General features: G+C 35.1%; 92 protein-coding genes and 2 tRNA genes (2 of these 94 running past the window's edge). 57 read left to right on the top strand and 37 right to left on the bottom strand.

Annotation, left to right across the window (positions count from 1 at the left end; translation table 11 throughout):
* Positions 1 to 570, top strand: partial view of an aspartate ammonia-lyase gene (gene aspA, locus BK054_RS04395; RefSeq protein WP_071306971.1) — the end only. 831 nt of this gene lie to the left of the window's left edge; only the last 570 of its 1,401 coding nucleotides appear in the window; the start codon falls outside the window, past its left edge; it ends in the stop codon at positions 568 to 570.
* Between the two features lie 141 nt (positions 571 to 711).
* Entirely contained in the window at positions 712 to 1,341 is a 630-nt protein-coding gene (locus BK054_RS04390) for an NAD(P)H-binding protein (protein ID WP_006259860.1), read from the top strand.
* A 50-nt stretch (positions 1,342 to 1,391) separates the two neighbouring features.
* Here the strand turns inward: BK054_RS04390 and BK054_RS04385 are convergent, their stop codons facing one another.
* From BK054_RS04385 to BK054_RS04375, 3 genes are all read right to left on the bottom strand, one after another.
* Entirely contained in the window at positions 1,392 to 2,270 is an 879-nt protein-coding gene (locus BK054_RS04385) for a hypothetical protein (RefSeq protein WP_071306970.1), read from the bottom strand.
* 193 nt (positions 2,271 to 2,463) lie between these two features.
* The gene (locus BK054_RS04380) at positions 2,464 to 3,039 is read right to left on the bottom strand and encodes a YceI family protein (RefSeq protein WP_006262375.1); all 576 of its coding nucleotides are present in this window, start codon (positions 3,037 to 3,039) and stop codon (positions 2,464 to 2,466) included.
* 164 nt (positions 3,040 to 3,203) lie between these two features.
* A complete protein-coding gene (locus BK054_RS04375) occupies positions 3,204 to 4,451 on the bottom strand; it encodes a lactate oxidase (protein WP_006259857.1) in 1,248 nt (415 codons plus the stop codon).
* Positions 4,452 to 5,368: 917 nt separating this feature from the next.
* On the opposite strand from BK054_RS04375, the gene BK054_RS04370 reads away from it, so the two are divergent.
* Together BK054_RS04370 and BK054_RS04365 are read left to right on the top strand one after the other, a co-directional pair.
* Positions 5,369 to 5,695: a hypothetical protein gene (locus BK054_RS04370; RefSeq protein WP_071306969.1), complete on the top strand. Its 327-nt coding sequence runs from the start codon at positions 5,369 to 5,371 to the stop codon at positions 5,693 to 5,695.
* A 200-nt stretch (positions 5,696 to 5,895) separates the two neighbouring features.
* Complete coding sequence (locus BK054_RS04365) at positions 5,896 to 6,528, top strand: hypothetical protein (protein ID WP_071306968.1); 633 nt, start codon at positions 5,896 to 5,898, stop codon at positions 6,526 to 6,528.
* A 61-nt stretch (positions 6,529 to 6,589) separates the two neighbouring features.
* Here BK054_RS04365 and BK054_RS04360 read toward each other — a convergent pair whose 3' ends face one another.
* The 3 genes from BK054_RS04360 to BK054_RS04350 all read right to left on the bottom strand — a co-directional run bounded on the left by BK054_RS04360 (position 6,590) and on the right by BK054_RS04350 (position 10,166).
* On the bottom strand, positions 6,590 to 8,134 hold the full coding sequence (locus tag BK054_RS04360) for a glycine--tRNA ligase (protein WP_071306967.1): 1,545 nt from the start codon (positions 8,132 to 8,134) through the stop codon (positions 6,590 to 6,592).
* A 92-nt stretch (positions 8,135 to 8,226) separates the two neighbouring features.
* The gene (gene blaMUS / locus BK054_RS04355) at positions 8,227 to 8,967 is read right to left on the bottom strand and encodes an MUS family subclass B1 metallo-beta-lactamase (protein ID WP_006262374.1); all 741 of its coding nucleotides are present in this window, start codon (positions 8,965 to 8,967) and stop codon (positions 8,227 to 8,229) included.
* 35 nt (positions 8,968 to 9,002) lie between these two features.
* The gene (locus BK054_RS04350) at positions 9,003 to 10,166 is read right to left on the bottom strand and encodes a pyridoxal phosphate-dependent aminotransferase (RefSeq protein WP_071306966.1); all 1,164 of its coding nucleotides are present in this window, start codon (positions 10,164 to 10,166) and stop codon (positions 9,003 to 9,005) included.
* Positions 10,167 to 10,667: 501 nt separating this feature from the next.
* Between BK054_RS04350 and BK054_RS04345 the strand changes: the two genes are divergently transcribed.
* Positions 10,668 to 11,045: a DUF6591 domain-containing protein gene (locus BK054_RS04345; protein ID WP_006266722.1), complete on the top strand. Its 378-nt coding sequence runs from the start codon at positions 10,668 to 10,670 to the stop codon at positions 11,043 to 11,045.
* A gap of 287 nt (positions 11,046 to 11,332) precedes the next feature.
* Here the strand turns inward: BK054_RS04345 and BK054_RS04340 are convergent, their stop codons facing one another.
* The 12 genes from BK054_RS04340 to BK054_RS04285 all read right to left on the bottom strand — a co-directional run bounded on the left by BK054_RS04340 (position 11,333) and on the right by BK054_RS04285 (position 28,563).
* Positions 11,333 to 12,496 carry an efflux RND transporter periplasmic adaptor subunit gene (locus BK054_RS04340; protein ID WP_006262372.1) on the bottom strand — a complete coding sequence of 388 codons (1,164 nt, stop codon included), beginning with the start codon at positions 12,494 to 12,496 and terminating at the stop codon, positions 11,333 to 11,335.
* A gap of 5 nt (positions 12,497 to 12,501) precedes the next feature.
* Complete coding sequence (locus tag BK054_RS04335; RefSeq protein WP_071306965.1) at positions 12,502 to 16,851, bottom strand: CusA/CzcA family heavy metal efflux RND transporter; 4,350 nt, start codon at positions 16,849 to 16,851, stop codon at positions 12,502 to 12,504.
* 99 nt (positions 16,852 to 16,950) lie between these two features.
* Entirely contained in the window at positions 16,951 to 17,304 is a 354-nt protein-coding gene (locus BK054_RS04330; protein ID WP_006259849.1) for a hypothetical protein, read from the bottom strand.
* Positions 17,305 to 17,523: 219 nt separating this feature from the next.
* Positions 17,524 to 18,009: a hypothetical protein gene (locus tag BK054_RS04325; RefSeq protein WP_006259848.1), complete on the bottom strand. Its 486-nt coding sequence runs from the start codon at positions 18,007 to 18,009 to the stop codon at positions 17,524 to 17,526.
* 149 nt (positions 18,010 to 18,158) lie between these two features.
* Positions 18,159 to 18,650, bottom strand: coding sequence for an SMI1/KNR4 family protein (locus tag BK054_RS04320; RefSeq protein ID WP_006262369.1), 492 nt, complete (start codon positions 18,648 to 18,650; stop codon positions 18,159 to 18,161).
* A complete protein-coding gene (locus BK054_RS04315) occupies positions 18,643 to 19,338 on the bottom strand; it encodes a DUF2625 family protein (RefSeq protein WP_006262368.1) in 696 nt (231 codons plus the stop codon). Before BK054_RS04315 ends, BK054_RS04320 begins: the two co-directional genes overlap by 8 nt.
* Positions 19,339 to 19,418: 80 nt before the next feature.
* On the bottom strand, positions 19,419 to 19,994 hold the full coding sequence (locus BK054_RS04310) for a hypothetical protein (protein ID WP_006262365.1): 576 nt from the start codon (positions 19,992 to 19,994) through the stop codon (positions 19,419 to 19,421).
* Between the two features lie 284 nt (positions 19,995 to 20,278).
* Positions 20,279 to 21,820: an acyl-CoA carboxylase subunit beta gene (locus BK054_RS04305; protein WP_006262364.1), complete on the bottom strand. Its 1,542-nt coding sequence runs from the start codon at positions 21,818 to 21,820 to the stop codon at positions 20,279 to 20,281.
* Positions 21,821 to 21,827: 7 nt separating this feature from the next.
* Positions 21,828 to 23,267: an acetyl-CoA carboxylase biotin carboxylase subunit gene (gene accC / locus BK054_RS04300; protein WP_071306964.1), complete on the bottom strand. Its 1,440-nt coding sequence runs from the start codon at positions 23,265 to 23,267 to the stop codon at positions 21,828 to 21,830.
* 2 nt (positions 23,268 to 23,269) lie between these two features.
* Positions 23,270 to 23,755, bottom strand: coding sequence for an acetyl-CoA carboxylase biotin carboxyl carrier protein subunit (locus tag BK054_RS04295; RefSeq protein ID WP_006259842.1), 486 nt, complete (start codon positions 23,753 to 23,755; stop codon positions 23,270 to 23,272).
* Positions 23,756 to 24,224: 469 nt separating this feature from the next.
* Entirely contained in the window at positions 24,225 to 25,283 is a 1,059-nt protein-coding gene (thiL, locus tag BK054_RS04290; protein ID WP_006259841.1) for a thiamine-phosphate kinase, read from the bottom strand.
* Between the two features lie 76 nt (positions 25,284 to 25,359).
* A complete protein-coding gene (locus BK054_RS04285; RefSeq protein WP_071306963.1) occupies positions 25,360 to 28,563 on the bottom strand; it encodes a DUF2723 domain-containing protein in 3,204 nt (1,067 codons plus the stop codon).
* 183 nt (positions 28,564 to 28,746) lie between these two features.
* Here BK054_RS04285 and BK054_RS04280 point away from each other — a divergent pair.
* Both BK054_RS04280 and BK054_RS04275 read left to right on the top strand, forming a co-directional pair.
* Positions 28,747 to 28,817, top strand: a tRNA-Gln gene (locus BK054_RS04280).
* Between the two features lie 221 nt (positions 28,818 to 29,038).
* Positions 29,039 to 29,109, top strand: a tRNA-Gln gene (locus BK054_RS04275).
* Between the two features lie 95 nt (positions 29,110 to 29,204).
* On the opposite strand, the gene BK054_RS04270 is transcribed toward BK054_RS04275, so the two are convergent.
* The 5 genes from BK054_RS04270 to BK054_RS04250 are packed head-to-tail and all read right to left on the bottom strand — an operon-like array spanning position 29,205 to position 33,916.
* Positions 29,205 to 29,990: an enoyl-CoA hydratase/isomerase family protein gene (locus BK054_RS04270; RefSeq protein WP_006259839.1), complete on the bottom strand. Its 786-nt coding sequence runs from the start codon at positions 29,988 to 29,990 to the stop codon at positions 29,205 to 29,207.
* A 16-nt stretch (positions 29,991 to 30,006) separates the two neighbouring features.
* Complete coding sequence (locus tag BK054_RS04265; RefSeq protein ID WP_071306962.1) at positions 30,007 to 31,479, bottom strand: sensor histidine kinase; 1,473 nt, start codon at positions 31,477 to 31,479, stop codon at positions 30,007 to 30,009.
* Positions 31,479 to 32,018 carry a CopD family protein gene (locus BK054_RS04260; RefSeq protein ID WP_071307627.1) on the bottom strand — a complete coding sequence of 180 codons (540 nt, stop codon included), beginning with the start codon at positions 32,016 to 32,018 and terminating at the stop codon, positions 31,479 to 31,481. Before BK054_RS04260 ends, BK054_RS04265 begins: the two co-directional genes overlap by 1 nt.
* 4 nt (positions 32,019 to 32,022) lie before the next feature.
* Positions 32,023 to 33,039: a ferrochelatase gene (hemH, locus tag BK054_RS04255; RefSeq protein ID WP_071306961.1), complete on the bottom strand. Its 1,017-nt coding sequence runs from the start codon at positions 33,037 to 33,039 to the stop codon at positions 32,023 to 32,025.
* A gap of 4 nt (positions 33,040 to 33,043) precedes the next feature.
* On the bottom strand, positions 33,044 to 33,916 hold the full coding sequence (locus BK054_RS04250; RefSeq protein ID WP_006264532.1) for a helix-turn-helix transcriptional regulator: 873 nt from the start codon (positions 33,914 to 33,916) through the stop codon (positions 33,044 to 33,046).
* Between the two features lie 232 nt (positions 33,917 to 34,148).
* Between BK054_RS04250 and hemA the strand changes: the two genes are divergently transcribed.
* The 10 genes from hemA (at position 34,149) to BK054_RS04200 (ending at position 43,962) form a co-directional block, all read left to right on the top strand.
* The gene (hemA, locus tag BK054_RS04245) at positions 34,149 to 35,399 is read left to right on the top strand and encodes a glutamyl-tRNA reductase (RefSeq protein ID WP_016650267.1); all 1,251 of its coding nucleotides are present in this window, start codon (positions 34,149 to 34,151) and stop codon (positions 35,397 to 35,399) included.
* 1 nt (position 35,400) lies between these two features.
* Complete coding sequence (hemC, locus tag BK054_RS04240; protein ID WP_006259833.1) at positions 35,401 to 36,330, top strand: hydroxymethylbilane synthase; 930 nt, start codon at positions 35,401 to 35,403, stop codon at positions 36,328 to 36,330.
* Between the two features lies 1 nt (position 36,331).
* Positions 36,332 to 36,997, top strand: a complete 666-nt coding sequence (locus BK054_RS04235) for a uroporphyrinogen-III synthase (RefSeq protein WP_071306960.1) — start codon at positions 36,332 to 36,334, stop codon at positions 36,995 to 36,997.
* Between the two features lie 37 nt (positions 36,998 to 37,034).
* Positions 37,035 to 38,063, top strand: a complete 1,029-nt coding sequence (gene hemE, locus BK054_RS04230; protein ID WP_006262350.1) for a uroporphyrinogen decarboxylase — start codon at positions 37,035 to 37,037, stop codon at positions 38,061 to 38,063.
* Between the two features lie 66 nt (positions 38,064 to 38,129).
* Positions 38,130 to 38,489, top strand: a complete 360-nt coding sequence (locus tag BK054_RS04225) for a hypothetical protein (RefSeq protein ID WP_006262349.1) — start codon at positions 38,130 to 38,132, stop codon at positions 38,487 to 38,489.
* 127 nt (positions 38,490 to 38,616) lie between these two features.
* Complete coding sequence (hemF, locus tag BK054_RS04220; protein ID WP_083387837.1) at positions 38,617 to 39,597, top strand: oxygen-dependent coproporphyrinogen oxidase; 981 nt, start codon at positions 38,617 to 38,619, stop codon at positions 39,595 to 39,597.
* Between the two features lie 177 nt (positions 39,598 to 39,774).
* Positions 39,775 to 40,767, top strand: a complete 993-nt coding sequence (gene hemB, locus BK054_RS04215) for a porphobilinogen synthase (RefSeq protein ID WP_006262347.1) — start codon at positions 39,775 to 39,777, stop codon at positions 40,765 to 40,767.
* 138 nt (positions 40,768 to 40,905) lie between these two features.
* Positions 40,906 to 41,268, top strand: a complete 363-nt coding sequence (locus tag BK054_RS04210) for a hypothetical protein (RefSeq protein ID WP_071306958.1) — start codon at positions 40,906 to 40,908, stop codon at positions 41,266 to 41,268.
* A 117-nt stretch (positions 41,269 to 41,385) separates the two neighbouring features.
* Entirely contained in the window at positions 41,386 to 41,796 is a 411-nt protein-coding gene (locus tag BK054_RS04205) for a c-type cytochrome (protein WP_071306957.1), read from the top strand.
* Between the two features lie 564 nt (positions 41,797 to 42,360).
* Positions 42,361 to 43,962, top strand: a complete 1,602-nt coding sequence (locus tag BK054_RS04200; protein WP_071306956.1) for a fumarate hydratase — start codon at positions 42,361 to 42,363, stop codon at positions 43,960 to 43,962.
* 459 nt (positions 43,963 to 44,421) lie between these two features.
* Here BK054_RS04200 and BK054_RS04195 read toward each other — a convergent pair whose 3' ends face one another.
* Complete coding sequence (locus BK054_RS04195; protein WP_071306955.1) at positions 44,422 to 45,627, bottom strand: TCR/Tet family MFS transporter; 1,206 nt, start codon at positions 45,625 to 45,627, stop codon at positions 44,422 to 44,424.
* A 258-nt stretch (positions 45,628 to 45,885) separates the two neighbouring features.
* On the opposite strand from BK054_RS04195, the gene BK054_RS04190 reads away from it, so the two are divergent.
* The 7 genes from BK054_RS04190 (at position 45,886) to dnaG (ending at position 54,101) form a co-directional block, all read left to right on the top strand.
* Complete coding sequence (locus BK054_RS04190) at positions 45,886 to 47,235, top strand: SWIM zinc finger family protein (protein WP_071306954.1); 1,350 nt, start codon at positions 45,886 to 45,888, stop codon at positions 47,233 to 47,235.
* Between the two features lie 171 nt (positions 47,236 to 47,406).
* A complete protein-coding gene (gene rlmN / locus BK054_RS04185) occupies positions 47,407 to 48,447 on the top strand; it encodes a 23S rRNA (adenine(2503)-C(2))-methyltransferase RlmN (RefSeq protein ID WP_006259821.1) in 1,041 nt (346 codons plus the stop codon).
* Positions 48,448 to 48,553: 106 nt separating this feature from the next.
* Positions 48,554 to 49,531, top strand: coding sequence for a polyprenyl synthetase family protein (locus BK054_RS04180; RefSeq protein WP_036474490.1), 978 nt, complete (start codon positions 48,554 to 48,556; stop codon positions 49,529 to 49,531).
* Between the two features lie 189 nt (positions 49,532 to 49,720).
* The gene (locus BK054_RS04175) at positions 49,721 to 50,287 is read left to right on the top strand and encodes an RNA polymerase sigma factor (RefSeq protein WP_016650272.1); all 567 of its coding nucleotides are present in this window, start codon (positions 49,721 to 49,723) and stop codon (positions 50,285 to 50,287) included.
* Positions 50,269 to 50,886 (top strand): hypothetical protein, encoded by a 618-nt coding sequence (locus tag BK054_RS04170; RefSeq protein WP_016650273.1) that lies wholly within the window; start codon positions 50,269 to 50,271, stop codon positions 50,884 to 50,886. The genes BK054_RS04175 and BK054_RS04170 overlap by 19 nt, the downstream gene beginning before the upstream one ends.
* A gap of 6 nt (positions 50,887 to 50,892) precedes the next feature.
* Positions 50,893 to 51,963, top strand: a complete 1,071-nt coding sequence (locus tag BK054_RS04165) for a hypothetical protein (RefSeq protein ID WP_232234339.1) — start codon at positions 50,893 to 50,895, stop codon at positions 51,961 to 51,963.
* A 155-nt stretch (positions 51,964 to 52,118) separates the two neighbouring features.
* Complete coding sequence (gene dnaG, locus BK054_RS04160) at positions 52,119 to 54,101, top strand: DNA primase (protein ID WP_006259819.1); 1,983 nt, start codon at positions 52,119 to 52,121, stop codon at positions 54,099 to 54,101.
* Positions 54,102 to 54,128: 27 nt separating this feature from the next.
* On the opposite strand, the gene BK054_RS04155 is transcribed toward dnaG, so the two are convergent.
* Together BK054_RS04155 and nadE are read right to left on the bottom strand one after the other, a co-directional pair.
* On the bottom strand, positions 54,129 to 54,608 hold the full coding sequence (locus BK054_RS04155) for a hypothetical protein (RefSeq protein ID WP_006259818.1): 480 nt from the start codon (positions 54,606 to 54,608) through the stop codon (positions 54,129 to 54,131).
* 71 nt (positions 54,609 to 54,679) lie between these two features.
* Positions 54,680 to 55,486, bottom strand: a complete 807-nt coding sequence (gene nadE, locus BK054_RS04150) for an NAD(+) synthase (protein ID WP_071306953.1) — start codon at positions 55,484 to 55,486, stop codon at positions 54,680 to 54,682.
* A gap of 73 nt (positions 55,487 to 55,559) precedes the next feature.
* Here nadE and gldB point away from each other — a divergent pair, with 73 nt between their 5' ends.
* Both gldB and gldC read left to right on the top strand, forming a co-directional pair.
* Positions 55,560 to 56,546 (top strand): gliding motility lipoprotein GldB, encoded by a 987-nt coding sequence (gldB, locus tag BK054_RS04145; protein ID WP_071306952.1) that lies wholly within the window; start codon positions 55,560 to 55,562, stop codon positions 56,544 to 56,546.
* The gene (gene gldC, locus BK054_RS04140; RefSeq protein ID WP_006262333.1) at positions 56,546 to 56,884 is read left to right on the top strand and encodes a gliding motility protein GldC; all 339 of its coding nucleotides are present in this window, start codon (positions 56,546 to 56,548) and stop codon (positions 56,882 to 56,884) included. The genes gldB and gldC overlap by 1 nt, the downstream gene beginning before the upstream one ends.
* Before the next feature lie 45 nt (positions 56,885 to 56,929).
* Here the strand turns inward: gldC and BK054_RS04135 are convergent, their stop codons facing one another.
* The 4 genes from BK054_RS04135 to BK054_RS04120 all read right to left on the bottom strand — a co-directional run bounded on the left by BK054_RS04135 (position 56,930) and on the right by BK054_RS04120 (position 62,714).
* Positions 56,930 to 57,910 carry a hypothetical protein gene (locus BK054_RS04135; protein ID WP_016650278.1) on the bottom strand — a complete coding sequence of 327 codons (981 nt, stop codon included), beginning with the start codon at positions 57,908 to 57,910 and terminating at the stop codon, positions 56,930 to 56,932.
* A gap of 94 nt (positions 57,911 to 58,004) precedes the next feature.
* Complete coding sequence (locus BK054_RS04130; RefSeq protein WP_230456773.1) at positions 58,005 to 58,355, bottom strand: T9SS type A sorting domain-containing protein; 351 nt, start codon at positions 58,353 to 58,355, stop codon at positions 58,005 to 58,007.
* Between the two features lie 110 nt (positions 58,356 to 58,465).
* Positions 58,466 to 59,626: a hypothetical protein gene (locus BK054_RS04125; RefSeq protein ID WP_071306951.1), complete on the bottom strand. Its 1,161-nt coding sequence runs from the start codon at positions 59,624 to 59,626 to the stop codon at positions 58,466 to 58,468.
* Between the two features lie 334 nt (positions 59,627 to 59,960).
* Positions 59,961 to 62,714 carry a TonB-dependent receptor gene (locus BK054_RS04120; RefSeq protein ID WP_071306950.1) on the bottom strand — a complete coding sequence of 918 codons (2,754 nt, stop codon included), beginning with the start codon at positions 62,712 to 62,714 and terminating at the stop codon, positions 59,961 to 59,963.
* 184 nt (positions 62,715 to 62,898) lie between these two features.
* Here BK054_RS04120 and BK054_RS04115 point away from each other — a divergent pair, with 184 nt between their 5' ends.
* The 8 genes from BK054_RS04115 to BK054_RS04080 all read left to right on the top strand — a co-directional run bounded on the left by BK054_RS04115 (position 62,899) and on the right by BK054_RS04080 (position 69,389).
* Positions 62,899 to 63,591, top strand: a complete 693-nt coding sequence (locus tag BK054_RS04115) for a response regulator transcription factor (RefSeq protein ID WP_006259810.1) — start codon at positions 62,899 to 62,901, stop codon at positions 63,589 to 63,591.
* Between the two features lie 3 nt (positions 63,592 to 63,594).
* Entirely contained in the window at positions 63,595 to 64,656 is a 1,062-nt protein-coding gene (locus tag BK054_RS04110; RefSeq protein ID WP_006259809.1) for a sensor histidine kinase, read from the top strand.
* 102 nt (positions 64,657 to 64,758) lie between these two features.
* A complete protein-coding gene (gene trmB / locus BK054_RS04105) occupies positions 64,759 to 65,430 on the top strand; it encodes a tRNA (guanosine(46)-N7)-methyltransferase TrmB (protein ID WP_006259808.1) in 672 nt (223 codons plus the stop codon).
* Between the two features lies 1 nt (position 65,431).
* Positions 65,432 to 66,058, top strand: a complete 627-nt coding sequence (locus BK054_RS04100; protein ID WP_006259807.1) for a hypothetical protein — start codon at positions 65,432 to 65,434, stop codon at positions 66,056 to 66,058.
* Positions 66,058 to 66,393, top strand: a complete 336-nt coding sequence (locus BK054_RS04095; protein WP_071306949.1) for an MGMT family protein — start codon at positions 66,058 to 66,060, stop codon at positions 66,391 to 66,393. The genes BK054_RS04100 and BK054_RS04095 overlap by 1 nt, the downstream gene beginning before the upstream one ends.
* A 489-nt stretch (positions 66,394 to 66,882) precedes the next feature.
* Positions 66,883 to 67,410: a hypothetical protein gene (locus BK054_RS04090; RefSeq protein ID WP_071306948.1), complete on the top strand. Its 528-nt coding sequence runs from the start codon at positions 66,883 to 66,885 to the stop codon at positions 67,408 to 67,410.
* A 171-nt stretch (positions 67,411 to 67,581) separates the two neighbouring features.
* Positions 67,582 to 68,850 (top strand): AAA family ATPase, encoded by a 1,269-nt coding sequence (locus BK054_RS04085; RefSeq protein ID WP_071306947.1) that lies wholly within the window; start codon positions 67,582 to 67,584, stop codon positions 68,848 to 68,850.
* Positions 68,841 to 69,389, top strand: a complete 549-nt coding sequence (locus BK054_RS04080) for a hypothetical protein (RefSeq protein WP_071306946.1) — start codon at positions 68,841 to 68,843, stop codon at positions 69,387 to 69,389. Before BK054_RS04085 ends, BK054_RS04080 begins: the two co-directional genes overlap by 10 nt.
* A gap of 304 nt (positions 69,390 to 69,693) precedes the next feature.
* Here the strand turns inward: BK054_RS04080 and BK054_RS04075 are convergent, their stop codons facing one another.
* Entirely contained in the window at positions 69,694 to 71,019 is a 1,326-nt protein-coding gene (locus tag BK054_RS04075; protein ID WP_071306945.1) for a sensor histidine kinase, read from the bottom strand.
* Between the two features lie 10 nt (positions 71,020 to 71,029).
* Positions 71,030 to 72,376 (bottom strand): sigma-54-dependent transcriptional regulator, encoded by a 1,347-nt coding sequence (locus BK054_RS04070; protein ID WP_006266753.1) that lies wholly within the window; start codon positions 72,374 to 72,376, stop codon positions 71,030 to 71,032.
* A 152-nt stretch (positions 72,377 to 72,528) separates the two neighbouring features.
* On the opposite strand from BK054_RS04070, the gene BK054_RS04065 reads away from it, so the two are divergent.
* From BK054_RS04065 to BK054_RS03990, 16 genes are all read left to right on the top strand, one after another.
* Positions 72,529 to 73,770, top strand: coding sequence for an efflux RND transporter periplasmic adaptor subunit (locus BK054_RS04065; RefSeq protein WP_156860084.1), 1,242 nt, complete (start codon positions 72,529 to 72,531; stop codon positions 73,768 to 73,770).
* Positions 73,771 to 73,793: 23 nt separating this feature from the next.
* Positions 73,794 to 74,477: an ABC transporter ATP-binding protein gene (locus tag BK054_RS04060; protein ID WP_006262323.1), complete on the top strand. Its 684-nt coding sequence runs from the start codon at positions 73,794 to 73,796 to the stop codon at positions 74,475 to 74,477.
* Positions 74,478 to 74,489: 12 nt separating this feature from the next.
* On the top strand, positions 74,490 to 75,245 hold the full coding sequence (locus BK054_RS04055; protein ID WP_071306944.1) for a GIN domain-containing protein: 756 nt from the start codon (positions 74,490 to 74,492) through the stop codon (positions 75,243 to 75,245).
* Between the two features lie 4 nt (positions 75,246 to 75,249).
* Positions 75,250 to 77,628 (top strand): ABC transporter permease, encoded by a 2,379-nt coding sequence (locus BK054_RS04050; protein WP_071306943.1) that lies wholly within the window; start codon positions 75,250 to 75,252, stop codon positions 77,626 to 77,628.
* 2 nt (positions 77,629 to 77,630) lie between these two features.
* Complete coding sequence (locus tag BK054_RS04045; protein ID WP_006262320.1) at positions 77,631 to 80,084, top strand: ABC transporter permease; 2,454 nt, start codon at positions 77,631 to 77,633, stop codon at positions 80,082 to 80,084.
* 2 nt (positions 80,085 to 80,086) lie between these two features.
* Positions 80,087 to 82,522, top strand: coding sequence for an ABC transporter permease (locus BK054_RS04040; RefSeq protein ID WP_025124560.1), 2,436 nt, complete (start codon positions 80,087 to 80,089; stop codon positions 82,520 to 82,522).
* Between the two features lie 2 nt (positions 82,523 to 82,524).
* The gene (locus BK054_RS04035) at positions 82,525 to 84,954 is read left to right on the top strand and encodes an ABC transporter permease (protein WP_071306942.1); all 2,430 of its coding nucleotides are present in this window, start codon (positions 82,525 to 82,527) and stop codon (positions 84,952 to 84,954) included.
* Position 84,955: 1 nt separating this feature from the next.
* On the top strand, positions 84,956 to 87,391 hold the full coding sequence (locus BK054_RS04030) for an ABC transporter permease (RefSeq protein ID WP_071306941.1): 2,436 nt from the start codon (positions 84,956 to 84,958) through the stop codon (positions 87,389 to 87,391).
* A 1-nt stretch (position 87,392) separates the two neighbouring features.
* The gene (locus tag BK054_RS04025; RefSeq protein ID WP_006259793.1) at positions 87,393 to 89,846 is read left to right on the top strand and encodes an ABC transporter permease; all 2,454 of its coding nucleotides are present in this window, start codon (positions 87,393 to 87,395) and stop codon (positions 89,844 to 89,846) included.
* Between the two features lie 19 nt (positions 89,847 to 89,865).
* Positions 89,866 to 90,696 (top strand): GIN domain-containing protein, encoded by an 831-nt coding sequence (locus BK054_RS04020; RefSeq protein WP_071307625.1) that lies wholly within the window; start codon positions 89,866 to 89,868, stop codon positions 90,694 to 90,696.
* 15 nt (positions 90,697 to 90,711) lie between these two features.
* Positions 90,712 to 93,141, top strand: coding sequence for an ABC transporter permease (locus BK054_RS04015; RefSeq protein ID WP_016650287.1), 2,430 nt, complete (start codon positions 90,712 to 90,714; stop codon positions 93,139 to 93,141).
* Entirely contained in the window at positions 93,134 to 94,429 is a 1,296-nt protein-coding gene (locus tag BK054_RS04010; protein WP_071306940.1) for a TolC family protein, read from the top strand. The genes BK054_RS04015 and BK054_RS04010 overlap by 8 nt, the downstream gene beginning before the upstream one ends.
* Before the next feature lie 117 nt (positions 94,430 to 94,546).
* A complete protein-coding gene (locus BK054_RS04005) occupies positions 94,547 to 95,677 on the top strand; it encodes an Mrp/NBP35 family ATP-binding protein (RefSeq protein WP_006259789.1) in 1,131 nt (376 codons plus the stop codon).
* Between the two features lie 21 nt (positions 95,678 to 95,698).
* The gene (locus BK054_RS04000) at positions 95,699 to 95,938 is read left to right on the top strand and encodes a NifU family protein (RefSeq protein WP_006259788.1); all 240 of its coding nucleotides are present in this window, start codon (positions 95,699 to 95,701) and stop codon (positions 95,936 to 95,938) included.
* Between the two features lie 118 nt (positions 95,939 to 96,056).
* Positions 96,057 to 97,109 (top strand): NAD(P)/FAD-dependent oxidoreductase, encoded by a 1,053-nt coding sequence (locus BK054_RS03995; RefSeq protein ID WP_006259787.1) that lies wholly within the window; start codon positions 96,057 to 96,059, stop codon positions 97,107 to 97,109.
* A 2-nt stretch (positions 97,110 to 97,111) separates the two neighbouring features.
* Positions 97,112 to 97,453, top strand: coding sequence for a 2Fe-2S iron-sulfur cluster-binding protein (locus BK054_RS03990; RefSeq protein ID WP_006259786.1), 342 nt, complete (start codon positions 97,112 to 97,114; stop codon positions 97,451 to 97,453).
* A gap of 156 nt (positions 97,454 to 97,609) precedes the next feature.
* Here the strand turns inward: BK054_RS03990 and BK054_RS03985 are convergent, their stop codons facing one another.
* Together BK054_RS03985 and BK054_RS03980 are read right to left on the bottom strand one after the other, a co-directional pair.
* Positions 97,610 to 98,308 carry a DedA family protein gene (locus BK054_RS03985; protein WP_006259785.1) on the bottom strand — a complete coding sequence of 233 codons (699 nt, stop codon included), beginning with the start codon at positions 98,306 to 98,308 and terminating at the stop codon, positions 97,610 to 97,612.
* 21 nt (positions 98,309 to 98,329) lie between these two features.
* Positions 98,330 to 99,574, bottom strand: a complete 1,245-nt coding sequence (locus tag BK054_RS03980; protein ID WP_036474497.1) for a dicarboxylate/amino acid:cation symporter — start codon at positions 99,572 to 99,574, stop codon at positions 98,330 to 98,332.
* A 304-nt stretch (positions 99,575 to 99,878) separates the two neighbouring features.
* On the opposite strand from BK054_RS03980, the gene BK054_RS03975 reads away from it, so the two are divergent.
* The 5 genes from BK054_RS03975 (at position 99,879) to BK054_RS03955 (ending at position 106,093) form a co-directional block, all read left to right on the top strand.
* The gene (locus BK054_RS03975) at positions 99,879 to 101,780 is read left to right on the top strand and encodes an alpha/beta hydrolase family protein (protein WP_071306939.1); all 1,902 of its coding nucleotides are present in this window, start codon (positions 99,879 to 99,881) and stop codon (positions 101,778 to 101,780) included.
* A gap of 239 nt (positions 101,781 to 102,019) precedes the next feature.
* Entirely contained in the window at positions 102,020 to 102,835 is an 816-nt protein-coding gene (locus tag BK054_RS03970; RefSeq protein ID WP_058699164.1) for a hypothetical protein, read from the top strand.
* Positions 102,836 to 103,338: 503 nt separating this feature from the next.
* Positions 103,339 to 104,538: an aminopeptidase C gene (locus BK054_RS03965; RefSeq protein ID WP_071306938.1), complete on the top strand. Its 1,200-nt coding sequence runs from the start codon at positions 103,339 to 103,341 to the stop codon at positions 104,536 to 104,538.
* Positions 104,539 to 104,558: 20 nt separating this feature from the next.
* Entirely contained in the window at positions 104,559 to 105,389 is an 831-nt protein-coding gene (locus tag BK054_RS03960; protein WP_006259780.1) for a mechanosensitive ion channel family protein, read from the top strand.
* A 116-nt stretch (positions 105,390 to 105,505) separates the two neighbouring features.
* Complete coding sequence (locus BK054_RS03955) at positions 105,506 to 106,093, top strand: type 1 glutamine amidotransferase family protein (protein WP_006264575.1); 588 nt, start codon at positions 105,506 to 105,508, stop codon at positions 106,091 to 106,093.
* 218 nt (positions 106,094 to 106,311) lie between these two features.
* On the opposite strand, the gene dusB is transcribed toward BK054_RS03955, so the two are convergent.
* The gene (dusB, locus tag BK054_RS03950; protein ID WP_071306937.1) at positions 106,312 to 107,304 is read right to left on the bottom strand and encodes a tRNA dihydrouridine synthase DusB; all 993 of its coding nucleotides are present in this window, start codon (positions 107,302 to 107,304) and stop codon (positions 106,312 to 106,314) included.
* Between the two features lie 155 nt (positions 107,305 to 107,459).
* Here dusB and BK054_RS03945 point away from each other — a divergent pair, with 155 nt between their 5' ends.
* Positions 107,460 to 109,826, top strand: coding sequence for a hypothetical protein (locus BK054_RS03945; RefSeq protein WP_025124564.1), 2,367 nt, complete (start codon positions 107,460 to 107,462; stop codon positions 109,824 to 109,826).
* Here BK054_RS03945 and BK054_RS03940 read toward each other — a convergent pair.
* Positions 109,807 to 110,964 (bottom strand): Pycsar system effector family protein, encoded by a 1,158-nt coding sequence (locus BK054_RS03940; RefSeq protein ID WP_006264577.1) that lies wholly within the window; start codon positions 110,962 to 110,964, stop codon positions 109,807 to 109,809. The genes BK054_RS03945 and BK054_RS03940 overlap by 20 nt on opposite strands.
* A 27-nt stretch (positions 110,965 to 110,991) precedes the next feature.
* Between BK054_RS03940 and BK054_RS03935 the strand changes: the two genes are divergently transcribed.
* The gene (locus BK054_RS03935) at positions 110,992 to 114,732 is read left to right on the top strand and encodes a metallophosphoesterase (RefSeq protein WP_071306936.1); all 3,741 of its coding nucleotides are present in this window, start codon (positions 110,992 to 110,994) and stop codon (positions 114,730 to 114,732) included.
* On the opposite strand, the gene BK054_RS03930 is transcribed toward BK054_RS03935, so the two are convergent.
* Positions 114,715 to 115,343, bottom strand: the 3' portion of a protein-coding gene (locus tag BK054_RS03930) for a hypothetical protein (RefSeq protein ID WP_006264579.1). It continues 253 nt past the right edge of the window; only the last 629 of its 882 coding nucleotides appear in the window; its start codon lies beyond the right edge, outside the window; its stop codon occupies positions 114,715 to 114,717. The genes BK054_RS03935 and BK054_RS03930 overlap by 18 nt on opposite strands.

Here is a 115,343-nt window from a genome sequence, read left to right as displayed (position 1 = left end):
TATTCAGGAATCTTGAAGAAAGTAGCTATTAAGTTATCTAAGATCTGTAATGACCTTAGATTATTATCTTCAGGGCCTCGTACAGGACTTAACGAGATTCAACTACCTCCTATGCAGCCAGGTTCTTCTATTATGCCAGGTAAAGTAAACCCTGTTATCCCAGAAGTAGTAAACCAAGTGTGCTTTAAAGTAATCGGTAACGATATGACTATCACAATGGCTTCTGAGGCAGCTCAGTTACAGTTAAACGTGATGGAGCCTGTATTAGCTCATACTCTAATGGAGTCTATGACATGGTTAGAGAATGCTATGGAAACATTAGTAGAGAAGTGTGTAGTAGGTATTAAGGCTAATGTAGAGCATAATAAGGAGTTAGTATTAGGAAGTATCGGTATCGTTACAGCGCTAAACCCTTATATCGGATATAAAGCAAGTACTAAAATCGCTAAAGAAGCATTAGAATCTGGTAGAGGAGTTTATGAATTAGTATTAGAGCACAATCTATTAACTAAGGAGAAACTAGATGAGATTCTAGACCCTAAACATATGCTAGCACCGCATTCGATCTAATCGATACGTGTTATTAAATATAAAAAGTCTCCTACTAGGAGACTTTTTTATTGTTTATAGATGTAACTTTTTTAAAATCTGTTGTCTCAATACAAATTGGTAAGTTTATTGTAGTGATATAATAGCTTTAAAATGTTTGTTATGAAAGCATTAGTCATCGGAGGTACTGGAGCAACTGGTAAAGTACTCGTACGTCAACTACTTTGTGACGATGATTTTCACGAAGTAGTCATATTTATTCGTAAAGAATGGGATATTCAGCATCCTAAGTTAGTCGTTCATTTAGTTGATTTTGAACAAATCGATCAATGGAAGCATCTAATAGCAGGAGATGTAGCTTTTAGTTGTTTAGGGACTACACTGAAGCAGGCAGGCTCTAAACAAAAGCAATGGCATATAGATTATGATTATGTCATGCAGTTCGCTCAGTATGCAAAAGGAAATGGAGTAACTAACTTTGTATTATTATCAGCTAAGGCAGCTTCTGATAAGAGTGCATTCTTCTATAGTAGACTAAAGGGAACATTAGAGCGCTCTGTATTGAATTTGCGTTTTGAGAATACTATTATTCTGCGTCCAGGACTTTTATTACGTCCAGGGACTAACCGTATGGGGGAGCGAATAGCTGCTAAGATTTTGTTTTTCTTTAATAAGATGCGATTGTTTATGAAGTATAAACCGATAGAGGTGGTTAAAGTAGCCAATCGTATGCGTAGAGAAGCGAAGAATCACTGCTGTCGTCGCTTGATTATCGAAAGCAATGAGATATAATAAAAAGGCTTATCTCTTAGAGACAAGCCTTTCATTTATTTTGTATAGTATTACTTAAAGCTAGTTGCTATCTTAAGTAGAGCTTCAGGATCGCTGACACCTTCTTTTACATTCATCAGTTTTATCGTATCATCATCTCCTAGACCAGTGCTCAGTGGTAGCTGTTGAGGAATCTTAGGAGTCTCACCGAACAAGGTTTGGTATAGCACTATAGAGTTTACGAAGACAGCGTCATTAAGCATATGACGTGATCTATCTGTGTGACGTAGCATATCTTTACCATCCTTAGTAGCGGTATAACCTTCTTTGCCAGCATAGGCAGCACCTAATACAGCAGAGAAGTTTAAGAATCCAGTGTTAGGTAACGCTTTAGCTACTGCTACACCATTCTCTACTAGTAGAGGTTGATAATCTTTATAATCTGCACTATTGTACTCAAATGGAACCGTCAGACCATAGATATAAGTAGCTACATCAGGGCTGTTTTTGGCTATCTGATCATGTACTTCTGCTGTGTTAGATTTATACTTGCCTAGTTCTTGTATGGCTACAGGTGTTGATTCTTGTAGAATCACATAGTCTAGATAGTTTCCATCTTTATCCGTTTGTTTAAATAATTTTTCAGCATTTTTCTTGTTTGAAGAGATGATCTGATCAATGCTTACCCCCATTTCTAAAAGGGATTTTACCTCTACTTGTTTATTGTTTTCCTTAGCGAGTGCGTCTAGCATTTTCGGAAAACTAGCGAAGTACTCCGTATGGCTATTCCCTACGAATAGTATTCGTATAGGACCTTCTGCTTTAGGCGGAGTAGGTTTTGCGACTAGTTCTTTCATAGTCTCTCCGTCTCCTTCACCATTTTTGTTCTTATCTCCACACGATGTAAGAACTAATGCTCCAATAAAAGCACTCAATAAAATCTTTTTCATAGCAATTATATTTGTTAATATAAATAAAAATAAGCAATATAAACGAGATAATGTTCTTGTTTATGATTTATTATATCTAATTAATTGACGATTGTATTTGCTCTGTATGAGTGAGATAGGGAGTAGCTATAATGTGAAATAGGCTTCACAATAATGCGAAGCCTATTTCAGAAATTAAGTATGTGTAAAAGGATTATTTAACTTTATTGAACTCTAAGTTCACATTGATCTTTACATCTTTAGCGATAGCTTGTCCTGATGGATCATACGCTACTCCGAAGTCAAAACGGTTGATCGTAGTAGATGCTTGGAATCCTAATTTAGTATTTCCTTGTCCATCATCTTTTAATAAACCACCATAAGTAAGGTCAAAAGTTACAGGCTTAGTGATATCTCTGATTGTTAAGTTACCTTCTAATTTGTATTGATCTTTACCTACTTTTTTGATTGATTTACTCTCAAAAGTCATTGCAGGGAACTTCTCAGCTGCGAAGAAATCATCTGTTTTTAAGTGGTTGTCACGCATCTCGATAGATGTGTTCACACTGTTCATATCTACTGAGAATTTAAATGTTCCTTTCGTTAAGTCTTCAGGTGTTCCTTCGAATGTTCCCTCGTATTTATCAAAACGACCATCTACGAAAGAAATTCCTAAGTGCTTCACAGAGAAGTTTAAAAATGAGTGGTAGTTATCTACATTCCATTTTGTTTGAGCGAATGATGCAACAGAGAATAATGTTGCTACGAATAATAATGCTATTTTTTTCATGATAATAATTTTAATTGTTCTGTTATATACTACAAATGTAGTACCACATTTAGCTTTAAGCACTTAACCTACATTAAGAAGTGTTTTTATCTTGTGTAATTGTGGTTTTTTATTTCTTTTTTTTAATCGTAATCCTTTCTTTAATAGTAGGATAGAGGAGTTTATTATAATTGAAAATCTTTATCTGTATATAGTTTAGTATTTTGTATTTCTTTGATGTTTTTTGCTCCACCTAAGAACATATTGATAGTCAATTCCTTATTTAACTGATCGATTACAGACGTTACCCCTTGACTACCTCCTAGGTGTAGGGCGTATAGTATAGGACGTCCTATCGCTACAATATCTGCTCCACTAGCTATGGCTTTAAAGATATGAGACCCTCTTCTCACTCCACTGTCAAAGATGATAGGTACACGCTTATTCACTGTCTTAGCTACTAGTGGTAGTACATCGAATGAAGATGGCCCTGCATCTAACTGTCTTCCTCCGTGATTAGATACCCATATCGCATCTGCTCCTGCTTGGATGGCGATTTCGGCATCTTCAGGTGACTGTATTCCCTTGATGATAACTGGTAGTCCAGTTAAGTCCTTTACGTACTTAATGTCAGAAGGCTTAAAGTCTTGTTTGGCTTGAGCATATATTTCTGTAATACCAGCTCCTTTACCAGTCTTGTTGCCATCAGCTTGTTGTGCTGCGAATAACTCTAAGTTACCCATTCCTAGTGGGAAAGTGAAGCCTGTCTTAATATCTTCTTCTCTATACCCACCTACTGGCGAGTCTACTGTAAGGATGATAGCCTTAGCTCCGTATTTCTTAGCTCTGTTAAGCGTAAACTTGTTGAAGTCATCATTTTTACTCATGTATAACTGAAAGAAGAAAGGCGCTCCATTAATACCCTCTGCTACTTCCTCTATTGTTTTGTTACCATAAGTACTAAGCGAGAATAGTGATCCTGCTGCTATCATACCTTTAGCAGTAGCTATCTCTCCATCTACGTGAGATAGTCCTTGAGCTGCCATTGGTGCTTGTATGATAGGTGTTTTTAGAGGAATACCGAATAGAGAAGTAGATAAGTCAATATCCTCATGTTTAATCCCTTTTAGCACACGAGGCATGATGTATTTCTTATCGAAGTTCTCCGTGTTAATCTTTAAGTTATTCTGGTCTTCAGCTCCACCTACGATATACCCAAAGGCACCCTGATCCATCTCTGCTTTTACTTGTCCTTCTAGCTCGTGTAGGTTTACTATTTTTAGTTTTTTATCAGCTGTACTCGCTTGGTATCCTTTGCCTTTTTTGTTTTTATCTTGAAATACAGTTTTTGTTGTAGTATCCTTTGTTACTACATCAGCAAAGGCACTTGTCATTAGTGTTATTGCAGTTAATGTGAATATTGTCTTTTTCATAAAAAATCTGTTTTACTTTATTTATAGGACAAAGTTACGGAGGGGTAGATGTATTAGTGGTTAATATAGATTAAGAACGTATTTAGTTGAATAAAAACAATATGTAGCATATTAAATTCATTATTTTTTGTTTTTTATGAGAATGAGGTAATGATGATTGTTTTTAAATAATTGTATATATTATCTATTAGGGTGTGTTTTTTGTTTATTTAAATCTATTTATAAGAATGGAGTTGAATATTTTTGCCCTTATTTGGAGTTTATGCCCTTAAAAGACTTTTTTAAGTTATTTTGGAGTTTGATTGCTGTTTTAACTTGTTGTATATTAAGTGTATGTGCATTTTTGGATTAATACTGTTCGGAAGTTGTTCGGTAATACCCAGTGTTTACTCAGACTAGAGAGTGTTTTACCGAACTAAATCAAATCTGTATCCGAACAATCTCCTAATAAAGAAGAACCGAAAATGGGTTATATTTTTTGTAAAGTGCAACATGAATCATAGTGTACACACTTAATGACATAAAAAAAGCCACTCTATATCAGAGTGGCTTTTGTGTATAGGGTAGATGATGGATTACATCATTTTCTTTAACCAGTTTCTCATAGATACTTCGTTCTCTATGATTTTTTGAAATAATTTCTAATGTAAAACGTGATTATATGATTTTATTAATATTTATAATCATTATAAATATTAATTACTTAGTGGTTTTTACGGCTTGTGCACAAATATACATATAATAGATTAGGAAGTAGCTTACAAATATACATATAAATAACTGTTTTTCAATTAGTTGTACTGATTTATTGTCATTTTTTTATGCTAAAATTGTGTATCTTTGATTTAGTCGGAAAAGGCAAAATGGAGGTTGTAAAATAATATGTTTTAATTTTTTTAGTTCAAAGTGAAAATTATATGAAGGGAATAGTAAAATCAGTTTTAGAGAAGGTTTTAAATAATGATTTAGGCTCATTATCAAAAAAGAGAATTTCTAGGTTATTGAGTAAGTCATTAATAGAAGGTCTTCTTTTTGAGCGTATCAATCTTAGTCAGCTGTTTGATGTGATTGATATAGAAGTACAAAAAATATTGGCTGAAGATAATGATGATAAGAGTATTTATGCCCATGATAAATGGTGTTCATTAATGATTAGTTATTTACCTGATTTAGATAGTGAAGATGTAGAGTTTTTGTATTTGGAGTTTTTGAAAAAAAAAAAATGTAGTCTCTTCTCTTCTTAAGAAGTTAGTGAAAAAGCTATGTAGAATTAAGGGAAATAAAGGTTTAAAGAGGTATTTAATAGATTATAGTAAACTTTTGTTCATATCTATTTGTAGTTTCTCGTATCACTGCTTTATTGATGAAGAAAATAGTAACAATAGTTCTGTAATTAGAATTTGTTATTAGTTTTTAAGAATACATCATAAAAAATATTATTAAAATGAATAAAGAAGTTAGAGATTTAAGTTTTGAATATATTGATATTGCAATGTCTGTTGCTTGTGATTCAGATTTATTAGATAAAGTTCCCGTTCTTGGAACGTTTAATAAATTGTACAATATTAGGAAGCGTTTTAAAGAGAAGTGTTTTGAGGAGGAGCTTAAGGAATTTCTTACTCAAATAGAGACTATAAAACTTGAAGATAAAATAAGATTTCAAGAAAGAATAGAACAGTCAACGGAATATAAAAATTTAGCTGAAAGGATATTAATAGTTTTAGATGGTTTTAATGAAGTCGGTAAAGCAACAATTGTAGGTAAACTATTTAGAGCCCTTATATTAGAAAAAATTACAATGCAACAGTTTAAAAAAAGTATGTTTATAATAGATAATTGTTTTTTAGATGATTTGATTCAGTTTAAGGAGTATTACTCTTTTGAGAGAAGATCGATGTCAGTAGAAGCTCAACAAAGTATGTTACAGTCTGGTTTACTTGATATTAAACCAGTAGATGTCGCTAGACAACGTTTGAAAAATAAAAGAGCGAGGAGAGAAGATAATTATTACGATGTTAATTTTAAACAATATAAAACCACTATTATAGGACAAGTTATTTTGAATAATGGGTTTTAATAGATATAAAAAAAAGCCACTCTGATACAGAGTGGCTTTTGTGTATAGGGTAGATGATGGATTACATCATTTTCTTTAACCAGTTTCTCATAGATACTTCGTTCTCTATGATGTTTTTAAGGTCAGCGATTGCTACACGGTCTTGTTTCATCGTGTCACGGTGACGGATAGTCACAGTCTTATCTTCTAATGACTGATGATCTACAGTAATACAGAATGGTGTACCTAGTGCATCTGCACGACGGTAACGACGACCTACTGCATCCTTCTCATCATACGCTACATTAAAGTCCCATTTAAGCTCTTCGATTATCTCTTGAGCTAACTCAGGCAGACCATCTCTTTTTATTAATGGAAGTATAGTAGCTTTAGTAGGAGCTAGTACAGATGGTAATCTTAATACTGTACGAGTAGAACCGTCTTCTAATGTCTCTTCTACTAATGATTTAGAGAATACAGAAAGGAACATACGGTCTAGACCTACTGAAGTCTCTACTACATAAGGTACATAAGAAGTGTTGGTCTCGTTATCGAAGAACTGTAGTTTCTTACCAGAGAACTTCTCGTGTGCTTTAAGGTCAAAGTCAGTACGCGAGTGAATACCTTCTAATTCTTTAAATCCGAATGGGAAGTTAAACTCAATATCAGTAGCTGCATTAGCATAGTGTGCTAATTTCTCATGGTCATGGAAACGGTAGTTCTCTGCTCCCATTCCTAATGATAAGTGCCACTTATGACGAGTCTCTTTCCAGTATTCGTAGTACTTCATCTCTTCACCTGGTTTCACAAAGAATTGCATTTCCATCTGTTCGAACTCACGCATACGGAAGATGAACTGACGAGCAACGATCTCGTTACGGAATGCTTTACCTGTCTGAGCGATACCGAAAGGAATCTTCATACGACCTGTCTTCTGTACGTTTAGGAAGTTTACGAAGATACCTTGTGCAGTCTCAGGACGCAAGTATAAGTCCATAGCAGAGTCTGCAGAAGCTCCTAGCTTCGTACCAAACATTAGGTTAAACTGACGTACTTCAGTCCAGTTTTTAGAACCTGTATCAGGGTCAGCGATCTCTAGCTCTTCGATAAGTGCTTTTACATCTGCTAAATCTCCTGAATCAAGACCACGAGCCATACGCTCTAAGATTTCTTTTTTCTTCGCTAAATATTCTACTACACGAGGGTTAGTAGCTACGAATTGTTCTTCGTCAAAAGATTCACCAAAGCGCTTTTTCGCTTTCTCGATTTCCTTTTGAGCTTTTTGGTATAATTTTTCACAGTAGTCTTCGATAAGAACGTCAGCTCTATATCTTTTCTTACTGTCTTTATTATCAATTAATGGGTCATTAAACGCATCTACGTGACCAGAAGCTTTCCAAGTGGTAGGATGCATAAAAATCGAGGCATCAATTCCTACAATATTTTCGTGCATTTGTACCATGGATTTCCACCAGTACTCTCTAATGTTTCTCTTTAACTCCACACCATTCTGAGCGTAGTCATACACTGCGCTTAGACCATCGTATATTTCACTAGAAGGGAAGATGTATCCATACTCCTTAGCATGCGAAATAACGTTCTTAAAAATATCATCTTGTTTTGCCATAGTGCAAAAGTAATAAAAGACTTTAAGATTAGGAACTCTGCCATTGGCATTTTAGTGTTAATAACCTAAAGTTTATTGATTTACTATATTAATTAATCGTTTTTAGTTGAATGTTGTTGATTGTATGCTGATAATATACGCTCAGTATTCTCGATATGGCCTGTCATATCCCATTCATCATGTCCTGGTATAATGACTTTAGCATTCTTAAATTTTTGTTTTACGGCTTCGATAGTCTTAGGCCAAGCTATCACGTTACCATCGGCTATATTACCTATAGTGGTAGCTTCGGCACTCTTAATCAGGCATCCTCCGTATAATACTTCTTCTTTTGGAAACCAGACTACGGTATTATCTAGTGAATGTCCTTCTCCTAAAAAGTATACAGCCAACTTCTCATTGCCAAAGGTAAACTGTTTTTCTTTATTAAAAGAATGTTGAGCTTGTGGTTCATTGCGTTCTTTTAATATTTCATTGGTCAATGCATAGGTATACGTCTGTGCTCCTATACTGTTAAAGTAACCTAATCCACCAGAACGATCTTCGTGGAAGTGGGTAGTGATGACCCATTTAACCTCTTTGTTATGATTCGATCTGATGTACTCTAATAGAGGTTCGTACTGATCTTTATCCCAAGGTGTGTCTATTAGAATAGCACCTTCATCTGTCAGTACGTACATCGAATTAGAAGAGTATGTTACTCCTTGAAACTCTTGATAAGTAGTGTATATATACATATTATCATTGAGTTGTTTGATTTTTAGTTTGTCAGATTGAGCGTGTACTAATGTAGTACAGATTAACATCGTTATGACACTAAGTATTCTGTGCATGGCTTATTTATTTCGTATTGAGATTAGTGATGAGGTTATACCCATCCTTTCTTCTTGAATTTTTGGATAACAGCTAAGAATTGGTTCATTTCTTCTGGTGTGCCTAACGTTACTCTGCTCCACTGTAATAGGGGAGGGAAAGGACGACCTACGATAATGCCTTCTGAAGCCATACCATCTATATACTGCTGTTGATCACATTTTATCTTGTGGAATAAGAAGTTTCCTTGGCTAGGTAGATATTCTATTCCTAGTGCATCAAAGGTCTCTGTCGTGATACCAAGAGAATTAGCATTCACTGCTCTACTGTGTACGATGAAGGCATTGTCTTTTAAAGAGGCTGTACCTGCTACTGCAGTAGTCATACTAATGTTCTCTACTGCCATATATGGACTTAGTTCATTCGCTAGATTTTCTGTAGATAGACTATATCCTAATCTCATACCTGCCATGGCAAATATCTTAGAAAAGGTACGCAATACGATAACATTCTCTCTTCCTTCTCTGATAAAAGAAGTCCCACTCACGAAGCTTTTGTCAGTGATGTATTCTGCATAGGCTTCGTCCACCATAAAGAAGTTCTTCTTAGCGTCAACACTAGTCACCCAATCTGTGATAGCACTAGAGCTAGTTAATGTCCCTGTCGGGTTATTAGGGTTGCATAAGTAGATGATAGAGATGCCATCAAAGTTGTCTGCTGCTTGCTTCATCTTAGCTAGATCCATACAGAACTCCTTATCTAGTGGTACATTAACGACAGGAATACCCATGCCTTCTGCATGACTAGCAGCTAAGAAGAACGATGGATCTGGTGAGATAAGCTGTACTTTCTGCCCATTTTTGATTGCTTTATATACTTGTAAATTCACTGTAGCTCTAATTAGATCAGAAGATCCCACTCCTAGAGTTACCTGAGCTGGAGACATCTTAAATATATCAGCGATGGTGCGTTGTAATTCTTTTATATAACTGTCAGGATATCGATTTACATTAGATAAAACGTCAATAATTGCATTTTTAGCTTTAGGAGATATACCTAAGCTATTTTCGTTAAAGTGTAAAAATAACGGGTCGTCAACTGATGTTGGTAAACCTAAATCTGCAATAGATCCTAATGCTTGTGTTGTTGCAAATCCTTGTGTAAGGATACTTCCTGCGAACAACGTTCCTGATAGTTTTAATAAATCACGTCTGTTCATAGTGAATAGAATTACTGTATTATGTAAATAAAAAATGCCTCAATCGGAAGATAAGGCTCTTAGAAAAATTAAAGTTAGTGGATATCTATTGAATAATCGATACTTAGATTAGAATATTTTGGTATAATTTTATGAATTACATCAGAATTATGATGTTTGGTTAAAAGTAGTGTAATAATCAAGGAGAAATAAGTAGTTGAATTATAAATAAGTAAGAATGCACTAGGGTAGGCTAGGAGTAAAAAATAACATTATAATATTGCTAACCCTTATGAATAGCGGAGCAGATGTTAATATAGTAGTGTGAATATTTTGCGAAATAGCGCTACTTATTGTCAATGAGGGTGGTAAATGAAAAATATTCTACTAAATATTTTGTTGTAAGTTAATTTGTGTTAAATTTACATAGTCTTTAATGAGGTGCATATCTTTATGATAATTAAGTAAATAAGGGTAGTACCAAATAATTTAAAGGTTGTTTAATTATATACAAAATTAACTATGAAAAAAATCACGTTTATGGTATTAGGAATGGCTGCTATGGTAGCTGTTGCTTGTGGTGAGAAGAAAGAAACTGCAAAAGAAGGAGAGGCTACTACAACTGAAGTAGAAGCACCTGCAAAAGAAGAGGCTCCTGCTGCTTCTGGATACGATGCAGTATTAGACAAGTATGAAAAAATCGCTGATGAGCACATCGCTTTGATGAAAAAAGTACAAGCTGGAGACACTGCAGCTCTTACTGATGCTACTAAAGTAAGCGAGGAATTAATGAAAATCGCTGAGGAGTTACAAAAAACTGACCCATCGACTATCACTAAAGAGCAAACTGCTAGATTCCAAGCTATCGCTGAGAAATATCAAAAAGCTTTAATGCCTTAATTACGGCTTTAAATAGTATACTTAGAGAGTGCTATCCTTTTTGGGTAGCATTTTTTTTTATAATTGAGGTTTTAAGGCTATAGTGTCCCATTAGTTGCGACCATTATGGGGCATATAGGGGCAGATATAGTCATAAGAGTCTATATCATCAAAGCAGTGTTAGTAGAATAGTAGCTTTGTGGTGTAGTTCTTTGACATATTGTTTATTAGTGATTCCTTATTGCGTAAAAAGCAAAAGGGAGTATTATCTAGATAATACCCCCTTTGGTAGTAGATGAGAAGTGAAGTTATTCTTCCTCTTCTGTATTTTTTAACTTCATAAGTAATGTGTAGGCTCCTTTAGTAACTATCTTCTGATTAGCTAATTGATCTGCGTTTATTATTTGTACATATCCATCTTCTTTAGGGCCGATTTTTACAGGAGTCATCTCATAAGTTTGTTTTGCTGTTTCTATAAAAACATAGTTTTGTTTCTCAAAATAAACAACACTTTCTTCTGGCAAAGCTTGTGATACAGCTGCGTGTGTATCTATGTCAGCATTCATATACATACCAGGAACTAGCTTCTTATCAAAAGCTTCAAAGTGACAATGTACTTCTGATACTCCATCTGTGTTTACATCCATGCTGATTAGTATAATCTCTCCTTCATATTTCTTATCTGGTGCACCGTTAGTATAACTTACTACACGCTGTCCAACCTCTAGCTTATCAAGGTCTTTTTCATACACCTTTAGGTTTAGGTGTATATCGGTAGGGTTAATTAATTCGAACATTACATCAGAAGGAGTTACATACTTACCCACATTGACAAAAACATTACTCACAAAACCACTAATAGGGCTGTAGATATTAATAGTTCTACTAATGTTAGTATGAGTCAGTGAAGCAGGGCTAATGTTGATTAAACTTAACTGCTGTGCTAATGCATTCATCGTGATGCGTTGATTATTCATCTCTGCTTGCGCGATTTGCATGACCTTATCGCTACTCGCTTGACTTGCGTTTAGGTCTTTCTGACGGTTGTAATCTAGTTTTGCAAACTCATATTTGTCCTTAGCGATTAAGTAATTCTGCTGTAATTGGATATACTGAGGGTCTTCCATCGTAGCGATTAGTTCACCCTTTTTGATATGCATACCTGGTAATAACTTAGTACTCTTAAGGTATCCTCCTAGAGGGTTAGTTATGGAGATGAGGTTCTGTGGAGGCACATCTATCTTTCCATTTAGTTTTAGCGTTGTTGCTATTTTGCGCTCAGTCAGAGAGCCCGTTTCTATAGTTGTATTCTTCATCTGTGCATCAGTTAGATGTACAGTGGTTGTGTCTTCGTCTGTTGTAGAGATAGGATCTTCTTCTTTTGGCTCTGTCTTACATTGGGTGAATAGTGTGATACTCGCTAAGGCAAGTCCTAGAACAAAGTATTTGGTATTGATATATTTAGATAGCATGATTATTAATTATTAGAAGTTAAGTAGTTAATCTGGATGATATTGTCATTGTACATTTTTAGTGTATCTAAGTACTTATTGACAGTTTCTAGAGCTTGGTTAATCAGCATCACATATTCTAGATAGTTGATATCTCCGTTGATGAACTGTAATTGGGCTGTCTTTGTAATTGTATTAGAGTTATCAAAAGAGAAACTTTCATATTTATTTAGAATATCTTGGTTGTTCTGATGTGCTATTAACAACTGTTGATAACGTGAGTTCATAAGGTCTCTAGTCATCGTGTATTCTGCTTCTGCTACCTCTTCAGCTACTTTAGCACTCTTAATACGACCTCTCTGCCCACTAGTGAATAGGGGTAGTGAGATACCTACTTGAAAAGAATGGAAACGATTATTCCTGTCGTAATACACATCGTTAGCCGCCATGCCCATAAAGCTACTGTTATTATAAGCAGCTTGTAGGTTAGGGAGTTGTTTAGAGCGTTCTAGTTTAGTTTGTTCTTGAGCAATTATCTTTTGATTTTCTATCAATTGTAGCACTGGGTTATTCTCTAAGTCACTTTCTAGACTAGACAGTTCTAACTTCTTCTGTTCTAAAGAAGGAACGATGTTCTCAGATGTATTTAGTAAATACTGAAGCTGAAGTTGGATTAATTGTTTTGTTTTTTGTACTTCACCTAATTGTGCTTGAATACTTAGTTGTTGATTCTGAGCCATTGTTTTCTCTAAAATATTGCTCTCTCCTTTTTGTAGACGAAGAGTAGCCTTGTTGTAGAAATTGGCGTATAGGCTGTCTGCACGTAGTAATAGTGCCTCCTTCTCTTGCCAATAGATAAAATCATAGAAGTTCTGAGTGACTGTTTTCTTTAGTTCATATCCCTTTAGGTTAAGGTTATAAATGCTTTGTTGATGTTCAGCTTTGTATACGTTCTTCTGTTTATTATATACCGTCGGAAAAGCAAAGTCCTGAGCAATAGAGAATTTATTGTCCGTATAAGGACCGTTTATTTGTCCAAACTCTCCTGTGATAGTTGTTTGTTGTATATCTGTGGCTGTTCTAATAAATGCTTTAGCATATTCTGTTTTTAGTTTTTCTGCACGGATAGTACTGTTATTCTCTATCGCTTGGGCTAGGGCATTCTCTAGACTTATAGGTGTCTGTGCTTGAGCAGAAAGACCTAGTCCTAAGAAGATAGCAATAGCTGTTATCGCTTTTTTCTTTTTCATAAAGCTGAAGTGTAATTTTTGTTCAAATGTGATATACAACAACGGTAGTATAAATAGGGTAAGGAATGTAGCTAACATTAGACCTCCGATTACTACTGTTGCTAATGGGCGCTGTACTTCTGCTCCTGCACCGTTACTCAATGCCATAGGTAAGAAACCAAAGGATGCAACACAGGCAGTCATTAATACTGGGCGAAGTCTAGATTTAGCTCCTCTAACTACGATGAATACAATGTTTTTTATTCCAGATTTCTGAAGTCTATTAAACTCAGCAATAAGTACTATCCCGTTTAGAACAGCAACACCAAATAAGGCAATAAAGCCTACTCCTGCACTAATACTGAATGGCATACCTCTAAGCGCTAATAAGAATACACCTCCGATGATAGAAAGAGGGATGGCAGTAAAGATCATTAAGCACTCTCTGATATCTCTAAAGGCAAAGAACAGCAATAGGAATATCAAGACAAGCGCTAAGGGAACTGCTATGGCTAATCGCTCTTTTGCTTCGTTTAAGTTTTCGAATTGCCCTCCATAGGTAATTTGATAACCTGTAGGTAGTTTGATTTGTGCTTCTACTTTTTCTTGTAGCTCTTCTACTATACTCTGTACATCTCGATCTTTTACATTGAATCCTACGAATATTCTACGCTGTGCGTTTTCACGTTGGATTTGATTAGGACCTTCTTTTATTTCTACATTTGCTAATTGATTTAATGGAACTTGATTACCTAAAGGAGTAGGGATTAAGAGATTTTCGATATCAGATAGGTTTTTTCGGTTGGTTTCGTCCATACGAACAACCATGTCAAAACGCTTTTCTCCTTCATACACCATGCCTGTACTTTGACCAGCTAACGAAGAATTGACTATTCTATTAATCTCAGCTATCGATAGTCTGTAACGCGCAATAGCAGGGCGGTTATACTCAATCATTAATTGAGGCATTCCTGTTACGGGTTCTACATATAAGTTAGTTGCTCCTTTTACAGTATTAGCTATATTACCTATTTTACCCGCTATTTCTGCTAATTGATCAAGGTCTTCGCCGAATACTTTGACTACTACATCCTGTCTAGCACCTGTCATTAGCTCGTTGAAACGCATCTGTACAGGGAATTGGAAGCCGACAGTCACGCCTGGTACTTCTTCTAATGCTTTAGTCATCTTCTCTGCTAGTTCTGGAAATGTCTTTGCTGATGTCCATTCTTTTTTGTCTTTTAGGATAACCATCATATCGCTAGCGTCCATAGGCATAGGATCTGTAGGTACTTCTGCACTACCTATCTTAGTCACTACTTTCTCTACTTCAGGGAAGCGTGATTTAAGGATATGTGCAGTCTTTTGTGTACTTTCTATAGTAGTGGTTAAAGTACTTCCATTTAGTACTTTTGTGTCTACTGCAAAGTCTCCTTCTTCAAGAGAAGGAATAAATTCTCCTCCTAAAGTAGATAAGATGTATAGGGCAATAGCAAATAAGACTCCCACAATAGCATAGATTGTTTTTGGTATTTCTAATACTTTGACAAGGCATTTTTGATAGAACTTTTCTAGTTTAGCTATTACTCTTTCAGAGAAGTTAGGTTTATGAGTAACTTTTCGGCTCATAATTAGAGAGCTCATCATCGGTACATACGTTAATGATAATAAGAATGCTCCTAATAAGGCGAAGGCTACTGTCTGAGCCATCGGTTTAAACATCTTGCCTTCGATACCTTCTAATGTAAGAATAGGGATGTATACGATAAGAATGATAATCTGACCAAAGACTGCACTGTTCATCATCTTAGATGCTGAGTGTACTACAGTCTTATTCATATCTTCTTGAGACAGTCTATTCATTGATTTATACCTGGCGTTATGGGAGAACTGATGGAGTACGGCTTCTACAATAATTACAGCTCCATCTATTATTAATCCAAAGTCTAGAGCTCCTAAACTCATTAGATTACCACTTACTCCGAAGAGATTCATCATACAAATAGCAAATAACATCGCTAGGGGTATAATAGAGGCCACTAGCAGCCCTGCTCTCATATTTCCTAAGAATAGGACTAGTACAAATACGACGATAAGTGCTCCTTCAGTTAGATTGGTCTCTACAGTACCGATGGCATTATTAACCATTTTAGTACGGTCAAGGAAAGGTTCTATAACAACGCCTTCAGGCAAAGTCTTTTGGATTTCGGCTACTTTATCTTTGACATTCTTGATGACATCATTGCTGTTCTCACCTTTAAGCATCATTACGACAGCACCTGATACTTCGCCTTTATCATTATAAGTCATGGCGCCATATCGTGTAGCATGCCCTATCTGTACTTTAGCCACATCTCTAATTAGAAGAGGCAATTCAGTATTTTTAGAAGTAATAGCAATATTCTCTATGTCTTCTATAGAGGCTACTAATCCTTCTGTTCGTATATATAATACAGTAGGTCCTTTTTCTATATAAGCCCCACCTGTATTCTCATTATTGTTTTCTAGAGCAGAGAACACATCGTTAATTGTGATGCCATAGGCGTCTAGCTTGTTAGAATTAACAGCTATTTCATACTGTTTTAGTTTTCCTCCAAAACTGCTGACTTCGGCTACTCCTTTAACAGAGAGTAATTGACGGCGCACAACCCAGTCTTGTATTGATCGCAGTTCTGTAAGGTCAAACTTGTCTTCATATCCTTCTAATGGTCTTACTACATACTGGTATATCTCTCCTAGTCCTGTAGAGATAGGACCTAGTTCTGGTTGTCCAATATCTTGTGGGATATCAGCTTTAATTTGATTTAAGCGTTCTCCTACTTGTTGTCTTGCCCAGTAGATATCTACGTCTTCGTCAAATACAATAGTCACTAGTGATAATCCGAAACGAGAGAAACTTCTCATATTCTTAATACCAGGAATATTACTGTTTGCTTGTTCTATAGGGAAGGTTACTAACCGCTCTATATCTGTAGCTCCATAAGAAGGAGCAACTGTAATGACTTGTACTTGGTTATCTGTGATGTCTGGTACAGCATCAATAGGTAGTTTAGATGTCTGGTAGATACCAACACCGATTAGAGCTAATACAAATAGCCCAATGATGAGTTTATTCTTTACAGAAAACTCAATTATTTTATTTAACATGATTTTAGTCTGTTAATACGTTAAAATTGCGTGATAGGTATAGCCAACTTATCCATGTATGGATACACAGAAAGCTAACTTATTCTTTGCGAAAAGGTATTAACAGTATTTAGGCGGTTGCCAAATAGAGGATAGGTAATTACTCTCAACTTCATCTTCGTTGAAAGCGTGTATTTTATTGTCCAGTGTATTGAACTTAATACGGTCTATTTTTAGAATAGGAGTAGGGGTAACGATGCCTACTATACTTACAAAGTGTGTGTGCGTAACGAAAGGAAGTTTCTCATCCATAGGATCTCCTTCTTCTTTATGACTTTCACTGTAATGTATTTGTAAGAATCCCCAGAGTGATAAATCTGGATTACTTGTCGTATGCTCAATGTAATGTTCAACCAATAGCGGAAACTTCAACACCTGACCTAGCTCAGTTGTCGAAATTAAAAAGAGTGCCATAAGAAATATTGCTATTTTTCTTTTCACTTTAATTGGTTGTTTATGAATTGACTAGTACAAAGTTACTAATTCCTTGTATAATTATGACGCAAGATAGTAATTTGTATTTATTCAAAGTAAATATACTGTTAAGTTCTAATGAGATTTTAATAATGAGGTTGATGTTATGTAGGTTGAATAAAAAAGCACCTAGCTCTTAAGAGTAGGTGCTTAGTATCTCTATGATAAAAAACTATCTTCGTCAAAATCATATTCCTTATTAAAGAAAACAGAATCACTGTGAATAGCTTCAAAGTGTTCTTCTATTTTTTCTAAGGTATAGATAGTTTCTAATTGTCTCCAATGTTCTCTAGTTAATGGTAAGAATGCTAATGTATCTGACCCATCTGATATTTTGCAAAAGCGAATCTCATACTCAGGCTGTAATATACTGTTAAGCCATATAATCGTATTATCTCTGTCTACGATAATATGAGTATGAATCTTATTGTCATAATTTACCTTTAGTTGTAGTTGCTCATTTGGTAGGTCTTCTATAGATGCTGATAGATGACCTGTTTGAAGACAGGTTTCTATATATTCTACTATTGCATCATCGTATTCACTCCAATCTACCCAGATCACTAAGTCGCTCTGTAAAGAGTGAAAATCTTCGTATAGACCTGTTTCGAAGTACTTTTCTAAAAGTGTTATTTTGTCTTGCATATATAATGGTTAAGCGTTTAAATCATCCCTAGAATACTTAACTAAAGTACTGTAAATTAAGTATAAATAAAAGGCTTAAAAGTTAAAATAAACCTTTGTATAGATTAATACTAATACAAATATTGTGCTAAGATTATCTTTAAAAGCTATTATTCATTAAAAGGTTCAAATTCTCTTTCTGGAAATGCTTCAGTAAGTATTCCTTTTGTACATAGCCATTCTATTGCATCATATAGATTGTTTCCTAAAGCATAGATATTCTCCTCATGTCTAGGCAATACAAAATAGGTATTGTTATAGAATATAATCTCATCTCCATCAAAAGTATCTCCTATGCAAATCCCTTCTAATACCTGTTCTTTAGTTAATACATCTTGACCATCATCCCAGAAGTAGTATTGCGTTACTCGTTCTAACCATTCTTTTCTCTCTGTTATCATTCGATTAGGAGCATAGATACGGATATATGTGCCTCCTAGTACACCTACCCCATATTGTAAAATATAGGTCTTATAATCTTCTTCAAAGTTGAAGTTTAGTACTTGTTCACAATTGTTAATATCCTCAACAGATGGTAATACTAATTCTGATGATTGTGTATGGATATTAGGTATGACTGTATAGTGATTGAATTTACTCATTTATATATTTATCTTCTATATTATTTAAACCTTCTTTAAAGTCATTATTGATTTGATACAATTCTTCAATCGCAATAGGATTGATAGATGTAGAATCAATGTGCTTTCCTTCTTTAGTCCACATAGGAGGGAAGATATGAAAAGCTTTGTCTAGTGGAAGTTGTGCCGTGTCTTCTTTCCATGTATTCCATCTGAAATCTTGGTAAAACTGATCTATATTACCTGCTATGAAAAAATAAAGTAAGTCTGAATAACTGATATCAAGCGGTTCAAAGTCTAATGTATCTGGCGCAAAGTAATATACTTTACCTATGTCCTCTCCTAGGCCTCCACTATTGATACAGAAGTAGCCACCTAAGACATCTAACGCGATAATATAGTAACCACTAGATTGATTGTTTTGATCTATTGTTTTGCCTTTGTTCCATTGATAACTAGAAGGTAGCGTTTCTGTTCCTCCACCTAGTACTCTGATCCATCCATTGTCTATCAGTATTCCTCCAGTCTCATATACTATAGCACCTAGTGGAGAGCGTGTCGTTACTTGAAGTTGTAAGAGAGCTTCTTCAGCTACCTCTTTATTGTATTGAGGCAATAATGCTATTGGTCTTACTGCATCGTTTAGCCATTCATTGATAAGGGCAATTCCTGGTTCTTCTATGTTTATTAAATCAGTAAGTGTTTTCATTCTTTATTTTTCGGCAAAATACGAAAAAAGGCTGTCTATTTAGACAACCTTTTTATAAAGTATGTGGGTATGTTATATGTTTAACTACCTAAGACTGCTGCTGTAGCAAAAAGAGTTAGTGTCAATATAAAGATAACAACACCTATTAGTGAAATCACTAAACCTGCAATTGCTAATCCTTTTGGTTTTTTAAATACTCCAATTGCAGAGAAAATTAATCCTAATAACCAGCATATTCCGTTTATAAAAGGAAGCCAAAATAGAAGAATTGCAACAATTGATAAAATAAATCCTGCTAATCCAAGATTATTCTTTTCTGGAACGATAGGAGGATAATAAGCTTGTTGTTGATTGTATCCTTGTTGGTTATATCCTTGTTGTGGAGGAGGAGGTGTAGATCTAACCTCTTGCTCTATTTCTCTCTCAAGTTCTTTTGCAGCCTCTACTACAGGCTCAACAACTTCTTCTTTTATCGTCTCAACGATTGGCTCAACAACTTCTTTCTCTATGTTGTCTACTGTCTCTTCGATAGATGAAGTTACTCTATCAACAATAGATTCGTCGTGTTTAGTTTCTTCAGATGAAGGCACTGGAGGAGGAGTATGCTCCGTATTTTCAGAAACTTTCTTCCCTTCTAGGTTTTTATTATCTTCCATAGTGGTTCTATTTTAATAGATCAAATATAGTTTTTATTTAACAAATAAAATATACTTATATGTTTAAAAATTAATATTTAATTAAGTGTTTTTAGCTAAAATAATATATTATGTTCTTTTCTGCTTCTTTGTTGTTAATTTGTAAAGGTATTTTTTTAAGAAAATAAAGGCTGGTTTTAAGAAATAAGAGCATAAGGATTAGGAAATAGAAAGCCTTTTCGTAGGGAGGGAGGGGAAGATAAAAAAAGCCCTTTAGTTAAATATCTAAAGGGCTGTTGAATTTATTAAAGAGGAATATTTCCGTGTTTTCTGTTTGGCATATTTACTTCTTTATGTTCTAACATAGAGAATGCCTTAAGCAGTTTTCTACGAGTCTCATTAGGAAGAATTACTTCATCAATGAATCCTCGTTGTGCCGCTCTGTATGGAGTAGCAAATTTGTCTGCATATTCAGCTTCTTTCTCAGCTAGTTTTGCTACTGGATCTGCTGCTTCTGCTATTTCTTTTTTAAAGATAATCTCACTAGCCCCTTTAGCTCCCATTACTGCAATTTCGGCATTTGGCCACGCAAAGTTCATATCTGCTCCGATGTGTTTAGAGTTCATTACATCATAAGCACCTCCATAGGCTTTACGAGTAATCACCGTTACTTTAGGTACTGTAGCTTCACTTAATGCATACAGTAACTTTGCACCGTGTACGATGATACCATTCCACTCCTGATCTGTACCAGGTAAGAATCCAGGTACGTCTACTAAGACTAATAGAGGAATATTAAAAGCATCACAGAATCTAGTGAAACGAGCAGCTTTAATAGAGCTGTTTACATCTAAACATCCTGCTAAGAACATCGGATTGTTAGCCACAATACCAACACTTTTACCTCCTAGTCTAGCGAAACCTACTACGATATTCTCAGCGTAGTCTTTGTGTATTTCGAAGAAAGAGTCCTCGTCTATGATGTGATTAATTACCTCTTTCATATCATAAGGCTTATTAGAGCTCTCAGGTACTATCTCATCTAGTTCATATCTATACTCTTCGCCTGCAGTATAAGGAAGACTCATCGGCTTCTCCATATTGTTTTGAGGCATATAAGACAATAGCGTTTTTACATCCTCTAGACAGGCTACGTCGTTAGGAGATGTCGTATGAGCTACTCCAGACTTCGTAGAGTGAGTACTTGCTCCTCCTAATTCTTCTGAAGTTACCTCTTCATTAGTTACTGTTTTTACAACGTTAGGTCCTGTTACGAACATATAACTAGACCCTTCTACCATCATTGTGAAGTCAGTCATCGCAGGAGAATATACTGCTCCTCCAGCACATGGTCCCATAATAGCAGATAGCTGAGGTATCACACCAGATGCTTGTACATTGCGGTAAAAGATATCTGCATATCCACCTAATGATCTTACACCTTCTTGTATACGTGCTCCTCCAGAATCGTTTAGACCTATCATTGGCGCCCCCATTTTAAGAGCCATATCCATTACTTTACAGATTTTCTCTGCATGTGTTTCAGACAGTGCTCCTCCGAATACGGTAAAGTCTTGTGCGAATACATAGACTAAGCGACCGTTGATCGTTCCATAGCCAGTCACTACACCATCTCCGTGATATACTTCTTTATCCATACCGAAGTCGGTCGTACGGTGTGTTACTAACATACCGATTTCTTCGAATGAACCTTCGTCTAGTAGGTATTCTACACGTTCACGAGCAGTAAGTTTCCCTTTGCTGTGTTGTGTATCTATTCTTTTTTGCCCTCCGCCTAATTTAGCTTGGGCTTGTATTTCTTGTAATTTATTTATTTTCGGATTCATAGGATTCTTAGTTTGGTAATCGAAGTTGTTTTTGGTCTTCTAAATACATCTGTAGCGCAAGGTATGCCGCTATCTCTGCTTCATCTTTATACTCTTCTTTGATTAAATCAGCATTGTAGTATTTCTTCACGAAGTTCGTGTCAAAATGACCTTCTCTAAAAGCATTGTGTTCCATTACGAACTTACCGAATGGCAATGTCGTACTGATACCTTTTACCTTATATGCTTTAATGGCTTCGATCATAATCTCTATAGCCTCCTCACGTGTCTGTCCATAAGTAATTAACTTGGCTAACATCGGGTCGTAGTAGATAGGTACATCCATACCTTCTTCTATACCGTTATCTACACGGATACCTTCTCCAGTAGGTAGTTGATAGATTTCTAAGTTCCCTACACTAGGTAAGAAATCATTTAGAGGGTCTTCTGCATAGATACGAAGTTCCATAGCATGTCCTTTGATCTCTAAGTCTTCTTGTGTAAAAGGAAGCTTCTCTCCACGAGCTACCTTGATTTGCATCTCTACTAAGTCTAATCCAGTGATTAACTCTGAGACTGGATGTTCTACTTGAAGACGAGTATTCATCTCTAAGAAGTAGAAGTTAAGGTGCTCATCTATTAAGAACTCCACCGTACCAGCTCCTACATAATCACAAGACTTAGCTACCTTAATAGCTGCTTCTCCCATAGCTTTACGCACTTCAGGAGTTAATACAGCAGAAGGGGCTTCTTCTATTACTTTTTGGTGACGACGTTGGATACTACATTCTCTTTCAAATAAGTGAACTACGTTACCATGTTTATCCGCTAACACTTGTATCTCAATGTGTCTAGGCGAACCTATATATTTCTCAATGAAAACAGAACCATCTCCGAAAGCATTGGTTGCTTCAGAAATAGCACGCTGCATTTGACTTTCGAATTCTTCTTCTTTTTCTACGATACGCATCCCTTTTCCACCACCACCAGCAGCAGCTTTGATTAGGATAGGGAAGCCTATTTCTTTCGCTACTTGTTTCGCTTTGGCTACGTCAGTGATAGCCTCGTCTAGACCCGGCACCATAGGGATGTTATAGTCTTTTACAGTTTCTTTAGCAGCCAGTTTATTACCCATTACTTCTATAGCATGCGTATCTGGACCGATAAAGGTAATCCCAGCTGTATTACACGCTAAAGCGAAGTTAGAGTTCTCACTTAAGAATCCATATCCTGGGTGGATACCATCTACATTTAATGATTTTGCTACTTCTAATATTTTATCTCCTAATAAATAAGATTGGTTAGAAGGAGCCTCTCCGATACATACAGCTTCATCAGCCATACGTACGTGTGGAGCATTACGATCAACAGTAGAGTACACAGCTACTGTCTTAATACCCATTTTTTTAGCTGTAGTCATAATACGTACAGCTATTTCGCCACGGTTGGCAACTAATATTTTTTTCATCTTTATTCGAATTCAATTAACACTAATCCTTTATCAACAGTGGCACCTTTAGTCACGTTGATGGACTTAATAATCCCAGCTCTAGGAGAAGATAAGTTGTTCTCCATCTTCATAGCTTCTAAGATTAATAAGTTGTCATTCTCAGCTACTTCTTGCCCTACAGTTACCAAAATATCTAGGATAAGACCAGGCATAGGAGCCTTGATAGAATTAACCTGCTTAGTAGAGTTTAAGGAGAAGCCTAATTGATTGATTAGCTTATCGAGTTCGGTTTGGATATTAACAGAATAGTTATTCCCGTTGACATTTACAGTATAGTTTTTGTCTGTAAAGTAGTTCTCAAGTATTTCCACGTCATAAGATCTGTTGTTTTTGAGTACGTGATATGTAGATTCATTTACACGAGATACATTGATGTCTCCTTGTAATAAATCTTCACTTTCAAAAACAGTATCAGCATTCACTTTTAATTGATACGTTTTATTCATTATATTTTTAGTTTTTGGTATTCGTAAATATAATTAAATGTGTGATATATAAATAATATTTATTGATAATTTAATTTTTTACTACACTATGGTGGAAATATTGTTTTTTTACAATAATTTTGGTTGATTCTGATTGTAAATAAATAAGATAAAAGAGGTTACAAGGTATTCAATCGGAATTTTTTATACTATTCTCGTTAAGTAGAACAGGTATTCTCTGATAGCTAAACGGCTTTAATCAACATTGTGTTTTATTGTATTTGAGTCCGTAGTGAGTCCGTTATGAGTCCGTAGTAAGTCCGTTATTTTATACAAAACAACGGAGTTATTATGGAGGGGTAATATAGGTAGTTAGCTAAGATGGAAAACTAGTCTAGAGGAGGTGTGAAGGGAATGTGGAGTGAGAATGGAGAAGGGGGTAAAAAGAAAAAGGTAATCTCTAGTTAGAAATTACCTTTTATAATAGTTATTATTCTTCGTCTTTGTTTTTTAAAGGATTCCATCCTCTTGATTTTAAAGGGATTTTAGTGTTTGCTCTTGAGATAAGATGAACACCTTCACTCTCTTGTGTTGTGTGACCTATCACTGTTAAGTTTGGATTCCCCTTGATTTTGTCAAAGTCTTCCATTTTAATAGTGAATAACAGTTCATAGTCTTCACCACCATTGATAGCCATCGTAGTGGCATCGATATTAAACTCTTCGCAAGTGTTCATAAACTGAGGGTCTAATGGAAGTTTCTCTTCATATAGATTACATCCTACCTTAGAACTTTTGCAAATATGCATAATCTCAGAAGACAATCCATCAGAGATGTCTATCATCGCTGTTGGTTTTACACCTAGATCTGCTAAGAGCTGTTTGATATCTGTTCTCGCCTCTGGTTTTAACTGTCTTTCGATGATGTATTCGTAGATAGATAAGTCTGGCTGATTATTAGGGTTTACTAAGAATACTTGTTTCTCACGCTCTAGGATTTGCAATCCCATATAAGCAGATCCTATATCTCCTGTTACCACTAATAAGTCGTTGTCATTCGCTCCATTGCGGTATACTAATTCTTCTTCTTTAGCTTTACCAATAGCGGTCACGCTTATAATCAACCCTTTTTGTGATGAGGTAGTGTCTCCGCCTACTAAGTCTACTTTATAATACTTACACGCTAAGGCGATTCCTTCGTATAACTCATCTAGAGCTTCTAGAGGAAAACGATTAGATACTGCGATAGATACTGTAATCTGTGTAGGGATGGCATTCATCGCACAGATATCGGATAGGTTAACTACCACCGCTTTATATCCTAAATGCTTAAGAGGAGAGTATGCAAGGTCAAAGTGCACTCCTTCGATTAATAAATCTGTAGAAACAACTACTTTATCTTCTCCAAAAGACAATACTGCAGCGTCATCTCCGATGCCTTTAGTTGTACTCTCGTTTTCTATTGTAAAGTTTTGTGTTAAATGTTCTATTAATCCAAACTCACCTAAATGTCCTATATCTGTCTTAGATTGATTTTTATTCTCGATCATCGTATATCTGCTTTATTTTAAAGTAATGCAAAGGTAAAAAGAAAAGGCGATAGATTTATTTCTATCGCCTTTTAAACTATAAGTTAGCTCTTTTAAAATATTTAAAATAGCCATTATATGTATTGAAGTCTGGTACTAGACTAGCGTAGTAGCTAGGGTCTTCTTCTTCTATTATTTGTAACAGAGAGCGCCATATTTCTATTTCAGTAATAATCTCTCTAGCATAGTATTCGATATCATTTATCTCAAGGCCTTTATAGTAAGTAAGTGATTCTTGAGATTTTTGAATTAATTCTTTAGCCATTTGACGAGCATTTTCTTTTTCGCCAACTTTATAAGAACCTTCTACGAATGGATGTACAACTTCGTATAAACCATAGTATTTGATAGGCATGTTCGTCATCGCTATATCGATAACTTTCTTCGCTTTCTCATCTTTACCCTCTATTAATAGTTGTTCCATCAATCGAGCAAGGTTGATACGGTAGCTCAGTGCATTACGTCTAGTCTGAGGATCGTGATAGATTTTATCACTTCCCATATTACCCCAGTACCACTTCGTTACGATATCGTACATTCTATCTGCGTCTATAGAACCTCTATCTAGTGCATGAGAACTCTCTGTATCAGATTTCAGAGGAACTAGTTTATATACTAAACCACTTAACTGTAAGTAATCTTTCATCCAGATGAAATCATCATCTCCCCAGCTACCTCCAGAGAAGTATATAGGTCGTTCCCAGTTATTATTTGCTACTATATCTAACATGATAAGGCGGTGCTTATAGATAGCCTGGTCAGTAATGTTAACGTCTAGATAAGGTAATATATCTTTTCTTAAGTGAGGAGATACGATATTGTGTTTCGCTATATTAGCACTATCTACAGGTATTCTGATCTGATTAGTAGGAGCGATATACAATGTAGTTCCTGCCTCTGTTTTAATCTTCGTTCTATCGTCATCAGATTTAATGAAGTTAAGAAGAGAGTTGATGTCTATTCTTTCGTCAATCATCTTGTTTACGATGATAGCATCTCTTTTATTACCTACATATTGATCATGTGTGAATGAGATAGGTAGAGGCTCTGAGTCATACGCTTTTGCTCTCATCTGGTCAATATACCAGTCTAATGGAAGTAAACTCGTACATACAACTCTTACGTCTGTTCTGTATCCTTCTACATCTTGTAGATACCACAGTGGGAATGTATCGTTATCTCCAATAGTAAATAAGATAGCATTCGGATCACATGAATCTAAGTATGCTCTAGCGTTAGCAAGGGCTGTATAACGATCTGAACGGTCGTGGTCATCCCAGTTTTGTTGTGCTAATAATACAGGAGCTGCAAATAATGATACAACTAGAACAGCTGGACCAGCTATTTTTGGTTGTACATACTTTTTAAGACCGTCGAAGATAGCATATACTCCGAATCCAATCCACATCGCGAATACATAGAATGCTGGTACTACAGCATAGTCACGTTCACGCGGTTCGAAAGGGCGTTCATTCAAGAATATTTTAAGTGCAAAACTTGTAAATAGGAATAACACTAACAATACCCAGAACATCTTAGGGTCTTTACGATAGTGAAATACAATACCGATAAGCCCAAGTATAAAAGGTAAGAAGAAATAAGTGTTTCTACCTTTGTTTTCTAATGTATCTGAAGGTAAGTTATCTTGAGACCCTAAACGTATTTCGTCTAAGAATTTGATACCACTAATCCAGTTACCGTGTTGTAAGTCACCTTGACCTTGTACATCATCTTGTCTCCCTGCAAAGTTCCACATTAAGTAACGCCAGAACATATATCCGAATTGGTACTCAAACATAAAGCCGATATTACTAGAGAATGAAGGTACTTCGATTTCTAGGTATTCTCCATATTGATCTAGGAACTTGTCAAGTCCATCATAATCAATTTCTCCACTAGCGAGACCTTGTTTTACTCCAGATACTAATTCTTCTAACTCTTTTGTTCCAGCATATTGAGAAGATACTCTGAAGTCTAAAGGTTTAGTATAACGCATATAGTTGACACGGTGATTCTTGTCTGTACTCCACAGTCTAGGAAGGAATCCTTTATGAGTACTGTCGAAGTTTTGTCCTGCGTTTTTATATTCGTTTACGATTTCATACTTACCTGTTTGGTAGTTTCTTTCGTAGTTTGGTTTTTCGTCTTTCCAAGGATTGTTTTTATCTAATCCTACATATTTTTTAGTGAAGTAAGAATCGTAATAGATACTTTCTTCTCCATACTGTTCACGTTGGTAGTATGCTAATAGCTCAGAAGCATCAGAAGGTGTGTTCTCATTGATTACTACTTTTGCATTAGCTCGGATAGGTAACATTATCCAACTTGTCAATCCGACAAATACAAAAAGAAGTGTTAGAATAATCGTGTTCGCCATTATTTTGTTTTTCTTCTCTGTGTATCTCAACCCGAATACAAAGAAGGCAACAATCAATAAGAAGGCAACAATAGTCCCACTGTTAAATGGCATTCCTATCGAGTTCACCATAAAGATCTCTGTCTTACCAAATAAGGCTAAGGTCTTAGGGAATAAGAAAGCAAAAAGGAAGAATAAAACTCCCACAGCCGCTATATTGGCTATGATAAAGTTTTTGATAGTTACTTTTTGATATCTTTTAAAGAAGTATAGTAATGCGATAGATGGAACTGTCAACAAAGCCATTAGGTGGACTCCAAATGAAGCTCCAATAACTAACCCTATCAATAATAGCCAACGATTACCTTTAGGAGTGTTGATGTCATCATACCATCTCACACCTAAGTACAATAGAAGTGATGTTAGAAACATAGCAGAAGCATATACTTCAGACTCTACAGCGTTAAACCAAAAACTATCTGTGAATGAAAAGGCTAATGAACCAACAGCAGCACTACCTAAAACAACGATAGCATTGATATTCGTCCACTCACTTTTCGCAACGACGATTTTCTTAAGTAAATTAGATAATGTCCAGAACATAAAAAGAATGGTAAACGCGCTGGAAATAACAGCAACCATGTTTACCATTAGGGCAACTTTATCTGGAGAGGTAGCAAACATCGAGAAGAAAGCTCCTAACATTTGATAAAAAGGAGCCCCTGGAGGGTGTCCTACTTGTAGTTTAGCAGAGGTAGCAATATATTCTCCTGGATCCCAAAAGCTTACTGTAGGCTCTACTGTTAGTGTATAAGTCAATAGGGCAATGGCAAAACATAGCCATCCACCTATAACATTCCACTTCTTGTAATTGAATGTCAACATATTTGTAATTACTAGATATTTTTTCAGATTGTATATACAAAGAAAAGATTTTTTTTGTGTTGCGTGAAGGAATTAGAAAAAATTAATTTTTTTGATAGAAAAGTTTGGAGATTATAAAAATAGTTATACTTTTGCATCCGCATTGATGAAGTAATTACGCTTTACGGTATGTAAAAAAGGTATTGGCCTATGGTGTAATGGTAACACAGCTGATTTTGGTTCAGTCGTTCTAGGTTCGAGTCCTAGTAGGCCAACAGAAAAGCCTCTTGATTTTTCAAGAGGCTTTTTTTATTTTAATTGTACGTAAAAATAAAATGTTAAAATTATCAATACTCTCTCTTGACTATGAGTATCTTAGCAAAATAGGGGGCTGAGAGTGATTAAAAAAGACATTTTATATTTGGAAGAATCAAAAAATGTGCTAATTTTGCATCCGCATTACTGAAGTAATTATGCCAAAGTAATGAAATGGTACTGGCCTATGGTGTAATGGTAACACAGCTGATTTTGGTTCAGTCGTTCTAGGTTCGAGTCCTAGTAGGCCAACAAAAAACCTCTTGATCATTCAAGAGGTTTTTTTATTTCAAGAATAAGGAATTGAAATAAGAAAGGTCAGAGCACGCTCTGACCTTTTTTTGTTATTAGTTTTGACCTTTGAATTCAGGTTTTCTTTTTTCTAAGAAAGCAGTAGTTCCTTCTGTGAAGTCTTCTGTTTCGAAGCATTCTCCGAAGTTCTTGATTTCTTCGTGGTATCCGTTTACACCATCTTTAAAGTTAGCATTAATAGATTTTATTGCTCTTCCAATTGCAGAAGCAGAGTTAGAAGCTATTTTGTTCGCTATTTTCTTTGTGAATGCTAATAGTTCTTCTTGCTCTACAACGTGGTTCACTAATCCATAAGATAGAGCTTTATCAGCTGTTATCATCTCTGCAGTCATGATTAGCTCCATTGCTCTTCCTTTTCCAATAAGTTGAGGTAAGCGTTGTGTTCCGCCATATCCTGGGATTAGTCCAAGTGTTACTTCTGGAAGTCCCATTTTAGCGTTATTAGAAGCTATTCTGAAGTGTGCTGACATCGCTAACTCTAATCCACCTCCTAGGGCAAATCCATTAACAGCAGCGATTACTGGTTTGTTGTAATTTTGAACATAGTCGAATAGAAGCTCTTGTCCTTTGGCAGCTAACTGTGAACCTTCACTAGTGTTGAAGCTAGAGAATTCTTTAATGTCAGCACCTGCAACGAAAGCTTTTTCTCCACTTCCAGTAAGGATGATAACACGTGTTTCACGGTCTTTTTCAAAGTGTTTAAGGGCTTGGTGAAGCTCTTCAATTGTTGGCTTGTTTAAAGCGTTTAATTTAGTTGGTCTATTAATGGTTATAATGGCCAGACTTCCTTCTTTTTCTACTAGAATATTTTCAAAATCCATAATATCTTTTATTTGATTAATTATTTATAATAGGCAAGGTAACAATAAATGTGGTGCCAAGACCTTCTTCTGTTTCGAAGACTATTGTACCGTTGTAATTTGTAATTATGTTTTTTATGATTCCCAATCCTAATCCCATGCCACTTGTTTTGGTAGTGAACTTAGGTTGGAATATTTTGTTTAGATCTTCTTGCTTTATACCTGTTCCGTTATCAGCTACTTTGATGATTGCGCTTTCTTCTGTTCTAGATATACTCACTTTTATTTGTGGGCTCTTCTGCTCAGATGGGATAGCTTGTATTGCATTTTTGACTAAGTTAGTAATAATTCTGATTAGTTGTGTTCTATCTATTTTAGAGATGATCTCCTGATCGGTGCTTTCAAACCAGATATAGTCTTCATTAAAGATGTCAAGTGTTAATTTTACAGTATTGACAATGTCAAGAGTTTCGTCTTGCTGAGCAGGCATTGCAGCAAAGCTTGAGAACGCTGTTGCAACAGAAGTCATCGTATCTATCTGTTGTATTAATACCTGTGAAAAATCTTTTAGTTTAGTTTTAATATTAGGATCATTAGGGTCAAATCTTCTTTCAAAGCTTTGAACAGTCAGACGCATTGGAGTAAGAGGATTTTTTATTTCGTGTGCAACTTGCTTAGCCATTTCTCTCCAAGCTTGCTCTCTTTCTGTTTGAGCTAGTTTTTCGTACGAATCATCGAGTTTCTCCACCATATCATTATATGCAGTGATAAGAGCTGAGATCTCTTTACTAGTGTTGCTAGAATCAATCTTTTCGTTTTTTTGCCCGAACTTAGTACTTGTAATCTTGACACTAATATTGTTTAGACTTTGGGTAATATAGTTTGACAAGAAGTAAGAGATAACAATAGACATAATCAGCATAATGATATATACTTGTCCAAATTTAACCATGAAGTTCTGAATCTCGTTCTCGTAAAACTCTGTTTTCTCCTCATACGGTATTTTAAGTATACCTAGGGGTTTGTACTTTAAATCCTTTAAGAAGCTATATGCGATACGTATACGGTTGCTATCTACCGTTTTTATATCTACAAAGCGTTTGTTTGGAGAGGACTGTATTGTCTTTAAAACTAAAGGAGAGATGTTTTTAGAGATGCTATCTACAGAAAAGGTACCTCTTGAGGTAATCAAGAGGTGTCCTTGTAGATCGTGTATATTGATCTCTGTATTGTGTATGGCTGCTAGCTCATGTATTTTATCTCTAAAAATGCGAGGGATATTCTCTGTTGTTAGAGGGTATTCTGAGGTTGTTAAGATGTAGTTTATATTCTCGTTGATAGAGTTTTCTGTCCTTTCTAGTCTATATTGATGATAAGTACGTGCTTCTTCTCTGAATTGATACACTGATACAGCTGATATCAATACAGATGAGATAATACTCAAAAATATAAGTGAGAAAAATATTCTATTTCTCAGAGAAAAGTTCTTTAATATAAAGTCATCTTTCATTATTTTCTGCTATCGCGAATTCGTTTGTATAAGCGTATTCCTAGCATTAATAGTATTGATAATCCTACTAGACCTACAACTCCAAATATCCAATTAAAAGTACTTTTTAAAATTACTAAAAATACTACAGAAAATAAAATCAAGGTAGCTCCTTCATTCCAAATTCTAAAAAAGGAAGATGTTTTAGTCATATTCCCTGCGTTAATTTGCTTGACAAATTGATGGCACTTTAAGTGGTAGGCGATTAAGCAGACTACAAAAAGTAATTTGACATGCATCCAAGGCAATTTTAATAAAACCGGATTATAGATTAACATACCTATACCAAAAGCAGTTGCTAATACAGCTGCAGGCCATGTGATGATATTCCACAGGCGATTAGTCATGATGGTATATTGATCTCTTAAGATGTTAGATTGTACTTCAGGCATATCCTTCGTCTCGGAGTAATATACAAATAGACGTACGATATAGAATAGTCCTGCAAACCAGCATACTATAAAAATAATATGTAGAGCTTTTAGATATAGGTATAACATGCTATTATTTGTTTTGCCATTCTTTAATCCAAGTAACCATTGCATCTATCCACATGTCATCATCATTCATACAAGGGATTGTTCTAAACTCTTCTCCTCCGTGTTTTAAGAATTCGTCATGTGCTTCCATGCCTATTTCTTCTAGAGTTTCAAGACAGTCGGCTACAAAGGCAGGAGTAACTACTGCTAGCTTCTTAATTCCTTTCTCAGCTAATCCATTTACAGTAGCATCAGTTGGAGGTTGTAGCCATTTGTCCATTCCTAATCTAGATTGGAATGAATTAGTGTATTTATCAGCAGGGATGTTTAATTTTTCAACTACTTGTCTTGTTGTTTCTAAACATTGATGTCTATAGCAGAACTCATGTGCTTTGGAAGCTGTCTGGCAGCAAGACCCGTCTATAGTACAGTGTCCCTTCGTTACATCTGATTTGCGGATATGTCGTTCAGGTACCCCGTGATAAGAGAATACGATATGGTCATAGTCATACCCTTCTAGATGACCTTTTATAGTATGAGCTAGAGCATTTACGTATTCCTTCTTGTTGTAGAAAGCGGGGAAGCTCGTAACTTTCATCTGAGGAAAGTGTTTCTGTCTTACTTCTTCTGCTAATACATTAATAGTCTCTGTAGTTGCCATGGCAAACTGAGGGTAAAGAGGGATCATTAGTACATCATCTATACCTTTGTCTTTTAATTCTTGTAAACCTGTTTGGATAGAGGGTTCTCCATATCTCATAGCTAATGCCACTGGTATGTCCACTTTTGCTTGTACTTTCTTTTGTTGTCTTTCAGAAATTACGATTAGTGGTGAACCTTCTTTCCACCATATTTTAGAATAAGCTTCTGCTGATTTCTTTGGTCTAGTATTCAGTATGATTCCTTTAACTAATAAACTTCTTAGGATGTATGGCATGTCTATTACTCTTTCATCCATTAAGAATTCTCCTAAGTATGGTTTTACGTCTTTTGCTGTAGGGCTCTTAGGTGAGCCTAGGTTAACTAATAATATACCTTGCATGTTGTTAATTATTTGTGTTGAGAGACATTAAGTATTTTTTTGGTGTAGTGCCAAACTTCTTTTTAAAGGCAGCAATAAAGTGACTAGCAGAACTATAACCAATCTTTAGTCCTACTTCGTTTACATTATAACTGCCGTTGTCTAAGAGCTTACGTGCGTATTCCATCTTATAGTCAAACAAGAAGCTGAATACAGAGTCACCGTAAATCTGCTTAAAGCCCATTTTTAGTTTTTTAATGTTAATACCTACTGAGTCTGCTAACTCTTGAAGTGTAGGTGGTTCTGCCATTTTACTGATGATGATATCTTTCGCTTTTTTGATTTTAACGACATCGTCTTCATCAGATAAGAATGGGCAATTCTCTATGTTTTGATCTTCATTCTGATTAAATAGTAAACTAAGTAACTCGTATGTCTTACCAGTGTAGTATAACTTCTTGATAGTTGAGTTCATATAGAAGTTAAATAGCTGATTCAGAACTATAGCCATAGAAGGAGTGATTTCTTCTTCAGAGTAATACTTCTTGTCTCTGTTTTCACCAGTTAAGAAACCGATGAACTCTGCTTCTGTTGAAAAAAGAGCATGGAACTTCTTAATAGAAATTAAAACACTTATGACCCATGTATTAGGAGATATCTCTAAGTGTACAGGAAGCTGTTTTTGAGGATTGTAAAGGATCAAGAATTTTTCTTCATTAAGCGGAAGAGAATATGCTCCTTGATTGAATACAAATTTGGCAGACCCTTTTAGACCAAAGTAAAATTGGATAACATCTGTTCCCATTTCTCGTTGAAATGTTATGTTCTCTGTTAAGTTGTTTTCGAATCTTAATATCGAAAAATTATCATCAATTATTATTTCTTCCGTAGGACTCATAGCGATACTTTTTAAACTTAAGCTAGAAACTTATCTAGTTACTTTTTATTTAGAATGATTCTATATAGAGTGTCTTTTAACCCTTGTCATTGTTGCAAATGTACTGTATTATAATGAAATGCAATGCTTTTTTTTTGAGAAATCCCTTAGCGATATAAATAGTCCTTCTAGCGTTACTTTTGTCGATTCTTTAATCTTAAATTTGTTTACTTTTTTGAATTAACTCTGTGGTATGGACAAAATAGATAAGACTAAACCTGCGACTTTTTATGCAGTGGGATTAAGTTATAAGAAAGCGGACGCTGAAATGCGCGGTAAGTTTAGTCTAAGTGATGAGGCCAAAGACAATTTATTAACTCAAGCTAAAAATGAAGGAATCGAGAGTTTAATCGTGATTTCTACATGTAATAGAACGGAGATATTTGGTTTCGCACAACACCCTTTCGAACTGATTAAATTATTATGTGATAACAGTAATGGTACAGTGGATGACTTCCGCAATGTGGCTTATGTATATAAGACTAAGGAGGCTATAGAACACTTATTCCGCGTTGGAACAGGACTAGATAGTCAGATATTAGGTGATTTTGAAATTATCAGTCAGATTAAGAATGCTTTCTACTTAGCGAAGGAGAAAGAACTGACAACGAATTACTTCGAGAGATTAGTCAATGCTGTAATCCAAGCAAGTAAACGTATCAAGAATGAGACTGAGCTTAGTTCTGGAGCTACTTCTGTATCATTTGCTTCTGTACAATATATTATGGATCATGTAGAAGATATATCTAATAAGAATATCTTGTTATTCGGAACAGGTAAAATTGGTAGAAATACATGTGAAAACTTAGTGAAGCATACTAAGAATGATCATATTACACTTATTAATAGAACAAAAGAGAAAGCGTTAGAAGTAGCAGGTAAATTTAATCTTATCGTAAAGGATTATGCAGATTTACAAGCAGAAATACGCAAATCAGATGTGCTTATCGTAGCGACTGGTGCACAGAAACCTACAGTAGATAAGGTGTTGCTTAACTTGACAAAACCTCTTGTTATTTTAGATTTGTCTATTCCTAAGAACGTGAGTGATGATGTGACGGAGATAGAAGGAGTAGAATTAATACACCTTGATTATTTATCTCAAATGACAGATAAGACGATCGAGAGAAGAAGAGAGTTCATTCCACAAGCAGAAGAAATTATAGAAGAGATCATGTCTGAGTTTATCGCTTGGACGAAGATGAGAAAATTCGCACCTACTATACATGCTCTTAAATCTAAGCTAGAGCAGATAAAAGATGGGGAATTAGATTATCATAAAAAGAAATATGATAACTTTGATTCTGAGCAGGCTGAACTAATCAGTATGCGCATCATACAGAAGATCACTACGCACTTTGCAAACCATCTTCGTCATGAAGATACAGTAGTGGATCAGAGTATAGAATGGATAGAAAAAGTGTTTCATATAGAATCAAATTAAAATGGGTAGAATTATTCGTATAGGTACACGTGATAGTGAACTAGCAATGTGGCAAGCAAAAACAGTAGAACAATCTCTTCAGAAATTAGGGTACAAAACAGAGTTAGTACCTGTTAAATCTACAGGAGATCTAGTATTGGACAAGCCATTATATGAGATGGGAATCACAGGAATCTTTACTAAGACTCTAGATGTGGCAATGATAAAAAAAGAGGTAGATATCGCAGTACATTCTATGAAAGATGTACCAACAGCTCTACCACAAGGAATCGTACAGGGAGCAGTACTTAAACGTGCTAATACTGTAGATATCTTATTACATAAAGGAGATACATCTTTTATGTCAGAAGAGGTTGAGGCAGTAGTAGCTACAGGAAGTTTAAGACGTAAAGCTCAATGGTTAAACCGTTTCCCAAAGCATACAACAGTTGACCTACGAGGAAATGTAAATACTCGTATGGAAAAACTACAAAACAGCGATTGGAATGGAGCAATCTTCGCTTCAGCTGGTTTAGATCGTATTAAAAAGAAACCATCGAACTTCATTAATCTTGACTGGATGATACCAGCACCTGCACAGGGAGCTATGGTAGTAGTCGTAAATGCAGATGATAATCATGCTTTAGACGCAGTAGCTCAGTTAAATGATTATGAAACAGAGATGACTACTTATATAGAAAGACAGTTCTTAAGAACATTAGAAGGTGGATGTACAGCTCCTATCGGTGCTTTAGCTACTTATAATGATCACGATGACACGATTAATTTTAAAGGGGTATTATTCTCTTTAGATGGTCAACAGAAGTTCGAAGTGAACAAAGTAGTGGATATCGCAGAGTGGAAGAAGCTTGGATTCTTTGCAGCTAAAGAAATTCTTGAGAATGGTGGTAGTGAATTAATGGAAACACTACGTCAACAATTAAAAAAATAAAATGTCTTTTAATCCAACTATTTTATCTACACGTAAGATTAAAGCGAGTGTACTAGATGCTGTAGCTTTAGGGAAGGTGCATTTAGTAGAACAAGATTATATCTTGACAGAACACTTAGTATTCGACTTGGATGCTGTACATGAGTATGTATTGTTTACGAGTCAGAATGCGGTAAAGAGTGTGATTAGTCAAGGGTATAAAGAAGTTCTGAATAAGAAACCAGCGCTATGTGTAGGGATAAAAACAAAAGAATTGTTGGAGGAGAACGGTTGGGAAGTTAAGGCTTGGGCACATTATGCAAAAGAATTAGCTCCTATCATTGTTCAAAACTATAAAGATAGAAACATAACATTCTTTAGTGGAAGTATCAGAAGAGATCTGTTGCCAGATGCTTTTAGAGCAAATGGTATAGTCTTTAATGAGTTCACAGTATATCAGACTGTACTTAATCGAATAAAGAATGAATATAAAGTAGATGGATTGTGCTTTTACAGTCCTTCAGCGATAGAGAGTTATCTTCAGCAGAACAGCATCACGACAGAAGTGTGCTTCTGTATAGGAGATACTACAGCAGAACCATTAAAAAGAGTTACACAGAATATTGTAATAGCGAAGCAACCTACAGTGGAAGCTACATTACAAGCTTGTGTGGATTATTATAAATAGAGTCAGCTAAAAATTGACGTATTAAAATCGAATAGAAATGATTAAAAATGATTTATTCTTAAGAGCGTTAAAAGGTGAAACAGTAGAGAGACCACCTGTATGGATGATGCGTCAAGCAGGTAGATACTTACCAGAGTTTCGCGAATTAAGAGATAAGTATGATTTTTTTACACGTTGTAGAATGCCAGAAATCGCAGCTGAGATTACAGTACAACCGATTCGTATTGTAAAACCAGATGCTGCTATTTTATTCTCAGATATTTTAGTCGTACCGCAAGCTATGAACATTGATGTAGAGATGAGACCAGGAGTAGGGCCATGGGTACCTAATCCTATCCGTTCTGCTAAAGATGTAGAGCAAGTTATCGTACCTAATATCGAAGAGACATTAGGATATGTAATGGATGCTATTAAAGTAACGAAAGAGATGTTAAACGATGAAGTACCATTGATTGGATTCGCTGGTTCACCTTGGACTATCTTTTGTTATGCAGTAGAAGGAAAAGGTTCTAAGAGCTTTGATTTAGCGAAAGGCTTCTGTTTTTCTGACCCAGTAGCGGCGCATACATTATTACAAAAAATTACAGATACCACTATTTTATACCTTAAAGAAAAGGTAAAAGCAGGTGTAAATGCAGTACAAATATTCGATTCATGGGGAGGAATGTTATCTCCAGTAGATTACCAAGAGTTCTCATGGCAGTATATTAACCAAATAGTAGAAGCATTAGCTGATATCACTCCAGTTATCGTATTTGGAAAAGGATGTTGGTTTGCATTACCTGAAATGGCGAAGTCAAAAGCGTCTGCATTAGGAGTAGACTGGACTTGTAGCCCACAGAACGCTCGTCTATTCACAGGTGGAGATATCACATTACAAGGTAACTTTGACCCAAGCCGTCTAATGTCTCCGATCCCTACTATTAAGAAAATGGTACACGAGATGATCGATGCTTTCGGTAAAGATAAGTATATAGTGAACTTAGGTCACGGTATCTTACCTCATATCCCAGTAGATCATGCAAAAGCATTTATCGAAGCGGTAAAAGAATACGAACACAAGTAAAATATTGACAGAAAAGCCTGCCGAAGTATGACGTAGGCTTTTTTGTTTTACTATATCATTTGACCTATGTTAAACAAAGGAACAAAAAGTGAAGAAGAAAGACGTATAGAGTCTATTGTTCAGAAGTTGTCTTCTATTGGATTTACACCAGAGGACAAGAAATTTATAGAAGATCTAGACGTAGAGCTTCAAAAGATAGGCCTGAGTTATGAACAACTGTTGATAACAGAAGGTAAGGACTTAGCCTTACACTTACATAAATTCAACTTCCCTTGGGATAAGATGGAAGAGTTCACAGATCTATTAGTGAAGTGGTCTTCTCAAGAGCCTTCATTAAAAGCAAAAGCAAAGGCTGTCTATCAATATATTCAAGATGAGAGTAAAGCATTCTCATTTAATATCATGACTAAGATTAGTCGCCTTTAAGAGATCACTATTTACAGCAGAAACAGGTTGAGGTGTCATACACACTATGATAGTGATATGTAGGACTAGAGGAGTCTGCTTACTATTGTTTATTTAAAGATAAGGTAGAGAGGCGCAATATAATGTATTGGCTGAACTACGAAACAATAGTTTTTTTAATGATGAGTATCCTGACAGAGAGAGGATATGTACTATTTATAATATGAAAGAACAATTTTATCAATATATACAACAGCTTCAAGATATCATTACGAAAGGACTTGAAGATATAGATGGAAAAGCAAAATTCCAAGAAGACCTTTGGGAACGTCCTGAAGGTGGGGGAGGTCGCACACGTGTGATCGAGAATGGAGCGGTATTCGAAAAAGGAGGAGTAAATATCTCTGCCGTACACGGACCGTTACCAGTAGCGATGCAAAAGTACTTTAATGTAGGAGATGTAGATTTCTTCGCTTGTGGATTATCATTAGTGATTCACCCGAAGAGCCCTATGGTACCTACAGTACATGCCAACTGGCGTTATTTTGAAATGTATGACAAAGAAGGTACAGTAGTGCGTTCTTGGTTTGGTGGAGGACAAGACCTTACACCTTATTACCTATTCGATGAGGATGCTACGCATTTTCATACTGTATGTAAGACAGCTTGTGATAAGCATAATCCAGCGTTTTATCCATTGTATAAGAAGCAATGTGATGAATATTTTTGGAATGCACATAGAGAAGAGGCACGTGGTATCGGAGGATTATTCTTTGACCGCTTAGAAGCAACAGAAGAAATGTCTATGCAACAGTGGTATGACTTCGTAACCGAAGTAGGAGATAGCTTCTTAGAAGCTTATGCACCTATCGTAGAACGTCGTATGGATACCCCTTATAGCAATGAGCACCGTACATGGCAAGAAATCAGAAGAGGTAGATACGTAGAGTTTAACCTTGTTCATGATAAAGGAACTCTATTTGGATTAAAAACCAATGGACGTATCGAATCTATCCTAATGAGTCTACCACCACATGTACAATGGGTATATGACCACCATCCTGAAGAAAACAGTTGGGAAGAAAAGCTGTTGAAGGTATTAGCTAATCCTGTTGATTGGATAAAGTAGAGACGCAATATTTTGCGTGTCACAATTAATGTTTACAGAATATGTCACGGATTATAAATCCGCGCCAACAGTAGAGACGCAACACATTGCGTCTACCATAATACGTTACAACGATTGCGCGGATTTGTAATCCGTGCGTTAACAATAGTATATAAACATATAAAACCAAAAATAATTATGTTTCCATTACAAAGAGGTAGAAGATTAAGAACAAATGAGTCTATTCGTAGTTTGGTAAGAGAGACTATCGTGACTCCACAAGATTTTATGTTTCCTATGTTTATAGCAGAAGGGACTAATGTACAAGAAGCTATTCCTTCGATGCCAGGTATGTTTAGACGTTCTGTGGATTTGACAGTAAAGGAAGTAAAAGAGCTTTATGCATTAGGTATTCGCGCAGTGAATATCTATGTAAAAGTAAGTGATCACTTAAAAGACAATGCAGGAACAGAAGCATGGAATCCTAATGGATTAATGCAGACTGCTATCAAAGCGATAAAAGATGCATGTCCAGGTATGATCGTAATGCCAGACGTAGCATTAGACCCATATTCTATATACGGGCACGATGGTATTATCGAGAATGGAGTAGTAGTGAATGACCCTACAGTAGATGCACTGACGAAGATGAGCGTATCTCATGCAGAGGCAGGAGCAGACTTCGTAGCACCTAGTGATATGATGGATGGACGTATCTTGCGTATGCGTGAAGCATTAGACCAATCAGGATTTACGAATGTAGGTATCATGAGTTATTCTGCTAAGTATGCATCTGCATTCTACGGACCATTCCGCGATGCACTAGACAGTGCACCGAGAGCAGATGTAGAGATACCAAAAGACAAAAAAACATACCAAATGGACTATGCTAATCGTATCGAAGCTGTAAAAGAGGCGTTATATGATGTAGAAGAAGGAGCAGATATCCTTATGGTAAAACCTGGTATGGCTTATTTAGATATCGTACGTGAAGTGAAAGACGCTGTGAATGTGCCTGTAGCTGTGTACCAAGTATCTGGAGAGTACGCTATGGTAAAGGCTGCATCAGAGAGAGGATGGCTTGACCACGATCAGATCATGATGGAACAATTAACTTGTATCAAACGCGCTGGAGCAAGTATTATTTCAACATACTTCGCTAAAGAAGCATCTATTCTATTGAATAAATAGTTAGAATAAGTACTATAAATAGAAGAAGCTCGTTGATTTTGTCAACGAGCTTTTTTCATTATAAACTATTGATAACTTTTTTTCTAAATAGTAGTAAGAAGTGTTTTAACTTTATCCACTAGTAAAATTATAGAATATATGATGCCTGATTTTAAAAATAAAACATATCGATTAGCAGAGTTTATCTTACTTGTTAAAGATCGAAAAGAAAGAACTACGGAGTATGATCCAGCCTATCAGTATGCTATTTATGCTGTAGAAGATGAGGCAGATGTAGAACTAGAGATTTATGTTGGTGATCCTGTTGAGGTGACAGAGGATAATGAAGAGGTATATCCAGACGCTGTTACAGAACTAGATATGTGGTATCTGTGCTCTGATGAAGATATACAAGATGTAGTAGACTTAGCAGTGAGCCAGAAACCTACAGTGACGGTAGAAGAGCTCATCATGGCATTAGATTACTACCTGACGATAGATGATTTTATTGATTTTGACTAAAAGATATAAAGTCTGTTATATGTTATTTGTCCGTTTATTGCACTAAAAGGACTGTTTTGTATACTATAATGTTCATTTTGTTTCTCTATTTTTGATGGAAATAAATAAACAACAACAATGACAAAAATTATAAAAACTAGTTTGCTACTTCTTGCTACTATTAGTGTAGTAGCATGTGGCGGTAAGGATGAGAAAACACAACCTGAAGCTGTGTACGAATCAGAGAGAGGAGAAGTAGCCGAAATGACTATGTCTGAAAAAATCAAACTAGGTGAAGACATCTTTAAAGGAAAAGGAAACTGTGCTTCTTGCCATCAGACAGATAAAAAAATAATAGGACCTAGTGTCAAAGAAATATTACAAGTGTATGATAAACACAACGCTGATCTAGTTTCTTTCTTGAGAGGAAATGAGGAAGCTATAGTTGATCCGTCTCAGTTTATCATTATGCAAGCTAACTTAGAGATCACGAAGAAGTTTAGCGATCTAGAGATGGAGGCACTTATTGCCTATATGCGAAGTTTATAGATAATAAATAAACAGTAAGATATCGAAAAGCCTTGAGTCAATAGATTCAAGGCTTTTTTATATTCAGTAAGAGATAGATTTTACCCATTAATATAAAATGCAATTCAGACTAGATTGAATGATAAATGGGAATAAAATACTATTTATTAGGGGGTGGTCGGCATGTGGTCGGTTAGTGATGGGCATTTGGTCGGCTTAAAAGTACCAAAAATAGCCTATCACTATCCCATCATATAGGCATCATATAGCTACCAAGTGGAGTGGAAGTAAAAGTGAGTAAAAGGGAATTAGAATAGAAAGCATAGTAATGTGCTTAATATTAGTGTGATATGAAGTGAAAGAATAAGATAGTGCTACATATTATAAAAAGAGAATAAAAAATTGTTGTCTAATATGCGAAGAAAGTGCTCATTCTTAGAGAAATAAAATGAAGAGTTCTAATATTAATCTGTAAAGTGTAAATGATCTATATCCCTTATAAACACTGGCTATTTAGAAGCATTCTACGATTTTATAAGGACTTTAATTAGTAATTTTACTAAACAAAAATAAACTAACAATTCAATGGACTTCATATATCAAGATCCGTATCCGATTCAGAAAGATGATACGCAGTACAAAAAGATTTCTTCTGACTATGTAAAAGTAGAAAAATTAGGAGATAGAGAGATATTAGTGGTTGATCCTAAAGCGATTGAGATGATTGCTGAGACAGCGATGACAGATGTGTCATTCATGTTGAGAACATCGCACTTAGAAAAATTAAAAGCTATCCTAGACGATCCGGAAGCGACAGATAACGATCGTTTTGTGGCTTATAACTTATTACAAAACGCAAAAGTAGCAGTAGAAGGACAATTGCCTTCTTGTCAAGATACAGGTACTGCTATCGTAGTGGCAAAAAAAGGAGAAAACGTATATACGGGATCGAATGATGCCGAGAGTTTATCTAAAGGTATCTTCGAAACATACCAAAAGAAAAACTTGCGTTACTCTCAGATCGTACCTATCAGTATGTTTGAGGAGAAAAACTCAGGTTCTAACTTACCAGCACAGATCGATATCTATGCTACACAAGGAGCTAAATATGAGTTCTTATTCTTAGCGAAAGGTGGGGGATCTGCTAACAAGACGTTCTTATACCAAAAAACAAAATCTCTTCTTAATGATAAAAACTTAACGGAATTTATCAAAGATAAAATCATGGATCTAGGTACTGCTGCCTGTCCTCCATATCACTTAGCATTAGTAATCGGTGGTACATCTGCTGAGGCAAACTTAGCGGCTGTAAAGAAAGCATCTGCAGGATACTATGATAACTTACCTACTTCTGGTAATATGGGAGGTCAAGCGTTCCGTGACTTAGAGTGGGAGAAAAAATTACAATTAATCTGTCAAGAGTCTAAGATTGGAGCACAGTTCGGGGGTAAATACTTTACTCATGATGTACGTGTGATCCGTCTTCCTCGTCACGCTGCTTCATGTCCTGTAGGATTAGGAGTATCTTGTTCGGCAGATAGAAATATAAAAGCGAAAATCACTGCAGAGGGATTATTCGTAGAACAATTAGAGACTGATCCAGGACGTTTCTTACCTGCAGTAGCTCCTCACTTAGAAGAGCCTGTGGTAATCGACTTGGACAAGCCAATGAAAGAACAATTAGCAGAGTTAACGAAGCATCCTATCAAAACTCGTGTAATGTTAAACGGAACTGTTATCGTGGCGCGCGACATCGCTCACGCTAAGATCCAAGAGATGTTAGACAATGGACAAGAGATGCCTGAGTACTTCAAGAATCACCCAGTGTACTATGCAGGGCCAGCTAAGACTCCAGATGGTATGCCATCAGGAAGCTTCGGACCAACTACAGCAGGGCGTATGGATCCTTATGTAGATAGTTTCCAAGCGGTAGGTGGAAGTATGATTATGTTAGCGAAAGGTAACCGTAGCCAAGCGGTAACTAATGCGTGTAAAAAACACGGTGGTTTCTATCTAGGTTCTATCGGAGGACCAGCTGCTATCCTTGCAAAAGAGAATATCTTAAGCGTAGAGGTGGTTGACTTCCCAGAATTAGGAATGGAAGCTGTACGTAAGATCGTAGTGAAAGACTTCCCTGCCTTCATCATCACTGATGATAAAGGAAATGACTTCTTCGCAGATCTATAGTAATCAGAATAAACTAACAATTTATAGACGACAATGAAAAGCCGATACTAGCGACAGTATCGGCTTTTTTTAATTAGGAATTTAGAATTAAGAATTAGGAATGTCCCATCCACTAACGGTGTCAAACAGATGTTTTTTTAAGGCTCTGTTCTGTGTCACTTCCTATTGACATACTGTATAGCACACAGTATGTCATCCCGACGATAGGAGGAATCGCACTAGTTTATTCTCACGACTATTTCTACATCTCGTGTGTGATCTTTCCTTACGTCAAGATGACAAAGACAACGGGTAAGGTGTAGGTTAGTAGTAACTTCCAAATATCACTACTTCTTTGTTATTCCGACGATAGGAGGAATCATATTAGTATATCATACATTGATATAGTCAATATAAGTGCCTGAATAATAATATAAGTAGCCCTATTCTGGTAAAGAATAGGGCTGTTTTTTTTAAAACTTACTTCTTATGTCTCAAGAGTAGTAATAAGCTAATTAGGAGTAATAAAGCTGCTATGGCAAAGGCTATACCAGGTAAGTATGGTAAGGTATTGTCCTGTGTGTATAGGTAGAAACAATAGGTAAATACTGGTGGAGCCACAATAGTCGTTAATCCGTTAAGGCTTCCTAATACCCCCTGTAGTTCTCCTTGATGTTGCTGATCTAGTGACTTAGAGAGCATAGACTGAAAACCTGTCTGTTGTATACTTCCTAGTAAGTATAATGTGATACCTACCCAGAGTTGTATTTCAGTAACACAATAACTCAAAAAGAGTAATCCTATAAAGCTTGTTAATAAACCGATGTAGACAAGTTTTTGGTCTGATAGTTTAGTAGACAAGTATTGCAATAGGTATGCTTGTACTAAGAAGCCTATGATGCCTATAATGGTTAGTGATAATCCTATTTGCTGTTTACTCCAGTCAAACTGTATCATGGTATAGAATGACCACGTACTCTCCATGCTATGTGATGCAGCCGAAAGTAAAAAGAATACAATAAATAGTAGACTTAGTTGTTTAAAGCGTTTGATACTTTTTAGAGATTGTAAAGGGGAGATTTCTTTTAGTGATAATCGCTTTAGTGAACGTGAAGTATTGGTTTCTGGAAAGAAGAAATACCCATAAATAACATTTAATAAACCTAATATTCCCGCAAAGTAAAAAGGGTAGGTAAAATGATATTCTCCTAATAATCCTCCTACTAAAGGGCCTAGGATAAAGCCAATATTGAAAGCTGCATTTAAATAGCCAAAGTATTTCGTTCTGTTATCTTCATCCGTTACATCTGTAATCGTAGCTGATGCCACGGCAAAGGTAGCACCTGTCACTCCGGCGATAAGCCGACTGATGAATAGTAACCAATAACTATGAGCAAGTGCCATAATAAAACAGTCTATAGAGAATCCAAAAAGAGAAAGTAATAATACTCGTCTACGTCCATAACGATCGCTAATAATCCCTAAGATTGGTGCAAAGATGAATTGCATAAAGGCGTAAGCTAACGTAAGTACACCTCCGTACTTCGCTGCTGTGCTGAGGTCAGCATGTAGTACGTGTTCTAATAGTTCCGGTAATACTGGAAAGATAATACCGAAGCCAGCACTGTCTAATATAATGGTGATCGTAATGAATATTACGATGCTGTTAATCTTGTTTGATTGCATAAGTATATATAATAAAATAACGGTACCCTAAAGATGGGGGTACGCTTAAATAAACTGAGTCACTTACTACGCTGTAGGGGGCGATTGTGATTCGGAATGTTATTTTACTATTGCTGCATAATGGACAAAGATAATGTGTAATGGGTTTATTATCAAAGAGTAATTGCCTTTTTTTAAAATAAGAGAACAGATGTGTACAGTTCTAGAAGGTTATATTTCTATGAATTTTAGTACCTTGCTTACTCATTTGTAAGTACCATGAACGACCTATTATCTTATATATACAATACCCCTTCTAGCTTAACGAAAGGCAAGGGAGGGGACGAATTATTCTTAGCGAAGTACAGTGAGATACAGAAGAAGACTGATGCTCCATGCTTTTTTTGGGGTAATGTGAAGGATCCTTTTATTATGGCACGTTGTTTAATCACGTTGTCTAATGTGGTGAAGTCTAGTTTTAATTTATCTCCTGCTGATCTAGCTAAGCTAAAAGACCCTATTGCTACAGCTGGGGATGGTAGAGTGCGATTCGAAGGATTCTCTCACTGTGCAGGAGTGTACGCTCGTGTAGATGTATTGCCTGATGGGTTAGATGGGGAGTTCTTAGAGAATGGGACTACGAATGTAGACTTTAACCAACCGATGCTTACTGCGCTGAATAGTATTAAGCAAAAGGAAAATGTACTGCTGTCAATAGGTCAGAAGGAGGTTAGTATTCAGACTGAGGATAAGAAAATAGTGGAACGAAAAGTACCTCTTCCGATTAAGTGGATTAAGGGACTGAGTACGGTACAGATCTATCTGTCTAAGGCAGAGAAAGTACATACGTTTAATAAAATACAGACACAACAACTGTTTAGAGGTATTCCGAAAGGGGAGATCAAGACAGATTATTACTTAACTGTACGTGGTAATATGCCTGTGTTTACACCTGTTAAGTCTGCTAATGCAGTCTGTGTAGGAGGTATTCATCGCTTGAGATTGTTAGAACCTCTATTGCCTTATATAGATACTATGCAAGTATATCCACATCCTGATATGCAGAGCACCACGTGGCAGTTGTATTTTGGCGATATTCGATTTAGTTTGTCTTTATCTCGTGAAGCTTTTAGAGGGTTCTCGGGAGAGGGAGCAGCATTAGAGTCGTTAATAGATGATGTGGATGACGAGTGGATAGATGCGATGGATAAGTATGCTTATGCGAATCAACGCTTTAACCCGACGATGTTTGCGATGGAAGAAGGGATGAGTTTCACTGATGCAGATAGTCTGACAGGGCGATTAGCAGCTATGGGATTATTAGGGTTTGACTTAGATGACAATGCTTTCTTTTATAGAAGATTGCCCTTTAAGCTAGAGCGTATCCTAAGTCTAAATCCTCGCCTAAAGAATGCTGAGAAACTAATAGCTGAGAATAAAGTAGAGATTATTAGTGATGCTAATGGACGGGTAGAAGCTCGTGTAGAGGGAACTGGTGGTGTGAGACATACGGTAATCTTAGATGGTGATCAGGAGCGATGTACTTGTGAGTGGTATGGTAAGTACCAAGGAGATAGAGGAATGTGTAAGCATGTGCTGGCAGTGAAGAAGGTTACGGTTAAAGGTTAACAGTTAACAGTTGACAGTTGACAGTTTATGGTGGACGGTTAAGAATGACTAGCTTTGTGGATACTAGTTGGTTATACAGTACACTAGTTCCTAATTGATTGTTCCTTACATTATTGTTATAATTTTATTACAGTATTTGGCAGTCGGATAATTTGAGATTAACTTTGCGCCATGCAAATAGACAAAAAAGACATCAGAAGTTTATCTAAGGAACAATTAAGGGATTTCTTTGTTTCTCAGGGAGATAAGGCATTTAGAGGAAACCAAGTGTACGAGTGGTTATGGAGTAAAGGGGCTCATAGCTTTGAAGATATGAGTAACTTATCATTGGCTACCCGTGAGATGCTAGATGCTAACTTCGTAATTAATCATATCAAAGTAGATAGTATGCAGGTAAGTACTGATGGTACTATCAAGAATGGTGTGAAGTTACACGATGGTCTTATCGTAGAGTCTGTTTTGATTCCTACAGAAACACGTACTACAGCCTGTGTATCTTCTCAGGTAGGGTGTAGTTTAGACTGTGAGTTCTGTGCTACTGCTCGCCTTAAGCGTATGCGTAACTTGAATCCTGATGAGATTTATGATCAAGTATTAACAATCGACCAACAAAGTAGACAGAATCATGGACACCCGTTGTCTAATATTGTGTTTATGGGAATGGGAGAGCCGTTAATGAATTATAATAACGTACAGAAAGCCATTGAGAAGATTACTTCTGAAGAAGGGCTAGGGATGTCTCCTAAGCGTATCACAGTGTCTACTTCAGGATTGCCTAAGATGATCAAGAAGTTGGCAGATGATGGTGTGAAGTTTAAGTTGGCAGTGTCTTTACACTCTGCTATCGAAGAGACACGTAATCGTATTATGCCTTTTACTAAGAATTTCCCATTAACGGAGTTGCGTGAATCACTTCAGTACTGGTATAGTAAGACGAAGAGTCGCGTTACGTATGAGTATGTGATTTGGAAAGGAATTAACGATGACAAAGCTTCTGTGGATGCATTAGTGAAGTTCTGTAAGTATGTACCGTGTAAAGTAAACTTGATTGAGTACAACCCTATTGATGATGGAGAGTTCCAACAAGCAGATGAACGTGCTACGAATAGCTATATAGCAGCTTTAGAGAAGAATGATATCACTGTAGTGGTACGTCGAAGTCGTGGTAAAGATATTGATGCAGCTTGTGGTCAGTTGGCTAATAAATCATAAGTTTAGTTTAGAGGAAATTACGTAAAGAATTGTTTAGCAATTTCTTAATGATTTCTATTTGAGGGAAACTATCGAATGATATAAAAAAGTCGTATTTTTGGGTGCAATGAACATAGTACAGCAAATAAAACAGCCTATACAGAATGAGATGGAGCTTTTTGAAAAGAAGTTCCGCAACTCAATGACTACTAAGGTAGCCTTACTAAACAGAATCACTTACTACATTGTAAATAGAAAAGGGAAGCAGATGCGCCCTATGTTTGTATTTCTAGTAGCGAAGATGGTGGCAGGTGAGGTTAATGAGCGTACTTATCGAGGAGCTTCTGTTATAGAGCTAATTCATACTGCTACTCTAGTACACGATGATGTAGTAGATGATAGTAATAAACGTAGAGGTTTCTTTTCCCTTAATGCTTTATGGAAGAATAAGATAGCCGTGTTAGTAGGTGATTACCTATTAGCAAAAGGGCTTTTATTGTCTATTGACAACGGTGATTTTGATTTACTTCGAATTATCTCAGTGGCTGTACGTGAGATGAGTGAGGGAGAATTACTTCAGATAGAGAAAGCGAGACGATTAGACATTACAGAAGAGGTGTATTATGAGATCATTCGTCAGAAGACAGCTACATTGATTGCAGCTTGTTGTTCATTAGGAGCTGCTGCTGTCGATCCAGATAATGCAGAACTTATAGAGAAGATGCGTAAGTTCGGAGAGTTAATCGGTATGGCATTCCAGATAAAGGATGACTTATTTGATTATACGGATGGACCTATCGGTAAGCCGACAGGTATTGATATCAAAGAACAAAAGATGACACTTCCTCTTATTTATGCTTTGAATACTTGTGAACCAAAAGAAAAGAAATGGTTGATTAACTCTGTTAAAAATCACAATGAGGATAAAAGACGTGTGAAAGAAGTCATCGCATTCGTCAAACAAAAAGGAGGTCTAGAATACGCTACTACTAAGATGGTAGAGTATCAACAAGAGGCTCTAAATATACTACAGGAGTTTCCAGAATCTACTTATAGAGAAGCTCTGTTCACGATGGTGAATTATGTTATAGAAAGAAAAAAGTAATTTTTTTCACTTTCCTTACAACCTTTTTATTTAGAATTGCGTCTATGTATATAGATAAGCAATTCTAAGTATTATGAAAGGTATTATTTTATTTGTCACTTCAGTTATAATCCAGTTTATTATGTACATTTTAAACTTCTTTCAGTAAAGAGGTTAGATGTTGTATTTAAGTAATAGAAGATTGCAACTATGAAGTTGATAAGGCTACACAAAAAGAAATTAGAAGATTATATAGATGATCTGTGTGCTCATAAAAGAGTTGCACAGAAGGAGGTCTATGACCTTGTGTCTGGTAAGATGCTCTCTGTCTGTAGACAGTACATTAAGGACATTCACTATGCTGAGGATGTGATGATAGCAGGGTTTATGAAAGTCTTTACGAATATAGATAAGTTTGAAAGAAAAGGGAATTTCGAAGGGTGGATAAGACGTATTATGGTGAATGAATCTATTTCTTTTTTACGTGGGCAAAAGAGCTTTCATTATATAGAAGATGTTGAGGTAAGAGAAGAAGTTGTAGAAGATGATATCGAATTATCTATTGAGGATATACAGCTATTAATAGATCAGTTACCAGAAGGATGTAGAGCGGTGTTTAATTTATATGTAGTAGAAGGATATAAACATCAAGAGATAGCAGAATTATTAAAAATACAAGAGGGGACATCTAAATCTCAGTTAGCACAGGCTAGAAAATTACTACAACAGCAATTAGCAATCTTAAAAACACAAGGGGTATGGAATGGAATAAAATAGATAAACAGTGGAAAGACAGTTTAGCAGATAGAGAGATAGCTCCTTCTTCTCAAGCGTGGGATAAACTATCTTCTCAATTAGATCAGCAGGCTAAAGCGAAGAATAAGTCTAATGTGAAGTGGTGGATAGGATTAGCAGCTAGTTTATTGATAGGGGGATTCTCAGTAGTACAATTTATAACTACTGATGTAGATAATCAGGTAACACCTTCTATAGAGTTGCCTACTATGGAAGAGGTTGAAAATACATTAGTAGAGCAAGAAACACCCAAAGCAGATACAATCTATAATCAAGAGAAAATAACTGCACCTAGGACATCTCCTGTGATAACAAAGGAAGAACTTAACACACTGAAACAAGAACATAAGCAATTAGCAAATGATAATATAATGGTGGATACAATAAGTCCATTAAAGCCACAAAACCTACAAGAGGTATTCATAGGACCGGTAATGAATAAGCCTTCGAAGAGAATAGTGGTGAATAGTGATGATTTATTAAATCAAGTGGAGGGGGAGATAGAGATTGAGTACAGAGAATCTGTAATCAAGAAGATTTATGACAAGACCAAAAAAGTGATTGTAGAACGATCTAATTAGTCAATTATGAAACAAAAGAATACATTAGTTATGGCTCTTGCGCTATTTGCTACTTTAGGTATGTATGGGCAAGTGAAAAAATTCAATAGAGAGGTAAATAGTATTGCTGTAAAGATTCAGAATACTACAGTATCTGAAAAAGAAGATTTAAAAATTAAAGTAGATTCACTAAATGTGTTAGTTGAGAAAAAGAAGCTTACAGAAGAAGAAGCACAAGAGCTCAAAAGTAAATTAGCTTTAGAGTCGTCTACTCGATTAGAAAACACTATAAATAATCTGAATGATAGTTTATATAACACTGTTCAGAGTCATGTACAGTATTCGATTAAATCAGGACAATTCTCTGAGGGGGTTGATGGAGATCAGTCGGGCTCTGCAATTGTGATTGGTAGAAAAAACTATATACAGAGAGGTAATAGAATAGTAGGTGATAGACGCAATAGGTTTCAGATCCAATTTGCTTATGGGATGAGTAATTTAGCAACAGAAGGAGCTTTTGCTAATTCAGATATTCTCTATGTATCTTCTAATTTTATTCAATGGGGATTCAATATTAATAGACGTTTATTGAAAGAAAGTAACTTACTACACCTAAGATATGGAGTTTTATTAGAGTATAATAATCTAAAGCCAACAGAGCACCGTTATTTTGAAAAGCAAGCTGATGGTCAAGTAGCTATTGTTGAACATGATAAAGATTTGCGTAAGAATAGACTGGCAATACGTTCTGTACAGATACCTGTTTATTTAGAGTTTGATTTTTCAAAACCTAAGGTAAATGAGAAGACTGGTAGAACTTATTTTAGAAGCCAAGAAACTTGGAGAGTAGGTATAGGAGGGTTTGTGAATCTTAATCGCAAAGATACTTATCAAGTATACAGATACACTGATGAAGGCCATGAGTTTAGAACTAAGGAGAAGACGGACTTAGATATTAATAAGGTGAGATATGGAGTAGGTGCTTATGTTGGTAATGGGGATTGGAGTTTATTTGCTCAATATGAATTGACACCAATGTTTAAACACAATGATATTAAGCAAAATATGTGGTCATTTGGTGTAAGAGTAGATTTGTAAATTACATACAAAATGAATAGTTAGGTTATAGGGAGTTGTTTTTAGATGATTTATTCTAGAAACAACTCCTTTTCTTTTACCTTTGCACTTGCCATAAATGAGTGTATATCGCAATAATTCTATATATTGAGATATAAATGAACTAAAGTAAGTATATGATTTCCAAAAGTACCATAGATGCCGTATTTGACGCTGCTCGTGTAGAGGAGGTGATAGGAGACTTTGTAACTCTGAAAAAGTCAGGGAGTAATTACAAAGGCTTAAGTCCTTTCGTAAACGAGAAGACTCCGTCATTTATGGTGTCACCTGTGAAGCAAATATGGAAAGACTTTAGTTCTGGAAAAGGAGGTAATGCGATTAGCTTTATTATGGAGCATGAACACTTCTCTTATCCTGAGGCAATACGATATTTAGCAAAGAAATATGGTATCGAAATAGAAGAGACAGAACAGAGCGATGAGGAGAAAGAGCAACTGAATGAAAAGGAGAGTATGTTCATCGTGTCTGAGTTTGCGAAGAAGTACTTTGAAGAGACATTGTTCAATGCGGAAGAAGGTAAGGCAATAGGAATGACTTACTTTAAAGAGCGTGGCTTTACTCAAGAGACAATTAAGGAGTTTGGGTTAGGGTATTCTCCAGATCAGTGGAGTGCTTTCACAGATGCAGCTCTTCAGAAGGGATATTCTTTAGAATACTTAGAGAAAACAGGGCTTACCATTGTAAAAGAAGATCGTAAGTTTGACCGATTTAAGGGAAGAGTTATGTTTCCTATTCAGAGTATGTCCGGTCGAGTATTAGGATTCGGAGGACGTATTCTTATTACTGATAAGAAAGCTGCTAAATACCTAAACTCTCCTGAGAGTGATATCTATCACAAGAGTAAGGTACTATATGGTATCTATCATGCTAAACAAGAAATTGCCAAACAAGATAACTGTTTCTTAGTAGAAGGGTATACTGATGTTATACAGATGCATCAGACCGGTATAAAGAATGTCGTGGCTTCTTCGGGTACTGCATTAACGCCTGACCAAATCCGTTTGATTAGTCGATTGACTAAGAATATCACGATGTTATTTGATGGGGATGCTGCTGGTATTAGAGCTTCTCTTAGAGGGGTAGACTTGATATTAGAGGCAGGGATGAACGTACGCGTATGTCCTTTGCCTGATGGAGAAGACCCAGATAGTTTTGCTCGAAAGCATTCTAAAGAACAGCTAGACGAGTATTTCAAGAATAATGCTACTGACTTTATCCGTTACAAGGCTAATCTATTAATGGGGGAAGCGAAGAATGACCCTATTAAGAAAGCAGAGTTAATTAGAGATATGGTACAGAGTATCTCTAAGATTCCTGATCAGATACAGAGAGAAATCTATGTGCAGGAATGTGCTCGTATAATGGATATTTCTGAGGATGTAATCTTTAATTCTTTAGCTCAGATTGGTCGAAAAGAATTAGCTGAGGCAAATAAGAAATATACACAGGAGAGGAAGCAGATGGAGGTGGTGCATTCAGAGCAACAACCAAAAGAAGCAATTGATCCACAATATAATTTAGAACGCAAGATCATCGAGATATTGCTGTTGTATGGTAATATGGAAGAGTTGTTTATAGAGCTCTTATTAGATGTGAATGAGGACAATGAGGTAATAGAGGTAGAACATAAAGTAGAACAGAAGGTATATGAACGTATTTACCTTAGTTTGCAGGAAGATGAGGTACAGCTAACCAATCCAATGTTCAAAGTGATTTATAAAGATATTATGGATTACTATCATCATAACGCTTGGGATCTGGAGAAGTATTTAAAGACATTAGATCCAGAAATGGCTCAGGAAGTAACTAATATTATCATGGAGGATGAGAAGGAAGCTTTGCACAATTGGGAGTCTCAGAATATTATAGTGAAACAGAAGGAGCAGGGAGTATCTCAATATGTGACAGAAACTATTCTAACTCTTAGAATGTTCTTATTGAATACCATGATAGAAAAGTATAAGGTAAAGCTGAAAGATAGTGATGAGAAGAGATCTTATGAGATGCTTACGCTAATTATGGATTACACAAGTCTGATGAATATGTTCTCTAAGAGATTAGGTCAAGTAACATCAAGATTTAAAACGATAGAAGACTAAAAAAAGAGGCTATTGCCTCTTTTTGTATTAATTATAGAATTGAACAGTAGTTATTACATCGTATTGCTCACTTTTTGTTTTAGGAACAATGGTATGGTAAGTAATATAACCATTATATCTATAGCCTTTGTTCACTTTAATTTCTACATTTAGAATGTTTTGAAAGTTGTAATTACAACTTTCTTTATAGAATGTTGATATGTCAATAATTTTACTGAAACGCTCTTCATATTTTTGTCCAATAATCAGCTCATCATATCTCCAATCTATAACATTTCTATAGTATTGAGCTCCATGCACTCTATTTTGGAAATCTCTTTCATTTCTAATGACAATAAAGGAATCTCCTTTGAGTCCTTTTACATAGAAATTTAAAGGGCTAAAATTAGGTGTCTCATTAAGTTGTAATGATCTATAGGTTTCATTACCACAATAATCATCATCTGAAGAACATCCTGCTAGGGATATTGATAATATGGTAAGTAAAAACAATAAAAACTTTTTCATAACTAATATTTTTTAACAAAGGTATTTGTTTTAATATATAGTTAATAATAAAAAAATATATTAGTAAGTAATTATTTGATTTCTATAGGAATTATACAAACAGGTATAGGGTTAATCTTATGTTGGTTGATTCTATTTAATCTGCTATATATTTCAAAAACTTCTTTTTCTCTTCCTGTGAAGTCTTCTGCTTTAGCTCCTTTTTCGTGTGCTAGCATAGCTATTTCTAGTTCGTCATAATTAGCACCTAGTTGATCTTCATCAGATCGCTCATCCCCAAATAATCCATCAGTAGGTTTAGCTACTATAATACTACTAGGAACTCCTAAGTACTCTCCGATAGCACGTACTTCTGATTTCATTAAGTCTGCTATAGGGCTTACGTCTACACCACCATCACCATATTTAGTAAAGAAACCAACTCCGAAGTCTTCTACTTTATTTCCTGTTCCTGCTACTAGACTTCTGTGTAGTCCAGCATAGTAGTATAATGTAGTCATACGCAATCTAGCACGTGTGTTGGCAAGTGTAAGGTTTAAGATAGCTTCATCATCTGAAGAGGGAACAGCTGTTTTTAATGTTTCAAATGTCGAAGTTAAGTCTGCTACAGTAGAGGCTACATTAGTAAACTTTTCTTGTAAGAAAGAGATATGTTCTTTTGCTCTTGATACTTGTGAGGGATCTTGATGGATTGGCATTTCAACACATAATAGAGGTAGTCCTGTCATAGCGCATAGTGTTGAGGTGACCGCAGAATCAATACCACCTGATATTCCTATTACATATCCACTTACTTTTGCATTCTGCGCATATTCTTTTAACCAATTAACGATATAATCTGTTACTGCTGAAGTATTCATTTTAGTGTTGTTTACCATGACTTTAAATATTTATGGAATAGGTTGATATCTATCTTATTATATTTGTACATTGAAAATAAAAAAAGATAAAATGACTTTTTCCAAATTTACTAATTTATCTAGTGCTGTATTACTAGTGAGCTGTGTTTTTTGGTCTAGCTGTGGAGATAAGCAGAGTGAACTTGAAAGAGAGATTAATGCTATTCCTATAGATATGACAGTTACTCGCTTTGATCAGGAGTTCTTCAAGTCAGAAGATGCTGATCTTGCAAGTATTAAAAAACAGTATCCGTATTTCTTTAATGAGAATTTATCTGATGAGTTTTGGATAAAGAAAAAACAAGATACCATATTCATTGAGTTAAATGAAGAGGTAGAGAAGAAATACCAAGATTTAGGTGAATTGCCAAAGCAATTAGAAGATTTCTTTAAACATGTGAAGTATTATTATCCACATGAGACTTCGAAGAAAAAGGTAATAACATTAATCTCGGAAGTGGATGTGACTGCAAAAGCTATTTATGCAGATTCGTTAGCATTGATTGCTTTAGATACTTATTTAGGGAAGGATCATCATTTCTATGTTAGTTTTCCTGAGTATTTAAGACCATCTTTTGAGCCTACACAGATATTACCTGATTTAGCAGAAAGCTTTGTGTTACAGAAAATAGGAGGCAATAGAGATCGTACTTTCTTAGGAGGTATGGTACAATACGGTAAGGTATTATACGCTAAGAAATTATTGCTACCTAAAGTTAATGATGCTTATATCATGGGGTATACTTTAGAACAGATGCAGTGGTGTCAGGAGAATGAGCCAGAGATGTGGAGATATTTTATAGAGAATAATTTATTATTTGATACAGACAGTAAGTTGAGTAGTCGATTTCTTACAGCTGCTCCTTTTTCTAAGTATTATTTAGATATTGATGGTGATAGCCCAGGGAGAACTGGAGCTTGGTTAGGTTGGCAAATTGTCAATGCGTATATGCAAAATAATAATGTAACTTTGCATGATCTGTTTAATACGGATGCAAAAGAAATATTTGAAAAATCAAAGTATAAACCAAAGAAGTAATGAGTAAAAATCACGTTTCTGATATAAATATTAGAGTAGAGTTAGACGAGAATAAAGTACCAGATAAGTTGTATTGGACTGCTAAAGATGGAGGTGTAGAGAAAGCTAGTTCTAAAGCAATGTTATTATCTATCTGGGATCATAAAGCCAAAGAGACATTGCGTATAGACTTGTGGACTAAGGATATGCCTGTAGATGAGATGAAAAAGTTCTTTCATCAAACATTAGTGGCAATGTCAGATACATTTGAGCGTGCTACAGAAGATGAGAAGATGGCTGCAACAATGAAAGACTTCTGTGATTATTTTGCAGAGAAATTAGATCTTTTAGAAAAGTAATTATAAGAAAGAGCCTCATACGTTTAAATGTATGAGGCTCTTTTATTATACAACCATAAGATTACAACCTCTTATGTCAGAATGGTCAAATCTTCCAAGTATTTCGAAAGAACCATCTTTATATTTTTTTCCTAAGTCTTGTGTAGCGATAAAGGAACAAGAATTAAGGTTAGCTAAATCGATTACATTGACCCCGCCTGTTTTGCCTTCTTCTACATAGGTTAAAGCATCTTCTGGATCACGAGTTAAGATATCCATCCATGGTGGGCATTCAAAGATACCATCACCAAAAGAATAGCCTTGAGATAATAGTTCTGTCATTCCATACTCAGAGTGTATTTTAGAAACCCCAAAACCTTCACATAATACTTGGTGTAGTTCTTCTCGTATCATTTCTTTACGTCTACCTTTCATACCTCCAGTCTCCATAATGATAGTATTGCTAAGGTTAAACTTTTGCATTTCTATCATATCTAGTAATGCATAGGTAACGCCTATTAATAAGACGTTTTTACCCTCTTTATCTAAGTTTATTAGCATCTTAGCTAGTTCTTCATAGTTGTGTAGGTAGAATCCACTTTCAGGCTGATTAGAGCCTTCTATAAGATCTTCTACCATATAGATTAGAGAAGAACCTTCTCTTTCTAAATAAGCAGGTAAAAGAGCTAAAACAACATAGTCTTCGATATTTCCATAGAAGTGAGAGAATGCTGCTCTAAAGCTGTATTCATAATAGTCTAGATCAGTCACATGATGTTTACTAGTTATCATTCCGGTAGTACCACTACTTGTGAATGTTATTTTTATAGGATCTATTGAAGATAAAACATCTTTGCTCTTAAAGAACTCGATAGGTAGAAAAGGTACATCGGTTAATGTCTTGACTTGCTCAGGAGTTTTATTTAGAAGATTACAGAACTGTTGATAAACAGGATTATGTTCATACTGGAATCTAAAGACTTTCATAGCTACTCTATGAAAATCTTTTTTTGTTTGTATTTGGATGATTTCTTCAGGTTTAAACACGGTCTATTATATTTAAGTACAAAAATACAAATAAAAAAAGAGCATCACTTTAGTGATACTCTTTTAAGAATATAAAATCATTAAAATGTATTTCTTATTTTACTACTATTTTTCTAGTAGCAGTAGCATTACTTTCCTTTATCTTCATAATGTAAATACCAGCATTTACACTATAAGGTAAGTTCAACTCTCTGTTATTAACAGTAGTTGTAAATACTTTTTTTCCTACAACATTGTATAGCTCTACTTCTTTTGGTTCATTTTTAGTAGACTCAATGTACAATTTACCATTTGAAACCGCTGGGTTAGGGTAAATAGATAGCCCTTCGATATTCTGATTAGAGTATCGAGGTTCATTATTATAGCGCAAACCACTTTGCGCAAATGCTGTGCTTCCGCCTAACATTGCAATGAACATTGTGATATAAAAGTATTTTTTTGCCATCTAACTAAAATTATGGTATAAAAGTAATTATTTAAAATGACATAAAAAAACAAAAAAGTGCCTATTTTTTTAAATAAGCACTTTTTTTTAACATTTTTATCTTAGTATTACTATAGACCTACTGTCCAACCTTTAGTCCACTCTGGAACACCAACTCCATTTCCTGCTCCTTTAGCCTCTCCAGCAGTGAATACTTTAGATACATCTACTGCATCTCCTTTAGTATTTTTACCAGATGTAGCTTTACCTACATTGATAAGTTTTACATTGCTTAAGATTAAAGAACCATCTTTAACGTTAGCAATAGTCTCATCGTGCTCCACGTCGAATGCAGTTGCATAAGCTCCGATTACTACATCAGAAATATTTCCTTTTGTTCCTTCACGTAATTTCATTGCTGTTCCTTTTCCGTCTACTGCAGGTAATAATGTTACTCCTACGATAGTTGGATTAGAGTAAGGGTTTGCAGCTCTGTTTTTAGAATTGTTATCTGCTTCGAATCCTTTATCTGCTGTACCCGATTGTTTTGAATACCAGAATTTGTTTTCTTTCCCTGACCATCCTTCTGTCCAGTCAAACTGATCATCATCATTATTAGTAGATACTAAGTACTGTGCACTAACTGTTCCTCCGAACCACTCAAATCCGTCATCAGACCCTTCGTGTGCTTGTACATATTGGATTACAGTTCCACTTCCTACTCCGAACAAAGAAAGCCCATTGAATTCTTTTTCAGCGTTGTAGTTCGCTCCTGCATATTCGATTCTTAAATATTTAATAGAACCTGAGTTATCATTAGCTACTTTTCCACCGTATGTTAAGTCTGATACTTCAGCTGTTGCTGTTTCTGCTTTGTTAATAGGTGCTTTTCCACAGATTACTAGACCTCCCCAGTTTCCTCTACTTTTCTCTACACCTGTCATTACTACAGGATTGTTCTGTTTTCCTTCAACATAGATTTTTCCTCCTTGTCCTACTGCGATATAAGCAGAAGTACCACCTTCTCCAATAATTTTAACTCCTTCAGGGATGTTTAAAGTAGCTCCATCGTTTACTACTAATTTAGAAGTTAATTTATATGTTTTGTTTGCTTCTAAGCTTAGTTTATCTCCTTTTTTAAGTTCTCCACCTAATATGTCTCCTTTTAAACCTGGAGTAGTTGTTCCAGGATCTGTTGTTCCTCCTCCGTTATTATCATCACTTGATGAACAACTTGCTAATGTTAATGTAACTAATGCAATACTGAATCCTGCTCTTAATAATTTTTTCATGTGTAATATAGTTTTTTATATTGTTTGATACAAAGATGTCTAGAAAACAGAAAAAACATGTTAACTCATTGTCATTGAATAATTAACAGTTTGTTTCCTCAATATTAAATAGGTGTTAACTAGGTTAATTATATTAGTATAAGGGCTTGTAGTTTAAGTGTGTGTAAATAGGAAAGAGGAATGAGTACTTTTGTAAGTAATTAGGAGAGAAATATTTTTTAAAATAGATCATATTGAATATGATTTTAATTGACCTTTTTTAGTAAAAAATAAAGCGAGAGCCTTATTAGAAGACTCTCGCTTTGCTTTTTGGGTATTATATGATATTTAGATTCTAGAATGAATAGTTTAGGCTTAAGCTAAAGTTTCTTCCAAGTTTATATGATCTTACTAAGACATCTTGAGTCTTGTTTTGTTGTTCTCTTTCAATTTTTGGGTCTAATAAGTTTTTAGCATTTAAACCAATACCAAACCTTTTATTAAATTTCATTTTGAAAGTAAAATCTAACATACCAAATGCTTTGTCTACTAGGTTACCACTTTGCTCTGTTCCGATAGAGTATAATTTATCAGAGAAATGAGCATAAGATACAGTAGCCATTAAGTTTTTCTCACCCCATTCTTTGATATAAGATAAGTCAGCATTTAATAAGAAATCTGATGCACCTGTGAAGTCTGAATTGTCATGTGTAAATGAGGTAGTGATATATTTATTCTCTCTATTCACTTTTTCATTATCTAATTTTTGGTACGTCTTCATTATAGAAGCGTTTAACCCTCCCGTTAGTTTATTAGTATTTACATCATCGAAGCTGATTAAGTTTTTACGTACTTCTATTTCTACTCCTGCTGCGTATCCATAGTCACCTGTATTCGCATACGTGATATCATTAGAAGAAGAAGCTGAAACGATCTCGTTGATTGGGTTTTTAATATATTTACCAAATACAGAAGCAGAGAATACTTCATCATTAGTAGGGAAGAATTCCCACTTAAGATCTACGTTATAATCATCAGATGCATATAAGTCTGGGTTACCTACTTTAATCTCAGTTACATCCTCATAGATAAATCTAGCTCTCTCTTTGAATTGAGGTAAAGTATATGTTTTAGATGCAGCAAAACGAAGGTTATTTCTATCATCAACAGCATACTTTAAAGATAAGCTTGGTAAGAATGCATTTTTATCTAATGTATTAGAGCTCTTATCTGCGTCTAACTGTGTTTGCCAAGTTACTTTTTGAGTGATTGTCTCAAATCTAGCTCCGATAGTACCTGATAATCTATCTGATAATTTGTATTCTACATTTGCAAAACCTGCATGTACTGTCATATCTCCATCATACGTTTGAGGTAATAACGCATTAGGTGTATTCGCACCTCCTCTGAAAGTGTATGTTTGGAAGTATCCGTTATTGAAGTTTTGTTGATTAAAGAAGTTATCTAATGCATACGGATTTATATTGTTGTTGTAATCAGCATTGATTTGAAATACGTACTGTGTAGCCTTAAACTCTCTGTTCTTTTGACGTAAGTTATACCCTACCGTTAACTTTCCGTTGTATAGATTCTCACTGTTTTTACCGAATTTATAAGATGCAGCGATATTTGCACCTACTTCGTTTTCGATTAGATCCTCGAAGTATCTGTTATTATCAGATCTAGAGTTAGTTGAGAATTCGTAGTTATCCTCTCCTTTAACTTTGTTTAAAGTGTACATCTGTCTGTCAGGAGTTTGAGCAGAAATATTATTAAGAGCTAACCCCCAGTTTAGGTCTATTTGATCATTTAATTTATGATCTCCTAATAATTGGTTTACGAATAGACGATCTTGTCTGTAGTTTTGTCTTGATAGAAGCGTATTTTCATAATAGTCTTTTCTATCTGTAATATCTCTGATAAAACCAGTGTATTCATCTAGTTTTTCTTGAGTACCATTGATTAAAAGAGAATTGTATTTAATACTATTTCTAGAGTTGATATTATACTCAGCATTTAACATCGCAGTAGTATTCGTATTGTACTCATAAGACTTCATGTATAAATCTTTTGTAAAACTGTTTTGAGCTTGAGCAGTACGATTAATTCCTTCTTTGAATTTGTAATTATTGTCAAATGATACAGTAGCAAAGATGTTTAATGAAGACTCTGCTCCGAAGTAGAATGATTTACCACCATTCAGTCCTAAACTCATTCCATAAGGAGATTTGTTTTTTGTCTGTGCAGAGTTTTTAAAACTAAAACTTTGAAGCGCATTACTAGGTTGTTTTGTATTAGAGAATCCTAAAAAGTTTCTGTCTGATAGAGATCTAAACTTATCTTCTCCTACAGCATTAGAATTAATGTTTGATCCTAAACTAATGTTGAAGAATCCTTCTCCACTGTGTTTTTTAGAAATAATGTCTATATTTCCTCCTGCGAAGTCTCCAGAGTTTCTTGCACTATATGTTTTATCTATTGAGATGTATTCTACGATATCAGTAGAGAATAAGTTTAAATCAATATTCTTTTTCTCTGGGTCATTTGAGGCTAGTGGCAATCCATTTAGAGAAGTACTGTTATATCTATCTCCTAGTCCACGTACGAATATTGTTCCTGTACCTTCTTGCTTGGCTACACCTGTTGTTTTAGCTACTGCAGAAGCTACATCACTTACCCCTTTACGAGATAATTCTTGTGAACCTATATGTTGTTTGATCTCACTAGATCTCTGTTGTTCTATAAGTAGAGCTGATTCTCTAGATTTAGAACGTGTAGCTTCCACTATCACTCCTTCTAGTTCTACGTGTTCAGAGGCTAATGCTATATTTAATGTTTTTGATTCTTTTTTTGCAACTGTGATTGATTTTTCTTGAGTTACATATCCCATATATTGAAACTGTAATATATAAGTACCTGCTTCTATCGAGATACTGTAACTTCCATCTAATTCTGTGTTTACTCCTTCAGAAGTATTTTTAATTGCCACGGTAGCATAGGCTAGTGGTTCATGCGTAGAGTCATCTGTTATTTTTCCTTTAATTTCGGCCTTTTGTCCATAAAAAGTGGCTGATACCATTAAGGTTAAGATCACTAAGAAATTTTTCATATAAATAAGTGTGTTGTATTATTGGTGCAAAGAACCTAGATGAATGTATAGTGAATGTTAATCAAAGTTTAATTTTTTGCGTATATTAGGTTATCAAATTGTTAACATATTAAATTATTGTAAAGTCTATATTTAGTAATGTATTATGCTCTATATTTGACCTACTAAAACACGCAACACAAGTATGAAAAATTCTGAAATTAAGATCCTTTTAGCTGATGATGAGCAAGATATTATCGATATCATTGGATATAATTTAGAGCAAGAGGGGTATCAAGTATTTACTGCAACAAACGGTAAGCTAGCAGTGGAGTCTGCAACTCAAAACAAACCACACCTTATTATATTAGATGTAATGATGCCTGAGATGGACGGTATAGAAGCATGTGAGTTGATTAGAAAAAACAGTGGTCTATCTAATAGTGTAATCACCTTTCTAACAGCACGTGGGGAAGATTATTCACAAGTAGCAGGTTTTGAAGCAGGGGCGGATGATTATATTACTAAGCCTGTCAAACCTAAGGTACTAATGAGTAAGGTAAAGGCATTACTTAGACGTGCACGCTTCAGTGACGATACTTCTAGTAATACTATAGAAGTAGGAGATATTAGAATAGATAGGGATGAATACAGAGTATTTGTTCGCAAAGAAGAAATTGTATTCCCTAGAAAAGAATTTGAACTACTTTATTTATTAATGGCTAAGCCAGGTAAAGTGTTTACTCGTGACGAGATCTTAGATGCAGTATGGGGTAATGAAGTGGTAGTAGGCGGAAGAACTATCGATGTACATATCCGAAAACTAAGAGAAAAAATCGGAGATAGTTACTTTAAGACTATAAAAGGAGTAGGATATAAATTTGACCACGCAGAATAGTTAATGGCTACAAAGTTTAAAAACTCTTATAAGTTTGCAATAAAGTCTTCATCTTCTATTACCTTGATAAGCTTTATTGTAACCTTTCCCATAGGTGTATTTTATCTAAACATTCCTGTTTGGATAGTGTTAGGATATCTTTTAATCTTATTTACGATGTCCTTTTTTATTCTTCAGTATCGTGTAGAGCACTTTATCTACAGAAGAATAAAAAAAATATATGACAATGTCTCTCTGTTAGAACATGCTGAGCTGAGAAGTAAAGCCGTGACGACTGATATGCAGACCTTGACAGAAGAAATCCAGAAATTTGCTAAAAACAAGAAAATTGAGATTGAGTCTCTTCAAGTGAGAGAAGAATATAGAAGAGAGTTCTTAGGGAATATATCTCATGAACTAAAGACTCCTCTATTCACGATACAGAGTTATTTAGAGACTTTACAGGATGGTGCGATTAATGATCTTAAAGTCAGGGACCGTTATATAGAGCGGGCAGCTCAGAGTGTAGATCGTCTTATCTATATCGTTAATGACTTAGATATGATTACTAAGCTTGAGTCTGGTGATCTACACCTTAATATCGTGACTTTTGATATTGTAGAGACGATTCGACATGCTTTTGACTTTTTAGATTATAAAGCCAAAAAAAGAAATATATCTCTAATCTTCGATCTGAATTATAACAAACCTATTTATGTAGTAGGTGATAAGGAACGCATAGGACAAGTCATTACGAATCTAATAGATAACTCTATTAAATATGGTAAGGAAAAAGGGACTACGGAAGTAACTATTGAAGACTTAGTGAATAATAAATTAATTATCCGTGTTACAGATAATGGCTTAGGGATTAAGAAGGAGAATGTGTCTCGTCTATTCGAGCGCTTCTATCGTATAGATAAGAGTGGAGCTAGAGCAGTGGGTGGTTCTGGATTAGGATTGTCTATCGTGAAGCATATTGTAGAGGCACATGAAGAACATATTTATGTAGAGAGTAGTTTTGGCTATGGATCAGAGTTCTCTTTCACTTTAGAGAAAGCTTTCGTAGACCCTACTGATAATTAATTATGTGCCAATATGGTATCTATTTGTTGCAGATAAAATTAAAATAGGATAGTTTCACTATAATTACTTAATTTTGCGCAAATTTATAATGAAGTATATCACGTGGGAAGTAAAAATAAACTAAAGCGATTCAGAGAGAACGAAACTTTTGACATTGTATATCAGCCGACTAGAGAAGATATGATAGGAGAGTTACCTCAAAAAGGTAATTGGAATAAAGACGTTTTTAAGAATGACAATCCTATAGTATTAGAACTAGGATGTGGAAAAGGAGAATATACAGTAGAGCTAGCGAAGCGTTTTCCTGAGAAAAACTTTATTGGTATTGATATTAAAGGTGCTCGTTTTTGGCGTGGGGCTAAGACAGCTGTAGAGTCAGGAATGACTAATGTGGCTTTCTTACGTACACAAATCGAACTTATCGAGTATGCATTTGCATCAGGTGAGGTGAGCGAAATCTGGATTACTTTCCCAGACCCTCAGATCAAGTATAAACGTACTAAACACCGTCTAACGAATAGTGAATTCCTTAAACGTTATAAGAATATTTTATCAGAAGATGGTATTATGAACTTAAAGACGGATAGTGAGTTCATGCATGGTTATACATTAGGACTTCTACATGGAGAAGGACATGAAGTTATCTACGCTAATCACCACATTTATAAAAATGAAGGTGCACCTTCAGTAGTAACAGAAATTCAAACTTTTTACGAATCACAGTATTTAGAACAAAATAAACCTATAACTTACATTCAATTTAGAATTAAGTAAGATGGGAGTAGAAGTTGTCACACTTTTATTTTTCGGTTTTTTAGCAGCTACCTTGGGAGTTTCTCTTCCAGGGTTGCTTAATATGACAGCTGTCAAGATTGCTAAGGAAGAAGGAGGGCGCAATGCTTTCTCGTACGTCTTAGGAGCTTCGACCGTTATTTTTATTCAGACCTTTATCGCCATATTCTTTTCTAAGCTTATTGATTCTAGCCCGAGTATTACTGAGGCATTACACGAAATCGGTTTAGTTATTTTTGCGATATTGACGATTTACTTCTTCTTTTTTGCAAAGAAAAAAGAGATGAAGAAAAAGAATAATCCTAAGAAGAGCAAGTCACCTTTTGTTTATGGACTTTTCTTAGCTTCGATCAATGTATTCTTAATTCCCTATTACGTTTTTTTAAGTATTACTTTAGCTACTTATGATTATCATATCTTTGACCTGATCTGTACTATATTCTTCTCATTAGGGGTAGTGATAGGATCAGCGATGATGTTTTATCTCTATATCTCATTCTTTAAGAAACCTTCTAGAGAGGATGCTTTTATTCTGCGCAATATTAACTACGTAATCGGGACTATTACAGGTATTATCTGCTTGATCACGATATATAAGTTATTGAAATAATGGACAAGCAGGATAGTTTCTTTGAACGAGTTTTCACTGTTGCGAGACAGATACCAGTAGGTAGAGTGACTACTTACGGTGCTATAGCTAGAGCTATCGGAGCAGCGCGTTCGGCGCGTATGGTAGGTTATGCGATGAATGCGTCTCATGATGATGATACAGTACCTGCACATCGTGTAGTGAATCGCAATGGATTATTGACAGGTAAGTTTCATTTTGATGGAACTAATCTGATGCAACAGTTATTAGAGAATGAAGGGGTTGAGGTAGTAGATAATAAAGTGGTCAATTTTAAAGAACTCCTTTGGGAACCTACTGTGTACGAAGGAGAATAAATAACCTTATAGACCGCTTCTTTTCTCTAGTAGTGTATTTTAATCCAATTATTTAGATGTTATTAGTTCATATTTTGAATTAGTTTGTTTACTTCTTATTTTTACAGAAAGAGGTCTGTTTTTCTCTAATAAATAGCTGTTATTTCCTTTTAAGAGTTTTAGAAGACTCTTTATTTACTGTTTTTTTGCATATTTAGGCTATTTAAGCCTTTTTTTGTGTCTTTTTTTAAAAAATAAGCTTAGTTTTTTTGCATTCATATTGAGATTTTAATGATTCAAATCATTGAATATTAGTTGTTTGTGGTTGTTTTTGTTTTTAGGGATTAAAAACCAGAATAGCCTGTAATCCTAGATATACTACGCTTTAGATTGAGCTCCTTCAAGAGTTCTTCAACATTTCCCCAAGATCGCTCTAGTAGAGGGCTTATTTCTTGAAGAAGTCTTGAAGATGTGTTGGGGCAGTGTTGAAGAGGTTATAAGATATAAGGAATGAGTTATTGCTTTTTTAGCTGTACTTTTAGGTATTCAAAAAACAGTTATGAAAAGCTTTTTATTGTTAGTATTATCTTTTTTTTTTCGGTTGTAGCTAGTTGTTACTCTAGTGAGGGTATTAGCTTCTCTTATCTTAAGAAAGATCTCTTAGGGTCTTGGGAATATGTGTCTTCTAAAGTGTATGATATAGAAGGGAATATAGTAAGAGAAGGGGTAGAAGAGAGTCCTGATCACTGTAAACTGTTGATTATAACTTTTGACGAAGAGACGATTAAGTATTTTAAGTACAATGGGAAAGATACCGAAGGGAATTGTTTAGTATTGAGCAAAAAAGTAAAGTACGATTTAAGAAATGACTGTATTTATATACTTGATAGTGAGGGGGAGTTAGATTTAGAAGAGAGGGTGGTAATTAAAGAATTATCTGCTGATACGCTTTCTTTTTACAGGAGGTTAGTGGATCCTAGTATCAGTAATGGAGTGGCACTTCAAGGGATAGAGTTAAAACTAAAAAAGGTGAAATAGAAAAAGGCTGAAGATGTGATAGAGTACAGACTAGAAGTCTGCGCTAGTACATTTTACCTTTATCTCAGATAATAAGTGTATTACGTTTATGGATGTTGTATAAATGTGTACCATGATTTATATAAATACATAAAATGGTTTTATCTTTGGGAGTATAATATAGTTAATACAATGCAGAGACAAATTAAAGTTAAGAACTTCGGACCAGTAAGAGAGGGATATACAGGTAATGATGGATGGATAGATATCCACAAGGTTACTGTGTTTATAGGTGATCAAGGTTCTGGTAAGAGTACTGTTGCTAAATTGATAGCTACTTTTGTTTGGTTAGAGAAAGCTTTGATTAGAGGAGATAAAACTTTACCTCTTAAAGAGAATGCTTTTATTGAGTTATTAACTTATCATCGTTTACAGAATTATATAGAACCATATTCAGAACTAGAGTATAAAGGAAATTATTACCATCTAAGAGTTGTTGAAAGCGAAGGTAAGTATAATGTAGAGGCAACGTTATTCAATGATCAGAATATCGTACAACCTAAGGTCATGTATGTGCCTGCCGAGCGCAATGTGTTGAGTTCGATAGAGAATCTTACTCATGTTTCTAGTTTAGTTGCTGGTAGCCTACAGACCTACTTGATAGAGTACAGATATGCTCAGTTAACGAATAAGGATAAGGAAGTAATCTTACCTATTAATAAAGCGAGCTTCTTATACGATTCATCTTCTGATAATAGCTATGTGGTAACGAATAATAAGCGACTAAAAGTAACGGAAGCTTCTAGTGGGTTTCACTCTGTAGTACCTTTGTATTTAGTAACGGATTATCTTTCTCAGTTTATTAAACAAGATGAGCAGAAATTGATTAATTCACTTAGTGCAGATCAGCAGATTCGGAGAAATGTTGAGATAGTCATGTCTAGAGCAATACAGGATGGAGACCATGTTGATGATTATAGATTAGATTCTACTGTATATTTAGATGAAAAACAGAGAAATGTAGATAACAAATACATCTGCCGTAGTGTAATCAATATTGTAGAAGAGTTAGAGCAGAACTTATTCCCTAAGTCTCAACGTAAGGTACTGAATAAGTTAGTTGCTTATAATAATGAGAATGAGTATAACCAGTTAGTCTTAACGACGCATAGTCCTTATTTGATTAATTATTTAACACTAGCAGTGAAGGCTAGTCGTGTAGCACAGTTAGCAGCAGATAATACTGAGGCTCTAAATAGGGTGGCTAATGTAGTTCCTCTAGAAGCAGTATTAGGAATAGATGATCTAGTGGTGTACCAATTAGATGAAGAAAGAGGAAGTATTGAACAGTTAGAAATGTATAAAGGATTGCCTTCTGATGAGAACTATTTAAATGATAGTTTAGAAGATATTAATATACAGTTCTCTGAATTATTTCAAATAGAGGATTTATGCAAGTAGATTTTTTTGATACTTCTTTTTTGACTGTTTTTTCTACTAGTAAGGTAGGGATTAGTGATGCGAATTCGGATAGTAATACGCCAGCAGTTGTGAAGTTTGAAGAAGAAGATACTTGGGATTTTACGATTCATAATCCGAATAGGTATGAGGTAGAGTACAGAGCAATAGATTACTGTATAGATATTTTCAGATTGGTTAATGATGATACTTTTAGTAGTGCTTCGACAGGTGAGGAGTTAATCAAGCGATGTGAAGGATTCCTCTTTAGAGCAGAACAGTTTGTTGTGTTTTTTGAGATAAAAACAGGATTGGGAAAAGGATGGTTTACAGATGCTTGTAGAAAGTTTGAAGAAACTATATTGAGTTTTAAAGAGCATCACTCTGATAAAAGTGATTTAATACGCAATCCTATTATTAGTAATAAGAATTACAGTACATATAGAGTCCCACAGAACTATGGTGTACAGAATGATATTTTAAGAGATAAGACAGGACTAAATATCGAGGTGAAGTTATCCACTTCGTATGATGTAGCATAGACAATAAAGAAACTCCACTTGATTAGGTGGAGTTTTGTTATTTATAGTATTCCTCTTTTTGATAGCTTTAGAGATCATATATAGATATGTGGTCAAAAAGGTCGGGTATTAAGAAAATATCTAGTAGAGATTTCTAGTGACGTCCATTGTGTGACGCGCATGATAATGCGTCTGTACTTTGACGTAGTCAGGAGGCGTGTGGGCTAAATGCGTTTGTGGATATGCTAGTGTGATTCCTCCTATCGTCGGAATGACAAGATACTAGATATTATGCCATAGGTGCAATTTCTAATTCCTAATTAATTTAATACAGTGGGAAGTTAAGACTGAAGACTGTTCTGTCTTCTCGTCTGTGGTACGTTAGGTACCCATTGTGCATCTCTACGATATTCTTAGATAGAGGTAGTCCGATACCTGCACCTTCTTCACGGGTGGTGTAGAAAGGGATGAATATCTTCTCTTTAATCTCAGGGATAATTCCTAGTCCACTGTCTTCTATATCTATGTAGATACGGTTGTTCTTTTCGTATAAGTTAATATGGATTTCTTTTACCTCTTGTTTGGCAGTGGCGTGTATTGCATTCGTCAATAAGTTGATAAATACTTGCTCCATCTGCTTAATGTCCCACTCTAGATTGATCTGCAGATTTAAGTTTGTTTGTACTTTGATACCGTTATTCTTAAATAGAGGCATCAGAGTTTCTATACTCATCTGTATGATGCGATTAACAGGGGCTGATTGCTTTTTAGGAGAGGTCAGCATGGTTAGCTTTCTATAGTTGTCTATGAATTGCTGTAAGTGATTAGTACGATTAACGATCGTATTGATACTTACTTTGATATCATCCATATCTTCTTCTGACAGCTCTTCCTCTTCTAGTATTTCTTGAGTATTATGAGCAAGTGAGTGGATAGGTGTAAGAGAGTTCATGATCTCATGAGAGATAATCTTCATTAGATTCTCCCAAGTATCTTTTTCTTTTTTCTCTAACACTTTCTGAATAGAATCTAATAAAACGATGAAGTACTCTTGATTTTGACTTATTGTATTAGAAGTTTGGAGCATAAAGGTTTGTTTCTCCTCATGCTCTATTTTGATATCGATAGACTCTTTAGACTCTTTAAAGTTTAGCTGTTGTAGATGATGGGTTAGTGTAGGGAGTAGTCGTTCTAGGTTTGTCCAAGACCTAATCTTCGGTATATCGAATAGGGAAGAGAAGTAATCATTGATAAGGAATATGTCCCACTTATCGTTCTTCTTCTCTAGAATTAGGATACCTGTTTCTATATTGTTTAAAATATTTAGATAGACGAGCTCGCGTATTTCGTTTTGCTGTTGTTGTGTTTGCAGTTTATGGTAGAGCTTCTGTAAGTTGTTTAGTGTCTCATTAGGTTGCTCTTTTGTTGTCTTAAGCGAATAGTCATCATACATCATCGCTAGTACAATACGGTCTATGGCTGTGTAATATTTCTTCTGAAAAAAGAAAAGTTCAATGAATAAAGCGACTATCAGTATACATACCAAGACAAAGGAATACACAAGACTCTTAGTGAATAAAAACATGCCTAACAATCCTAATAGAAGGATGACTATAATGCGCAAGAAGGCTTTAAAGTGAAATGACTGCATAGGATTAAACTTAGTTTTTGATATTGTACTTTTCTAGTCTTCTGTATAACGCGGCTCTAGATAACCCTAGTTCTTCAGCCGTCTGAGAGATATTGCCATCGTACTTCTCTAGTGCTTTAAGGATAGAGATACGCTCCATATCTTGTAAGGTATTCTCTTCTGTAGAGGTATCGTTAATCATAGTTGGTGAAATACCGAAATCATGAAGGTTTAGTTCATCCTCTTCTGTTAGGATTAATGCACGCTCTACACGGTTTTGCATTTCGCGTATATTCCCTTTCCAGTCGTAGTAAGTTAAGGCTTGCTGAGTAGATTCGCTAATACTCGGTACAGTACGATCATATTTATGTGCATACTCTTCCACAAAGAATTGTAGTAGAGGTAAGATATCTTCTAGGCGATCTCTTAATGGAGGTAGCTGTAGTGTCACAGTGTTGATACGGTAATACAAGTCTTCTCTGAATGACTTCTCATTGACCTCTTGTTCTATATTAGCATTCGTAGCTGTGATGATGCGGATGTCTACAGGGCGAGCTTTAGACTCCCCTAGTCGAATCACACTTTTAGATTGGATGACTTGAAGAAGCTTAGCTTGTAAGTGAAGAGGTACATTGCCGATTTCGTCTAAGAATATAGTCCCGCCATTTGCGGCTTCGAAGCGACCTTCGGTATCTTGTTTAGCATCTGTAAAAGCTCCTTTAGCATAACCAAATAGCTCACTCTCAAAAAGATTTTCGTTTAAAGACCCCAAGTCTACATGGATGAATGGTTGCTCTTTTCGAGGAGAATTGTCATGTATATGTTTTGCTAATACGTATTTACCTGTACCATTCTCTCCTAATATTAGTGCATTAACATCCGTTTTAGCTACACGACTAGCCATCGTATATACTTTCTGAATGCTAGGAGCCTGGCCTATAAATACGTTATCTTCTTTTTGTGGTTTGTCTACTACTGTTTCTTTTTTGCGCAGTTGCTTGACTACTCCTTTTACGGTTTCTATAAGTGCTTCGTTATTCCATGGTTTTAGGATATAATCTACCGCTCCGAGTTTGATTCCCTCTACAGCAGTCTCTACATTACCATAAGAAGTCATCAGTATAATCTGTGTATTCGGTGCAATATTCTTAATCTCTTTAAACCAAAATATCCCTTCTTTACCATCTTCGAAGCCTACGCGATAATTCATGTCTAGAATAATCACATCTACTTCTTGTTGAGAAAGTATTTCTGCTATTTTTTTGGGGTTATTATTCGTCAATATGGTTTCAAAGTGTCTTTTTAGCAACATTTTTGCTGCAATAAGAACTTCAGAATTGTCGTCTAATACAAGAATTGTAGCGTTAGTTTTTCTCATGGTGTAAAGGTTTATTTCAAAAGCGAACGTTTTAGTGTCCGAAACTGAACAGTTTATTTTTTGATCAAATATTAAGTTGTTGATTTGTAATGATTAATGTGTTCATTAATGATTGGCACATTATTGTTATTATATCTATAAAACAATTAATAATGGATCGTACTATTCCTCGTAAAAATAGAAAAAAAGTTAAGATAATACTTGTTTCAGTTGGTATTATCGCTTTGCTATTGATCAGTTATATCACTTTTTTTCAGCATATCGCTTTAAACGTTTCTAAGAAAGAGATACGTATTCGTCCTGTAGAAGAGAACTTCTTCGAAGAGTATATTTCTTTTCAGTCTCAGGTAGAACCATTGCATTCTTTGTTAGTTAATATCACAGAAGGAGGAGCGGTGATGGAGAGATTAGTAGAGAATGGTAGTATGGTAGTACAGGGACAACCTTTAGTAAGACTGTATAACCCGAGTTCTGAGTTTAACTTTATGTCTCAAGAAGCTTCTCTGATTGATCAAATGAATAATTTGAATGTGAATAAGATGAATATTCGTAATCAAGAGTTAAATTTAACGAAAGATTTGATAAGCATCGAGTACGATTATAAGAATGCAGAGCTACAGTATGATCTGAATAAGAAATTATATGATCAAGAGATATTGTCAGAGAGTGATTGGAACAAAACAAGAGAGGCTCTAACATATCAAAAAAAGCGTAAGGCGCTGATGGAAGAGAGTATCCAAAAAGAGAAACAAAGTAATGCGTTACAAGTAAAACAAATAGATCAATCGATAGCTGTCATCAATAGAAGCTTAGAGCAGCTAAGAGAGAATAAACAGAATTTCTTATTAAAAGCACCTGTATCGGGGAGGCTGTCATCGTTCGAGGCTATATTAGGAAAGACGTATAACGGAGGAGAAAGTATCGGTAAGATAGATGTGATGGAAGGATATAAGCTAGTTGCACAGGTAGATGAGTTCTATCTCGATAAAATAATGCTTAAGCAGAGAGGGCAGATCGATATGAAAGGGCAAATCACGAATGTAGAAGTGATCAAAGTGTTGCCTGAGGTAAAGAGTGGTAGATTCGAAGTACACCTAGCTTTCGATACAGAAAAGGAGCTAAAACTACAGGAAGGGACGACTTTCGGAGTGAAGTTATTCTTGTCAGGAAAAGAGAAAGCGCTCTTATTACCTAAAGGTAATTTCTTTCAAGACACAAAAGGAGAATGGGTATATGTAGTGAAAAATAATAAGGCTACAAGAAGGAATGTAGAGATAGGACGCGAGAATCCTGCTTACTATGAAGTCATATCAGGCTTAGAAGTAGGGGAGGAAGTGATCGTATCAAGTTATAAAGATTATTTAAGAGTAGAACATTTAAACATAGAAGAATAATTATGGTAATAACTATTAATCAAATGTCTCGTGTATTTCAGACAGAAGAAATAGAGACAACAGCTTTAAATCAGGTTTCTTTAAATGTGAAAAAAGGAGAGTTTATCTCTGTTATGGGACCTTCAGGATGTGGAAAGTCAACACTGTTAAATATCATCGGACTATTAGATAATGCGAGTAGTGGAAGCTACCTATTATTAGACAAGGAGATGGTGGGATTAACAGAAAGTCAGCGAGCACAGATTAGAAAAGAAAACATCGGATTTATCTTCCAGAACTTTAATCTAATCGATGAGTTGACAGTGTATGATAATATAGAACTTCCTCTAATCTATAATAAAGTGCCTAGTAGTGAGCGCAAGAAGAGGGTAATGGAGATAGCAGAACGCTTGAACATAGTACATAGATTAAAACATTATCCACAACAGCTATCAGGAGGACAACAACAACGTGTGGCTGTAGGGCGTGCTTTAGTAACGAACCCTAAGATTATCCTAGCCGATGAGCCTACAGGTAACTTAGATAGTAAGAATGGTAACGAAGTAATGGAATTATTAACAGAACTGCACCAACAAGGAGCTACAATCATCATGGTGACTCACTCGAATCACGATGCTTCGTACTCAGAACGCACGATTTTAATGAAAGATGGAATGATCTTATCAGAGAAAATGAATACTAAAATCGTAGATGTTTTTGCAGAATAAAAACACAGAATTATGATACGTTTTTTATTAACACTTGTAGCCGCGCTATTGTCCTTTATCATGCATGGACAAGGTAAGCAAACGGTTACTATCGCTGGAGGAGTACAAAGTATAGAAGTATCTTCTATAGTGATAGTTAATGTTGATGCAACTAGGGATTCTAATACAGTAGAAATAGTCACTGATATGGAGAGCCCAGAAGAGTTAGTACAAATCAGACAGGTAGGAACTAAATTGTCTATTGAATCCAAATCTCCAAACAGAAGATATAAAAGTATAGGAAAGATTACAGTGAATGTTTCTCAGAAGTCAGTACTTACTTATTACGCTAGTGCTATGGCTAGAATAGTGGTGTCTGGTAGAGTATCTGGTGATAGCGCTAAGATATCTGTTGATGGGGCTGGATCTATAAATGCTAATTTCTCTGTGAATACAATCAGTATTAATGTAGACTCAGCCTCTAAGTATGTTGGTAATGTAACAGCGAAGACAATGAAGGCTAATGTAGACTCAGCAGGTCGTGTGGAAGTGACAGGAGATGTCGAATCCCTTGTAGTCAATGTGGATAGTGCAGCGACATTCGCAGGCAAAGGCTTAAAAGCAAAAACAGTAAAAGCTGAGGTAGACTCTATGGGGAAGGCAGAAGTGTATCCTACAGAAAGTCTAAATGCTTATGCAGACTCTATGGGTAAAGTGGTGTACTATAATACACCAAAAGAATTAAAGAAATATACAGATTCTATGGGATCAGTTAAGGCAGGTAATTAGTGTTATGCTAAAGAATTGGTTTAAAATATATATTAAAAATATCAGCAACTCTAGATTGTTCTTTTTGTGGAATATCATAGGGTTAGCTATTGGTATGGCTTCTGTTATCCTAGCAGTGACTTACTATAAGAGTGAGTATAGCTATAATAGATGGATACCTAAGGTAGGTAATATGTATGAAGTAAACCTAGAGATGGGAAAACAATCCAATTCTATTTATATCCCTGCAGGGGTTGGGCCTTATTTATTAGAGAATCAATTAGCTGAAGACTACTGTTACTACGCATTAGAGTATTTAGATTTCTATGGGGAGAGTAGATCAGAACAGGGAGTTGTAAGTAAGATATTAAATACACAAGAGTCGTTCTTTCATTTTTTTTCTTTTGAATTTAAGTATGGCGATAAAGATAGACTGTTCATAGATGACTATTCTATAGTAATATCTTCTAATCTTGCTACTCGTTTTTTTGGAGACACAAATCCCGTGGGTGACACACTGTCGTTAGCGCATCAGAAGTATGTGATAAGAGGGGTGTATAAATTAAATCAACGTGCTACGATAATGCCTGAGGTTGTACTTGCTTCTATAGACTTTGATGATATGGAAGAGTATGAGTTATGGCAAGAGAATGTAGGTGGGCTCGTGTTTAAAAAAGCAGAAGGAGTAGACCAGGTTAAGTTATTAAAAGACCTAGAAGAAGTTTACTACAATAAGAAAAAGAAGAATAAATACTTCGATGATAGAGGAGATGAGGTTACTTCTAAGTTAGTTCCATTAGCAGAAGCTCGATTTGAATCTAAGCAGAGTACTCTATTAGAAGGAAATACAAAGAGAGAAACAATAGGGTTAATCAGTGGGTGTTCGTTCTTAATCTTTTTACTGACTGTAGTGAACTATATCAGTCTGAATCAGTCTAATGTCTTAAGTAGAGCAAAGGAGTTGTCTCTAAGAAGAATTATAGGAGCTTCAAAAGGACAGTTGGTATTACAGTTACTTTTTGAGACGGTACTGAATGTCTTAGTTGCGTTAAGTATTTCTTTGGTTTTAGTAGAATTGAGCTTACCTATCTACAACAGTTTTTTACATCAACACTTAGTGTTCTCTTGGGAAGCTATGGGGATTGTGATTTTACTGATAGGTGGAGGAATTATTTGTCTAGGAGGTTTGTTACCTGCTTTATACGGTAGTATTATCGCGAGACAACACACTAAGGGAGGACAAGTACAGCTTCATCTAAGTATCTCTAAATGGAGAATGGCATTCGTGGGAATACAGTTGGTGATTGCTTTCTTTTTCTTAATCGCTGGATGGCTAGTGTATAATCAAGTGGATTATATGCAAAGCAAAGAATTAGGATTTAAGGGAGAGCAGGTATATCAAGTCAAGCTATATACACAACAGATCAGACGTAAGATGTATAGGTCATCTAAAGTCATAGAGCAAATAGCGGATATAAAAGGGGTGAAAGGTGTAGGGCTGTCTACGATCTCTTTTAAAGGAAATAGTATGAATACGAATCATACGGCTTATTATCAACAACAGAAAATAACGGACTTCATCATGGATGGGGTAGATGAAGGGTATATACAGATGATGGGCTTCAATATGCTGGCGCTTGAGGAGGATATAGATGAAGATCTCCCAACCGTATATGTCAATGAGAAGTTTGTTACTCAACTAGGTAAACAACCTAGTGATGTAGTAGGGGAAGTCATAGCGTATGACAGTAATACGTTTATCATAAAAGGGGTAATAGGAGACTTTAACCGAGACGGGTTTGAAGAGAGCATAAAGCCAATGCTTCTGTTTCACTGGAGAGATATAGAGTTTTTACCTTATGGTATAGAGTCTCTATCTGTGCAGATAGATCCAGAGATAAAGGAAGAAACTCTAGAACGTCTACAAGCGTTCTGGATAGTGAATGTCGATTATGAGTATCCGTTTGAGGTGATGGCTGTGAAGAAACAGTTTGCTCAGACTTATCAGAAAACATTATCACAGCGCAATATGTTTATGCTGTGGAATGGAGCAGTAGTGTTGATCGCTCTGTTCGGACTCTACGCGGTGATGTCCTTTGCAATAGAACAACAATTAAAGGAAATCGTGATCAGAAAAGTATTAGGGGCTAGTGAGAAAGAACTCTATCTAAAGTTACTAAAGCCTTTTATATATGCTCTGGGGATTACTTATGTATTAGTACTATATCCTACATATTGGTTGATGAGCAGATGGTTAGATAGGTTTGTAGATCATACAGATATTTCGGTTTACCCATTTGTACTTTCTTTAGTGCTACTCTCTGTTTTAGTCTTTGTGGTTTTAGCAAGTAAGCTGTATAAGGCTGTTAAAATCAATATTATTAATTATATCAAATACGAATAAAAATGTTAAAGAACTGGTTGAAAATATATTGGTACAATACGATGAAGCACAAGATGTATTTCTTGTTGACAGTAGTAGGATTGACACTAGGTATTGCGTCAGTTGTATTAGCATCGTTGTACTATCTAGAAGAGTCTAGTTATGATCAATGGAACCCTTATAAGGATGAGGTGTATCTCGTAGAGACTGTAGCTCCGAATTTCTCTATGACAGATCAGTTCCGTCCTATGGGAAGGTATCTAAAGGATAATTATAAGGAACTAGATGATTATATGTACTTTGGATATAATGGTTCTTTAAATTTTATTTATAATGAGAAGACAATAGATGTAAAGGATACATATGCTGTACAAGATAACTACTTTGAGTTTTTTCCATTCGAGTTTGTATATGGCAATGCTGAAAAAGCGTTAGTTAATCCTAATGATGTAGCAATAGATATTAAGATCTCTGAAGCACTATTTGGGGAAGGAGTAAACCCAATAGGTAAGACAATAGAAGCTGTTAATCCAAACTATGATAGTCAGGGTAACACTAGGTTTATAATCTCTGGTGTATACAAAATAGGAGACCTACGCAGTTCTTTTGCTCCTAATGCAGTTATGAATAATTTGCCTGAAAAGCCTAGTGAAAATGATGACTGGACGAAGGAATTTGGATTAAATCTATGTGTGAAGACTAAACAGCCTGATAGAATTAAAAAGGCTATAGTGGAGCTTAGAGATAAATATGTTGCCATTCCTAAGGCAGAGAAGGATGGTCTAACATTAGAGCAATATAAAGAAGAGGAGCCTTTTAAATACTATACAGGAGATATCGTATTAAATAAACTTGCAGATGCTCGTATGTTACCGAATAAAAGGTTATTATTCCCAGCAGGTAGCGCAAATGTGCAAATGCTAAACATTAGTATCTTCTTATCTATGACGATACTCTTACTTTCTATTTTTAATTATGTCAATCTATCATTAACGCAAGTAGTGAGTAGAGGAAAAGAAATAGGAATGAGAAGAGTAGCTGGTGGAGGTAAGAGAAGTTTTTATCAGCAGAGTATTTTTGAAACTGCTATTGTGGTTATTCTTTCTTTAGTATTAGCTATTTGTATTATTGAGCTCATTCTGCCTTATATCAATGTCTATTTAGAGGCGAATATCACATTTTCGTTTATCAATGATTTAGCTGTTCTTATCGTTATTGCCACTTTAGTGATTCTGATATGCGGTGGTATTCCTGCTTTTTTTGTTTCAAGATTTGAGACTGTCAAATTATTAAAAGGAAATGTAATAGGGACTAAAGGAGGTAAGTGGCTTAGTAATGGTTTTTTAGTTCTTCAATTTACAATAGCTTGTTTCTTTATTATTGGTTCTATCATCGTCAATGAGCAAGTAAGTTATATGCTCAATAAAAGTCTGGGTTTTAAAGGAGATCAAGTTATTAATATAGAGTTTCTTAATCATAATAGTTATACAGGAAAGCGCGCTGCTAAATATGCAAGCTTCAAAGCCGAACTAGAAAAGATTAGAGGAATAGAGTCGGTATCTACTAGTACCATAGGTTTTGGAAATGCTTCAAATGGTGTATTTGGTACCTATCACAACAACGGGAAAGAGAATTTGATGATTAGTAATGTTATGATAGACTATGATTTCTTCGATGTATTAAAGATTGAATTAAAAGAAGGTAGGATGTTATCTGCTCAATTATCTTCTGATAGTTTAGATAATGTGGTGGTGAATGAGACTTTTGTTCGTAGGATGAATTTGACTAAGCCTCTTGATACTTCAGTAGAACTGCTAGGTACGAATAAAAAAATAGTGGGAATAATTAAAGACTTTAATATCGATGGACTAGAAGATAAAATATTACCATCAGTATATTCTTATATGCCAGAGACTAAGCATAGCTATGGGATGTATTCTGTCATATACATAAAGGTTGTTCCAGAATATTTTAGTAAGACTATTGTTGATATCGAGAAGCTGTGGAAGAAGTACAATATAGAAGAAAGGGATGTGTTTCAATACAAGTTTGTAGATAAGCAGTTTGCAGAGACTTTCCATAAAGTACAGATGGAGAAGAGAATATTTAATATTCTAAGTACTGTAGTTGTATTCATTGCTTTATTTGGACTGTTTGCTGTATCGTCTTTTACAATAGGAACAAAGCTAAGAGAAGTAGCTATCCGCAAGGTATTAGGAGCTGAGACTTTCGGACTGTTAAGACAATTGACATTTCAGTATATAATCTATTGCTTGGTTGGATTCGGTATAGCAGTATTCCCTAGTTATTATTTTTTAAATAAGTGGTTAGCGAACTATGCGTATCGCATAGAGATCGGATGGAGTGTGTATGTGTATAGTTTGTTGTTGATTTTAGGATTGACATTGTTGATTGTTATTAGTCGTGCTTATAAGGCGACTAGAGTAGATGTATTAAAGTATATCAAATACGAATAGAGATGTTAAAGAACTGGTTAAAGATTTATTGGTACAATACGATGAAACACAAGATGTATTTCTTGTTGACAGTAGTAGGATTGGCGATAGGTATTGCGTCAGTTACATTAGCATCGTTATATTATCTAGAAGAGTCTAGTTATGATCAATGGAATCCTTATAAGGATGAGGTTTTTGTTTTAGAGACTAAAAGTGATCAGTTTTCTATTGATAGTCAGCCTTTTGGATTAGGATATTCTTTAAAGGATAATTATCCTATAGTAGAAGACTATATGTATTATAATGGAGTATATTTTCAGACAAATGTAAAAATAGATGAGAAGGAATATACTATTGAGAAAGTAATATATGCTCAGAAGAATTTCTTTTCTTTTTTTCCTTTTGAGTTTATTTATGGCAATGACAAAACAGCGTTTAATAATCCAAATGATATTGCTATAGAGTTAGAATTAGCTGAATTACTATTCGGTAAAAATGTTAATCCATTAGGAGAAGAAATTGAGATAAAGGATGTTAAGTATAGTGTATCTGCTGTCTATAGAATAGAACATGATATAAGAAGTTCTATGAGTCCTAATATTGTAATAGATAAGTTAAGTACTGAAGAGATCGCGTCTAGAGGAGATTGGTTTACAAGTAATTATAATTTAGTAGTTAAAACCAAAGATAAGGAACAGGCTAGGGTAGCTATTGATAATTTATTCTATGAACACTTTTATACTGTTTTAGCAGAGTCTAAAGGAGTTTCTGTAGAAGAATTTGTAGAGACTACTTTTAAAAGCTTCTATGCTAAGAGTTATTTATTACCCTTAAATGGCGCTAGAATGAATGCAATTGGTTACTTTCTTCCTGAAGGGAATACTAATCTATTGATGTTGAAGATTATAGTGGGACTGTCTGTTATGATATTATTACTGTCTGTATTTAATTTTATTAATCTAACATTGTCTCAGTCTCTAAATCGAACTAAAGAAGTGGGAGTGAGAAAGGTTTTAGGTGCAAACAGAGGCTTAATTATTAGTCAAGGACTATTTGAATCTTTTGTAACAACAGGAATAGCTTTATTATTAAGTGTTATTATTTTAGAATTATTAGTGCCGTTCATAAATGTATTTGTTGATACAACTATTGAGTTCTCGTTTTTTAAGTTTATAGGTTTATTATCGAGTGTATTAATAGTTGTCACTCTCTTAGTGGGTATGTTACCAGCACTATATCTCGATAAGATGGATACGGTATCAGCACTTAAAGGTTTTATCTATAAAAGCACTAGTGGAAGAATACTAAAAAACAGTTTTTTAGTATTACAGTTTGTTATTGCTAGTTTTTTTATCACCAGTGGGATATTAATACACCAACAGGTTAATTATATGCTTCATAAAGATCTTGGCTTTAAGGGAGATCAGGTAATAGGTGTGTTATTTGACGAAAATAATCAGTATAATGAGTCATCTGATCGATTAAGTAAATACTATAATTTTAAAGAAGAACTTCTACAATTAAAAGGAGTGGAGGATGTGTCAACAGCTTCTTCACACTTTGGAAGTGGTGCATTATCTAATGTCTTTACTTATCATTCGTATCAATCAGAACAGTTCTTAGTAGAGCAAATCGGAATGGATTATAATTACTTTGATCTATATGATATAAAGATGAAACAAGGGAGAAATATATCTTCTCGCTTTGCTTCTGATAGTATTAATAACATCATTGTCAATGAAGCTTTTGTTAGAGAAATGAAAGAGAAAGAACCACTAGGGAAGTTTATAGAAGGCAAAGGTTTTAAGTACACAATCATAGGTGTGGTAGATGACTATAATAATGAAAGATTAGCAAACGAAGTAAAACCTAAGATTTACTACCACTTTCATACTAATCAAAGGATAAGAAATAACTTTCTGTATGTCTCTATTAAATTAAGTAAAGATAAGATAGAACCTACTCTAGAAGCTGTTGAAAAAATATGGAAGAAATATAATATAGATAGTAAAATTCCTTTTGTTTATGAATTTGTAGATCAACGTTATGCGAAAACTTTTGACCGTGTTTTATTAGAGAGAAAAGTATTTAGAGTATTAAATTATACAGTTGTATTCATTGCTTTATTTGGCTTGTTTGCTGTATCGTCTTTTACGATAGGAACAAAGTTAAGAGAAGTAGCTATCCGCAAGGTATTAGGAGCTGAGACTTTCGGACTGTTAAGACAGTTGTCATTTCAGTATATAATCTATTGCTTAGTTGGATTCGGTATAGCAGTATTCCCTAGTTATTACTTTTTAAATAAGTGGTTAGCGAATTATGCGTACCGCATAGAGATCGGATTGGATGTGTATGTGTATAGTTTGTTGTTGATTTTAGGATTGACATTGCTGATTGTTATCAGTCGTGCTTATAAAGCGACTAGAGTAGATGTATTAAAGTATATCAAATACGAATAGAGATGTTAAAGAACTGGTTAAAGATTTATTGGTACAATACGATGAAACACAAGATGTATTTCTTGTTGACAGTAGTAGGATTGGCGATAGGATTATCAGCTGTGATTATTTCGTATTTATATTATACTGAAGAAATGTCTTATGATACTTGGCACAAGGATAGTGATCGTGTATTTATGGTAGAGACTAAGTTTAGTGAAGAGGAAAGCTGGCCAATGTTATCTTATCCATTTGGCTCTAAATTAAAAGAAATATCTCCTGAAGTAGAAGCATATTCTTATGTAGATAATAGCTATGATGATGGAATGCTAGTGCATAATGGAGAACTGCTTGCTTATACCAAGGCTATTAGTGTACAGTCTAATTTCTTTACTGTATTTCCTTTTGAAATAGTAAGTGGAAGTCAACTACAACCTTTTGATGCTCCAAATCAAGCATATATAAAAGATACATATGTAGAATACTTATTTAAAGATAGAGACCCTATAGGACAGACTATAGTAATATGGGGTGTCTCTTATGTAGTAAAAGGAATATTTAAAGAAGCAAATACATTAAGTTCTATCAATCCTAATATCGTAATGAATGATTTAGATGAAAGGGAGAAAGAAGCTGTTGAAAAAGAGTATTGGGGAAACTACAACTCTGCTTTATGGATAAAACTAAAGGAAGCTCAATCAAGAGAGATTATAGAAAAAAGGTTACTTGATATATATGATAAGTATGTCATGTTGCCTGAGGCTAATAAAAAAGGTATATCTGTAGACGAGTATAAAAGAAGTAGAGGGGAGCATTCTTTTGGTTTTTATTTACATGATTTAAAGGGACAACGCTTTGTTAAAATTGATGATATAAATGCACTTCCAGAAGGAAAAGCTAATGTTGATAGAATATATATTGCCATAGGTTTATCCGTGTTAATCATATTATTATCTGTATTTAATTATATCAATATTACTACAGTACAGGTAATGAATAGAGGTAAGGAAGTGGGGATGCGTAAGACTTTTGGTGCGAATCGTTTAAGTCTGATGTATCAAAATTATTTTGAATCAACTATAACGGTACTAATCTCTATAGTGTTGTCTTTTGTAATAGTAGAATTCTCTTTACCTAGTTTAAGAGTTTTTTTTGAGGCACAGTTGAGTTTTAATATACTAGATTTTATATTTCAACTAATCGTATTCTTAGTATTAGTAGTAGCCTTAGTGGGGACTCTTCCAGCATTCTATATTTCTAGTTTTAAAACAATAGATGTTTTAAAAGGGAATATGAAGAGGAGTAAGAAAGGTGTGTGGTTTAAGAACATATTGTTAACAGTTCAGTTTATTGTTGCTTGTTTTTTTATTATAGGCTCTTTCATTATTTATCAGCAAGTGAGTTATATGTTGAAAAAAGATTTAGGATATAATGCAGATCAAATAGTAGCAGTGAAATACAACTTTAAAAAGGAGGTGACTAATCAGCTAGATGTGTATGAACGGCTAAAAAAGGATGTACTAAAGTTGAAAAATATAGAAGGTGTAAGTGCTTGCTTATTAGACATTGGTGGATATAGGTATGTGTCATCAGGCTTTAGTTATAAAGAAAAAGATGTGCAGCCTGGTATAGCAGCTATAGATTATGATTTCTTGGAATTATACCAGATTGAAATGAAAGAAGGAAGGATGTTATCAAAGGATTTAGCTAGTGATAGTATCCGGAATGTTTTGATTAATGAGAAAGCAATGTCCTTAATGGGAGAATTAGAGCCAATAGGACAAAATATCAAATGGAATGGAGGTGAGCATACTATAGTAGGGGTTGTGAAAAATTTTAATCTGATAGGACTTAAAGCAGATTATAGACCATTATTATTTGTTGCTCTATCTAATAATGGATGGGGGAAAGGTATGAAGGAGATGTCTATTAAAATAAAAGCTAATAAGGCAGAGGAAACAATGAAGGCTATTGAGGAGGTATGGAAGAAGCATAATATATCTGACTTACCTTTTACTTATGAGTTTGTAGATAAGCGTTTTGCACAGAGTTTTGAACGGTCTTTACAAGAACGAAATGTGTTCTTAGTATTGAATTCTTTGGTTGTTTTTATTGCTCTTTTTGGACTGTATAGTTTGGCATCATTTACGATTAACTCTAGGTTAAAAGAAGTTGCTATACGCAAAGTATTAGGTGCGAGACCTAAAGATCTGATACAGAAGTTAACAGGGCAGTACATTGTCTTTTGTTTAATAGGCTTTGGAATAGCTGTGTTTCCAAGTTATTACTTCTTGAATAAATGGTTAAGTGATTATGCTTTTAGAATAGAGATGAGTGTATGGCCATTTATATTTTGTTTTGTCATCATTATAATATTGACATTACTAATTGTTATCAGTCGTGCTTATAAAGCGACTAGAGTGGATGTATTAAAATATATTAAATACGAGTAGTATGATAAAAAACTGGTTAAAGATTTATTGGTACAATACGATGAAGCACAAGATGTATTTCTTGTTGACAGTCATAGGGTTGGCGATAGGATTATCAGCTGTGATTATTTCGTATTTATATTATACTGAAGAGATGTCTTATGATACTTGGCACAAGGATAGTGATCGTGTATTTATGGTAGAGACTAAGTTTAGTGAAGAGGAAGGCTGGCCATCATTATCTTATCCTTATGGAGAGGTTTTAAAGGATATTTCAGATCGTGTAGAAACTTATAGTTATTTAGATGCTCATTATCAGGGAGGTGTAGTGTTGATCAATGGAGAGGCTAAAGTTTTTGAAAAAGCTAGTTTTGGGCAATCAGCGTTTTTTGACGTATTCCCTTTTGAGATTGTACAAGGAAATAAAATAAAACCTTTTGATGGACCTAATCAGGTATTTATCAAGGATACTTATGTGAAATATCTATTTAAAAATGAAGAACCTGTAGGGCAAGTAATTCTTTTGTGGGGAAAGACATTTACAGTAAAAGGAGTTTATAAGGAAGCAGAAACACTGAGTTCTATAAATCCTAATATGGTATTTAATGTTTTGGACGAACGAGTAGAAAATGCTATAGGTAGTAATGGTTGGGGAAATTATAGTTCAGCACTTTGGATTAAATTAAAAAGTCCAGAGTCAAAAGAGTTGATAGAGAAACAATTATTAAGTATATACGACGAAAAAGTGATTGCTCCTGTAGCAAAAAGCAAAGGACTCACGATAGAGGAACTAAAAAAAGAAAAAGATTATGTATTGACATTTTATTTACATGATTTAAAAGGACAACGGTTAGTTAATTCGAATCAAAAAAACGCTTTGCCAGAAGGAATAGCGAATAGAAATAGAATTTATATTGCTATAGGTCTTTCAAGTCTTATCATGTTATTGTCAGTATTTAATTATATCAATATTACTACAGTACAAGTAATGAATAGGGGTAAAGAGTTAGGTGTACGCAAAGTATTAGGAGCTAATAAAGCAAGTACAATGCTGCAAAACTATTTTGAGTCAGCTGTAACAGTACTTATATCTATTATCATTTCTTTAGTTATAGTTGAATATGCTCTTCCTAGTCTGAGAGTGTTTTTTAAAGCTAAATTGTTGTTTAATGTTTTGGAATTTGTGCCTCAGGTTTTATTGTTTCTAATAACTGTAATTTTTTTAGTGGGAACAGTGCCTGCGTTCTATATTTCTAGTTTTAAAACAATAGAAGTTTTAAAAGGAAATATAAAAAGAAGTAAGAAAGGAGTTTGGTTTAAGAATACATTACTAACAGTTCAGTTTATCGTTGCTTGTTTTTTTATCATCGGTTCTTTGATTGTTAATCAACAAGTGAATTATATGCTTAACAAGGATTTAGGTTATAATGCAAATCAGATAGTAGGGGTACCGTATAACCTTAAAAGAGATCTTGTAGAGAATACTCTACCTATCTATAAAAGACTAAAAGCAGATATTCTTAAAATAAAAGGAGTTGAGGGGGCAAGTGCGTGGTCATTGGCAATAGGCGGAAAAAATTATTCGTCTGTAGGATATTCTTATCAAGGCAAACAAATACAGGCAGGTGTAGCAGCTATGGATGATGATTTTTTAAAACTATTTGATATTAAATTAAAAGAAGGAAGAGCACTGTCTCAAGATTTTGCTTCTGATAGTATAAAAAATGTATTGCTAAATGAAAAGGCAATAACAATGATGGGTATTACTGACAATGCTTTAGGAAAAGAATTTGAATGGAATGAAGAGAAAGTTACTATTGTTGGGGTTGTAAAGGATTTTAATTTGTTTGGATTGCATGAAGATTATCGTCCAATGATATTTATGTCATTAGATTTTGAACAAGGATGGGGGAGCAATATGAATGAGATGTCTATTAAGATAAATACGGAGAATGTTAAAGAGACGATGGAAGCTATAGAACAGGTTTGGAAAAAACATAATATCTCTGATTCACCTTTTACTTATGAGTTCGTAGATAAGCGTTTTGCACAGAGTTTTGAACGGTCTTTACAAGAGCGCAAAGTATTTTTAGTCTTGAATTTATTGGTTGTTTTTATTGCTCTTTTTGGATTGTATAGTTTGGCATCATTTACGATTAACTCTAGGTTAAAAGAAGTCGCTATACGCAAAGTATTAGGTGCGAGACCTAAAGATCTGATACAGAAGTTAACAGGGCAGTACATTGTGTTTTGTTTAATAGGTTTTGGAATAGCTGTATTTCCCAGTTATTACTTCTTGAATAAATGGTTAAGTGATTATGCTTTTAGAATAGAGATGAGTGTATGGCCATTTATATTTTGTTTTGTCATCATTATAATATTGACATTACTAATTGTTATAAGTCGTGCTTTTAAAGCCACTAGAGTAGATGTATTAAAGTATATCAAATACGAATAGTATGATAAAGAACTGGTTAAAAATATATTGGTCTAATGTGCTGAAGAATAAAGTCTATTTTATTCTAACATTAGTAAGTTTAGGAGTGGGTTTTGCCTCTGTTATCTTGTCATTCGTGCATTACAGAGAAGAGTCATCTTATGATCAGGCGAATCCGAATAAGGATAATATTTTCACAGTAGAGTCTATTCTGAATGCAGATACGAGCTGGATGAAGTTACCATATCCTTTTGGTTCTAAGTTAAAAGAAGAGTCTTCACATATCATTGATTATACTTATTTGGATAATTATTATGGCGGTGGGACAATGACTGTAGATGGGGTGAAAAAAGGTGTAGAAAAGGTAGGATATGTAAAGTCTAACATCTTTGACTTTTTTCCTTATGAGATTGTAAAAGGAGATAAGAATAAGCCATTTAATGGGCCGAATACTGCTGTTATTACTGATGAGTATGCTAAGCAATTATTCAATGAAGAAGATCCGATAGGTAAATCTTTTGAATACAATAAGGATACATATGTAGTAAGTGCTGTGTATAAACTAGGGAAGAACAGGAATTCAATAATGGCAAATATACTGGTTAATGCAGTTGATCAATATGAGAAAGAGGGAATAGAGCAATGGGGTAATTATAACTCAACTATTTGGTTAAAGTTAGACGATGCTAAGTATACTACCGAAGTGGAAGGGCTAATAAAGGATATCTTGATTAAGCAAGTGTATGTATCGCTAGCGAAGGATGAAGGATTGAGTCTTGAGGAGTATATGAAAAAAGAAGAAGGTGTGACACTGGAGGAGTTTAAGAATCTAAAAAATAAAGGATATAAACTACATGTCTTAGCAACACAAAGAATGCAGAATAACTCTGACTTAAATGGTACTCCTGAGGGAGCAACTAATGTTGGGAGATTGAATATCATGATAGGCCTTTCTTTATTGATATTAGTATTATCTGTATTTAATTATATCAACTTAAGCACTGCCCAAGCGATAGGTCGTACACGAGAAGTTGGAATTAGAAAGACATTAGGTGCGACTAAGAAGAATTTGATATTACAAGGGTTATTTGAGGCTCTAGTTACCTCTATACTAGCTTGTATTATTGCTTTTGTATTGATTGAGTTTACGATGCCATGGTTAAAAGTATTCTTAGATTCACAGATGGAAATAGAAGTATTTTATATACTACCATGGTTGCTATTGTTCATTGTGATTATTGTTTTATTAGTAGGTATTATTCCTGCTTTATTTACTGCTAGTTTTAAAACGTTAGAAGTTCTGAAAGGAGAAGTAAATAAGAGTAAGAAAGGTAAGACATTAAAGAACGTCATGTTAATAGTACAGTTTACGGTGGCTTGTTTCTTTATGGTTGGAAGTTATATTGTATATGGGCAAGTAACTTATATGTTAAATAAGGATCTTGGGTTTAAAGGAGATCAGGTGGTGGTCATTCCTTTCATTAGTAAAGGTCCTTATGAGGAGAAGATTAATATATATCAATCTCTGAAAGAGGAGATCACAAGGCTCAATGGAGTAGAGAATATGTCTATCGCTTCGATCAGTATAGGGAGTAGTTATGGTAGTTCTTCAGGTTTTATACATAATGGAAATAGAATACAGGGTATTAATGTAGGAATGGACTATAATTATCTAAATACTTTAGATATAAAGCTGAAAGAGGGAAGAGGTTTATCACCTGAATTTGCGACTGACTCTATCTCTAATATATTGATTAATGAACGTACTGCCTATGAAATGAAAGAAGAGCATCCTATAGGAAAAACAATAGAGTGGAACGGTAATAAGCTGACAATAGTAGGTGTGGTAAAGGACTTTAATCTATATGGTCTTAAATCTAACTATGCTCCTCTAGTCTTCTTTAGTTTAAAAACAATTCCTTGGGTGGGATTAAATAGTAGACAGATTACAGTCAAGGTTAAAGGTGATAATGTTGAGAAGACAATGAATGAAATAGCGAAGATATGGGCGAACAGGGATATCTCTGACGAGCCTTTTAGTTATGAGTTTTTAGATAAGCAATATGCAAAGACATTTAATAATGTAAAGAAAGAGAGAGATATTTTCTTAACACTAAATGGAATAGTTGTGTTTATTGCTTTGTTTGGATTGTATAGTTTGGCTTCTTTTAATATTAATAACCGCCTAAAAGAAGTAGCTATTCGCAAGGTGCTGGGGGCTAGTTCCTCTAGCTTATTAAAACAATTGTCTGTACAGTATGTAGTGATGTGTCTAGTAGGTTTTGGTATTGCTATATTCCCTAGTTATTATTTCTTAAACAAATGGTTGAGTGATTATGCTTTTAGAATCGATATTAGTGTAGAACCATTTATCATTTGCTTGATTGTGATACTAATATTAACAGGCGTAGTTGTGTTCTTAAAGGCATGGTCAGCAACAAAGATCAATGTACTGAAATATATAAAATATGAATAACCATAAAACAAATTTAAATATGAAAAAAATAGTAATGTTCTTCTTATTAGTAGGAGGAAGTGTGTTCGCACAATCAAAAGAAACGCGTCAAGTTAGTGATTTTAAATCTGTAAAAGCTTCTCAAGGAATAGAAGTGAACTTTACTTATGGAGGAGCTAAGAGTGTAGTAGTGGAAGTAGAGAAATCTGAGAATATGAAAGATGTCAAGACAGAAACGACAATTACTGGAGGGTTAGATATCTTCATTGATCAAAAAACTAATAAAAAATGGAAGAACGGTATCAATATTAGAGATTTTGGAAAAGTAGTAGTTACTATAAATAACCCTAGTTTAGAAGAGGTAAGGTTGTCTTCTTCTGCTAAGTTTAACTTATTGAACAAAGCTGTTGCTAAATCATTTGATGTAAAAACGAGTAGTTCAGCAAGGTTTAGAGGAGAGTTAGTACAAGCAGATAACCTATCTATAGAGGCAAGTTCTTCTTCTAAAATAGAAGGTAGTTTTGAGGTGACAAAGAAATCATCTGCAAGTGTTAGTTCTTCAGCAAGTGTAGATATTTCATTAAAGACTAAAACTGGGGACTTCGGAGCTAGTAGCTCTGCTAGGTTGAGTTTATCTGGGAATGCTGATTCTGTGAGCGCTTCTGCTTCTAGTAGTGGTTCTATTAAAGGATCTAGCTTTACAACTAAAACACTAGAAGGTAAAGCTAGCTCATCAGGTTCTATGGTGTTTAATGTAACTGAGGAGGTATCTGGTAGAGCGAGTTCTTCAGGACGTGTTCAATATTCAGGAGGAGCTAAGATAGTTAGTTCAAACACTTCGTCTTCAGGACAAGTAAAAAATATAGATTAATTAATAGGGATTCTAATGATTAACAACTGGTTTAAATTATATCTAAGATATTTTTGGAAGAATAAATTCTTTTCTATTCTGAATGTTTTGGGATTATCTATGGGGATAAGTGCCTTAATATTGGTATTAATGTATTGGCAAAATGAACATAGTTATAATCAATGGAATCCTTACAAAGATAGAGTATATGAGGTTTATAGTGCGGGGTTTGAAGGAGGGGAAATAAGCCCTTGGTTACCTGCTCCTATGGCGACGCAAATTGACGAGTTATCAGATGTTGTTGAATCATATACTTTTTTGTGGAACTTTACTAGTAGAAAGAGTATTGAAGTTGGAGATAAGCAAGATTTTATATTTAATATAGCTGATCATCAAGCTTCTTATCTCGATATGTTTCCCTTTCCTGCAGTATATGGGTCTATTAAGAGTTATAAGGAGAATAAAGACAATGCTATTGCATTAGAGCATCAACAAGCAGCTCGCTTGTTTGGGGAAGGTGTAGATCCTTCTGGTAAAGAAATAGTCTTGGATGGAGGTATGCGTGTTGTTGTTCGTTTAGTTTATAAAATACCTTCTTCCACATCTAATGCACCAGATGCACTTGTGTCCTATGGAGCTGAGAAGATGATTAAAGATAATATCAATGTTTTCGGAGATTATAATTATAATATACTGATAAAATTAAAAGAGGGAGTTCAACTCAACATAGTAAAAGACAGAATTATCAATACGCTTTATCAACCTTTCTTAACAAGTTATGCTAAAAGTGAGGGAATTACTGAAGACGAGTATCGCGCGAAGTATATGAAGGAAGATCAGTACGTGTTTTTTGATTTAGAATCAGCTCATCTTAATCCGAAATCTCAGATATATGGAAGTGGGGGTAATGCAAAGAAAATCTTGACGAGTATGTTGGTTGTTTCTTTGTTGTTATTGCTATTGTCTATTTTTAATGCTGTTAACTTAAACATGGTACAGAGCTTTAAGCGCGCAAGAGAAGTCGGTATTCGAAAGGCATTAGGAGGTTCGAAATCAAATATAATCAGTCAATTTGTGTTTGAATCCCTTTTGACAGTTCTCATGTCATTTATAATCGCTTTATTTTTAGTTGAATTACTGTTGCCTTATTTTAATTTATTAGTAGATAGAACACTTGTTTTCTATATAAGTGATTTTATAGTTGAATTGTTTGTTGTGGTAGTTGTTATACTTTTATTATCAGCTATATTACCTGCTCTTTTTGCGGCATCTTTTAATCCATTGAAAGTGCTAAAAGGGAACTTTGTGAGAAGTAAATCAGGAGTCGTTATTCGTAATATCTTCTTAGTCTTACAATTTGTCATTGCCTTCTTCTTTTTGACTATAGCTTTGTTTATGAATAAACAAATAACGTATCTCATTAATCAAAACCTTGGGTTTAAAGGAGAGCAAATTGTAAATATAGAATACGAACTATCAGGATTCCAAAATCGAGATGAGGTATTCAGGGACTTTAAAGATGACTTCTTAAAGATTAAGGGGGTAGAAGGAGTGTCTGCTCATTCTTTTAATATTGGACAACAAGTAGGAAGTGCTTCAACTAATTTTATAGGAGATGTTTCGCTACAGAGTGGTAATATAGTCATAGATCATAGCTTTTTAGACGTAATGGGAGTTCAATTAAAGGAAGGGAGGTTTTTTGATCCAGAGTTACAAACGGATAATAGTGAAAAGGTTTTAGTTAATGAAGCTTTTGAGAAGGCATTTAATTTGAAAGAAGGAGTGATTGGTAAGGAGATTCGTTGGAACAATAGAGTATTTCAGATCATTGGTGTTGTCAAGAATTTTAATGTACACGGTTTTAATAAGGAAGTATCCCCTCAGACTTACTTCTTAGGTGACTCAGTAGGATGGTTTCATCATCTATTAGAGACTATATCTGTCAAGCTTAAGACAGATGATGTACAAGGTACGTTAATTAATATTGAGAAGTTTTGGAAAGATCGTGTAGAACCAGTATATCCTATGGAATATGGCTTTGCGGACGAACAGTTTGCCAATACGTATCGTCAAGCAACGTATCAAAAAACATTGTTCTTTGCACTAATGAGTATATCTGTATTTACAGCACTTGTAGGGCTATTGTCTATTGTGTCGTTTAGTATCGAGAATAGATTAAAAGAAGTTGCCATCCGAAAAGTTATGGGGGCAGATTCGAGAAGTTTAATTGTTGCATTATCGAGAAGCTTTGTACTTTATTGTGTACTTGGATTCTGCATATCAATTTACCCAGTTTATTTTGCTGTTCATCTGTGGTTAGAAGATTTTGCATACCGTGAAGTGATAACGGTAATGCCTTTTATAGTAGCGTTTAGTAGTTTGTTTATTTTATCGATACTACTAGTTATATGGAAGGCTTATAAAGCGACACGTATTGATGTTTTAAAATATATAAAGTATGAGTAAGAGTTGGTGTTTAGTATTGACTATTTTGTTTAGTATTGCAGGAGTAGCTCAAGAGCAGTGGACTTTGGAGGACTGTGTAGAAAAAGGAAAAGAGAATAGTTTAAGATTGATGGTGTCTGCTTTAGAGACTAAAGTTGCTGAAAGTAGAAAGCAAAGTGTGGCTTCTTATTATTTGCCCGATATAGGAGTGAACGGGGCACAGTCTTATAATTTTGGATCTGCTATTGATCCTGTTACGAATAGTCGTGTGAGTTCTAATATTCAGTCTACAAGAGCTTCATTAGATGCTGGAGTTACATTATTTGACTTTAGTAATTTTATACAATACAAGAAAGATAACCTAGCTATTGATTATGCTAAATTAGAGAATGAAGAAGTCTTATTTCAATATCAGACTGCTATTCTTGAGTTATTTTATGAGATTATAGGTTCACAGTCTTTTTTAGAAATACAACAACAACAATTAATTAACAGTAAGGCTAACTTAGAGCGTGTACAGAAAGAAGTAGAAGCTGGTGCCAAACCTAAAAGTGATTTCTATGATATAGAATACATCTATCACAGTGAGACTATTAGTATAGAGCAGACAGAGAATACTTTATTGAATCAGAAACTAAAGCTACTTCATTTATTAAATATAGAAGATTTAGGAGTGAATGAGTTTAGTGTGGTACAAAAGGAGGAATCTATAGCACAAATAGAAGGATATGAGTTTAATCCAACACTAGAAAAAACTAGACTGAAACAACAAGTTTTAGAACAAGAGAAGAAACTGATTAGGTCTAAGAGTTTACCTCGATTAGTAGGGAATTATCAATATGGTTCTTTCTATTCAAAACCCTTTAATAGTGATATAGAATTGCGTACTAATTCTTTCTCAAAACAGATGGGAGATAACAAGAGTCAGTACGTTAGTTTTGGATTGAGTATACCGGTATTTCAAGGTGGAAATATACGTAGACAAGTAAGAGTGAAAAATGAAGAAATACGTTTGAATACCTTGCAAATAAAGGTGAATGAAGTTAATCTAAACAATCAAATTACAGAGCTAAAAGCAGAAATTGCACAGTTAGAAAATATCGCAAAACAGCTTCAAAAAAGTATTGAGCTATCAGAGAAATCATTCAGTACAACACAAGCAAAGTATGAGAATGGAAAGGTTGATATTTTCTCATTTAATGCTTCAAAAAATCAATTATTGAACTCTCAATTTGCTTTGATTAAGAACGCTTATAATCGTTCTTTTATGGAAAACAAGCTTAAACTTTTCAATACAAATACACTATAAATATTAGTTATAACATTATTTGTATTTAGAATATATTAACATTAAAAGTTCAAATATTCCCACTATATTTGCGTTAGTCAGAATTTATATTAAATTGTTGAAAACGAATCGCATATAATGAAATTAGATAGAAAAGAAATCCTTAAGGCTTTAGAGAGCATTTCTCTAGCTGGAGAAGGAAAAAATATGGTGGAGAGTGGAGCTGTAAGTAATGTAATGACTTTCGGAGACGAAGTAGTAGTGGACTTAGTACTTAGTACACCAGCTTTACACATTAAGAAAAGAGCAGAAGTTGACGTGATGAAAGTAATTCACGATCAAGTATATGACAAGGCGAAAGTAAAAGTAAATATAAAAGTAGAGGCTCCTGAAAAGCCTGAGATTAAGGGAAAAGCTATTCCTGGTATAAAAAACATTGTTGCTATTTCTTCTGGTAAGGGGGGAGTAGGTAAATCTACAGTTACTGCTAATTTAGCTGCTAGTTTGGCTAATATGGGCTTTAAAGTAGGAGTGTTAGATGCAGATATCTATGGACCATCTATGCCAATTATGTTTGACGTAGAAGGAGCTAAACCTATTTCAGTAGAAGTAGAAGGGCGCTCTAAGATGAAGCCTGTATCTTCGTATGGAGTAGAGATCCTTTCTATCGGATTCTTTACAAAAGGAGACCAAGCTATCATCTGGAGAGGACCTATGGCTGCAAAAGCATTAAATCAAATGATTTTTGATGCAGACTGGGGAGAACTAGACTTCTTATTATTAGACTTACCTCCAGGTACAGGAGATATTCACTTATCTATTATGCAGTCTCTTCCTATTACAGGGGCTGTAGTGGTATCTACACCACAGGCAGTAGCGCTAGCTGATGCTAAAAAAGGAGTATCAATGTTTATGTCAGAGAGTATCAATGTTCCTGTATTAGGTATCGTTGAGAATATGGCATACTTCACTCCAGAAGAATTACCAAATAACAAATACTATATCTTCGGTGAGAATGGTGCTAAGAACTTAGCAGCAGACTTAGATGTTCCTTTCTTAGGAGAAGTACCTATCGTACAGAGTATCCGTGAGGCTGGTGATTATGGTCGTCCAGCAGCGTTACAAAACGATACTATCATCGCAAAGGTATTCGAAGATTTAAGCAGAAATGTAGTAGAACAAGTAGTGTTGAGAAATGAGTCATTACCTGCTACTGAAGCTATCAAAATTACAACTATGGCAGGATGTTCATCAGTTGCTAAAAAATAAGACTTAATACAAGAAAAATATATGGCATCACAAACTATAAAACAGAATGTAGAAAAGGCGTTAGATGAGATCCGTCCATTTTTACAAGCAGATGGTGGAGATATCACTCTTATTGATATTCAAGATGACAAAGTTGTACAAGTTCGCCTAGAAGGCGCTTGCACGGCTTGTAGTGTTAATCAAATGACCTTAAGTGCTGGAGTAGAGACTACGATTAAAAAGTATGCTCCAGAGATCGAATCTGTAGTTAATGTGGGATAAAAATAACATAGTCAATCTTGAGTAATTTAAGGCTTTATTAGCATTAGTTACTTAAGATTGACTTTTATCATTTTTAATAAATTTCGCAAAGGATACCTTTGCACTAAAGAACTACATCATGATTGAGACCGATATAATAATTATTGGAGCGGGCCCTACTGGTCTGTTCGCTGTATTCGAAGCAGGATTATTAAAACTAAAATGCCATCTTATCGATGGACTTCCACAACCAGGAGGACAGTTAACAGAATTGTATCCTAAGAAACCAATCTTTGATATTCCAGGATATCCTAGCGTTGGAGCTGGTGAGCTAGTAGATAATTTAATGGAACAAATAAAGCAGTTTCAACCTGGCTTTACATTAAATGAAGTAGCGGAGAATATTGAGAAGTTAGAAGATGGTACGTTTATCGTGACAACTAACAAGGGGACAAAACATCATGGTAAAGCAGTTGCTATCGCTGGTGGTTTAGGATCTTTCGAACCTCGTAAACCAGAGATAGAGAATCTTGCATTCTATGAAGATAAAGGAGTAGAATACTTCGTTAAAAAACCAGAAATGTTCGCTGGTAAGAAAATAGTTATTGCTGGTGGGGGTGACTCTGCTCTAGATTGGAGTATTTTCTTAGCAGATGTAGCTGCTGAAGTAAGTCTGGTACATAGACGTAATGAATTCCGTGGAGCATTAGACTCTGTAGAGAAAGTACAGGTTCTTAAAGACCAAGGAAAGATTAATATGTTAACTCCAGGCGAAGTTGTTGAGTTAAAAGGAGCAGATAAATTAGAAGCGGTTGTCGTAGATATCGATGGAGAGAAACGCGAAATAGCTTGTGATTATTTTATTCCATTATTTGGTTTAACACCTAAGTTAGGACCTATTGCAGATTGGGGATTAGAGATTGAAAAGAATGCTATTAAGGTTAATAATGCATTAGATTATCAAACAAACATACCTGGTATTTACGCGATTGGTGATATCAATACTTACCCAGGTAAGTTAAAATTAATTCTATGTGGATTCCACGAAGCTACTTTGATGTGTCAGAGTGTGTTCAATATGTTGAATCCAGGTAAGAAATTTGTATTAAAATATACTACTGTATCAGGTATCAACGGATTCGATGGTACACGTAAAGAAGCAGAAAAAGCAGTAGTGAAATCTATAGACTAGTTATGGCTGAGGATATTAAAGTAACCATTATCGATCGCGAAGGTGAGACTCACGTTATAGATGCCCCAACAGATATGGGGATGAATATGATGGAAGTTGTTCGTGCTTATGAACTAGCAGAAGACGGTACATTCGGTATATGCGGAGGTATGTTGATGTGTGCTTCTTGTCAATGCTATATGATTAATGGAGATGAAGTAGAATTACCAGAGAAGGGTGACGAAGAAGACGCACTGTTAGATTCAGATGCTCGTAATGTTAAACCTACTAGTAGACTAAGTTGTCAGATACCTGTAGATGAGAAAGTAGAAGGGTTAGTCTTCGAAATCGCACCAATAGGATAGAATAGAGATTTAATATATCTTAATAAATAAGGCTTGTATCGTACGATACAAGCCTTATTTTATGGTCTCATGTTAAGAGACCTTTTCTTATTAAAAGTAGCTGTAAAGGATTAAAAAAAGGAAGTAAAGTACAACAGACTTTACTTCCTTTATATATTATATCTCTTCGCTTTCTTCTTTATCCTTCTTCTTGCTTTTAATCACTTTCATTACGATAGGTAATGTAGTCACTAATACTAAGAATAAGATAATGTATTCGATGTAGTGTTTTAAGTCTATATCATAGCTGTCTAATAACCATACTTGTAGGTAGTGACCTGCAAAGATTAATGTAGTAGCCCATAAGAAAGAACTGATCACATTGTATAGCATGAACCTCTTGATGTCCATGTGTACAATACCTGCTATAATAGGAGCGAATGTTCTTACTACTGGTAAGAAACGAGCGAATATAATTGCTCTTCCTCCATGTCTTTCGAAGAATACCTTAGATTCGTATAAGTATTTCTTCTTGTAGATAAAGTTGTCTTTGACATTGTAGAGATAGTTTCCACTCTTTTTACCGAACCAATACCCAAAACTGTTACCGAGGATACCTGCCAAGGCGACTAGAGTAGATAATAAGGCTACATTTAAGAAGTCACTTTCTATCGGTACTACTTCAGCCATTAGAGCTGTACTGTATATCCCTGATAAGAAAAGTAAACTATCTCCTGGTAAAAAGAAACCTGCGAATAAGCCTGTCTCTGCAAATACAATAAATAATACGACATATATACCTATTGAATGTCCTGCTATCTGTAAGTTTATATAGAATTCAGGGTTTATAAGTTGTGCTATTGAAAATTCGTCCATAGTGCTTTTATGTTCTGTAATCTAACTTAATTGTTTAGTTTGTTCATTGTTTGTTTCAAATTTATCTATCGCAGCAGTTGATAAAGCATTTCCTAATACATTAGTCATACTTCTTCCCATATCACAGAAGTGATCGATCGGTAAAATAAACGCAATTCCTTCTGGTGGGATATTAAACATAGCACATGTAGCTACGATAACGATTAGTGAAGCACGAGGTACTCCTGCTACACCTTTACTTGTTACCATTAGGACTAACAGCATCAAGATTTGATCTGCTAGGCTCATATGTACATCATATATCTGAGCAATGAAGATAGAAGCGAATGTTAAATACATCATACTTCCATCTAGATTAAATGAGTACCCCAAAGGTAAGGTAAATGATACGATTTTTGGAGAACATCCGTAAGCTTTTAATTGCTCTACTAATTTTGGGAATACTGCCTCGCTACTAGTTGTAGAGAAGGCGATTAGTAGAGGCTCTTTGATTGCTTTTAACAGTCTCCATACATCTTTACCGATGATCAAGTAACCAACTAAGATTAAGACTGCCCATAAAACAGCCAATCCTGATGCGAAGGCTAATAGATACTTACCATACGTTAAGAAAATAGAAAGACCGTATAGTGCTACTGCACTTGCGATAGCTCCTAATACCCCTAGAGGTGCAGTCCACATGATATAAGTTACCATCTTTAAGACTACCTCTGATATTTTGTCAAATAATTTGATTACTGATTTTCCTTTTTTACCTAATGTAGATAGCGCGATTCCAAAGAATACTGAGAACACTACTATCTGAAGAATTTCATTATGGGCAAAGGCTTCGAATATACTTTTTGGAATTAAGTGTTCTACGAATGATTGTAAGCTTAATGAATCAGTTTTAGTTAGTAAGTCACTAGCTCCTGAGACATTGTTTAAATCAAAGTTAGCTCCGACACCTGGCTTGAACCAGTTCACTAATACTAAACCTATCGTTAGAGAGACTAGTGAAGCAGTGATGAACCATCCCATTGCTTTAGCACCTACTCTTCCTACCATACTCATATCTCCCATTTTGGCGATACCTACTACTAGGGTACAAAATACTAGTGGAGCAATAATCATCTGTACTAAACGGATGAAGATAGTACCTAATAATTTAATGTTTTCTGCAAATCCTAATTTGTATTCTGGGAATGAATAGTGATAAATACTTCCAACGATTACACCAAGTACTAGCGCAATGATGATCGCTATAAAAAGTTTATTGTTTTTCATGTAAATCAAATTTGAGCGTGAAAATACCTCTTTTTTTTTCAAATCAAGACGATTTTAAAAAAAAATAACGTACTATAATGGTGTGAAATTCAATTATTATCGTTTAGGTTGTTTTTTTACTTTTTTATTATCAATAATACTATTAATTAAATCTACGCTCAGTATTATAGAAGTGCATTATTTATTAGAGTACACTATTTGTTGTCGTTTGTATAAGAAAGAATGTCTAGACTAAGAGAATTAGTTAACTTTCGAGCAAAATCAAAAGAAAAGCCTATTTTTACGCTTTAATAAAACCCTAACAATGAAAAAAATATTCTTATTTGCTTTAAGCTTAGCGAGTTTATCTGCTTTTTCTCAAGAAGTAATGACTAAAGAGCTTCTGTGGAAATTAGGTAGAGTAAGTCCAGTAGGAGTTACTAAAGATGGTAAAAACTTAATCTACAAAGTAAGCCACGCTAATATGACAGAAGATAAGTTTGATTCTAAGACTTATCAAATTCCTGTAACTGGAGGTACTCCTGTTGAAATTAAGGAATACAAACACTTACTTAATGATAAAAACATTTCTCCTGATGGAAAATTAGTTTTATTCGATGAGGCTGTTAAGATTAATAAAGTATTAGGTAAAGATCTTTATCCGACTATGGAGAAGTCTGATGCGTATGTATATGACGGATTAGACTATAGACATTGGGATACGTGGAATGATGGTACACATAACCACGTGTTATATGCACCTACAGATAATAAAGAGGCTAAGATTGATATTTTAGGTAACGAACCTTATGATGCACCACAGAAGCCATTCGGTGGTGACGAAGATTATGTATGGACTCCTGACGGTAAAGGTATCGTATATGTGTCTAAGAAGAAGTTTGGTACAGACTACGCTACAAGTACGAATACTGACTTATACTTATACGACTTAGCGACTAAACAGACTAAGAACTTAACAGAAGAAAATAAAGGATACGATACACATCCTACATACTCTCCAGAAGGACACCTAACTTGGTTACAGATGAAGCGTGATGGATATGAGGCTGATAAGAATGATATCATTGTTGACTACAATGGAATCAAAATGAATCTTACTGCAGGATGGGATGGTACAGTAGATAGCTACAGATGGAGTAAAGATGGTAAGAAGATTTACTTTATCGCAGCTGTAGGTGGTACTGTACAGTTGTTCGAAGTGAACTTCCCTGGTAGAACACGTATCGCTATCAACGTAAGACAAATCACTGATGGTAACTTTGACGTGACGAGCATCGTAGATGTGACAGGAGATGTAGCACTAGTGACTCGTACAGACTTTAACCATGCTTCTGAGGTATATGCTTATAATATGGCTAAGAAGACTTGGAATCAAGTGACTAAAGTGAATAATGATGCTTATTCTAAGATTGCATTGAGCAAGAGTGAGAAGAGAATCGTGAAGACTGTAGATGGTAAAGATATGGTTACTTGGGTAGTATATCCACCTAACTTTGATCCAAACAAAAAATATCCAACATTGTTATATGCACAAGGAGGACCACAGTCAGCATTGTCTCAGTTCTATTCTTTCCGTTGGAACTTCCAATTAATGGCAGCAGAGGGATACATTATAGTAGCTCCTAACCGTAGAGGAATGCCAGGACATGGAGTAGAGTGGAATGAAGCAATCTCTAAAGACTGGGCTGGAAAACCAATGCAAGACTACTTAGCAGCTATTGATGACGTAGCGAAAGAGAAGTATGTAGATAGAGATAGATTAGGAGCTGTAGGAGCTAGTTATGGAGGATATTCAGTATTCTACTTAGCAGGTATCCATGAGAACCGTTTCAAATCGTTTATTTCACACTGTGGAGTATTTGATTTAGTAAGTATGTACGGTACTACAGAAGAGGTATTCTTCCCTAACTTTGATACAGGTGGAGCATACTGGGAAAAAGATAATAAGGATGCTCAGAATGCATACACTAACTTTAACCCTATTAATAATGTAGATAAGTGGAATACGCCTATCCTAATTATCCAAGGTGGTAAAGACTACCGTGTGCCAATTGGACAAGGACAAGAAGCATTCCAAGCTGCTCAATTAAGAGGTGTGAAAAGTAGATTCTTATATTTACCAGATGAAAATCACTGGGTAGTAAGACCACAAAACGCACAAGTATGGCAAGGTGAATTCTTTCGTTGGTTGAAAGAAACGTTGTAATATATAGCATACTAATAATTAAAAACAGTGTATTTCTGATATCAGAAATACACTGTTTTTTTATGCCACTATTTTTATTTTGTCGTTTTGGTATAATTATTTGATTTATGTTAAAAACCACTTTTAAATATGTGATTAGTATAATTGTTGGTTTATTTTGATGATAAAAACAGAATAATTGTTTTGTGTTTTTAATAAATGTATTTATTAACTTAAATTTGCATAAAAATAAATTAGCTATGAAAAAGATTATTTTTAGTGCTTTAGCAGCACTTGCATTTGTTGGAGTATCATCATGTAGTTCAGATGATAATAGTACACCTACGACAACAGAACCTAATAAAGTCATTAAGAACATTGAGAAGATAGATGTAGTTGTTTATGAAGATGGAGATAAGGAAGAAGACAAAACGTTTAACCTGAGTTATGCAGCAGATGGTAAACTTACTTCTATTGAATATATTAAACGTAAGAAGGATGGTAGTATCTTTGAAAATAGTAAAGGAGATATAGCATACGGAAGTAATAAGAAAGTAGAGAAAATCACTACTCCTAAAGAGGTGATATTGATAAAAGATTTATTGGTATACCAAAACTCGGCTTATAAATATGGTAAAGTACTTAAGTATGACAACAAAAAGAATCCATCTGAAATCCTTGCTTATAATAAGGAGATGGAAGAGTATGTAATTAAAATTACGTATGACGACAAACCTTTCTTTGGATTCCACACATTAAGAGCTGCAGGAGTTATTGATTTATTAGATGGTGTTGAATTAAATCTTGCTAGTCCAAGCGTACCAGCAGAGTTAAAAATGGCTAAAGAATTGTTGCCTAATAATAATCCTATTGCTTATACTTATACGAATAAAGATGGAATTGTACTGGATGACTTAAAAATAACTTACTCTTATGACGAGAATAATTATCCTACTAAAACAGTTTTAAAAGGAACTAGACAAATGGATTTTGGTGATTATGTTGATGGTAAATATGTTCCGGATTGGTTGTCTAATGACATAGAAGTTGTAACTACTTATAGTTATTCAAAATAAAATATATGTACTCTTTCTATTAATTGAAAAGAGACTTTATACTATTCAGTTAGTATGTTAAGACAGTGTATTCTAGAATATAGATACACTGTTTTTTTATTATACGACTTTTCGTTTATAAACGTGACATTTACCTTTCTTATATAGGTTAATAAAAGAATGATTATAGGGTGTTTTTTACCACTTTTTGAGGGGTGGTCGGCTTGTGGTCGGCTAGTGATGGGCATTTGGTCGGCTTAAAAGTACCAAAAATAGCCTATCACTACCCGAACATATGGTGAGCATACTGTAATCATAGTAACTATAGCTAAATCTAGAGGAGTGTAATAGTAGGATGTAACGAAAATGAGTTAATGGGGAGTGAGATGGAGTGAAAGAGTGTTAATGAAGTAGTTATTCAGACGATTTTGTATGAATATGCTAAAGAAATGTAGTTTTGTGGTAGAAGGTAAGGCTGTTTAAATCACTTTTTTTATCTTTACGATTCTAACAAACCTAACGATATGTATAAAAATCAATTAAAAGCATGGGTTTTAGCCCTTATGTTGTCGGCTGGATATTCTGTTACTACAGTAGCGCAAGATAACTTAGTAAACTCATTAAAATTAAATGCAAGTGCAAAGAGTAAAGAGCTTTACACGTTTACAGATGTAGTGAATATTGAAAACACTTCTGTGAAAAATCAAGGTTCTTCAGGGACATGCTGGTCTTACTCTGCGAACTCATTTATCGAGTCAGAAATGATGAGAATGGGAAAACGCCCTGTAGAGATTTCTCAGATATTCTCTGCTCGTAATGCATATATCGAAAAAGGAAAAATGTATGTAAGAATGCATGGTGCGGTAACGCTAGGTGATGGTGGTGCGTTTCACGATGTGATGAATATGTATAGAATGTATGGAGCAGTACCTCAGTCTGTATATGATGGACTGAACTATGGTACGACGATTAATAAATTTGGAGAGATGGCTGCGGTACAAGAAGGTATCTTAAAGGCGGTAGTGTCTAACCCTAATAAAAAATTAACTCCGAACTGGGAGAAAGCATATACTGCTGCTATAGACGCTTATCTAGGAGAGGCTCCTAAGGAGTTTACATGGGAAGGTAAAAAGTATACTCCACAGAGCTTCGCAAAAGAAGTAGTAGGGATCAACGCTGATGATTATGTAGAGATAGGATCAGACCTAAACTACCCTATGTACGAGAAGTTTGTATTATTAGTGCCTGATAACTGGGCTTTTAATCAAGTGTATAATGTACCAATGCAGGAGCTAACTGAGATCATCGATCACGCTGTAAATAACGGATTTACTGTAGCATGGGCTGGTGATGTGAGTGAGAAATACTTTAGCTGGAAGAATGGTGTAGCTTTCGTTCCTGAGAAGGATTGGGAGGATATGTCTGCTGAAGAGAAAGAAGAAATGTTTAATGGACCAAAATCAGAGAGAAAAGTAACTCCTGAGATGCGTCAAGAGGCATTCGATAACTATACGACTACAGATGATCACGGAATGCACATCGTAGGTATCGCTAAAGATCAAAAAGGTAGAGAGTACTATATCATCAAGAACTCTTGGGGAACTACGAATGACTATAAAGGATATATGTATATGAGTAAAGAGTTCGTGAAGTATAAAACAACGGATATCATGATCCATAAAGATGGTATCCCAAAGGGAATCGCTAAGAAAATGAAATTGTAAATAAAAATAAAAAAAATGTTATGGAAAAATTTGCTGGAGGAATAGAGAATATGATTACTAATACTTTGGGAGCTCTACCTAAAATCGGTGTTGGAATATTAATACTAGTTATTGGTAGTTTTATTGTTAAAGCTATTTTAAAAGGATTAGGTCGTCGTTTTGAAAAGCGTGATATGGAGAAGTCTTTAAGGGGATTCTTATTGAGCATTATTAAAGTGGTTTTATATATCTTATTGATATTAACTGCTGCTTCTACTATGGGTATTCAGACGACATCGTTCTTAACGATATTCGCCTCTGCTGGTTTAGCTATTGGTTTAGCGCTTCAGGGGAGTTTATCTAACTTTGCAGGAGGAGTATTAATCTTATTGTTTAAACCTTTTAAGGTTGGGGATTATGTATCTAATACTAGTGGTACAGAAGGTACTATAGATAAGATAGATTTGTTATATACTACTCTAACAGGACCTACTGGATTAAAGATTTTTAGTCCTAATGGACCTTTAGCCAATTCTGTGATTACTAATTATAGTGATATATCTTCACGTAGATATGACTTCGTAGTAGGTATCTCATATGATACTAATATTAAGACAGCACAGAATGTTATCCAAGAAGCATTAGCGAAGCACAAAGAGGTGAAGCAAGATCCGAAGCCAATCATTTTTGTGAATAGTTTAGCAGATAGCTCTGTAAACTTAAATGTACGTGTATGGATGGATAAAGCTAATTACTGGGATACAGTATTCGCGATTCAGCAGATAGTGAAGAATGCTTTAGATGATGCTAATATCGAGATTCCATTTCCACAGAGAGATATACATGTTATCTCAGATAAAGAAATAAAATAAATAAGAATAGTAGAAAACTCCTTTCAAATCGAAAGGAGTTTTTTTTGCTATGATTTGTAGCGACTGTTTTATTTAAGTTGATACAATATTGCTATATCTTTGAGAAAAAGAAGAAGATGGAAGCAAATCATATTTACATTTACTTATTTGATGGATATTCAGATTGGGAGATTGGATATCTGATGCCTGAATTAATACAAGATAGTCGATACCAGGTATTAACTGTCTCTGATACAGGTGCTGATGTTACTTCGGTAGGAGGGTTAAAGGTTAAGGTAGACTGTAGTCTAGAGGATATAGACATCTCTACACTGAAACTTTTAATACTGCCAGGAGGAGAGATGTGGGAAAAGAGTACAAATAACTTTAATGCTATTGATAGGGTAGTTTATGGGATTTATAAATACCAGTTACCAATAGCTGCTATTTGTGGAGCTACGCTTTATTTAGCTCAGAAAGGTATGCTAGACTACGTGAAGCATACGAGTAATGCCTTGTTCTATATGAAAGGATTTGTACCTACTTATCACGGAGAGAAGAACTATGTAGATCAGCTCGTGGTAAGAGATCAAAATGTAGTAACAGCTAGTGGTATAGGAGCTACAGAGTTTAGTAGAGAAGTGATGAAGGTGCTAGACTTTAACAGTGAATATGTAGATAGATGGTTTCAGTTGTTTAAATATGGTATTTTTCCAGCAGCGTAATACTAACGGAGTCAGAAATGCGTTTATAAACAGAAACCAATAAAAATAGTTCGCTTCAGAGGACATTTTGGTATAGTTAGTGATAACATAATTATGCGCTAGTAATTATGTGAATAATTTCATTTAGTAAGTCTGTGAATCAGAGACTACAGTATAGAAATTGTTTTGAAAAAGAGAAAAAACCACCTATTATTAGGTGGTTTTTTTATGTATAAGATTTACTCTATTACGTAGTCTTTATATTCTTCTGCTATTCTATCGAATAGGGATAATAACTCGATAGGGTCATCAGTAGTCACTAATTTTAAACGATGTGGTTTAAAACCGTGTATTCCTTTAAAGTAATTAGTGTAGTGACGTCTCATCTCTACGATACCTAATCGCTCTCCTTTCCATTCCATAGACCAGATCAAATGATTTTTAGCAGCTTCTAATCTATCTTTGATAGTAGGAGGAGGTAGTATCTCTCCTGTGTTAAAAAAGTGCTTGATCTCATCGAATATCCACGGATAACCAATAGCAGCACGACCGATCATCATACCGTCTAACCCAAAAGTCTCTTTGTACTCTAAGGCTTTCTGTGGGCTGTCTATATCTCCATTCCCGAAGATAGGAATCTGGATACGTGGGTTGTTCTTAATGCGCTCTATATGTGTCCAGTCAGAATGACCTTTATACATCTGCGCTCTAGTACGTGCATGTATAGTCAATGCCCGAACCCCTACATCTTGTAAGCGCTCTGCTACTTCGTCAATATTGATAGATTCCTCATCCCATCCTAGACGTGTCTTCACTGTCACAGGTAAGTGAGTACTCTGTACTACAGCTTTAGTCAGGCGAATCATCAAGTCAATATCTTTTAGTACCCCCGCACCTGCTCCTTTAGATACCACTTTCTTTACAGGACAACCAAAGTTAATATCAACTAAATCTGGCTGTACAGTCTCTACGATTCGAGCAGATTCTGCCATCGCTTCTTCATCACCACCGAATATCTGTATCCCTACAGGGCGTTCATAGTCGAAGATGTCTAATTTCATTTTACTTTTCATCGCATCTCTAATCAATCCTTCAGAAGAGATAAACTCTGAGTACATTAGATCTGCACCGTGCTTCTTACAAAGACGGCGAAAAGGTGGGTCACTAACATCCTCCATTGGAGCTAATAACAATGGATGATCTGGTAGTTCTATATTGCCTATTTTAATCATATTCGTTCTAGAAATTTGAGGCAAAAGTACGATTTTTTTAGATTTCAGGTTTTTAGTTTTGATATTGTTGTGAAATAGGAAAATTAGAGGATGTGATAAGTGTAATGTAAAAGTGAGAATTTCGTATCTTTATCTCCTAAAGCACCTAACATATTATGAGACTCGCCACTTTTGATTATACCCCGTTTGATATCAAATTTTCTTTTCACCGTCTGGTGGAAGCTATGCAAGCTTTTATCGATGATCCTGAGAAGAATGAAATGAAGAAGACGTATTTTAGAGACTTATTAGGTCGTATCAATGAAGTGCCATGTTTGCTTGAGATCATAGAAGATTATAATCTATTAGTAGAACATGAGGCATTGATAGGGGAGTTACTAGAGATATTATTTCCGATAGCCTTGACGGATAATGAGATTAAGGCAGTGGGGATGCCTCTTCAGAAGTTGATGTTTAATCACAGTAGAAGGTTTAGAAAGATTATCGAGGAGAGTGGTGGTAACTATAATATAGAGATCAGAGATTTTAACCAACAGCAGTATTATATAGCGTGCTGTTGTATTATCATGAATCATTATTTTAAGGCGACATTTGACTTAACTCGTCCTCTGTTTGTAGACTTGCCAGACGCTAAGGGGATTATCCATCATTATAGAGTACTGTATAATGCAGACTTCGTAGAGGTAGTGCCTACAGAAGATGCGGTCATGCTGACTAAGGAAGATATCGAGCTACTAGAAGATAATTTTGATAATCTAGAGTTGTGGAAAGAGAAGTTTCCTCAGAAGAGTTGGGTGCTGAAAGGATTCGGTATTATCAGTCTAGTAGATGCCACAATAGAGAATGCGATGTCTTTATTAAAAGAGAATTTCTTAAAAGCAGAGTTACAACGTGAACCAATAGGAGCTATCTTAGGGCAACTATTCAGCTCTATATTCAGAGTGCCTAATCTGCGTATAGGGTACACGCCCTTAGTAGTAGATACATTGATACAGAAGGAGACTAATGAGATGATGGCTATGCCTAGTTTTTTACTAGATGAGGCGAACTCTTCTATTATTCTATCAGAGAAGGCGTATGCGACTGTGGTTGATCAAAAAGGATATTATAGTATCTCTGATGTAGATGTAGTATTAGCTAATGATAAGGAGTGCGTGATGTGTCTACACCTTAAAAGACAGGGGGTGCGCAGTGGACTGTTTAGCCCTGTAATACTGTCTAGTGGTGTAGAAGGTGTCTTCGAGATAGTCTCAGAAGAGCCTAGAGTGCTGAATAGTGTGAATGCACAGAAGCTAAATGCTTTGATGCCGATTATATCAGAGACTTTCCAACGAGTGAAGTCAGATATGCTTAATCAGGTAGAGGCTATTATCCAACGAGAGTTTACGACGATACACCCTAGTGTTTATTGGAAGTTCTTAGAAGAAGCTCGACGCAACTATATCGATAGTGTAGCAGATAAAGATTACTTTATTAATCCTATTGCATTTCAGAACGTATATCCTTTATATGGAGAGATAGATATAAAAGGATCTGGAGCACTGCGCAACGAGGCTATTCTAGGTGACCTTAGAGAGCAGCTAGAGAAGTTAATCGCTGTGTTTCGCAATTGTACTTTTAGCGAGAATGCGTTAATCTTAGAAAGACATATTCTAAAGTTAAAAGCCTATTTGAGACACTTAGAAGAGGACTTCGTGACAGGGTTAGAACAGCGTATTCAGAACTATGTGACCAATGAGGTACACCCTTATTTATTAAAGGATGAACACTTATTTTACAGACCTCGATTAGATGAGTACTTTTCTTATATAGATGAAGAGCTAGGTATCTATTATAGATATAGAAAGATATATGATACACAGGTGGGTAAGATGAATAAGACTTTCACCGACTTATTAGATCAGAGACAAGAGTCTGTACAGAAAGTTTTTCCTCATTATTATGAACGATTTAAAACAGATGGGGTAGAACACAATATTTATATAGGTAGTTCTATCAGTCCAATGAAGTCTTTTGACTTTACGTATCTACACAATCTTCGTTTGTGGCAATTACAGGTAATGTGTGAACAGATGTGTATACACTATCGCAATAATGTGAATGAACCACTAAAGATGGATGTGACTGTACTAATCTTAGTATATGATTCTTCTCTAGGTATTCAGTTCAGAATGGATGAGAAGCGCTTCGATATCGATGGGGCATATAATACCCGATATGAGATTATCAAAAAGAGATTAGATAAAGCGAATATAAAAGACTCGACTGAACGCATCGTACAACCCAAAAAGATTACAATCGCCTTTGCTTCTACTTATGACTTAGAAGAATATCTAGGGTACATTGAGTTTGGACAAAAGGTGGGGCTTCTAGATCACAATCTAGAGCAGTTTCTAATCGAAGATATGCAGAGTGTGTCTGGTCTTATAGGACTGCGCGTAGGTGTGAATCTAGACTTTGATATAGAATCATTAGATTATGATACACTGATGCATAATTACCTTAAAAACCAATACCTCTAAATGCTAATGTAAAGGTGATAACAGATAGAATAATACCTAATGTAAAAATAGCATAAGTGATACGCAAGAACTTATACTTCTTGTTTAAGACAATACCTAAACTATATAGGTCCTTTGTTAGGGCGTGGTGTAGGTATTGTTTGTCTTTCATGATTTCACTTAGAGATTCTTCATATTCTTCAAAAGGCATCTGATGAAATGTTCCGAAAAACAGTAAGTTAACTTGTCTATTTTCAACTTCTTCTTTTGTAAACTTACCTGACGTTAATTTGGGTCTAGTAGATTGTATTGCAAAGATGATAGTCGCCACACTAAATATTAATAATACAAATGTAGGCACAATCAAATGAGCATTGCTCGGACTGTCTAGTTTAGGTATTAATGTTGATAGACAGATAGAGATAATAATCGCATTGACAGATAATAAGATATTGGCCTTTCTATCTGCTATGGCACTAAGTTGAGTATGGTTGCGCAGAGTAGTTCTGAATAGGGTATCAATCGTTCTATTTGATTCTATCTTCTCTTTTTTCTTTTTGTTAGAGTTGATCTTATCTATTTTAGACAGTACGTCTAGCAGATTCTTTTGTTTAGTAGGTTGCCAATTTTGTTGAGCATAGTTGGTGTAATAGCGATGTCTATACAGCATCACATCTCTATTCTGCTCTAACCATTCTAGTCTAGTAAATGTTTTAGAACATAAGTTTTCTATTTCTTTCTTTAGCAGATTACTAGTCTCTACATAATTCTCGTCTGAGAAGTGTGCGAAGTCTGCATCTTTAATAATACACTCTAAGTCATTATCTGGAACATAGTCTAGCTTAGTAGCACGTATTAATTGCATAACGGTTAATACGTCATCATGAGGTACTCCGTTCTCTAATAGGTAAGTTTGTGCCATCTGTGCACCTCGTTCTTCATGTCCTTCCCAAGAATTAATATAACCTATATCGTGAAACCACGCTGCATATCTCAATAAATTAGCATTATGACTATCTACTGTTAAATGATTTAAAATTTCTTCTAAACCATTAACAACACGTACTGTATGGTTAAAATTGTGGTACGTATATTGATGTGATAGTGTATCTTTGTGTATCTGAAAGATGTGTTCTTCAATCTTTTGTAGAATCGTCATAGTCATAACCTTTATAACCCCTAAAATATGAAAATATTTTCTGAAACACCGTTAAAGCTTTCAAAAATCGCTGTTGTACTTTCTTTAACCTCTTTAGTAGGTCTAGTATCTTGTGCAACATTAGAGCCTCAGTACGGTACTAAAAGCGGGGCGTTTTCTCAAGAACGCAATAGCAATCAAAAAATTGTGCATACTTATTATTTGGTTGGAAACTTAAGCCAAGCAAATAATACGGAGGAACAAGAGCATTTAGAAGCTTTTAAGCAGATGTTGAGTCAAGAGAGTGATAAGAACTCAACATTAGTATTATTAGGGAATAATACCAAGAAAGGAATGCCAGGTACTTCTTCTAAAAAAAGAAAGAAAGCAGAAGATGGCTTAGCAAGTCACTTGGGGTTATTGGAGAGTAATAAGGGAACGACAGTATTCATTAACGGTGAATCAGATTGGCAAGGTAGTTATGAAGGAATTAAGAATCTAGATAAATATTTAGTCGAAAGAACAGGGAATAAGAAAGCTCTACTTCCTCGTAAAGTTTGTGGACTAGAAAGGCTTAAGATAAATGATGAGACTGTACTAATCGTGATTGATAGTCAGTGGTATATTGAGAATTGGGATAATCATCCGAATATCAATGAAGACTGTGATATAAAGACGAGAGAAGATTTCTTCGAAGAAGTAAGAGGTGAGATTAATAAGAATCAGAATAAGGTGGTGGTATTAGCGATGTATCACCCTGTATATAGCAATGGTAATCATGGAGGGAAGTTCTCTGTGCAAGATCATTTGTTTCCTTTAGGAGGGAGTGTGCCTCTACCAGTTATAGGCAGTATATACAACTATACTAGACAGATGTCTGGAATCAATCCTCAAGATCTTCAAAGCAAAAAATACAATGAGCTAAATAAGCGCATAAGAACAATCGCGCAAATGTATACAAATGTAGTGATAGCATCAGGTCATGAGCATAATCTACAGTATATAGACAGAGGTGGTGTAAAACAGATAATAAGCGGAGCGATGAGTAATCTTACGCCTGCTAGAGCGGTTGTAGAAGGAGATTTCTCTGCTGGTGTGTTTGGGTATTCTAAGTTAGAGATTAGAGATGATAAGAGTGCTAAGCTTTCTTTCTATGGTTATCAAGATGGGGGATATACAGCTTTATATAGCACTGTGATGTTAGATAACTTTGGAGGAGGAAAAGAAAACCGAAATATAGATAATAAAGAGCTTGAACAACAAACAGCACAAGCGAGTGTATATCCTAAACAATGGACAGAAAAGAGTAAGTTCTATCGATTCTTATGGGGGGAGCATTATCGCAATGTATACGGTACACCGATAACGGCGTCTATAGCAGATTTGACTACTCTAAAAGGAGGACTTACACCTACTATATCTGGAGGAGGTAATCAGTCTATGTCTTTAAGACTAGTAGATAAAGAGGGTAAAGAGTATGTGATGCGTGGTGTGCGTAAGAGTGTGTCTCGTTTTGCACAGACTGCCGTGTTTAAGGATCACTATGTAATGAATGCTTTTGACAATACTTGGACAGAGCGATTTATATATGACTTCTATACTACTTCACATCCGTATACTCCATTTATACTTGATGGATTAGCAGATAGGATAGGGATGTATCACACTAATCCAGAGTTGTATTATGTACCTAAACAGTCTGTATTAGGTAGATTTAATGATAACTATGGAGACGAATTGTATATGATTGAGGAGAGACCTTCGTCAGGATATGAGGATGAAGTAAGCTTTGGGAACGTTAGTAATATTATTAGTACAACTGATGTTATTGCGAAGTTGAGAAAAGATGAGAAGTATGAGGTAGATCAGACGGCTTATATGCGAGCTCGTATTTTTGATATGCTTATCGGGGATTGGGATAGACATGGTGACCAGTGGAGATGGTCAGAGTTTACAGAAGGAGATAAAGTTATCTATAGACCAGTACCTAGAGATAGAGATCAGGCTTTTGCTAAGATAGATGGTGCTTTGTTATCATTGATAAAGAAGCTACCACCACTTAGACATATGCAGAATTATACAGAAGACTTCGCTAATCCGAGATGGATTAATAAAACAGCTTTTCCATTAGATCAATATTTATTAAAGAGTACTTCTTTAGAAGATTGGTTGAGAGAAGCTAAGGATATTGTAGAGAAGTTAGACGATGAGGCTTTAGACGAGGCGTTTAGTAAATTGCCTCAAGAAGTACAAACAAAAGAGGTAGAAGAAATCAAAAAAATATTCAAAGCAAGACGTAGTAAAATAGACGCTTTCTTGCCGAAATATTATAAACAGTTACGCGAGTATGTCATCTTATCAGGAACTGATAAGAAAGAGGTGTTTGATATTGAGAGGTTGGCAGAAGGGAATGTTCGTGTAAAACAATATAGAGCTAAAAAGACAGGGGAAGAGTTAGTATTCGATAAGGTATATAATGCTATTGAGACTAAAGAGATTTGGGTATATGGACTGAACGATGAGGATACATTTAAAGTAAGTGGAGATGAGAAAGCGAAGATTAAGATTAGATTAATAGGTGGTAAGAATCAAGACACTTTCTTAGTAGATAATGCTTCTAAAGTAATCGTGTATGATTATGCGGATAAGAAGAATGAAGTAAAGATGGAAGGTTCTAATGGAAGAACAGTACTGACTAATAAGTATGACATTAATAACTTTAATTATGAGCGAGTACCTCTTAACTTGAATATGTTATTGCCAAATATTGGTTTTAACCCAGAAGATGGTGTTAAGATTGGCTTTTTATATAGTTCTACACGTTCTAAGTTTATTCAAGATCCTTATACAGCAAAGCATGTGTTGAAAGGTTTCTACTCTTTTAATACAAAGGGGTTAGAGGCAGAGTATAAAGGGTATTTTCCTAATGCGACTAATGACTGGATGTTTACGATAGGCGGTAGAGCGACTAGTCCTAACTTTGCAGTTAATTACTACGGACTGGGGAATGAAACGTATTATTTTGATAAAGAAAAAGGCAAAGATTATAAGAGAGTACGCATTGAGAGCTATTCTGTTTCTCCTGGGTATAGATATGAAGGAAAACAGGGAGCTAGTTTTGAAGCAAACTTAGAATATGATGCCTTAAAGGTAAAACATCAAACGGATAGATATATCACCGATGATGTAAATGGTGTAGATGCTAAGGTTTTTGATTTTCAACAGTATGGAGGTCTTAAGGTAGAGTATAACTATGAGCAGTATAATTATCCTGCTAATCCAACAGTTGGTTTTGGTTTTAATTCAAAACTTGGGTGGAGAATGAACTTAGAGGAGACTAAGCAGAACTTTGCGTATTTAGACCTTAAAGCGAGTTTCTTACACTATATTGATAGAGGTGAAAGATTAGTACTTGCGACTAATTTTACATACCAAACAAGGTTTAATGAGAACTATGACTTTTATCACGCAGCCACTATAGGGGGTAATGCTAACTTAAGAGGTTTTAGACCAGAGCGTTTTACAGGAAAGACATCTTTTGTGCAAACAACAGATTTAAGATTTAATGCAGGTCAGTTTACAGCAGGGTTTCTTCCTATGAGTTATGGTTTCTATGGAGGATTCGATTACGGTAGAGTATGGCAACCAGGTGAGTCTTCTACTAAATGGCATAACTCTTATGGAGCAGGACTGTGGATAAGTGCTGTAGAACAAGCGACTCTACACTGTTCTTTCTTTAACAGTGTAGATGGAGGTCGCTTTGTATTTGGATTAGGGTTTGGGTTTTAATGTACCCAAATCCACTTTATAAATTTTACCACCTTTTTTATCTTTTACCTCGTCAGCTAAATAGATAGTGTTGTTATCTCCAAAAGTCACAGACTCTTTTTGAGAGACGTGGTGTAGTTTGTGCTCACTAATCTTTCCATCCATAATAGCGTTGGGATTAAAACCGTCTATTATCCAAAGTTTAGAATGAGATAGCAGTACAAAAGTCTTCTCGTCTGGACTGATAGCAGCACCTGTGATAGCACAGTGTTTGTATATATTACATCCATTGAATGTTTGTACATGTTCAGCTTTGTGATGCCCTGCTTGATTAGGTACTTTATATACTAAAGAGGTTCCATCGAAGCCTTTACTTCTATTTTTAGTGAAGATGTAGAAGTTATTATTGTATAAGATAAAAGCTTCTGCATCATATAATAATTCAGTCTCTTTAGGAGGGAAGGCTTTTTGTTCAGGGTATTCAAATGAAATTACTGCAGCAACCTCTGTCTTATCTTTTTGCAAATCGTCTTTATTTATCTTTAAGATACGTAGATCCTTTCTAGTATTCTTATTATTTCCAAAGTCTCCGATATAAAGATTGCCTTCTTTATCTGCAGTTAATTCTTCCC

This window comes from Myroides sp. ZB35 (genome assembly GCF_001865835.1).
Lineage (GTDB): Bacteria > Bacteroidota > Bacteroidia > Flavobacteriales > Flavobacteriaceae > Flavobacterium > Flavobacterium odoratimimum.
Note: the sequence above shows the minus strand (reverse complement) of the source record. Positions and strands in the feature narration are given on the sequence as shown.

Excerpts from the sequence above, each read along its gene's own strand:
- BK054_RS04390 (WP_006259860.1), top strand. The coding sequence starts at position 712 with ATGAAAGCATTAGTCATCGGAGGTACTGGAGCAACTGGTAAAGTACTC.
- BK054_RS04385 (WP_071306970.1), bottom strand. The coding sequence starts at position 2,270 with ATGAAAAAGATTTTATTGAGTGCTTTTATTGGAGCATTAGTTCTTACA.
- BK054_RS04380 (WP_006262375.1), bottom strand. The coding sequence starts at position 3,039 with ATGAAAAAAATAGCATTATTATTCGTAGCAACATTATTCTCTGTTGCA.
- BK054_RS04375 (WP_006259857.1), bottom strand. The coding sequence starts at position 4,451 with ATGAAAAAGACAATATTCACATTAACTGCAATAACACTAATGACAAGT.
- BK054_RS04370 (WP_071306969.1), top strand. The coding sequence starts at position 5,369 with ATGAAGGGAATAGTAAAATCAGTTTTAGAGAAGGTTTTAAATAATGAT.
- BK054_RS04365 (WP_071306968.1), top strand. The coding sequence starts at position 5,896 with ATGAATAAAGAAGTTAGAGATTTAAGTTTTGAATATATTGATATTGCA.
- BK054_RS04360 (WP_071306967.1), bottom strand. The coding sequence starts at position 8,134 with ATGGCAAAACAAGATGATATTTTTAAGAACGTTATTTCGCATGCTAAG.
- blaMUS (WP_006262374.1), bottom strand. The coding sequence starts at position 8,967 with ATGCACAGAATACTTAGTGTCATAACGATGTTAATCTGTACTACATTA.
- BK054_RS04350 (WP_071306966.1), bottom strand. The coding sequence starts at position 10,166 with ATGAACAGACGTGATTTATTAAAACTATCAGGAACGTTGTTCGCAGGA.
- BK054_RS04345 (WP_006266722.1), top strand. The coding sequence starts at position 10,668 with ATGAAAAAAATCACGTTTATGGTATTAGGAATGGCTGCTATGGTAGCT.
- BK054_RS04340 (WP_006262372.1), bottom strand. The coding sequence starts at position 12,496 with ATGCTATCTAAATATATCAATACCAAATACTTTGTTCTAGGACTTGCC.
- BK054_RS04335 (WP_071306965.1), bottom strand. The coding sequence starts at position 16,851 with ATGTTAAATAAAATAATTGAGTTTTCTGTAAAGAATAAACTCATCATT.
- BK054_RS04330 (WP_006259849.1), bottom strand. The coding sequence starts at position 17,304 with ATGGCACTCTTTTTAATTTCGACAACTGAGCTAGGTCAGGTGTTGAAG.
- BK054_RS04325 (WP_006259848.1), bottom strand. The coding sequence starts at position 18,009 with ATGCAAGACAAAATAACACTTTTAGAAAAGTACTTCGAAACAGGTCTA.
- BK054_RS04320 (WP_006262369.1), bottom strand. The coding sequence starts at position 18,650 with ATGAGTAAATTCAATCACTATACAGTCATACCTAATATCCATACACAA.
- BK054_RS04315 (WP_006262368.1), bottom strand. The coding sequence starts at position 19,338 with ATGAAAACACTTACTGATTTAATAAACATAGAAGAACCAGGAATTGCC.
- BK054_RS04310 (WP_006262365.1), bottom strand. The coding sequence starts at position 19,994 with ATGGAAGATAATAAAAACCTAGAAGGGAAGAAAGTTTCTGAAAATACG.
- BK054_RS04305 (WP_006262364.1), bottom strand. The coding sequence starts at position 21,820 with ATGAATCCGAAAATAAATAAATTACAAGAAATACAAGCCCAAGCTAAA.
- accC (WP_071306964.1), bottom strand. The coding sequence starts at position 23,267 with ATGAAAAAAATATTAGTTGCCAACCGTGGCGAAATAGCTGTACGTATT.
- BK054_RS04295 (WP_006259842.1), bottom strand. The coding sequence starts at position 23,755 with ATGAATAAAACGTATCAATTAAAAGTGAATGCTGATACTGTTTTTGAA.
- thiL (WP_006259841.1), bottom strand. The coding sequence starts at position 25,283 with ATGATCGAGAATAAAAATCAATCTAAGACAGATATAGGACATTTAGGT.
- BK054_RS04285 (WP_071306963.1), bottom strand. The coding sequence starts at position 28,563 with ATGTTGACATTCAATTACAAGAAGTGGAATGTTATAGGTGGATGGCTA.
- BK054_RS04270 (WP_006259839.1), bottom strand. The coding sequence starts at position 29,990 with ATGGATTTTGAAAATATTCTAGTAGAAAAAGAAGGAAGTCTGGCCATT.
- BK054_RS04265 (WP_071306962.1), bottom strand. The coding sequence starts at position 31,479 with ATGAAAGATGACTTTATATTAAAGAACTTTTCTCTGAGAAATAGAATA.
- BK054_RS04260 (WP_071307627.1), bottom strand. The coding sequence starts at position 32,018 with ATGTTATACCTATATCTAAAAGCTCTACATATTATTTTTATAGTATGC.
- hemH (WP_071306961.1), bottom strand. The coding sequence starts at position 33,039 with ATGCAAGGTATATTATTAGTTAACCTAGGCTCACCTAAGAGCCCTACA.
- BK054_RS04250 (WP_006264532.1), bottom strand. The coding sequence starts at position 33,916 with ATGAGTCCTACGGAAGAAATAATAATTGATGATAATTTTTCGATATTA.
- hemA (WP_016650267.1), top strand. The coding sequence starts at position 34,149 with ATGGACAAAATAGATAAGACTAAACCTGCGACTTTTTATGCAGTGGGA.
- hemC (WP_006259833.1), top strand. The coding sequence starts at position 35,401 with ATGGGTAGAATTATTCGTATAGGTACACGTGATAGTGAACTAGCAATG.
- BK054_RS04235 (WP_071306960.1), top strand. The coding sequence starts at position 36,332 with ATGTCTTTTAATCCAACTATTTTATCTACACGTAAGATTAAAGCGAGT.
- hemE (WP_006262350.1), top strand. The coding sequence starts at position 37,035 with ATGATTAAAAATGATTTATTCTTAAGAGCGTTAAAAGGTGAAACAGTA.
- BK054_RS04225 (WP_006262349.1), top strand. The coding sequence starts at position 38,130 with ATGTTAAACAAAGGAACAAAAAGTGAAGAAGAAAGACGTATAGAGTCT.
- hemB (WP_006262347.1), top strand. The coding sequence starts at position 39,775 with ATGTTTCCATTACAAAGAGGTAGAAGATTAAGAACAAATGAGTCTATT.
- BK054_RS04210 (WP_071306958.1), top strand. The coding sequence starts at position 40,906 with ATGATGCCTGATTTTAAAAATAAAACATATCGATTAGCAGAGTTTATC.
- BK054_RS04205 (WP_071306957.1), top strand. The coding sequence starts at position 41,386 with ATGACAAAAATTATAAAAACTAGTTTGCTACTTCTTGCTACTATTAGT.
- BK054_RS04200 (WP_071306956.1), top strand. The coding sequence starts at position 42,361 with ATGGACTTCATATATCAAGATCCGTATCCGATTCAGAAAGATGATACG.
- BK054_RS04195 (WP_071306955.1), bottom strand. The coding sequence starts at position 45,627 with ATGCAATCAAACAAGATTAACAGCATCGTAATATTCATTACGATCACC.
- BK054_RS04190 (WP_071306954.1), top strand. The coding sequence starts at position 45,886 with ATGAACGACCTATTATCTTATATATACAATACCCCTTCTAGCTTAACG.
- rlmN (WP_006259821.1), top strand. The coding sequence starts at position 47,407 with ATGCAAATAGACAAAAAAGACATCAGAAGTTTATCTAAGGAACAATTA.
- BK054_RS04180 (WP_036474490.1), top strand. The coding sequence starts at position 48,554 with ATGAACATAGTACAGCAAATAAAACAGCCTATACAGAATGAGATGGAG.
- BK054_RS04175 (WP_016650272.1), top strand. The coding sequence starts at position 49,721 with ATGAAGTTGATAAGGCTACACAAAAAGAAATTAGAAGATTATATAGAT.
- BK054_RS04170 (WP_016650273.1), top strand. The coding sequence starts at position 50,269 with ATGGAATGGAATAAAATAGATAAACAGTGGAAAGACAGTTTAGCAGAT.
- BK054_RS04165 (WP_232234339.1), top strand. The coding sequence starts at position 50,893 with ATGAAACAAAAGAATACATTAGTTATGGCTCTTGCGCTATTTGCTACT.
- dnaG (WP_006259819.1), top strand. The coding sequence starts at position 52,119 with ATGATTTCCAAAAGTACCATAGATGCCGTATTTGACGCTGCTCGTGTA.
- BK054_RS04155 (WP_006259818.1), bottom strand. The coding sequence starts at position 54,608 with ATGAAAAAGTTTTTATTGTTTTTACTTACCATATTATCAATATCCCTA.
- nadE (WP_071306953.1), bottom strand. The coding sequence starts at position 55,486 with ATGGTAAACAACACTAAAATGAATACTTCAGCAGTAACAGATTATATC.
- gldB (WP_071306952.1), top strand. The coding sequence starts at position 55,560 with ATGACTTTTTCCAAATTTACTAATTTATCTAGTGCTGTATTACTAGTG.
- gldC (WP_006262333.1), top strand. The coding sequence starts at position 56,546 with ATGAGTAAAAATCACGTTTCTGATATAAATATTAGAGTAGAGTTAGAC.
- BK054_RS04130 (WP_230456773.1), bottom strand. The coding sequence starts at position 58,355 with ATGGCAAAAAAATACTTTTATATCACAATGTTCATTGCAATGTTAGGC.
- BK054_RS04125 (WP_071306951.1), bottom strand. The coding sequence starts at position 59,626 with ATGAAAAAATTATTAAGAGCAGGATTCAGTATTGCATTAGTTACATTA.
- BK054_RS04120 (WP_071306950.1), bottom strand. The coding sequence starts at position 62,714 with ATGAAAAATTTCTTAGTGATCTTAACCTTAATGGTATCAGCCACTTTT.
- BK054_RS04115 (WP_006259810.1), top strand. The coding sequence starts at position 62,899 with ATGAAAAATTCTGAAATTAAGATCCTTTTAGCTGATGATGAGCAAGAT.
- BK054_RS04110 (WP_006259809.1), top strand. The coding sequence starts at position 63,595 with ATGGCTACAAAGTTTAAAAACTCTTATAAGTTTGCAATAAAGTCTTCA.
- BK054_RS04100 (WP_006259807.1), top strand. The coding sequence starts at position 65,432 with ATGGGAGTAGAAGTTGTCACACTTTTATTTTTCGGTTTTTTAGCAGCT.
- BK054_RS04095 (WP_071306949.1), top strand. The coding sequence starts at position 66,058 with ATGGACAAGCAGGATAGTTTCTTTGAACGAGTTTTCACTGTTGCGAGA.
- BK054_RS04090 (WP_071306948.1), top strand. The coding sequence starts at position 66,883 with ATGAGTTATTGCTTTTTTAGCTGTACTTTTAGGTATTCAAAAAACAGT.
- BK054_RS04085 (WP_071306947.1), top strand. The coding sequence starts at position 67,582 with ATGCAGAGACAAATTAAAGTTAAGAACTTCGGACCAGTAAGAGAGGGA.
- BK054_RS04080 (WP_071306946.1), top strand. The coding sequence starts at position 68,841 with ATGCAAGTAGATTTTTTTGATACTTCTTTTTTGACTGTTTTTTCTACT.
- BK054_RS04075 (WP_071306945.1), bottom strand. The coding sequence starts at position 71,019 with ATGCAGTCATTTCACTTTAAAGCCTTCTTGCGCATTATAGTCATCCTT.
- BK054_RS04070 (WP_006266753.1), bottom strand. The coding sequence starts at position 72,376 with ATGAGAAAAACTAACGCTACAATTCTTGTATTAGACGACAATTCTGAA.
- BK054_RS04065 (WP_156860084.1), top strand. The coding sequence starts at position 72,529 with ATGGATCGTACTATTCCTCGTAAAAATAGAAAAAAAGTTAAGATAATA.
- BK054_RS04060 (WP_006262323.1), top strand. The coding sequence starts at position 73,794 with ATGTCTCGTGTATTTCAGACAGAAGAAATAGAGACAACAGCTTTAAAT.
- BK054_RS04055 (WP_071306944.1), top strand. The coding sequence starts at position 74,490 with ATGATACGTTTTTTATTAACACTTGTAGCCGCGCTATTGTCCTTTATC.
- BK054_RS04050 (WP_071306943.1), top strand. The coding sequence starts at position 75,250 with ATGCTAAAGAATTGGTTTAAAATATATATTAAAAATATCAGCAACTCT.
- BK054_RS04045 (WP_006262320.1), top strand. The coding sequence starts at position 77,631 with ATGTTAAAGAACTGGTTGAAAATATATTGGTACAATACGATGAAGCAC.
- BK054_RS04040 (WP_025124560.1), top strand. The coding sequence starts at position 80,087 with ATGTTAAAGAACTGGTTAAAGATTTATTGGTACAATACGATGAAACAC.
- BK054_RS04035 (WP_071306942.1), top strand. The coding sequence starts at position 82,525 with ATGTTAAAGAACTGGTTAAAGATTTATTGGTACAATACGATGAAACAC.
- BK054_RS04030 (WP_071306941.1), top strand. The coding sequence starts at position 84,956 with ATGATAAAAAACTGGTTAAAGATTTATTGGTACAATACGATGAAGCAC.
- BK054_RS04025 (WP_006259793.1), top strand. The coding sequence starts at position 87,393 with ATGATAAAGAACTGGTTAAAAATATATTGGTCTAATGTGCTGAAGAAT.
- BK054_RS04020 (WP_071307625.1), top strand. The coding sequence starts at position 89,866 with ATGAAAAAAATAGTAATGTTCTTCTTATTAGTAGGAGGAAGTGTGTTC.
- BK054_RS04015 (WP_016650287.1), top strand. The coding sequence starts at position 90,712 with ATGATTAACAACTGGTTTAAATTATATCTAAGATATTTTTGGAAGAAT.
- BK054_RS04010 (WP_071306940.1), top strand. The coding sequence starts at position 93,134 with ATGAGTAAGAGTTGGTGTTTAGTATTGACTATTTTGTTTAGTATTGCA.
- BK054_RS04005 (WP_006259789.1), top strand. The coding sequence starts at position 94,547 with ATGAAATTAGATAGAAAAGAAATCCTTAAGGCTTTAGAGAGCATTTCT.
- BK054_RS04000 (WP_006259788.1), top strand. The coding sequence starts at position 95,699 with ATGGCATCACAAACTATAAAACAGAATGTAGAAAAGGCGTTAGATGAG.
- BK054_RS03995 (WP_006259787.1), top strand. The coding sequence starts at position 96,057 with ATGATTGAGACCGATATAATAATTATTGGAGCGGGCCCTACTGGTCTG.
- BK054_RS03990 (WP_006259786.1), top strand. The coding sequence starts at position 97,112 with ATGGCTGAGGATATTAAAGTAACCATTATCGATCGCGAAGGTGAGACT.
- BK054_RS03985 (WP_006259785.1), bottom strand. The coding sequence starts at position 98,308 with ATGGACGAATTTTCAATAGCACAACTTATAAACCCTGAATTCTATATA.
- BK054_RS03980 (WP_036474497.1), bottom strand. The coding sequence starts at position 99,574 with ATGAAAAACAATAAACTTTTTATAGCGATCATCATTGCGCTAGTACTT.
- BK054_RS03975 (WP_071306939.1), top strand. The coding sequence starts at position 99,879 with ATGAAAAAAATATTCTTATTTGCTTTAAGCTTAGCGAGTTTATCTGCT.
- BK054_RS03970 (WP_058699164.1), top strand. The coding sequence starts at position 102,020 with ATGAAAAAGATTATTTTTAGTGCTTTAGCAGCACTTGCATTTGTTGGA.
- BK054_RS03965 (WP_071306938.1), top strand. The coding sequence starts at position 103,339 with ATGTATAAAAATCAATTAAAAGCATGGGTTTTAGCCCTTATGTTGTCG.
- BK054_RS03960 (WP_006259780.1), top strand. The coding sequence starts at position 104,559 with ATGGAAAAATTTGCTGGAGGAATAGAGAATATGATTACTAATACTTTG.
- BK054_RS03955 (WP_006264575.1), top strand. The coding sequence starts at position 105,506 with ATGGAAGCAAATCATATTTACATTTACTTATTTGATGGATATTCAGAT.
- dusB (WP_071306937.1), bottom strand. The coding sequence starts at position 107,304 with ATGATTAAAATAGGCAATATAGAACTACCAGATCATCCATTGTTATTA.
- BK054_RS03945 (WP_025124564.1), top strand. The coding sequence starts at position 107,460 with ATGAGACTCGCCACTTTTGATTATACCCCGTTTGATATCAAATTTTCT.
- BK054_RS03940 (WP_006264577.1), bottom strand. The coding sequence starts at position 110,964 with ATGACGATTCTACAAAAGATTGAAGAACACATCTTTCAGATACACAAA.
- BK054_RS03935 (WP_071306936.1), top strand. The coding sequence starts at position 110,992 with ATGAAAATATTTTCTGAAACACCGTTAAAGCTTTCAAAAATCGCTGTT.